Source organism: Paenarthrobacter sp. MSM-2-10-13 (assembly GCF_011605365.1).
Classification (GTDB): domain Bacteria; phylum Actinomycetota; class Actinomycetes; order Actinomycetales; family Micrococcaceae; genus Arthrobacter.
In genome coordinates, this window is sequence record NZ_JAAOXO010000012.1 from 57,038 (window position 1) to 154,293 (window position 97,256).

A 97,256-nucleotide genomic window follows, 5' to 3' on the forward strand; every position below is an offset into this window, starting at 1 on the left:
CAGGTACTCCCTGCCGAGCGGGGACAGATCGTGGACGCAAACGGCACAGTGCTGGCCAGTAGTGTGATCCGGTACAACATCGTGGTGGACCAGACGGTCAACACCGGGACAGAAACCTTCCATCGCTTCAATGAGAAGACCGAGAAGCTGGACGAGATCACCCGAGATCAAGGGATTGCCGACCTCGCCGGGCTTCTGGGGGCAGACGAAAGCACCATCCGAACGTCACTGACCGGAGACAAGAAGTACTTCATGGTGGCAAAGGACGTGAAGCCGGAGCTGGAAGACCGGATCTCGAAGCTCTATATCCCCGGACTCAGCGCGGAAGGCGTCAGCAAGCGCGTTTATCCCAACGGCAGCGTCGCCGGAGGTGTGGTCGGTTTCCTCAAGGACGGAACCAGCGGCCAGGCTGGTATAGAGCAAACGCAGGACGAGATTCTTCGTGGTGTTGAAGGTAAACGTGTCTTCGAAATAGGTGCTGACGGACTCAGGATTCCGGTGGCGACAGATGAACTCACTCCGGCCGTCGATGGCAGCGACGTCAAACTGACCATCAACACTGATATCCAGTACTTTGCCCAGCAGGCCATCCAGAGCCAAGTCAACAAGATGAACGCCGAGTGGGGTTCCATCATTGTGATCGACACCAAAACGGGCAATCTCATTGCCTTGGCCGATACCAATGCGCCGGACCCCAACGACCCCGGGAAAGTCGATGCCAAGGATCGCGGCGTCAGGTCCGTAACAGCCGCCTATGAGCCCGGTTCCGTGCAGAAGATGATGACCGCCGCGGCCGTGATCGAGGAGGGGAAGTCATTTCCCCTGGACCACTTCACCATCCCTTCGGCCTACACCATTGACGGGCAGACGTTCACCGATGCTTTTGAGCACGGCACTGAAGAGCGCACCCTTGCCGGAATCCTGGGGTGGTCCATGAACACCGGAACGGTGATGGCCGGTAGCCGGCTCACCAAGGAACAACGGTACGACTGGCTGAAGAAATTCGGTATTGGAGAGCAAACGGATATTGGGCTTCCAGCGGAAGCTACCGGCATACTGGCCAAGCCCGAGCAGTGGGATGACCGCCAGCAGTACACGGTGCTTTTCGGTCAAGGCGTTTCCCAGTCGACACTCCAGACAGTGCGTGCTTTCCAGAGTATTGCCAATGATGGCGTGATGCTGCAGCCCAGGCTTATTGACAGCTACATCACTCCGGAGGGTGAGGAACAGAAAGTTCCCGCGAAGGACTCACGCCAGGTGGTTTCCAAGGAAACTGCCCAGCAGGTCCGGGACATCCTGGAAAGCGCCGTGACCGAGGGGCAGATCAAGGATGCAGCCATCGACGGTTATAGGGTGGGGGCCAAGACGGGAACGTCCCAGGCACCCCGCGAGGATGGGCTGCCCGGCTTTGACGGTTTCACGGCCTCCATGGTGGGCATGGCCCCCATGGATGACCCGAGGTTCATCGTGGAAGTCGTCCTCCAACGGCCCAAAGGAAACATCTATGGCGTCACTAATGGGCCGGTGTTCCGGTCCGTGATGTCCCAGGTCCTCCGGACCTACAACGTGGCCCCGTCCACCGGGACGCCCGCGCGGTTGCCGCAGTTCGTCAAGTAAGCTTCTTGGGCGTCTGTTTCGGCTAAATATCGATCCACCACCAACGGCCTGGGCGCCGCCGGCCCCAAGCCGGTCGTTCCACGAGCACCAACGGAGAACCACGTGTCAGAGCACCATGAGGCAGCTACCAGCGCCACGACCCCGGACGCCGGCCAGAGCGGCTTTCGCCCCGCATCCGTGGCTGCAGTACCGTTGGCCACCATCGCGGAAACACTCGGTGTTGCCGTTCCTGCCGCCAGCCAGGACAGGGGAGTGACGGGCATTTCCCTCAACTCGCGGGCTGTCGAAGCCGGCGACCTCTATATGGCCCTGCCCGGAGCCTCCCGCCATGGTGCGGACTTCGTTCCGCAGGCTATTGACGCAGGTGCGGTTGCGGTCGTGACGGACGACGCCGGAGCGCGCCAGCTGGCGCTTGCAGGTGACCAGCCCGTACCGGTACTCATTGTCGCCGAGCCGCGTACCGCCGTCGGACGCCTGGCCGCCTTGATCTATCGCAGCCAGCCGGCGGATGGCGGGTTCCCGACTCTGTACGGGGTTACGGGTACCAACGGAAAGACCACCACCACCTATTTCATCAACTCCTTGCTGAGCGCCTTGAAGAAGAAGCCCGGCCTGATCGGGACCATCGAGATCCTTGCGGGCGGGGCGGCGATCCCCAGCCTCCTCACGACCCCGGAGTCCACGGATGTCCATGCGTTGCTGGCTCTGATGCGCGAACGGGGCTTGGACGCGGCATCCATGGAAGTTTCATCCCACGCGATCTCCTTCCGCCGGGTGGACGGAGTGATGTTCGACGTTGCCGGCTTCACCAATCTCACCCAGGACCATCTGGACCTTCATGGCAGCATGGACGAATACTTCCGAACCAAGGCGGAACTCTTCACTGCCGGAAGGGCCAGGCGCGCGGTGGTCACAGTGGACGATCACTGGGGCCGCAAGCTGGCCGATTCAGCCGACATCCCGGTAACCACCCTCGCAACCAAGCCCCCCGTTGAGGGCAGCGCCGACGCCGACTGGAGCGTTGGGTCCATCATGGCGCGGGGGCTGGGGTCGGAATTTGAGCTCAGGCACGTCGACGGCCGAACCCTTCACGTCCACACCGGCCTGCCGGGAGACTTCAATGTGGCCAATGCAGCCCTGGCTACGATCATGGTCCTGGCATCCGGCGTCGACGAAAAGACGCTCCAGACTGCCTTGGATGCGCATGACCCCTTCACTGTTGCGGTCCCCGGACGCATGCAGCTCGTTTCAGCAGAGCCTGCCTCGGTTGTTGATTTTGCCCACAATCCGGACGCTCTGTCCCGTGCCCTGGAAGCCGTTCGTTCTCCGAAAGAGGGATCGCGGGTCATCGTGGTCTTCGGTGCAACGGGCCAGCGCGACCAAGGCAAGCGGCCCACCATGGGCGCAATCGCTGCCCGCCTGGCCGACGTCGTGATCATCAGCGATGACGATCCCCACGACGAAGACGCAGCAGCCATCCGGGCCGAGGTCCTCCAGGGCGCCTACGCTGCACGGGACTCCGAGGACCTGAGTAGCGAAATCATCGAGTCTTATCCAAGGGATGCCGCCATCAGACTGGCCGTCAACGTGGCCACCAAAGACGACACCATCCTCATCGCCGGGCGTGGCCACGAGGTGTGGCAGGAGGTCAAGGGCGTGAATCTTGCCTTGGACGACAGGGTGGAGTTGCGGGCCGCCTTGACATCCAAGGGATTCAGCGTTTCAACGGACCAGCGGATAGAGTCCTAAACCGAGATGATTGCACTTACTGCGGCGGAGATCGCCGACATCACCCATGGCCGATTGACCGGAGATCCGGACATCGTCCCCACCTCCGTCGTCACTGATTCCCGGGAAGCGACGCCCGGATCGTTGTATGTGGCCAAACCCGGCGAGCACGCTGATGGGCATGACTTCGTCGATGCCGCATTCGAACGCGGTGCCGTCCTGGTTCTCGCCGAACGTGAAGTGACCGACGCCGACGGCCGCCCTTATCCCGCCGTCGTGGTTAACGACGCTGTGGTGGCCATGGGCGAGCTGGCAGCGGACTCTGTCAGCCGCATCCGCGCTGAGCGTAAGAGCCTCGGCGAGGACTTCACCGTCATAGGGATCACCGGTTCTGCGGGCAAAACCACCACCAAGGACCTCCTTGCCGGTGTATTGTCCACCGCCGGTGCCACGGTGGCGCCGCAAGGCTCCTACAACGGCGAGGTAGGTGTGCCGCTGACGGTCTTTGCCGCGGACGCCGGAACCCGCTTCCTGGTGATCGAGATGGGCGCTACCGGCCTGGGCCACATCAAGTACCTGGCCGAGATGGTCAAGCCGGACATCGGTGTGGTTCTGGTGGTTGGCACGGCCCACGCCGGTGAATTCGGAGGCGTTGAGAACATCGCCAAGACCAAGGGCGAATTGGTGGAAGCACTGGGGGAGCGCGGCACGGCTGTGATCAACCTCGATGATGGCCGCGTCGCTGCCATGCGCACCCGGACCAAGGCCAAAGTGTTGGGCTTCACGGCCTCGCCGGCCACCACTGAAGAAGTGGAAGCGCGCAACGTTGTGGTCAATGAGCAAGGCTTTCCTGATTTTGATTTGGTGCTGCCCGACGGCGGCCCGGCCGTTGAGGTGCGAAGCCGCCTGATCGGTGGTCACCATGTCACCAATCTGTTGGCAGCAGCCGCCGCCGCGTTCGCCGCAGGCATCCCGGCCGCTGACATCGCATCCTCGCTCAGCTCCCAGTCCGCAGCCAGCCGCTGGCGGATGGAACGGACTGAACGTGAAGACGGCGTGACCATCATCAACGATGCTTACAACGCCAACCCCGAATCGATGCGGGCTGCCCTGCGCACGCTGGCGGACCTGGGACAAGGCAGAAGGACCTGGGCAGTTCTGGGAGCCATGCTCGAGCTGGGCGAGGACTCCATCCGTGAACACACTGCGGTGGGCACCCAAGTGGTGCGCCTGAACATTTCCAGGCTGGTGGTGGTGGGTCGTGAAGCCCGTGCGCTCTACGTCTCCGCCATCCAGGAAGGCTCCTGGGGTGACGAATGTTCCTTCACCGAGACAGTGGAAGAAGCCTACGAGCTCCTTCAAAATGAGCTGGAGCCCGGCGACCTGGTGCTCTTCAAGTCTTCCAACGGTGTGGGCCTTCGGCATTTGGGTGATCGGATAGCATTACCTCCACGGGCCGAGCCCACCGGAGACAACGCGGATGAAGCTGCCGCAAGCGAAGGGAACGAGCTGCTGTGATTGCACTTTTGATCGGCGCTGGCGTCGCCCTTCTGGTGGCCCTGATCGGGACGCCCCTGTTTATCAAGTTCCTTGTGGCCAAGAGCTACGGACAATTCATCCGGGACGACGGACCGACGTCCCATCACACCAAGCGCGGCACGCCCACCATGGGCGGAACCGTAGTAGTGGCCGCGGTACTGATCAGTTACTTCGTGACACACCTGATCATGTGGATCATGAATCCGGCCTCCGCCGGCCCCTCGGCATCTGGACTGCTGCTGCTGTTCCTCATGGTGGGTATGGGTTTTGTTGGCTTCCTCGATGACTTCATCAAGATTTCCAACAAGCGCAGCCTTGGCCTGAACGCACGCGCCAAATTGATCCTGCAGGCAGCTGTGGGCATCATCTTTGCGGTGTTGGTCCTTCAGTTCCCCAATGAGGACGGCCTGCGGCCCGCATCCACGCAAATTTCCCTGGTGCGCGACATCCCGTGGCTGGACCTCGCGTTCGGCGGCACAGTGGTGGGCGCCATCCTGTTTGTGCTCTGGTCCAACTTGATCATCACCGCAGCTACCAACGGCGTTAACCTGACCGACGGCCTGGACGGCCTGGCTGCCGGAGCGTCCATCATGGTCTTCGGCGCTTACACCATCATGGGAATTTGGCAGAACAACCAGGCCTGCGGCTCACCACGGGAAGCAGGCAGCGGTTGCTATCAGGTCCGGGACCCCATGGACCTCGCCCTCTTGGCCGCGATTCTGAGTGCGGCCTTGGTGGGATTCCTGTGGTGGAATACCTCACCTGCCAAGATCTTCATGGGTGACACAGGTTCCTTGGCCATTGGTGGTGCCGTTGCGGCGTTCGCTATCCTCTCACGCACCGAACTCCTGCTTGCGTTCATTGGCGGGCTCTTTGTACTCATTACCTTGTCCGTCATCATCCAAGTGGGCTTCTTCAAGCTGAGCGGCGGGAAACGCGTCTTCAAGATGGCTCCGCTGCAACACCACTTTGAATTGAAGGGCTGGGCAGAAGTTACGGTGGTGGTCCGGTTCTGGATTCTCGCCGGGCTCTTTGTGGCTGCGGGCCTTGGAATTTTCTACGCTGAATGGGTGGTGCTGCTGTGAACGAAAGCCCGGAAACTCTGTCATCGAACGCTGAGAGGCTCAGCACACTGACCAGCTGGGATGCCGACTGGTCAGGTCTGCGCGTTGTGGTGACAGGTATAGGTGTCTCCGGCTTCGCTGCAGCCGACACACTCATCGAACTCGGCGCAAAAGTTGTTGTGGTTGACGCAGCCACCAGCGCCAAGGCCAAGGCCCAGGCCGACACCCTCAAGATCGTGGGTGCCGTTGATGTGCTGTTGGGGGAGGAAGCCGTGACGGCTCTCCCGTTGATCGACGGAAGTTTGCCGGACCTCGTGGTCACGTCGCCAGGATGGCGCCCGGATCAGGCCCTGCTTGCCGCGGCCAAGCGCAAGCACATCCAAGTCTGGGGCGACGTCGAACTCGCTTGGAGGCTGAGGGAGCGGGCAGGGCGCAAGACCGCGGACTGGCTGACGATTACCGGTACCAACGGCAAGACCACCACGGTTGGCATGGCCGAATCCATGCTGCAGGCGGCCGGGCTCAAAGCAATCGCCGTGGGAAACGTCGGCACCCCTATTCTTGACGCACTCCGGGATCCGGTGGACTACGATGCTTTCGCTGTTGAGCTCTCCAGCTTCCAGCTGCATTGGAGCCACTCGTTGTCTCCTGTAGCGAGCGTCTGCCTGAACGTTGCCGAGGACCATGTTGATTGGCATGGATCCTACGCCTCCTACCTCGCGGACAAAGCCAAGGTGTACGAGAACACCCAAAAGGCGGCGATCTACAACGCCGAACAGATTGAAACTGAACGTATGGTGGAAAACGCCGACGTCGTTGAGGGATGCCGGGCCATCGGTTTCACCACCAACACGCCGGCCATCAGCATGGTGGGCGTGGTGGATGGCCTCCTTGTTGACCGGGCCTTTATTGCCGAACGCAAAGACTCTGCCGCGGAACTTGCCTCAATGTCCGATCTTGGCCCGGTGGCACCCCGCCACATGGTGGCCAATGCCCTTGCGGCGGCGGCCCTGGTGCGGGCCTACGGAGTTGATGCCGCATCCGTGAAACAAGGCATCCTCAATTACCTGCCAGGTGCCCACCGCATCCAGTTGGTGGCGAACCACAAAGACGTCTTGTGGATCAACGACTCCAAAGCAACCAACCCGCACGCAGCCTCCGCGGCACTTTCGGCTTTCCAGAAGGTTGTATGGATTGCCGGCGGGTTGTCCAAGGGCGTCAACTACGACGACCTCGTCAAAGAGCACGCGCCCAGGCTCAAAGCCGTAGTCCTTATCGGAACTGATACTGAGGCACTGGAGGGGGCCCTCCAGCGACACGCACCCGATGTCCCCGTGATCGCGCCTTCAAAGGGCGACACTGAAGGAGTGCAGACCGCAGCCGGAGACGCAGCTTCGCCTATCTACGGTGAGACCATCATGGCCCGGGCAGTGGCATCGGCGGCCGAGGTGGCTGCCTCTGGCGATACCGTGCTGATGGCACCGGCGGCTGCATCCATGGATCAGTTCTCTTCCTACGCTCACCGTGGCGACGCTTTCGTCCTGGCAGTTCGCGAGCTTGTGGAAGGGCAGGCACCGACCACCGAGGAGTAACAATGGTCAGCACGCCCACCCGCACCCGCGGCAAAGAACCCCGGGACGGGAAGCCCAAGGCGGCATCAGGTGACGGCAGCCGCCCCTCAGGGCTCCGCGGACACCTGCGTGGCTTTTGGGAGAGCCTTGAAGGAAAGAGCAAGGCACCTAACAGCTCCACCTACTATCTGATTCTCGGCTGCGCCCTCGCGTTGACGGCGATCGGGATCATGATGGTGTTGTCCGCGTCAAGCGTTGAAGCCATTTCCGAGGGCAAGTCGCCCTATGCTGATGCCCTCAAACAGGCGCTCTTCGGTGTGGTTGGACTCATCGCCATGTACGTCATTTCGCGGACCAACGTGAACTGGATGAAGAAACTCTCCTGGTGGGCGCTGGGGGCCGTCATTGTGCTCCTAGCCTTGGTCCAGGTCATGGGCAACACCGTCAACGGCAACAAGAACTGGATCGACATTGGAGGTATCACCCTCCAGCCCTCGGAGATGGCCAAGCTAATCCTCTGCGTGTGGATCGCTGCCGTTCTGGCGCGGAAGCAGAAACTCCTTAACCGTTGGATGCACGTCATCATTCCGGTGGTTCCCGGTGCAGGACTCGTCATTGCCTTGGTGATGTTGGGCAACGACCTCGGAACTGTGATCGTCATCGCGGCCATTACCGCTGCCGGGCTGTATTTCGCCGGCGTTCCCGGCCGCATGCTGGCCATTGCCGGCGCGGTTGGCGCCCTAGGCGCCGTCCTGGGGACCATCAGCAGCCAAAACCGGATCTGCCGGATCACCTCGTGGTTGGGAACAGCCTCCACGCAGTGCACCGAGCAGTTTGACTTCGATTTCCAGTCAACCAATGGCATGTACGGCCTCGCACAGGGGAGCTGGACCGGATTGGGCCTTGGCCAAAGCCGGCAGAAGTACAACTGGCTGCCGGAGGCGCACAACGACTTCATCTTTGCCATTATTGGCGAGGAGCTGGGACTTGTTGGAACCATCGTGGTCCTGGTCCTGTTCGCCATCCTGGGTATCGCCATCTTCCGTGTAGTCGTGAGGCAGACCGACCCGTTCCAACGCACGCTGGCTGGTGGAATCATGGTGTGGCTGCTCGGCCAGGCGAGCATGAATATGGCGGTGGTGACCCAACTTCTTCCTGTGGTGGGGGTGCCCCTTCCGTTCATCTCCTATGGTGGCTCCGCGCTGATCATGTCCCTCTGCGGTGTGGGCGTAGTGTTGTCTTTGGCCCGCGGCCAATTGCCGGCGCAGCAGCGTTCAGGATTCTTCCCGCGCCTCATGTCCAAGACTGCACGAAAGCGTACCTAGCACTTCATGACTTTTGACTCCGCAAACGCGCCCAAGCCGTTGTCCGTCGTCCTTGCCGGCGGCGGGACAGCCGGTCACGTCAGCCCGCTGTTGGCGATTGCCGACGCCATCAAGGACAAACGTCCGGAGGCCGCCATCCTGGCTGTAGGGACGCCGTCGGGCATGGAAACCCGTCTCGTCCCGGCGGCCGGGTACCAACTCGCAACCATCGACCGTGTTCCCTTTCCGCGGCGGCCGTCAGCGGACCTCCTGAAGCTGCCCGCCCGCTTGAGCGGCGCGGTCCGGCAGGCCCGGCACATTTTGGAGGCCTCCGGCGCGGATGTTCTGGTGGGTGTGGGCGGGTACGTCTGCACGCCCATGTACCTTGCTGCACGCAAACTCCGGATCCCCATCGTCATCCACGAGGCCAACATGAAGGCCGGCCTGGCTAATCGCGTCGGCGCCCGGTTCAGCAAGCATGTTGCCGTGGCATTTGCCGGGACGCGCTTGAGGGGGGCCCGCCACGTGGGAATGCCCATGCGCCGGGCTATCTCGCAAGTGGACAGGGCTGTTGCGGCGCCTGCGGCAAAGGCCGCGCTGGGGCTTGATGCCCACCGTCCGGCCTTGATCGTCACAGGCGGCTCCTCAGGGGCGTTGAGCATCAATCGTGCCATCACCGCAGCTCTCCCCGCACTGGCCGCTGCCGGTATTCAGACCCTCCACATCACGGGCAAAGGCAAAGCCGTCAAGGATGACGACGCCGGACTCCTCGCCGCCGACGGCTACAGGCAGGTTGAGTACGTGGACGGCATGGAGAACGTCTACGCCGCTGCCGACGTCATTCTGGCCCGTGCCGGTGCCGGCACCGTCAGCGAGGTAGCGGCTGTGGGAGTCCCCGCAGTGTTCGTGCCCTTGCCCATCGGGAACGGAGAGCAGGCGCTGAACGCCGCCCCCTTGGTTGCCGCAGGCGGTGCACTGATGATCGATGACAAGGATCTCAGCCCGGAGTGGCTCCGGACCGAACTGATTCCGCTGCTGACAAACCGCAGCAAACTCAATGACATGGCTCGGAAATCCGAAGCACTTGGTATCAGAAACGCCGATCAGCGGATGGCTGATCTTGTCTTGGAAGCGGTATCCGCATGACCACCAGCATCGCCCGGCTCGAGTCCCTCGGACGCGTCCACTTCATTGGAATCGGCGGAGTGGGAATGTCCGCCGTCGCGCGCATTATGGTGGCGCGGGGCATCCCCGTCAGCGGCAGCGATGTCAAAGACCTGCCCGTGATGCGTGACCTCGCCGTGGCAGGTGCGCGTATTGCGGTCGGCTACGACGCCGGAAACCTGGGCGATGCCCAGACGGTCGTGGCTGGTTCAGCCATCCGGGACGACAACCCGGAGTTGGTGGCGGCGCGTCAGACCGGGTTGCCCGTGCTTCACCGTTCGGAAGCTTTGGCCGCCACCATGGCCGGGCACCGGGTTGTCACCGTGGCAGGTACCCACGGCAAATCCACTACTACGTCGATGGTTGCGGTACTCCTCAAGGAAGCCGGTCTGGATCCCTCCTTCGCGATCGGCGCGAACGTGCCGGCACTGGGCGTCAACGCAGCCCACGGTGAATCCGATATTTTCGTGGCAGAGGCCGATGAGTCGGATGGGTCATTCCTCAACTACCGTCCGTTGATTGCGGTGGTTACCAATGTCGAAGCGGATCACTTGGATCACTACGGAACACCGGAGGCCGTCTTCGCGTCCTTTGATGAGTTCGCCGCGCTCCTGCCTTCCAACGGCGTCCTGCTGGCATGCGCCGACGACGCCGGTGCCCTGGCCTTGGCGGAACGGACAGCCTCAAAGGGGATAACGCGCGTCCTGACGTACGGAACATCATCTGCTGCCGATGTCCGGCTTCATGACGGCGGTCCGGGCGATGTATCCGTTGCCCTGGGCGGAGCCGTCCATGGCCTTGAACTGCAAGTGCCGGGACGGCACAACGCCCTGAACGCCGCAGCGGCGTTCGCAGTCGCCGTCGAACTCGGCGTGGAACCGGGCGCTGCCGCGGCTGCGCTGGGCCACTTTACCGGTGCTTCACGTCGCTTTGAGTTCAAAGGCCAGGGCAGGGGAGTGCGGGTCTATGACGACTACGCCCACCATCCCACCGAGGTCCGCGCAGCATTATCGGCAGCGCGCTCAGTGGCCGCCGGCAAGAAGGTGCACGTCCTATTCCAGCCGCACCTGTTTTCGCGGACCCGTGAGTTCGCCACGGAGTTCGCCGCTGCTTTGGACCTGGCGGACACCGCATTGATTTTGGACATCTATCCTGCCCGCGAAGATCCCATCCCGGGGGTCACGAGCACGCTGATCACCGATCACTTGGTGAACGGCCGGCTCGTTTCAGCCGGTGAAGCCGTGGACGCCGTGGTGGACGCTGCAAGCGACGGCGACGTGGTCCTGACGGTCGGGGCCGGAGACGTCACTGCCTACGGGCCTGCCATCGTGGCGGCATTGGATGGCTAACACCCGGAAACCCACCTTCAAACCGGCCACGGAGCCGCGCCCCGGCAAGGCGGAGAGGTCCGGAGGTGACCCAATGGAGGTCATCAGTGCACAACGATCTGTTGACACTGACCTCAAGGCCCCGGTGGCGTCGGGTCGCCCCTCGAAGCCTGGAGGTGCCGCGAAGGCCGGCAAGGCGCCAGGGACTGACAACGTCATTGCTTTTCCTGAGCCCAGGAACCGACGTCAGCGGAGACTGGTGCTCTGGACGCTCTCGATGGTGGCTTTGGTGGTCGGATCCTTGATCGCAGGGGCCATCTTTTCTCCCGTGTTGGCAGTGCGCACCATAACCGTGGACGGAACATCGCTTGTGACGCCGGATGCGGTGCAAAAGGCGCTGTCAGGCTTGGAAGGCAAGCCGTTGCCGCAAGTCAGCGAACAGGAGATCAACGAGCTCCTGAAACCACTTGTCCAGGTCCGTTCGGCAACCATGGAAGCACGGCCGCCGTCCGAGTTGCTGGTGCACGTGGACGAGCGCGTTCCTGTGGCACTGCTCAAGCAGGGTGACAGCTACGTGATGGTGGATGTAGATGGCGTTCAACTCGGAGCGACGCAGGATTTGGCCGCTGTAGCCCTGCCGTTGATCGACGCTGGCGTGGGCACCACCAACACGGAGTTGTTCAAGGCGATTGCCGCTGTTCTGGACACCCTGCCCGCGGACATCCTTGCCAGGATGTCTACCGCCTCTGCAGCCTCGCCCGACGCCGTTGAGCTGAAACTGGTGGACGGAAAGACGGTAGTCTGGGGCAATGCCGAGGACAGGGAACTGAAGGCCAAGGCACTCGAGGCGTTGCTGAGGATGCCGGCGGACCCAAAGGTCCCGGTCAGTATCTACGACGTCAGTGTTCCCCGGCATCCATTCACAAAATAGGCAGTATTGAGAACGTAACCTGCGGGCCGGCGGTGGCCTTATTTCACGGCAATCACACGACACGCGCAAGCGGAGATTGCATGTGGGAACCAGAGGAAATACCGTCGCAGTAGAGTTACTTGACATAACTATAACCTTCAACTAGAGGGTTAAGGTCCAAGGATTCAAGTTGGACTCGATCAGTTTCGCTATAGGACACAAGCAAGGGGCACGAAACGTGGCAGCACCGCAGAATTACTTGGCCGTCATCAAGGTCGTCGGCATCGGCGGCGGTGGCGTGAACGCAGTCAACCGTATGATCGAGGTCGGCCTTCGGGGCGTCGAGTTCATCGCCATCAACACCGACGCGCAGGCGCTGCTCATGAGCGACGCCGACGTCAAGCTCGACGTCGGACGTGAGCTCACCCGTGGCTTGGGTGCAGGAGCGAACCCGGAGGTCGGAAAGCAGGCAGCAGAAGACCACGCCGACGAGATCGAAGAAGTTCTCCGCGGTGCTGACATGGTCTTCGTCACGGCAGGCGAGGGCGGTGGCACCGGTACCGGTGGTGCTCCCGTGGTCGCGCGCATCGCCCGCTCCCTCGGTGCGCTGACCATCGGCGTCGTGACCCGACCCTTCACCTTCGAAGGCCGGCGCCGTGCAGGCTCTGCCGAGGCTGGAATTGACGCCCTCCGCGACGAAGTCGACACCCTGATTGTGATCCCGAACGATCGCCTTCTGTCCATCAGCGACCGCAATGTCTCCGTCCTGGACGCCTTCCGCTCTGCGGACCAGGTACTCCTGTCCGGTGTCCAAGGCATCACTGACCTCATTACCACTCCCGGCCTGATCAACCTTGACTTTGCTGACGTCAAGTCAGTCATGCAGGGCGCGGGGTCTGCCCTCATGGGCATCGGTTCCGCCCGTGGTGAAGACCGAGCCGTCAAGGCTGCGGAACTGGCCATCGCCTCGCCGCTCCTGGAGGCCTCCATTGACGGCGCCCACGGTGTCCTGCTGTCCATTCAGGGCGGCTCCGATCTGGGCCTGTTCGAAATCAATGAAGCCGCGCGCCTGGTGCAGGAAGTGGCCCACCCCGAAGCGAACATCATCTTTGGTGCCGTCATTGACGACGCCTTGGGAGATGAGGCTCGCGTGACAGTCATCGCAGCGGGCTTCGACGACGTCAAAGCAACCTCGCCTTCCATGGATCAGTCCCGTCCGGCCCAGAACCCGGTGCCTTCGGAAAGGCCTGCTGCTCCGAGCAGTGCGCCGTCCAACGCTGCAGCCCCGCAGCACGCCACGGCAGGTATCGGTGCTGCAGGCCTGAGCAACTGGGGCCAGCAGCGTCCGTCTGCCTTGCCTGCGGACTCCGGCTTTGACGTTGACCTCCCTGCAGTTGTTGAACCCGACCTTTCGGGCAGCCGCTCCGATGATCTCGACGTTCCTGACTTCCTGAAGTAAGCCGCGGTTCGAAAGAGTCAGTACCAGGTGTTTTGGTGGCGAAATGAAGTACGACCCGGCGTTTCTGTAGCCTTCACGGATACAGGCGCCGGGAACCTGGCTCTCCACGTACAGGACGACCCCACGGAAGTGATGGTTCGTCGTGCCCGGGTGGAACACACTCTCGGCTTGCGCCCGGACGGTTCGCGTACGCGCCAGTTCCAGTACATGAACCAGGTCCATGGAAATCATGTGGAGTTCATTGCAGCTCATGGACCTGGACCAACCGCTGATGCCATGGTCTCCGCTGCCCCTGTACCGTCTGGACAGCATGCAGTCGCCCACCCGCCTGCAACCCCCGGGCGATCAGCACAGCCTTTGGCCGTGATGGTGGCCGATTGTGTCCCGGTTCTGCTGGTTGGTAGCGACTCCAACAACAGCCCCGTCCTGGCTGCTGCCCATGCCGGGCGTCCCGGGGTCGCGTCAGCCGTGGTGCCCGCAACTGTCGCTGAAATGCGGCGTCGGGGAGCTGTTGATATCAGCGCTTGGCTCGGACCGTCCATTTGTGGCTCGTGTTACGAGGTCCCCGAACAGCTGCGTGCCGAGGTGGCAGAAAAAATACCTGAAGCGTGGTCCTCCACCTCGTGGGGTACACCTGCCCTTGACCTTCCGGCGGGTGTACGCGCGCAGTTGCACTCACTGGATGTCCCCGTGGAGTACTCGGGGGAATGCACCCGTGAAAACGACTCCCTTTTCTCTTACCGGCGGGACTCCCGGACCGGTCGATTTGCAGGTTTGGTGTGGACGCATGACTAGCCTCGAAGACGGCAACCAACAACGGGAAGAATCATCCAGTGATCCCCGCACGGCTGAGCTGTCGGCCCGGCTGGAGGTGGTGCGGCAGCGGATTGACGTCGCTACCCGCACTGCAGGACGGCTTGACCTGCCGCGGTTGGTGGTGGTGACTAAATTCCATCCGGCGGCCGATGTTCGCCGCCTGGTGACACTTGGTGTCGAGGATGTCGGCGAGAACCGCGACCAGGAAGCGGCCTCCAAGACTGCTGAACTCTCCGGGATTGACGTCCGATGGCATTTCATCGGCCAGCTTCAGAGCAATAAGGCAAAGTCGGTGGTCAAGTATGCTGCCTCGGTCCAGTCTGTTGACCGCGTGCAGCTGGTTGATGCTCTGGCCAAGGCCGTCGCCAGGGAGAAGGATGCCACGGGGCGCAGCGATCTTGACTGTTTCATCCAAGTCAGCCTGGATGACGACGCCGGCGCACACCGGGGCGGCGCCACGCCCTCCGATGTTGAGATGCTCGCGGAAAGAATCGAGCTGGCGGACGGTCTGGTGTTGTCCGGACTGATGGCCGTGGCGCCTTTGGGGGCTGATCCGAATGTGGCCTTCGAGCGACTCGCGGGGATTTCCAAAGCGCTCCGCGCAGTGCATCCGGCCGCAACAGGTATATCCGCCGGCATGAGTCAGGACTTGGAAGCCGCCGTGAAGTTCGGAGCGACACACCTGAGAATTGGCTCCGATATTCTCGGTTCCCGTCCGGCCGTGGGGTAGCGTCAAAGTATTGGAATGACGGGCCGGGGTTCCAATATGTCAAGTCATGGCGGCCCGCCTACTGCAGAAACGATAGGAGTGCACCATGGCTGGCGCTCTGCGCAAGACAATGATCTATCTTGGGCTCGCCGACGGCGATGAACACTACGAATCTGAGCAGTCCGTCGCCACGCAGCACGATGAAGAACGCCCCCAGGCACAGGAACGGGAAGAGCGCCGTGCGCCCGCTCCCGTCCGGGAAGTTGTCCGTGAAATGCCCACTGTAGATGCCGAAGAGGAATACCGCGCACCCGTGACACCCATCAAGCGTGCGGCATCCAGCCGCGAAGATGCCTCGGGCCTGAGGCAGATCACCACCGTCCATCCTCGTTCGTACAACGACGCAAAGGTCATTGGCGAGAGCTTCCGGGATGGCATTCCGGTCATCATGAATGTCACTGACATGGGTGAGTCCGATGCCAAGCGGCTTGTGGACTTTTCCGCCGGCCTCGTCTTCGGCTTGCACGGCAGCATCGAGCGGGTGACCAACAAGGTCTTCCTGTTGTCGCCGTCGTACGTTGAGGTCATCGGGGACGACAAAAAGGCCAGCGAAACGCAGGCCAGCTTCTTCAACCAGAGCTGACAACAGTCTTTTGCGGATGCCAGGCGGGTCAACCCGCCTGGCATCTGTGTTGCAATAGTAGGGACCGATCGGCATTCCGGAACAAGTGGGAGATCTGAGCTAACTCGTGGGCATTGTTTTCGGCCTTATCTATATTGTGTTGTTGCTGTTCTTCATCGCCCTGATCATCCGACTCATCTTCGAATGGGTCCAGATGTTCGCCCGCCAGTGGCGGCCCAGGGGTGTGGCGTTGGTTACAGCCCATGTGGTCTACTCCGTCACTGATCCTCCCCTTAGCAGGCTCAGGAAGCTGATCCCGCCCCTCCAACTTGGCGGAATCTCCTTGGATCTTGGGTTCTTGATCCTGATTATTGCCGTCAGCATAGCCATGGCAGTGACCAACAGCCTGGCGTAGTTGCTCCGCGGAACCCGGGCCACCGATGGTCCATAGGCCGCAAATTCTCCAAATCAACACGATGGTGTTGAATTGGAGGAACAAGATGATATTTAGGTACCGTAGTTTTGAACGGCCGGAAGGCCTACTGACTAACTAGACCAACGAGGTGACCAGATGGCTTTGACGCCAGAAGACGTTGTCAACAAGCGCTTTCAGCCGACCAAGTTCCGCGAAGGCTACGACCAGGACGAGGTTGACGACTTCCTCGACGAGATCGTGGTGGAACTTCGCCGCTTGAACCAGGAAAACGACGAACTTCGCAAGAAGCTCGGCGAGGCCGGTTCGGCCGTTCCCGCTGCAACTGCTGCGGCTCCGGTCGTCGAGAAGGTTCCGGCCCCGGTCAAGGTTGACAAGGAAGCTGAGGCGAAGGCGGAAGCCGAAGCCAAGGCCGCAGAAGATGCCAAGAAGAAGGAAGCCGAGAAGGCAGCAGCCGCTGCTGCAGCTCCGAAGGCACCTGCTGCAAGCAATGGCGTCACCACGTCCGCTGAGTCCGCTGCAGGTCTGCTGGCCATGGCGCAGCAGATGCACGACAAGCACGTTTCCGACGGTGCGCAGCAGAAGGAAAAGATCATTGCCGAGGCTCAGATCGAGGCTTCCAGCCTCGTCAACGACGCCCAGGAGAAGTCCCGCAAGATCCTTGGTGCCCTTGAGCAGCAGCGCTCCGTTCTTGAGCGTAAGGTTGAGCAGCTCCGTGGTTTCGAGCGCGACTACCGTTCACGCCTGAAGGCTTACATCGAAGGTCAGCTCCGCGACCTTGACGCCCGTGGTTCCGTCGCTGCCCCTGAGGTTGGCGAAGCAACCGCTGACGTTTAGCAAGTATTCTGAAAGCCGGTGGCTGAGGACTCCTCGGCCGCCGGCTTTCTGTGTTAAGAGACCGACAGCAGCCCGCACGCTTCCCGAATGAAAGCACTATGACCGACGACTTCACCGCTGAGGCCACACAGCCGACGCCTGCCGGACGCCGTAAGTGGCGTCCTGCCATGCTCTGGCTTTTTGCCGGCTTCGCCGTGTTCGCCTACGTTTTTGACCAACTCACCAAACTTTGGGTCACCAGCACCATGACGGAGGGTGAGCGCATTCCGGTGCTGCCTCCGCTGCTGCACTGGTACTACATCCGCAACTCCGGGGCGGCATTTTCCATCGGCGAGAATGTGACGTGGGTTTTCACGATCGTCATGGCTGTGGTCTCTGTGGCGATTCTCTTTCAGCTGCGAAAGGTGGGCTCGGTCTGGTGGGCGCTATCCCTGGGACTGCTCTTTGGCGGTGCCCTCGGCAACCTGACCGACCGCTTGTTCCGCGAGCCGTCTTTCGCCATGGGACATGTGGTGGATTTCATTCAGCTGCCGAACTTCGCCATCTTCAACATCGCAGACTCGGCGGTGGTGTCCGGCGTCGTCATTATCTGCCTCCTGACCTTGCGGGGGGTTGGCATGGACGGAACCCGTCATGTGGCAGCGCCAAAGCCGGCCAAAGATGCCAAATCCGCCGGCGGCACCAACGGGGAGCCCGCTGGTGAGTAAATCCATAGTGGTTCCCGAGGAGCTGGCCGGGGCGCGCGTTGATGCCGGACTGGCACAGCTTCTGGACATTTCCCGCTCTGCTGCCGCGCTGCTGATTTCAGAAGGAAACGTCACCAGCGGCGGAGTTGCGCTGGGTAAATCGGCGAAGCTCGTTGCCGGTACATTGCTTGATGTCACGGTTCCCGAGCGGCCGGATCCCCTGGAAGTCGTGGAGGAAGTTGTGGAAGGCCTGAAGATCCTGTTGGACGACGACGAATTCGTTGTCATCGACAAACCGGTGGGGGTCGCAGCCCACCCTTCACCAGGCTGGGTGGGCCCCACAGTAGTGGGAGGCCTTGCCGGAGCAGGTTACAGGATTTCTACGTCGGGAGCGCCCGAGCGTGCGGGGATTGTTCACCGGCTGGATGTGGGGACATCCGGTGTCATGGTGGTGGCTAAGACTGAGAACGCTTACACGGTGCTGAAGAAGGCCTTCAAGGAACGCACCGTGGACAAGGTGTATCACGCAGTTGTTCAGGGACTGCCCGATCCTCTTCAGGGGACCATTGACGCCCCCATCGGACGGCATCCCGGCCACGACTGGCGATTCGCCGTCATCGAGGACGGCCGACCCTCAGTGACCCACTATGAGGTCCTGGAAGCTTTTGGTAAGGCGACCCTGGTGGAAGTGCATCTGGAAACGGGGCGCACCCACCAGATCCGCGTCCACTTCTCAGCGCTGCGGCATCCTTGTGCCGGCGACCTCACCTACGGAGCGGACCCCCGCCTGGCTGCCACCCTTGGTCTCACCCGTCAGTGGCTGCACGCCCGTCAACTTGGATTTACCCATCCCCGCTCCGGCGATTGGGTGGAAGTCAGCAGCGAATATCCGGCGGACCTCCAGTACGCTCTGGATCTGCTGGCCACTGGCTCCGCATAGACGGATTTCACTGCCCGGGTCCGATTTCTGTATGACACGGGACGGTAGACTGTCGTGGTGACTTCCAGCAATGATTCGTTTGTCCACCTGCACACCCACACTGAGTACTCCATGCTGGATGGAGCTGCCCGGCTCGGTGAGCTTTTCGATGAAACCGAACGGCTGGGCATGCCGGCCCTGGCCACGACTGACCACGGATATTTGTTCGGGGCGTTCGACTTCTGGCGCAAAGCCACAGACAAGGGCATCAAGCCGATCATCGGCGTCGAAGCCTATGTAACACCCGGCACCGCCCGCGGGGACAAGGAGCGTGTGCGCTGGGGCGACGAAAGCCAGCGTAAGGACGATGTCTCCGGCGGTGGCTCGTACACCCATATGACGCTGCTGAGCTACAACAACGTGGGCATGAGGAACCTCTTCAGGGCTTCTTCGATTGCTTCCCTGGACTCTGTCTTTGGTAAGTGGCCGCGGCTGGACCGGGAACTGCTCAACACCTACTCCGAAGGCCTGATCGCCACCACCGGATGCCCGTCCGGAGAGGTCCAGACCAAGTTGCGCCTGGGGCAGTACCGCGAAGCCGTGGAGGCTGCAGCAGAGTTCCGCGACATCTTCGGAGCGGAGAACTATTTCTGCGAACTGATGGACCACGGGCTGGACATTGAACGGCGCGTCACCGGCGACCTCCTGCGCTTGGCCAAGGAACTCAACCTGCCACTGGTGGCCACCAATGACCTCCATTACACCCATGAGCACGATGCCAAGGCCCATGAAGCGTTGCTGGCGATTCAGTCCGGTTCCACGCTCCTGGAACCGACGTACGATAACGGCGGTTCCCGCTTTGCGTTCTCCGGTAGTGGCTATTACCTGAAATCTCCGCAGGAAATGCGGGAATTGTTCCGCGATCACCCTGAAGCCTGCGACAACACGCTGCTCATCGCCGAGCGTTGCGAAGTTTCCTTCAACACCGGCGCCAACTACATGCCGCGCTTCCCTTGTCCTCCCGGTGAAGACGAGACCTCCTGGTTGGTCAAGGAAGTGGACGCCGGTCTGAAGTACCGCTATCCCCAGGGCATTCCGGACAAGGTCCGCAAGCAAGCTGACTATGAGCTCGGTGTCATCACCTCCATGGGATTCCCCGGGTACTTCCTGGTGGTTGCCGACTTCATCAACTGGGCCAAGAACAATGGCATCCGGGTAGGTCCCGGCCGTGGTTCCGGTGCAGGATCCATGGTGGCCTACGCCATGCGCATCACCGACCTCGACCCGCTGCAGCACGGCCTGATCTTTGAACGCTTCCTCAACCCGGACCGCGTTTCCATGCCTGACTTCGACGTCGACTTCGATGATCGCCGCCGCTCCGAGGTGATCGACTACGTCACCAAGAAGTACGGCGACGAGCGCGTGGCCATGATCGTCACGTACGGAACCATCAAGACCAAGCAGGCGCTCAAGGACTCTTCCCGTGTGCTCGGCTATCCGTTCAGCATGGGCGAGACACTCACCAAGGCCCTTCCGCCTGCCGTCATGGCCAAGGACATTCCGCTGGCCGACATCCAGAACCCGGAGTCCAAGCGCTACAGCGAGGCAGGGGACTTCCGCCAGCTGATCGCTACCGATCCCGAGGCCGCCAAGGTCTTCGAGACCGCGCTGGGCATCGAGGGCCTGAAACGCCAGTGGGGTGTTCACGCCGCCGGCGTCATCATGTCCTCGGACCCCATCATCGACGTCATCCCCATCATGCGCCGTTTCCAGGACGGCCAGGTCATCACCCAGTTCGACTATCCGACCTCCGAGGGCCTCGGACTGATCAAGATGGACTTCCTGGGCCTGAGGAACCTGACGATCATTTCCGATGCCCTGGAAAACATCAAGATGAACCGCGGCGTTGACCTGGACCTGGAAAACCTGGAACTCGATGACGCTCCGTCCTACGAGCTCCTGGCCCGCGGTGACACCCTTGGTGTGTTCCAGCTCGACGGTGGACCCATGCGGTCCCTGCTCAAGCTGATGAAGCCTGACAACTTCGAAGATATCTCCGCAGTCCTTGCGCTGTACCGGCCTGGTCCCATGGGTGCCAACGCCCACACCGACTATGCTCTGCGCAAGAACGGGATTCAGGAAGTAATCCCCATCCACCCGGAACTGGAAGAACCGCTCAAGGAAATCCTGGGTGGAACCTTTGGCCTGATCGTGTACCAGGAACAGGTCATGGCTGTGGCGCAGAAGCTGGCCGGCTACTCTCTCGGCCAAGCAGACATCCTCCGTCGTGCCATGGGCAAGAAGAAGAAGTCCGAGCTGGACAAGCAGTTCGCCGGCTTCTCCCAAGGTATGCAGGACAACGGCTACTCCATGGCCGCTGTCAAGACGCTCTGGGACATTCTGCTCCCGTTCTCCGACTACGCCTTCAACAAGGCCCACTCGGCCGCGTACGGCGTGATCTCCTACTGGACGGCCTACCTGAAGGCGCACTACGCGCCGGAGTACATGGCGGCACTTCTGACGTCGGTGGGTGATGACAAGGACAAATCCGCCATCTACCTCAACGAGTGTCGTCGAATGGGCATCACGGTCCTGCCGCCGGATGTCAACGAATCATCGCTGAACTTCACCCCTGTGGGCACGGACATCCGCTTCGGTATGGGCGCCATTCGCAACGTGGGTGTCAACGTGGTGGATGCCATGGTGGCCGCCCGCACTTCCGAAGGAAAGTACACGTCCTTCAAGGACTTCCTCCTGAAGGTGCCGGCCGTGGTGTGCAACAAGCGCACCATCGAATCGCTGATCAAAGCCGGGGCCTTCGATTCGCTCGGCCATCACCGGCGGGCTCTGGCGATGATCCATGAAGAAGCCATAGATTCCGTGATCACGCTCAAGCGCAATGAGGCCATTGGCCAGTTCGATCTTTTCGCCGGCTTTGAAGACCAGGAGCCCGAGGCGTCGCTGACAACGGAAATCCCGGATCTGCCCGAGTGGGAAAAGAAGGACAAGCTGTCCTTCGAACGGGACATGCTGGGCCTTTATGTCTCAGACCATCCCCTGCAGGGATTGGAGGGCGTCCTCAGCCAGCACGCGGAACAGTCCATCACCTCGATCATCGCTGAGGACGGACCGCACGACGGCGCCATTGTCACCATTGCGGGCATGATCACCTCGCTGAGCCGCAGGATCGCCAAGGCCAGCGGAAACGCGTACGCCCGGGCAGAGATCGAGGACCTCGGCGCTTCCATGGAGGTCATGTTCTTCGGCCAGGTGTACGGGCCCATTGCCTCGGTCCTGGCCGAGGACTTGATTGTTGTTGTCAAGGGACGGTTGCAGCGCCGCGATGACGGTGCGGTCACCCTGAATTGCATGGAGCTTTCCGTCCCGGACCTCAGCGAAAGCGTGAACGGTCCGGTGGTTATCACCATTCCTACGTTCAAGGCCACCGAAGCAGTTGTGACAGACCTGCGGGATGTGCTGCGCACTCACCGCGGAAACTCGGAAGTCCGTCTCAAACTGATGGGCGATACGAAGGTAGAGGTTATGGGCTTGCCGGTCCATATGAGGGTTAACCCCAGCCCATCACTGTTCGGGGACCTCAAGGTGCTGCTGGGTCCGGCCTGCCTGGACAACTGATACACCTGCGCAACTGATACACCTGGATAACTGATACAGAGGTCCTGGCAAGGCTGGCCGCCGCAGGAATCCTCAGCCCTTAGATTTCGTAGTCGAGCGGGGCGGGCTTGCTGTAGGCGCCGCCGTGGTAGAGCAGGGGAGTGCCGTCCTGGCCCACTTGCCCATCAACCACCTCCACCACCACTACTGCGTTGTTCTCGAAGGACAGGCGCATTTGGATTCTGCCAACGAGCCAGCCGCTGACGTCCTTGAGAATGGGGACGTCGTGGGGGCCCGGCTCCCAGTGGTCGCCGTCGAACCGATCGCGGGTCCGGGCGAAGCGATTGGCGAGGGCTTGGTTTTCCAGCCCCAACATGTGAACTCCGATGTACTCCGCGTTGGCCACAGCCGGCCAGGAACTGGAGCTTCTGGCCATATTGAAGGTGAAGCGGGGCGGTTCGGCTGACAGGGAGGCCACGGACGTGGCAGTGAATCCAAACGGGCTTCCGTTCAGGTTCGCCGTGATGATTGCCACTCCGGCGGCATGCCGACGGAACATTTCCCGGAAGGTCTGATCGTAGCCGGATGGTTCGCTGGACACGTGGGTGTTCTCCTGGGCTGTGGCGGTGGTACTTCTCACCTTCAGGGTATTCCTCCCATCCGGCGAGCCCCACATTTTGTTGGGTAGGCGTGAGCCTTTGTTAAGGTGAGTTGCATGACCGAGCCCACCGCGCACGTCCCACCCGTTTCAGAACCGTTGCCCGCCACGAAACCCCGGCGGCCGAAGGATGTGCTGTGGCTGGTACTTCCGGCTGCTTTGGGCGTGGTGGCCGGGGTGGTCTGGTGGCTGTTGGCTCCGGGCGGGTTGAACCTGGTCTCGGGCAATCCGGATCTGGCCAATGCGGCCAATCCTGATTCCTGGCTTCCACGAGACTTGGTCCTCGGAGCCCTGATGTTGCTGGCAGGCTGCCTCACCGGCGTCATGCTTGACGGGAAGCTGCAGGGGGAGGGTTCGGGCAGACGCTTGACCTTTGCCCTTGTTGGCGGTGCTTTAGGGGCTCTTATCGCCTGGTTGGTCGGGCTACTGACGGGCCAGCTACTGGGTCCGGCCCCGGATCCGGCACTTGGCTCCGGGTTTGGTTTCACGCTTCGCTCCTATGCTGTGCTGGTCCTGTGGCCTGCTGCCATTGCCTTCATCACGTTCGTCCTGGCCCTGTTCGGGGTTCTGTTAAAGAAGCCCGTAAAATAGCCGGGTGACCACTTCTCCGGATACTTCCGCCCCTTCCACTGACGCCCTTGCCTTTCGGAGCATCGATTTCCGGGGCCGCCACCTCTCCCTGGCGGAGCTGCGTGCAGCGGTTCCCAGGGCGCAGCATCAGACCATGGCGGATGCGGAGCAGAAGGTCCTAAACATCATTTCCGATGTCCGAAGCCGTGGCTTTGCCGCCTTGGGTGAACTGGCCAGGAAATTCGACGGTGTGGAACAGTCCCACCCGCGGGTCCCGGCAGAGGCGCTCTCCAAGGCCCTGAACGAACTTGATCCGAAGGTTCGGGCCGCCTTGGAAGAATCCATCAACCGTGCACGGCAGTTTGCTGACCAGCAGCGCCCTGCCAACGTTGACGTTCAGCTTGGCGACGGCGCTCTTGTCAGCCAGAACTGGATTCCGGTGGGGCGCGTAGGGCTGTACGTTCCCGGCGGACTGGCCCCTCTGGCGTCATCGGTGATCATGAACGTGGTCCCCGCGGTTGCGGCGGGCGTCGAGTCCATTGCGTTGGCATCCCCGCCGCAGAAAGACTTCGACGGACTTCCGCACCCCACCATCCTGGCCGCCGCGAAGCTCCTGGGCATCGATGAGGTGTACGCCATCGGTGGTGCACAGGCAATTGTTTCGTTTGCTTACGGCGTTCCGGGTACCGGAGGCGAGTTGCCCATTGAGCCCGTTGACGTGGTCACTGGACCCGGCAACATCTTTGTGGCCACAGCCAAGCGGCTCGTGAAGGGCGTGGTGGGCATTGACTCGGAGGCCGGAACTACCGAGATCGCCATCCTCGCCGACTCCACTGCGCAGGCCCCCTTGGTGGCCGCTGATCTCATTAGCCAGGCCGAGCATGATCCCAAAGCAGCTTCCGTCCTGGTGACGGACTCCCCGGAGCTGGCCGACGCCGTCGTGCGTGAACTGGCCCGGCAAGCCTCTGCAACCAAGCACAGTTCCCGGGTCCTCGAGGCGTTGTCCGGACCGCAGTCCGGTGTGGTGCTGGTGGACGATCTTGAGCAGGGGATCGCAGTCTGCAACGCGTACGCCGCTGAGCACCTGGAAATCATGACGGCAGATGCGGCGGCAGTCGCATCGCGGATCCGTAACGCGGGGGCGATCTTCGTGGGCGACTTCAGCCCGGTAAGCCTGGGGGACTATTGCGCCGGTTCCAATCACGTACTGCCCACCAGCGGGACGGCGGCTTTCTCATCAGGACTCAATGTCACGACGTTCCTCCGTGCAGTTCAGGTCATCAATTATGACCGCGCCGCACTGGAGCAGGTCAGCGGACATATTGTGAGCTTGTCAGGTGCCGAAGACCTTCCCGGCCACGGAGACGCCGTCCGGATCCGCTTCACTGAGGGGTCGTAAGCAGTCCTGAGAAGTCCTGAGAAGTCCTGACCAGCACCTAACTGACCACTACATATATGGGTACCCTGTACTACATGTAGTAGTTACACGCTTGTCATTACGGTGGGGCGGCCCGTAAACTGGTGCCGGAAGAGAATCTTCCGGCACTTTTGCGTATCCGGCGTCCTGCCGTTTCCGAGTCCGTGCCGGAGCTGTCAGGGGAGGCCCAGCGTGTATTGTCCGTTCTGCCGGAATCCCGACTCCCGCGTCGTTGACAGCCGCATGGCTGACGATGGCTCCGCTATTCGCCGCCGCCGCCAATGCCCTGAGTGCGGACGCCGCTTCACCACTGTGGAGACCACCAGCTTGTCCGTCATCAAGCGGTCCGGCGTTGGCGAACCATTCAGCCGGATCAAGGTCATCAGCGGAGTCCGCAAAGCATGCCAAGGGCGTCCGGTCACTGAAGACGATCTGGCGATGCTGGCTCAGGAAGTCGAGGAAAATATTCGTTCCTCGGGCGCGGCGGAGATCGATGCCCATGAGGTGGGCTTGGCGATTCTGGGCCCGCTGCGGAAGCTGGATGAAGTGGCGTACCTTCGTTTCGCGAGCGTCTATCAGGCGTTCGAGTCCTTGGAAGACTTTGAGTCGGCCATCTCGCTGCTGCGCCATGAGGCAGACGAAGCCAAGGCAGGCGCCAAAGAAGCCACGGGTTCGGAAAAGAGCCCGCTCTAACTCCGGTGGCGGCAGCGGAGGGGAAGCCGCAGCCGCCACCGGCACCAATCCGGGCCGGGCTGTCCCGGTCAGGCGCTAGCGTCCGCCAGATACGGGGAGCACAGCACCTGTAATGTAGCCAGCCCCATCCGACATCAGCCACATGACGGCCGCAGCCACCTCTTCCGGTTCGGCTCCGCGACCCATGGGAATGGTTGGGTTGAGCCTTTCCACCCGGTCCGGCATTCCGGCCGCTGCGTGGAGCCCGGTGTTCGTGCTGCCGGGGGCAACGGCGTTGACACGGATGCCCTGCTTGGCCACTTCTGCTGCCAGACCCACCGTCAGGACGTCAACGGCGCCCTTGGTGGCCGCGTAGTGGACCCAGGTCCCCGGTGAACCGGCTTTGGTGGCGGTGGACGAGATATTGATGATGGATCCGCCACTGCCGCCGTTGTGCGTTGTGAGCCTCCGGACTGCTTCCTGGCACATGAACATCATTCCGGAGATATTCACATCAACAACGCGCTGCACTACTGCTGCAGGGACGTCAGCCAGTGGACCAATCAGGTTGCCGGTGATGGCAGCGTTGTTGACGACGGCGGTGAGCGCACCGAAGCTGCCGGCGACGTCGAACAAACGCCCGACGTCGGCGGGCTGGCTGATATCGGCCTGCACGCTGACTGCCTTGCCGCCTTGAGCCAGGATGTCGTTGACCACTGACTCTGCGCCTTCGCTGTCTGCAGAGTAATTAACCACTACGAGGTAGCCGACGGCCGCCGCGGCCCGGGCCACGGCGGCACCGATCCCGCGGCTGGCGCCAGTGACAATCGCCACTCCGCGTTCGGTGGGCCGGGCAGCCGGCAGCTGTTCTGCCACGCTGGAACTACTTTGCGAGTTTGTGGTGCAAGGCGACTTCGAGCGCAGCACCCACGATCCCGGCGTCGTTCTTCAACTTTGCCGTGACGATTTTGGTCCGCAGGTCAAGATGCGGGAAGTACTCGTCGGAGCGCTTGGAAATGCCTCCGCCCACAATGAAGAGTTCGGGGGAGAAAAGGAACTCAACGTGCTGAAGGTAGCGGTTGAGAAGGACCCCGTATTCGTCCCAGCTGAGCCCATCGCGTTCCCGTGCCACGGCGGATGCCTTGGTCTCGGCGTCGTGTCCGTCAACCTCCAGGTGGCCGAGCTCGGCATTGGGGACCAACTGTCCGTTGAAGATGAAGGCCGATCCGATGCCGGTGCCCAGCGTGATCACCAGGACTGTGCCGTCCACGCCCTCGCCGGCTCCGTAACGGGCTTCGGCAAGCCCCGCTGCGTCGGCGTCATTAATGACCTCTACGGGGCGGCCGAGGCGCTTGGTGAACGTGGCATCGATGTCGGTGCTGAGCCAGGTCTTGTCCACGTTGGCCGCAGAGTTGACCACTCCGTGCTGGATGATGCCGGGGAAAGTGACACCCACCGGTGAGTCGGCCGCAGGAGCGTCGGGGCGGCTGGAGAGTTCCTCGACGATGTGGGCGACAACCTCGGCCACGGCCTCCGGAGTGGCGGGCTGCGGAGTGGGAACGCGGAAGCGGTCGCCAATCAGTTTGCCCTTCTTCAGGTCGACAATGCCGCCCTTGATGCCGGTGCCGCCGATGTCGATACCGATCAAAGGGGCGTTCTTGTGGTTCTTCTCATCCTTCTTGGACAATGCATTTCCGATCATGGCAGGAGGGGATGGGCATGGCGCAGCCGCCCGGGCTGCGGGACCTTCCGGAGAGCTTAGGGAAGGGTAAGGATTTCCGCGCCGGTCTCGGTGACCAGCAGGGTGTGTTCGAACTGGGCTGTGCGTTTGTGGTCCTTGGTGACGACCGTCCAGTCATCGGCCCACATCTCCCAGTCGATGGTGCCGAGGGTCAGCATGGGTTCGATGGTGAAAACCATGCCCGCCTCGATCACGGTGTTGTACGCCGGGGCTGCGTCGTAATGCGGAATGATGAGGCCTGTGTGAAAGGCCTCGCCCACGCCGTGGCCGGTGAAATCCCGCACTACGCCGTAGCCGAAGCGTTTGGCGTAGGACTGGATAGCTCGGCCGATTACGTTGATTTCGCGGCCTGGGGCCACGGCCTTGATGGCCCGGTTGAGCGACTCCTGCGTGCGCTCAACCAGCAAACGGGATTCTTCGTCCACGTCGCCAACCAGGAAAGTGTAATTGGTATCCCCATGCACTCCGTTGATGAAGGCTGTGATGTCAATATTCAGGATGTCGCCATCCTGGAGCACGGTCGAGTCGGGGATTCCGTGGCAAATGACCTCGTTGAGGGAGGAACACAGAGATTTGGGAAACCCACGGTAACCGAGCGTGGAGGGGTAGGCATGGTGATCCAGAAGGAACTCATGCCCTATTTGGTCCAGCTGGTCTGTGGTGACGCCGGGCTGGATGTGCTTGCCCACCTCGACGATTGCTTGCGCGGCAATCTTCCCCGCAATCCGGATCTTCTCTATGGTCTCCGGGGACTTCACCTCGGATCCGGTGAACTTGGCTGGCGCCTTCTTGCCTACATACTCCGGCCTGGGAATCGACGCCGGCACGGGTCGTTCAGGGCTGATGGTTCCCGGGGTGAGGGCGCCGATGGGTGCAGTCGAGGCAAGAGAAGGCATAGATTGATCATATAAGGCACACAAGAGACGTAAGTAACAAAGCGTGGCCGGGTTCCTGTGACCCCGCCAACGTTACGCGTCCAATAGCCCCTGGATCGAGGAGGAGACGTGACGGAGTACTGGTACAACGTCAAGACGCACGAGATCGAAGAAGACGCTATGTCTGATTGGTCCCAGCTGATTGGCCCCTACAAAACCAGGGAAGAAGCTGAGCACGCCTTGGAGAAGGTTAAAGCCCGCAATGACGCCTGGGACGCCCAGGATGACGATTAGCGGTTAGAAGGAGTGCTCCGGTCCGGGGAACTGTCCGGATCGGACATCCTCCGCGTAGGCGACCGCGGCATCGCTCAATGTGGTGCGAAGATCTGCGTATTGCTTGACGAACTTTGCCATCTTGCCACCCCGCAAACCTGCCATGTCCTGCCACACAAGGACCTGCCCGGTGGTGCTCTTGCCGGCGCCGATACCGACGGTGGGCACCCGCAGGGCTGCATCCACAACGGCTGCAGTCTCGGCAGGCACCATTTCCATCAGGACACTGAAGGCGCCAGCGTCCTGCAGGGCGATGGCGTCGTCCACGAGCCGCTGGGCGTCATCGCCACGGCCCTGGACGCGGTATCCCCCTAGGGAATGTTCACTTTGGGGAGTGAAGCCGATGTGGGCCATGACGGGAATTCCTGCCTGGACCATGGCCTTGACGGTTTCGGCGTAGTAAGCGGTTCCTTCAATTTTGACGGCGTGTGCCAGTCCTTCCTTGAGGAACCGGACGCCGGTGGCAACCGCCTGGGCTGGGGACACTTCGTAGCTGCCGAAGGGCAGGTCAGCCACCACCAGCGCCCGCTTGGCCGCCCTGGCTACAGCCCGCGTCAAGGGCAGGAGCTCCTCCACAGTGACGGGAAGGCTCGTCTCATTGCCGAACACGTTGTTCGAAGCGGAGTCGCCCACCAGGAGGACTTCAATCCCGGCCTGGTCAAAAATCTCGGCGGTGTACTGCTCATATGCCGTCAGCATGGCGAAGTGCTCGCCGTTGTCCTTGGCTTGCTGAAGGTGGTGGATCCGGACCCTGCCGATGGGCTTCCTGCCCGCCGCCGACGGCACGTCGGCGGCCGCTGCAGGCCCCGTGCCGTAAGGTGCGGGAACTTCGGCGGGCGTGGTGGACTCAGGAAGGTTGCTCGGGGCCATGGATAGAGCCTAAGCGGTGCCGACGGCGGCTGCCACCAGTGTGCCCGGCGTCACCTTTTGTAAACGCTGTGTTACGCGCAGCTACTGCTGCGGCATTAGCACGGAACTGTTAGTAGAGTGAAGGCTGAGCTGCCGTGGCTTCTACTCCTTGAAACCAGCGGCATGGACACTGAATCGGAAAAGAGGCCCTATGGACCGCCAGCAAGAGTTCGTTCTGCGGACAATCGAAGAGCGTGACGTGCGCTTCGTACGCTTGTGGTTCACCGACGTCGTGGGTTCGCTCAAATCGGTGGCGCTTGCGCCGGCTGAGGTTGAGGGCGCCTTTGAAGAAGGCCTGGGTTTTGACGGTTCCGCCATTGAAGGCCTGGCCCGCGTGTTCGAGTCCGACATGCTCGCCCAGCCGGACCCGTCCACCTTCCAGATCCTGCCGTGGCGTGGAGAGACGGAGCAGACGTCGCGCATGTTCTGTGACGTCCTTACCCCCGATGGCGAGCCGTCCGCCGCGGACCCCCGCAACGTCCTGAAGAGGACCCTTGCGAAGGCCGCTGACATGGGCTTTACCTGCTACACCCACCCCGAGATTGAGTTCTACTTGTTGAAGTCAAAGGACCTGGGCCCGGACAGCGCTCCAGTTCCCGTGGACGAGGGCGGCTACTTTGACCACGTGCCGGGTGGCGTAGCACAGGACTTCCGCCGCACCGCAGTCACCATGCTCGAATCCGTCGGCATCTCGGTGGAGTTCAGCCACCACGAGGCCGGGCCGGGCCAGAACGAGATCGACCTCCGCTATGCGGACGCGCTTCAGACCGCGGATAACATCATGACGTTCCGGACGGTCATCAAGGAAGTGGCCCTTCAGCAGGGTACGTACGCCACCTTCATGCCCAAGCCGTTCACGGACCACCCCGGTTCAGGCATGCACACCCACTTCTCGCTCTTCGAGGGCGACACCAACGCGTTCTTCGAAGCCGGTGCCGAGTTCCAGCTCTCAAAGACCGCACGCCAGTTCATCGCCGGAATCCTCAAGCACGCTCCTGAATTCACGGCTGTCACCAATCAGTTCGTCAATTCCTACAAGCGCCTCTGGGGCGGCGGCGAAGCCCCGAGCTACCTGAGCTGGGGCCACAACAATCGCTCGGCATTGGTGCGCGTTCCGCTGTACAAGCCGGGCAAGGGCCAGTCGGCACGCATCGAGTACCGGGGGATCGATAGCGCAACCAACCCCTACTTGGCCTACGCCGTGCTGCTGGGTGCCGGTTTGAAAGGCATCGAGGAAGGCTACGAACTTCCAGCGGCAGCCGAAGACGATGTGTGGTCCTTGACCACCGCGGAACGCAGGGCCATGGGACATGCGCCGTTGCCGGCCAGCCTCCATGACGCCATCCGGGCCATGGAGGAATCCGAGTTGGTGGCCGAGATCCTGGGGGAGCAGGTGTTCGAACACTTCCTGCGCAACAAGCGTGCAGAATGGCAGGACTACCGCCTCCAAGTCACGCCGTACGAGTTGCAGCGCAACCTCGGCATCCTCTAGGCCGGGCCAATGAGCCTAGCGCGTCGGCTCATTTCAGCCGGATTCAGTGACCTGGAAAAAGGCGAACGGTTTCTCGCTGCCCCGGAACTTGACGGAATAGATGAGGATGCCCTGTTCGCCGGGCTCTCTCTGTCAGCAAGCCCGGATACTGCACTCCAATCACTGGTCCGGCTCATCGAGAAGAATCCGGAGCTCAGGAAGCTTGCCGCGGCTGACCAGGACACCAGCGAGCCCATGTATCGGCTCCTGGGTGCCTCGGAGGCTCTGGGGGAGTTTCTCATGCGGCGGCCGGAGCATTTGGATGTGTTCAATGTCCGGGTCAGTCCGGAACCGGTGCAGGCCTCCCATGAAGAGCTCCGGGCAGGGCTGCTGCGTTCCGTGAAAGCCGAGCCCGGCGCACAGCGCCCGGTGGCCGGAATGACCGGGCTGCCAGCCTACGCGGCCCTACGGAGTGCGTACCGCCGTGGTCTGACTGAGCTGGCCATCAAGGACATCTGCGCTGCATCGCCAACAGACTTCATGCCATCGGTCGGGGCGGAGCTGGCCGATCTTGCCGGGGCGGCCATCGAAGCTGCCCTCGCGGTGTCCCGGGCCGAAGCTGCGGCACAGTTCACCGCGGCCGAGATCGCTGACGTCGGGCTTGCTGTCATTGGCATGGGCAAATGCGGCGCCCGGGAGCTGAACTACATATCCGACGTCGATGTCATCTACGTCATTGAATCAGCGGAGTTGGACGACGCCCGCGCGTCCACCATCGGTACTGCCCTTGCCTCCGGCATTTCCAGGGCCATCTCTTCCTCAGCGCCGGAACCGGGGCTGTGGGAAGTCGATGCCAATCTTCGTCCGGAAGGGAAATCCGGCCCGTTGGTGCGGACTCTGCCCTCGCACTTGAGCTACTACGCACGGTGGGCCGAAAGCTGGGAGTTCCAAGCACTGCTCAAGGCAAGGACCATTGCCGGTGATAGAGAGCTGGGGCAGCGCTATGAGAAGGCCGTAGAGCCCCTTGTCTGGGCATCCGCGGGCCGGGAAGGTTTTGTGGAGTCGGTCCAGGCAATGCGCCGAAGGGTGACCGACTATATCCCGGCAGCCGAGGAGCAGCGTCAGATCAAGCTGGGGCGCGGCGGCCTCCGGGACGTTGAATTCACGGTTCAGCTGCTGCAGTTGGTGCACGGGAAGTCTGACGAGTCCCTTCGTCGCAGGGACACCACTTCTGCCATCGCCGCTCTGTCTGCCGGGGGTTACATAGGCCGCGCTGACGCCGCGGCTTTTGACAACGCATACCGCTACCTGCGCCTGCTGGAGCATAGAATCCAGCTCTTCCAGCTGCGTCGGACCCACCTCATGCCTGTGTCCGAGGACGCCCAGCGATTCCTGGCCAAGGCCGTCCTGGGTCCGTTCGCCCTGGAGCGGCCGCATCCGGACCAGCTGATGGCCACGTGGCAAAAGACCAAGAAGGCCGTCCGCGAACTCCATGAACGAATTTTTTACAGGCCGTTGCTCAACACAGCGGCAAAGCTGAGCAGCGAAGACGCGAAGCTCAGCCCGGAGGCTGCCCAAGGCCGTCTTGCCGCACTTGGCTATGCGGACCCCCAGGGTGCCATGCGGCATATTGAAGCACTTACCGCGGGTGTCAGCCGACGCGCTGCGCTGCAGAGGCAGCTCTTGCCGATCCTCTTGGGATGGCTTGCCGAAGGTGTAGACCCCGACGCCGGACTGCTCGCTTTCCGCAGGGTTAGTGAAGCCCTCGGCACAACCCACTGGTACTTGGGGCTGCTCCGCGATTCCCAAGCGGCCGCCGAGCGGCTTTGCCAGGTGCTGGCCAATTCCCGGCTGATTTCGGACTTATTGGAAGTATCTCCGGAGTCCGTTGCCTGGCTGGGCAGCGACAAAGAACTGGCACCAATTCCTTTTGAAGCCCAGTGGCAGGAAATCCGGTCCAAGCTCTCCCGCCATGCGGATCCCGAGAGCGCTATGAGGCTGATCAGGCTGATCCGACGTCGCGAGATCCTGCGTACCGCGATCGCCGATAGCGCCGGATTGCTCGATCAGGATGCCGTGGGCTTGGCCTTGTCCGAAACTGATCGGGCTGCGGTTCTTGGTGCATTGCATGTAGCGGAGTCCGTCGTCGCGGCGACGGGTCCGCTGAAAACTGACGTCCTGGTGGTGGCGATGGGGCGGCAGGGTGGCCGGGAGATCGGCTACGGCTCGGACGCTGACGTCATCTACGTTCACCGTGCCCGTGCCGGATTCTCCGATGCCGAGGCTCAGGAACAAGCGACCACCATAGTTGCCAAGGTTTCCAGCTTCCTCACCCAGCCGCTGAAGCCCGCGATCATGGCCGAACGGGTGCTCATGGTGGACGCAGATCTCCGTCCGGAGGGCAAGAACGGCGCTATGGTGCGGTCCTTGGAGTCGTATGCGGAGTACTACCGGCGGTGGTCCCTTATCTGGGAGGCGCAAGCCCTCCTGCGGGCCCGCCCGATGGCAGGCTCGGACGAGCTTGCCACTGACTTCTTACGCCTCATTGATCCCATACGGTACCCCGAGCACCTTGCGGAGCAGGACGTCCGTGAGATCCGCCGTGTCAAGGCCAGGGTGGAGTCCGAGCGTTTGCCCCGTGGCGCTGATCCCGCACGGCACGTCAAGCTTGGCCGTGGCGGCTTGAGCGATGTTGAATGGCTGGTTCAGCTGATTCAGCTCCAGCACGCCGGAGAGCACCCGGAGCTGCGAACATCGTCAACCCTGGACGCATTGGCTGCTGCGGAACAGTTGGAGTTCATTGCTGAGGAGGACGCCGCGCTCCTGCGGGAGGCGTGGCGACTCGCCAGCCGCATCCGCTCCGCCAACGTCATTGTGACGGGCCGGGCCTCGGATCTCCTGCCGTCATCACGGAAGGACCTGGAGGCAGTGGCGCGCTGGTGTGGCTATGAACCAGGGAACGCGGGTCACTTCGAGGAGGATTATCTGCGGCTTAGTCGCCGGGCCCGGGGTGTCTTCGAAAAAGAGTTCTACGGCAACTGAAGGATGAGAAATCCAGTTAATGCTTGAAGGCGAACCAGAGGACGATTTTTTGATACACGCTGATCCTCACGAGCGTATGGACGTTTGGTTGATTCCCCTCAAAATGCTCGACGACGACGCCCGCGCCATTCAGCTTGGCGCGGTCGCGGAGTTGGCGGTGGAACCGGGCCAGCGGGAGTTCGTTGGAGATCCACTGCGCATGATGCTGATCTCCTTGGAAGAAGAATCCCGTTTCCCGTACGTCATTGAGGCCGGGGGAGCCGCTGTTGGTGTGCTGACCCTCCAGACCGGAGCTGCCACGCTCGCAGGCTGGCCCGATGACGAGTCGGTGTGGTTGCTGCGGGGATTCTTCATCGACACGAAAAGCCAGGGGCGCGGACTCGGTACTTCGGCTGCGCGGGCCGCTGCGGAGCAGGCGCGCAAACTGACCTCGAGGCTGGGTGGCGGACAGGCCGGCGTCGTGCTATCCGTCAACGAGCGCAACGGCGCGGGGCTGGCCGCTTATGCGAAGGCCGGTTTCGTGGACTCGGGTCGTTATCTGGGCGGCGGTGCCGGACCGCAGCGGACCATGTACAAAGCCTTCGCGTGATCAGGGTCCAGCACCCTCCTTCTATATCGAAGTCAACTAAGGTTGATGCATGTCATTTCGTCAATTATGGTTGACGGCATGGAGGTGGACCGAATGAAAACCCTGGTGGGATCAATGGATGGGATGGGCCCGGCTGAGGCTCTTTACGCTGTTGCGGAGTTGCAAAAGGAAGTGGGTCGCAGGGAGGCTTCGCTGGTGCGGGCCGCCCGGCACTCGGGCTTGTCCTGGGAAGCGATCGCCCTTTGCCTGGGCGTCAGTAAGCAGGCCGTGCACAAGAAGTACGGAAAGCAGTAGTCGGCCGGTTTTCCGGTGGAGCCCGATGACGTGCGCTGGCCCCAAAAGCTAAGTGTCCTTATAGACTTCTTATGTATCTGATCTCAACGCATAGGGGAAGTACATGGAATACAACGGAAATCCGTCCGAGAAGGCCATTCCTGCCGGAGAGCTGGACCGGCGTCACGTAGGCCATTCTGTGAGCTTTCAGCCCAATGACTTCACCGTCGTCTTCGGCACGATTGCGGGCATCGCCAGGACCGAAGCACTTGTGTACCTGTCCCTCGACGGAGTTGCCGGCGGTACCCATCTGAAGGACGAATACGATCTTCCCATCGATAAGAACGTGTACCTTCAGTTGGACCCGTTAGGTAGCGCCGAGAAGGGCCTTTCAGAGGCAGCCTCGTTCGTCAAGGACAAGCTTGACGAGATCACCAGGAACATCAAGGAGCGGGATCAGGGCAAGTCTGAATAAGCCGTTAAAGCAAAGGCCAGCGCCAGTCCTTCCGGACTGACGCTGGCCTTTTTGCTGGTTACAGCGAGTGCACGTAAATGCTAGACGCCGTAGTAGAGCTCGAACTCGTAGGGGTTCGGGCGCAGTGACAGCGGGCGGATCTCATTCTCGTACTTGTAGTCGATCCAAGTATCGATCAGGTCCTGGGTGAAGACGCCGCCGGCCTGGAGGAACTCGTTGTCCTCGCGCAGGGCCTCAAGGGCTTCTTCCAGGGTGCCCGGAGCCTTGGGGATGTCCTTGGCTTCTTCGGCCGGGAGCTCGTAGAGGTCCTTGTCGATGGGAGCCGGGGGTTCAATGCGGTTACGGATGCCGTCAATGCCGGCCATCAGCTGGGCAGCGAACGCCAGGTACGGGTTGGAGGAGGGATCCGGAGCGCGGAACTCGATGCGCTTGGCCTTCGGGTTGGTGCCCGTGATGGGGATACGGATACCGGCGGAGCGGTTGCCCTGCGAGTAAACCATGTTCACGGGAGCTTCGAAGCCCTTGACCAGGCGGCGGTAGGAGTTGACCGTCGGGTTGGTGAAAGCCAGGACAGCGGAAGAGTGCTTCAGCAGGCCGCCGATGTACCAGCGAGCCGTGTCCGAGAGGCCTGCGTAACCCTTTTCGTCGTAGAACAGCGGATCGCCGTTGCTCCACAGCGACTGGTGGCAGTGCATGCCCGAGCCGTTGTCACCGAAGACAGGCTTCGGCATGAAGGTGACCGACTTACCCCAGGCATCGGCAGTGTTCTTGATGATGTACTTGAACTTCTGCAGGTCATCAGCAGCTGCGGTCAGCGTGGTGAACTTGTAGTTGATCTCAGCCTGGCCGGCGGATCCAACTTCGTGGTGGGAGCGCTCAACCTCAAGGCCGGCCTTGTCCAACTCGATGCACATGGCGTCGCGAAGGTCCGCCTGCTTGTCAGTGGGGGAGACCGGGAAGTAACCGCCCTTGACGGGGGTCTTATAACCGAGGTTTCCGCCCTCTTCCTTACGTCCGGTGTTCCAGTGTGCTTCTTCCGAGTCGATCTTGTAGAAGCTGCCCTGCGGTGAGGACTGGTACTGGATGTTGTCGAAGACAAAGAATTCGGCCTCAGGAGCGAAGAACGCGGTGTCGGCGATGCCGGTGGAGGCCAGGTAGGCTTCAGCCTTCTCAGCCACGCCGCGGGGGTCGCGGTGGTACGGGTCACCCGTGCGGGGGTTGACGATGGAGAAGTTCAGCGCGAGCGTCTTCTCGATGCGGAAGGTGTCGATGAAAGCCGAGGTCACATCCGGGATGAGCTGCATGTCGGACTCGGCGATGCCCTGGAAGCCGCGGATGGAAGATCCGTCGAAGAGCTGGCCGTGGACGAAGAAATCGAGGTCGACGCTCTTGGCCGGCACGTTGAAGTGCTGCTGGACACCAGGGAGGTCGGTGAAGCGGATATCGACGAATTTGACGTCTTCGTCTTTGATGAACTTGAGGACTTCGTCCGCAGTCTTGAACATCTATGCTCCTTATGCATATCAAGTAACAGGCCCGGAAGGCCGCGTGGTGCAGCCCATTCCAAGGGTCCGGAGACACAAAAAGTTCCCCGTGCCATGGTGGCTGGCAACTCATACCACCATAGGGAGATGGGATTTCCCGGGGGTGTCAGTATTGTTTCCGGCAGGTTACAGAATCATCTGTTGTGTAAACGGTAGTCGGCTGTCCTGTGTCCGGTCCATCCGGGTCCGGCAGGCGAACACCCCGGGCATTGCGTACCGATCAGGGCTCCCTTGGGTCGGTCGCCAGTCATGCCAGCCGTTAGGCTTGGAGTGTGGTAGATCGAAAAGACATTGGCTCATGGTTGAGCGGTCCGGACACGTCCGGAATCTCCAAATATCCCGGTGAACGGCTTGGCTTGCCAGAGTCCGGTCCCGGCTCCATGGCGCGGGCAGGACGCCGCATCCTGGGAATCGTGGTGGACTGGGCGATCGCACTGGTGATCAGCAACTTTGCCTTCGGCGGTGATGCGTGGGCAACCTTGGCCATCTTCGCCGCGGAGCAGATCCTCCTGATCGGAACGCTGGGGTACAGCATCGGTCACAGAATCGCCGGGATCCACGTGGTCCGACTGGGCGGCGGTCCTGCTGGACCTTTGGCCGCCGTGGTGCGCACCCTCCTTCTGTGTCTTGTCATCCCCGCAGTGGTGTTCGACCCCGATCATCGCGGGCTGCACGACAAGGCGATGAACACGATCCTCATCAGGATGTAAGCGCACCTGACTTCAGCCGGGGCCTGCGATAAAGCAACCCAACAAAAAAACCGCCCCCGTCTCGTAGTAGAGACGGGGGCGGTTCTTCGTTGAGTGGATCAGCGTCCGCGGGCGGCCTTGCGGTCCGGACGGGCCTTGTAAGGGTCAATGCCCTTGGGGATCGGCAGCCGGTTTCCAAGGGAGTTGATGCGCTTTGAAACCGCGTTGACTTCCACCTTGGTGAGTTCGTTCTTCAGTTTGCCCATGGTCTTGGCCAATTTGTTCAGTGGTACCTGGCCTTCTCCGCGACCGGATTCCAACACGTGGATGGTCACGTTGGGCAGGATGCGCGCGAGGCGCTTACGCTCGGCGTCCACCAACGGCTTGACGCGGTGGGTGGGGCCTTCGCTGACCAGGACGACGCCGGGGCGGCCAATTGCCATGAACACAGCGTCTTGAGTGCGGGGGTTGACAGCAACAGGCTGGTCCTGGGTTACCCATCCGCGGCGGAGAGTACCCAGTGCCGCGCCGGAAGCGCCTGGCTGGTTCTCAATTTGCGCGAAAGCAGCCTTCTCGGCCCTGCGGGACAGTATGAAGACGGCCGCAAGCAGGCCCAGTGGGATACCAATGATCAGGCCGGTAACCCAGTTCTCCAGCAGGAAGCCGATGAGAAGGGCCACGGCAACCACTGCAAGGAATGCCAGCAGCATGACCCATACAACCTGCGGGTCATTTCGCCGGGTCATTTTGAAGACTTCAGCGATCTGCTTCAGCTGGCTCGGCTTCTTGGCCTTGGCTTCCTTGGGCTTGCGCTGGAACAGCCCACGCTTGGGTGCGTCGGCCGAGGGGGTCGAATTGCTGGAATCAGAGGAGTTCGCCATAGTGCCTTAATTCTACGTGATGGACGCAAAAGGACCGGACGCCAAGATGGTGGCATCCGGTCCTTCACTGTTGTGTGGTTCTTGGCCGCGTTTTTTGGTGTTTAGCCGTGTGCGGCGAGGATGGTGGAGGCTTCCTGGCGGGTGGTGCCGGAGTCCTGGATGCCCTCGGCGATGTGGGCGAGCTCGTCGGGGATGTCCCGGCCTTTCTTCCGCATCGCGGTTGCCCAGAGGCGCCCGGCCCGGTACGAGGACCGCACCAAGGGTCCGGACATGACGCCGAGGAACCCGATTTCTTCGGCCTCGTGCTGGAGGTCCACGAACTCCTGCGGCTTGACCCACCGGTCCACCGGCAAGTGACGCTCGGACGGGCGCAGGTACTGGGTGATCGTGATCAGGTCACAGCCGGCCGCGTGCAAGTCCCTCAGGGCTTCGGAGATTTCCTCGCGGGTCTCACCCATGCCCAGGATCAGGTTGGACTTGGTCACCATGCCCAAATCCCGGCCCTGCGTGATCACATCCAGGGACCTCTCGTACCGGAACGCCGGACGGATGCGCTTGAAAATCCTCGGCACGGTCTCCACGTTATGGGCGAACACCTCGGGCTTGGAATCACAGATCGCCGCGATGTGCTCGGGCTTGCCGGAGAAATCAGGGATCAGCAACTCCACCCCCGTGCCCGGGTTCAGTTCATGGATCTTCCGGACCGTTTCGGCGTACAACCACACACCTTCATCGGCCAGGTCATCACGGGCTACCCCGGTCACCGTGGCGTAGCGCAACTGCATCGCTTGGACACTGCGGGCCACCTTGGTGGGTTCGAACATGTCCACCGGTGAGGGTTTGCCGGTATCGATCTGGCAGAAATCACAGCGCCGGGTGCACTCGGACCCGCCGATCAGGAACGTCGCTTCCTTGTCTTCCCAGCACTCAAAAATGTTCGGGCACCCGGCCTCTTCACACACCGTGTGCAGGCCTTCCTTCTTCACCAGGTTTTTGAGCTGGACAAACTCCGGACCCATCTGGACCTTGGCCTTGATCCACTCAGGCTTACGTTCAACCGGGACCGCCGAGTTACGCTGCTCAACGCGCAGCAACTTACGGCCTTCAGGTGCCAAGGTCACTGGAGTGCTCCTTCGGGTGTGGAAACGAGTGCTTCTTCATGCTTGTTGAATTCTTCAACAAAGCGGTCAAGGATGTCGGCAGGGTTGATGGTCCGGCCGGTTTCCAGCGACATGGTGGTGACGCTGGCGTCGGTGATACCACAAGCGATGATCTGCGCATAGGGTGCCAGGTCATTGCTGCAGTTGATGGCCACGCCGTGCATGGTGACGCCGTCCAGGACCCGAATGCCGATCGCGGCGATCTTGCGGTCAGGTCCTTTGTCGTCGGCAAGGATCCAGACGCCGGCCCGGCCCTTCACCGTGACGGCGTTAATGCCGTAGTCGTGCATCACGGCAATCATGATGGCCTCGAGCCGTTCCACGTAATCGCGGATACCGGCACGGTTCTTTAGCTTGAGGATGGGATATGCAATGAGCTGCCCCGGGCCGTGCCACGTCAGTTTCCCGCCGCGATCCACGGGAACTACGGGAGTGCCGTCAAAGGGGCGTTCGTGGTCCTCGGTGAGTTTGCCGGCCGTGTAGACGGCGGCGTGCTCAAGGATCAAGACGGTGCTGTTCTTCTCGCCCGCAACAACTTTGTTGTGGACTTCGCGTTGCAGGTCCCAGCCCTGCATGTAATCAACGAAATCAGGGGCAAGACCCAGTTGTGAAAACTCAAGAGTCATGGGTTCAAGCTTAGACCCCGCAGGAGACGAGCCATGGTTTTGTGGTGAAGCTCTCAGTCGCATCCAGGGTAGTGGGAACGTGCAGCTGGCAATGTCAGTGCCTGTGGATAACTTCTGCGGAAATTCCTGAGGTCCGGTACACCTTGTCTATGGAAACTCTTGACGCTCCCGGGGCCGTGGCTCCCCACGTTCCTGGCTATTCGATATCCCGCCCGCTGGGCCGCGGCAGCAGCGCCACCGTTTGGCTGGTCACGAGGGATAAGGACGGTGCGCGGTTTGCGGTCAAGTGCGCCACGCCTGATGCCTCCGGTGGTGGTTCAAAGGCATTGGCCAAGGTTTCCCGGGACCTGGTCCGCGAGATGAGGCTCCTCTCCGGCCTCAAGCACAAGCACCTCATCGGTGTCCACGAGGTCCTCCACGTGGGTGCGGTTGGCGAGGGGACGCTGGGGATCGTCATGGACTACGCAGCGGGAGGCTCGCTGGGCAACCTGATATCAGCAAGGGGAAAGCTCAGGATCGGAGAAGCCGTGACGATCCTGACGCCTCTTGCCCAGGCATTGGAATACTTGCACGTCAACGGCACCGAACATGGAGATGTGTCACCGGGCAACGTCCTGTTGACTGCGGAAGGGATGCCGCTGCTGGCTGATCTTGGCGTTGCCGCCATGGTGGGCGACACTCCACAGGGGCCAAGTGTCGGAACGCCCGGCTTCATGGAACCACCGGCCCCAGGGTCCGCGAACGGCGGTCTTTCCCGGAACAATCTTCAGCCCCAACGCGACGTCTATTCGCTGGGAGCGGTGGGCTGGTACTGCCTGACGGGGACAACGCCTGGCCCGGAACAGGATCGTCCGCCGTTGTCCCTTCTGGTGCCCGAGGTGCCCAAGGCAATGGCGGCGGCTTTGGAGGCCGCCCTGGACCCTAACCCACAAAATCGCCCCTCGGCCAGGGAACTTGGCACGGCAATCTTCAGAAGTGCTGCTCCCGAGTCGCTCGATCTCTCCGGCGCCGTGCATGCCTCCGTCATTCCTGAATTGCTGACCAGACGCGAGGCCATGGGGCGTTCGCCCCGCCGGGCCACCCGCTGGTGGCAGGCGTTGTGGAGATGGCTGCCGTTCGTGCACGGCGTGGCGCTTCCTGTGCCACACCGCGCGCGCAACCCACTGAGCCGCCCCGGCCGTGAAGGTGGCGGCCGGCCGCTGCTCGTGACGGCGATGGTGGCGTTTATTGCTGTCGCTTCATGGATCACCTGGCAGCAGTTTGGACCGACGACGGCGATCGTCCACCAAGCAGCGGCCGAAACCGGCGTTGCCGATCCCAGCCATGCCGCAGATTCTCGGAACCGCCAGGATCTTCCGCAGGCGCTCTCGGAAGGGCTTCAATCCCAGGACCCCCTGATCGCCGTGCCGGCGTTGTCGGCCCTGCGCGACATTGCCTTGGGAGACCGGCGCCTGGACCTTTTGGAGGCCGTGAACGCGCCAGGTTCGCAGGCTGAGGCCGCCGATCAGCAGTTGGAAGATTATCTTCGGGGCGCCGGGACGGCGTTTGCCGGTCTCCACACAACGCTGACAGCCCTGACCTTGGACGGACCCCCGCAGGGAGATCGTGTGCTGGTGGCGGTAACGGCCATGACCTCAGGATATGAGGAACGCCTGGTCTCGGGAGAGATTGTCAGGACCGAGGGCCCTGGGGCGCCGCAGCAGCTCCGGCTGGACATGGTTCGAACAGACGGGCGCTGGCAGATTTCGGGAATCCTGAGCGCAGCGCCCGCTAAGTGATGCCAACCACTGGATGATCGCCCGAACATGCCAGGCGCCCGTGTCAGCGGGCCTCTTGCTGCTTCAGCCATTCCATGGCATCGGGGAGGGTCGGATGCAACCAATGGAAGCCGGCTTCCTGCAGCCGCGACGGCTCCATTCGCTGGTTGGCCATGACGAGTTCGTCTGCCAGCCCTCCCAGAACCAGTTTCAGGGCTGGTCGGGGAACGCGCAGGAAAGCTGGCCTGTGAAAGGCCTTGGCGAGTTCAGCAACGATCGTGTTGACGTCAGCACTCTCCGGGGCGCAGACGTTCACCGGTCCCTCAAGGTTTGCGGTAAGGAGGTAGGCGAGGGCGCGGGCTTCGTCGGCCAATGTGATCCATGGCCAGTACTGGCGGCCATTGCCGAACGGTCCTCCCAGCCCAAGTTTCAGTAAGGGAAGCAGCGGCCCGAGCGCGCCACCGGAGGTACTCAGCACCACGCCGGTCCGGGGGGTTACCACGCGCACCCCGGATGGTGCTGTTCTTGCCATTCGCTCCCATTCAAAGGAAAGATGCCCCAGCACGCCGGTACCCTGGCCTGAATCTTCCCGCAGCACCCCTTCGCGTGAGGCGCCGTAATAGCCGGATGCTGATTGGCTGACAAAGGTGGAAGGGGGGTTGCTGAGCCGCCGCATTGCCGCGGTCAGTGTCTGTGTTGGTCGGAGGCGGGATTCGGTGAGGACCTGAATCCGGCGTTTTGTCCACGGGCGGTCTCCGATGCCGGCGCCCGATAGGTTGACTACGGCATCGGTTCCCTCCAGGACAGACTCATCAAGTTCGCCCTTGTCCGGGTCCCACGCCCATTCACGTGCCGTTTCGGCTGGGCGCCGCACCAGCCGTACTACCTCGTTGCCTTCAGCGGTCAACTGCTCGGCCAGGGCCGACCCGATCATTCCCGAAGCTCCGGACATCACGATTCTCATGACCCATCTCACCATGGCGAACGCTTGTGGTGGAAACGGCGGTGGATGCCGCAGTTCAGTGATGCCTCTTGACTATGATCGAACAATGACCTCCTCCAGCTACCTCCGTTTCCCGCATGTGCACGGCGATCTGGTCACCTTCGTGGCCGAAGACGACATCTGGATCGCACCCCTTTCAGGCGGCCGCGCCTGGCGGATTTCCTCCCAGCAACTGCCAGCCAGGAACCCCAGGTTTACTCCGGACGGCAAGAAGCTGGTGTGGACCACTGTTGTGGGTACGTCACCGGAGGTGGTCACCGCAAACGTCGACGGCGGCGGGTACAGGCAGTTGTCGTACTTCGGGCACAGCACTACGAAGGTTAAGGGATTCACACCGGCAGGGAATGTGGTGGTGACGAGCGCCTTCCAACAGGCCGAAAGCCGCCACACGCACGCTTACAGCCTCCCGCTGGACGGCGGCGCCGCCGTCGAGCTTCCTTTCGGCCCGGTGGAGGCTGTTGCCTTCGGACCCGAAATTGGTGACGAGAAGCCTGTTGTCCTGGCAAGCGTGCTTTCACGCGAGCCCGCTTGGTGGAAGCGCTACCGTGGTGGCACAGCCGGGAAGCTCTGGATCGACGCTGACGGTAACGGCGAGTTTGAGCGGTTGGTGAAGGAGCTCGACGGGAACCTCACCGACCCCCTGTGGATTCAAGGGCGGATTGCGTTTCTTTCGGACCACGAGGGATATGGAAACCTCTACTCGGTGCTTCCGGATGGTTCCGACCTGCGCCGCCACACGGACCATGAGGACTTCTACGTTCGGCACGCCAGCACGGATGGCACCAGGGTGGTCTTTGAATCGGCAGGCGAGCTTTGGATGTTGCCGTCGTTGGATGCAGAAGCAGAGCCCGTCAAAGTGGACGTCACCCTTGGCTCGGCATCACCGGGTCGCCGCCCCGCGCCGCTGAAGACTTCCGCCCACTTGGGGGACGTCTTCCCCAACTTCACCGGAACTGCCAGCGCCGTGGAATCGCACGGCACCATCCACTGGCTTCGTCACAAGGACGGACCCTCGCGGGTAGTTGAGGCAACCCCGGGAGTCCGCGCCCGGCTTCCCCGGCCTCTTACGGATGGACGGATAGCGTACGTCGCAGACCACGGGGGAGTGGAAGCGTTGTACATCAAGCGCATCGCCGCCCGCCTGGCTGCTGTGGTGGAGGTTCCCGCACCCACTACCGAACAAGCCGCCCCTGCTGCAGAAGAGTCAGCACCTCTGCCAAAGCCCGTTGCCGCATCCAATGTGTTGGGGCACGCAAACGCCCAGGCGGTGAAGCAGCCCGCACAGGCATCGGCCGAGCAAACACACTCCGGAACGGCTGAGGCAAGCAACGTTGTACCATCCCCGGACACCGCGGGCGGTACCGCGGCCAACGAGGCTCCCGTGGCATCGGAAGACTCTGCGGATCTTCGGGTTGAATTCCCTGCCCCTACGCGGACGAGCGCGCTGGAAGCCAGCCCGGATGGACGCTGGATAGCTGTCGGCACGTCCTTCGGCGACGTCTTTATTGCCGATACCGCTGCAGGAACATTGGTGCGGCTTGTCAGCGTTGGTGAAGGCAGCATTGATCAATTCTCGTGGTCCAGCGACTCCCAGTGGCTTGCCTGGTCCGAGCCGGTGACGTCCTTCGGTTCGCGGAGCAAGCTTCGGATTGCCCGGCCGGCAGAGCCTGGTGCAGGCATCATCGATGTCACGGACGGGCGCTTCCGCGACGAGTCTCCCAGGTTCACCCCGGACGGAAAGTTCCTGGCATTCCTGTCCAACAGGAGCTTCGACCCCGTGTACGACGGTCACTCCTTCGACCTCTCCTTCCCGAGTCCCATCAAGCCGTATATGGTGGCTTTGGCCGCGGATACGCCGTCGCCCTTTGGTCCTTCCGTAGACACGCTTGAGGATGCCTCGGCTACCGCGGTCCCGTCCGATAAGGACAAGACCGACGACGGCGAAGCTGCCGCCGTGCGCGTGGACCCGGACGGGCTCGCCCACAGAGTGATTGCTGTGCCGGTACCTCAAGGGAACTATTCCGAGCTGGGTGTTGGCGAGGGTGCCCTGTTGTGGCTCGACACCGAACTTTCGGGAGTCATGGGCGATGGGCGGGGAACCCTCCAAGACAAAAAGTCGGCGCCGTCCCTGGTCCGTTACGACCTCGCCAAGCGCAAGCCGGTCACGCTCGTCAAGGCAGTGGACAGCTACCGGCTGTCGGGTGACCTGAGCCGGATCGTTTACGTGCTGGACAAGCAGGTTACGTCCGTTCCTGCTGAGAACAAGGTGGAAGAGGACTCTGCCGATCTTGTCAAGGTGGAGCTCAACAGGGTTCGGGCCATCATAGACCCGGTGGCGGCGTGGGGACAGGCGTTCGACGAGGCCTGGCGGCTGCAAAGGGACTTCTTCTGGACCGCCGACATGGCGGGCCAGGATTGGGACTCCGTGTACAAGCGCTACCGTCCGATCGTGGACAGGCTCGGATCCCACGATGACCTGGTGGACCTTCTGTGGGAGATTCATGGTGAGCTGGGCACATCACATGCCTACGTCAAACCGACGGCTGTCACTGAGCCCGGGCGAAACGGCCAGGGCAGGCTTGGAGCAGAGTTCCAACTCGGTGCCAAGGGGTGGGAAATCACCAGGATCCTCGCCGGAGAGTCCTCCGACCCGCTGGCCACCTCCCCCCTGACTCGTCCCGGGGTGGATGCCAAGGTGGGCGACGTCCTTATGGCGATTGACGGCGTCGAGCTTTCGGCGGCCCTAACCCCGGCGATGCAGTTGGTGGGTTCGGCGGGTAGGACTGTTGAGCTGACGCTCCTCAATGGTGATGGCCATGGAGGAGCTGCCGGTGCCCAGCGACGCGTTGCAGTGGTTCCCGTCCGTGATGAGGAGCGGCTGCGATACCAGGATTGGGTCAGGGCCAACCGGCGTACAGTCCGTGAGGCCTCGGACGGAACATTCGGCTACCTGCATGTCCCGGACATGATGGCCAACGGCTGGGCGCAGCTCCACCGCGATCTCGACACGGAGACGGCCTTGGACGGCCTCATTGTGGATGTGCGGCGTAACCGCGGAGGACACACTTCCCAGCTGGTAGCCGAACTGATCGGGCGCAAGGTCACGGGGTGGAGTATGCCGCGCGGTGAAAAGCCTCGGACCTACCCGCACCATGCGCCGCGCGGACCCGTGATCATCCTCGCCGATGAATTTGCCGGATCCGACGGTGACATCATCACCCAAGTATCCAAGCTGCGGGGCATAGGCCCCGTCATTGGTACGCGGACGTGGGGTGGCGTGGTGGGCATCGACAACCGCTTCTCACTCGCCGATGGAACCGGTGTTACCCAGCCAAGATACGCCACGTGGTTCAGTGGCGGGATCGGTTGGGACGTCGAAAACCGTGGTGTGGAGCCGGACATTGAGGTACTGTTCCCGCCGCATGCGTATGCGGCCGGGACGGATCCCCAGTTGGAATACGGAATCGGTGCACTTAAGGAAATGATCCAGGAACTGCCCACCGACCGTCCTCCGTTGCGTGAGGGCTACCGAAAGCTCCGGCCGGCACCGCTGCCGTCACGTCCCCGGAAGGGCTGATAGGCAACCAGGCGCAGAAGAGCCCCGCCGCTTCCCTGAGGGGGAGCGACGGGGCTCTTCCTGGTTTTCGCGCGATGCTGTTCGGTGCTACGCCGTGAGGGTGGCATCCAAGGTGATCTCGATGCTGGCCAGAGCGCCGGAAACGGGGCAGCCGGTCTTCGCGTCTTCGGAGATGCGACGGAAGTCTTCCTCGGAGAGGCCGGGAACCTTTGCGGTCATGGTCAAGTGGCTTCCCGTGATGCCGGTGCCGGGAACAAACGTGACGTCAGCCTTGGTGTTCACTTCCTCTGCGGTGAAACCTTCGCCGGCCAAAGCGTGGCTGAAGGCCATGGAGAAGCATGCGGAGTGGGCAGCGGCAATCAGCTCTTCGGGACTCGTCTTGCCGCCGGACTGCTCGGTGCGCGCCTTCCAAGTGACATCGAACGTGCCCAGACCCGAGCTATCCAGAGTTGTGTTGCCGGCGCCCTCGATCAGGGTTCCGTTCCAAACCGTGTGTGCGGTGCGTGTTGCTGCCATGTCCACTCCTTGGGATCGTTGTGAGTCGGCAACCAGCCTTTGGCAGGTGCCACCGGGATCAATCCTATGGATTTGCCCGCCGGACCGCACGGGCATTCTGCTGACGGTGGATTGTGACCCCCGGACTGGCGTCATGGATACCTAACAACTGACACAGTCCGGCCGGCACAGGGGCCCCGGAAGTTTTGTGTAGCCCGGGCCTAGTTCCAGAGGGTGGCGATGGCGATGTTGATCAAGGCCAAACCGCCGACGCCATGTGCCAGTCCGGTGGACACAGGCTCGCCGTTCTTGACCTTGCGGGCTCCTATGACGGCGAGGACGGCGACGGCAACGCCGATGGCAAACTTGATGCCAAGCTTGAAGTAGCTGGGGTCGGCGTCCGGCAGCAGGGGAATCACACCCATCATGGCGATGCCCGTGAGCAGCTGAAGGAAGGCGCCGTCACGCTGGCGCGGGTGGACGGTGGGGGTCTTGAGAGTGGCGATCCAGTAGCCCACGATCATGGCCGCGCCGACGATGTGCAAGAACACCAGAATGCTGAAGAGAATACTCATGGCCCCAGCTTATCCAGTTGGTTCTACGTCCCGTAGCAAAGCCACGCGGACGCCGTCAGGTGCATCGAAAGCAGAAGGGCAGGTTACCGGTTGTCCCGGTAACCCGCCCTTCTGATTCTTACAAACGCTGCTTAGTTCAGCACGGTCTTAGAGGCCGAGGTCTGCTTCGAAAGCACCGTCTTCAAGGCGGGCCTTGAGGGTCTGTAGGAAGCGTCCGGCATCCGCACCGTCCACCAGGCGGTGGTCGTACGTGAGGGACAGGTACATCATGGAGCGGATGGCGATGGAGTCGTCGCCGTTTTCGTCGGCAACCACGACGGCGCGCTTGACGATCGCGCCGGTTCCGAGGATGCCTACCTGTGGCTGGTTGATGATGGGGGTATCAAACAGTGCACCAACGGAACCGATGTTGGTGATGCTGAAGGTGCCACCGGAGAGCTCGTCCGGGCCGATCTTGCCGTCGCGGGTACGGCCTGCGACGTCGGCGATCTTGCTGGCCAGGCCGGCAAGGTTGAGGTTACCGGCGTCGGAAATGACGGGAACCAAAAGGCCCTTGTCTGTGTCCACGGCGATCGCCAGGTGCTCGGCATTGTGGTAGGTGATTTCCTGCTTGGACTCATCGTAAGCAGCGTTCAGCTTCGGGTGCTGCTTCAGGGCCTCGGCCACTGCCTTGGCGATGAACGGCAGGAACGTCAGCTTGACGCCATTCTGTGCCTGGAAGGAGTTCTTGGCCTTGAGCCGGAGCTTGGCGATCTTGGTCATATCGACCTCGTGCACCTGGGTCAGCTGAGTGGAGACCTCAAGGGACTCGCGCATGCGGCGGGCAATAACCTGGCGGATACGCGGGGCCTTCTCAGTGGTGCCTCGCAGGGAGGAGGCAACCACGGGGGCAGCGGCCTTCGCGGCCGGAGCTGCGGCCGGGGCAGCTGCAGCGGGAGCTGCTGCTGCTTGCTTCGCTTCGGCGGCAGCCAGGACGTCCTGCTTGCGGATGCGGCCACCGACGCCGGTGCCGGAGACCGATGCGATGTCTACACCGTGCTGGTTGGCAAGCTTGCGAACCAGCGGAGTGACGTAACCGGATTCCGAAGAACCTTCTGCCGGAGCAGCCTGAGCAGATGCAGCCGCAGGGGCTGCCGGTGCCGGGGCGGCTGCGGGTGCCGCCGGAGCAGCGGCAGGTGCTGCGGACGCAGGTGCGGCAGCAGGCGCTGCGGGTGCCGGGGCGGCAGCGGGTGCAGCCGGGGCCTCAGCGGCGGGCGCGGCGGACGGTGCGGGAGCCGAAGCGGGGGCAGCGCCGGAGCCGATGACGGCAAGGACGGAGCCAACCTCTGCTGTCTCATCCTCGCTGACGCGGATTTCCTGCAGGGTGCCGGCAACGGGGGACGGGATCTCGGTGTCTACCTTGTCGGTGGAAACCTCGAGGAGGGGCTCGTCCACCTCAACGGTGTCGCCTACGGCCTTCAGCCAACGGGTGACGGTACCTTCGGTGACACTCTCGCCCAATGCGGGGAGGGTGACTTCGTGGCCTTCGCCGGAAGCCGCGGGGGCTTCAGCGGCCGGGGCCTCTTCAGCGGCAGGAGCGGCGGGAGCTTCTTCTGCCGGTGCAGCCTGCTCTGCCGGGGCTTCCTCAGCCGGTGCAGCCTCGGCTGCAGGAGCGGCCGAACCGGAGCCGTCGCCGATGCGGACCAAGGGGGCGCCTACTTCGGCCGTCTCGTCTTCAGCGACGAGGATTTCTTCGATGACGCCAGAGATCGGAGAAGGGATTTCGGTGTCTACTTTGTCGGTTGAAACCTCGAGCAACGGCTCGTCGATCTCCACCCGGTCACCAACCTGCTTGAGCCAGCGGGTGACGGTTCCTTCGGTGACACTCTCACCGAGGGCGGGCAAGTTAACGGATTCAGACATGTCGTCCCCGTTCTCCTTATTGATCTTTGTGCGGATGAATTCTGCTGGTCCGGGTCAGGTGCATGCGGCATATTGCGCTGCATGCACCTGACCCGCGGGTCTTGGTAAGACTTAGCCGTGGAGAGCTTTGCCCGCGAGGGCAAGGTGGGCTTCGCCCAGGCTTTCGTTCTGGGTGGGGTGGGCGTGGACCAACTGTGCCACGTCCTCCGGGTAGGCTTCCCAGTTCACGATCAGCTGGGCTTCACCGATCTGCTCGCCCATGCGGGAGCCGATCATGTGGATGCCCACAACGGGGCCATCTTTCTGGCGTACGAGCTTGACGATGCCGCCGGTCCCGAGGATGGAGCTCTTGCCGTTGCCGGCCAGGTTGTATTCCTGGGTCTGGACCTGGTCGTCGCCGAACTTTTCCTTGGCGGCCTTCTCGGTGTAACCGACTGTGGCAATTTCGGGCTCGCAGTAGGTGACCTTGGGGATGTTGATGTCCTCGACGATTGCCGGGTTCAGGCCGGCGATTTCCTCGGCGACGAAGATACCCTGCTGGTAGCCACGGTGCGCGAGCTGAACACCGGGGACGATGTCGCCAACGGCGTAGATGTTGCCGACGCCAGTGTGGAGGCGTTCGTTGGTGATGACGAAGCCGCGGTCGATGGTGATGCCGGCCTCTTCGTAGCCGAGGTTGGCGGTGACGGGACCACGGCCGACGGCAACCAGGAGGAGGTCGGCTTCGAACGTCTGGCCGTCAACCAAGGTGACCTTGACGCCGTCGTCGTTCTGCTCGACACCCTGGAAGAAGATGCCGGTGGTGAACTTAATGCCGCGCTTCTTGAAAGCACGCTCAAGGTTCTTGACGATCGAGGCGTCCTCGTTGGGGACCAAGGAGGGGAGGCCTTCGATGATGGTGACATCCACGCCGAAGGACTTCCAGACGGAAGCGAATTCGACTCCGATGACGCCGCCGCCCAGAACGATGGCGCTCTTGGGGATGTAGTCCATGGTGAGGGCCTGGTCGGAGGTGATGACCTTGCCGCCGATTTCAAGGCCGGGCAGCGAACGGGAGTATGACCCCGTGGCCAGGACGATGTTCTTGCCCGAGTAGGAGGTGCCGTTCACGACGACTGTGTTGTTGCCCTGGAGCTTGCCTTCACCCTCAATGACGGTGATGCCCTTGGACTTGATGAGTCCCTGGAGGCCCTTGAACTTACCGGCAATGATGCCGTCCTTGTACGCGTTCACGGCCGACATGTCGATGCTGTCGAGCGTGACGTTCACGCCGTACTTGGCGGAATCGCGTGCATGGTCGGCAAGTTCGGCCGAGTGCAGGAGTGCCTTGGTGGGAATGCAACCGTTGTGCAGGCAGGTTCCGCCGAGCTTTGCCTTTTCCACAAGGCCAACGGTGAACCCAAGCTGAACGGCCCGCAGGGCAGTGGCGTAGCCGCCGCTGCCGCCACCGAGTACCAGGATGTCGAATTCTTGCGCAGTTGCCTGATCGGCCACTAAAACGCTCCCTCGCGTGAATGATGACACGGGACTGCGTGCCATCTGGTCTTTGGAACTTGTTCTGCCGTGATTATGCCAGCACCTAAGTTCTCTTGCATTTGTGACTATCGAGTTCACCTTAGCGAACCACCTACCCATGCTCCACCCTCTGCGGGCGTTTTGGGGAGCGCTTGTGTCCAGACTCACGTTCACTTGTGACACAGCGCTACACCCCGCATAATTCCGGGGTTGCGCGGCCCTCGCCGGGGATCAGGCAGGGGCTCGCGCAAACCGGAGGTGCAGAGGGGTGCTATGCGGAGGCGGCCAGGAGATCCTCGGCGTAGGCAACCAGGGTGCGAACAGTGCATCCGGTACCCTGCTTGGGCGTGTAACCGTAGGGGGCTCCGTTGTTGAACGACGGTCCCGCGATGTCCACGTGGGCCCACGGGATCTGCTGGCCGGCGTCGTTCTTTCCCACGAATTCGCGGAGGAAGACCGCTGCTGTCATCATGCCGCCGTTGCGCTCACCGATGTTCGCAAGGTCGGCCACCTGGGAGTCCAGGCTGGGGCGAAGCTCCTCAGGCAGGGGCATGGGCCACACGAGTTCCCCGGCACGGTCAGCGGCACTCTTCAAGGCAGCAGTTACCGAGTCGGAACCCATGACGCCTGCAGTCCGCAGACCCAGGGCGATCAGCTGCGCACCTGTAAGGGTAGCTACGTCGATGATGGCATCCGGCTTCTCCAGGCTGGCAGCGACGATGCCGTCAGCCATCACCAGGCGCCCTTCAGCATCCGTGTTCAGAACTTCAACTGTCTTGCCGCCGTAGATGGTGAACACGTCAGCGGGACGGGCTGCAGCGCCCGAGGGCATGTTCTCCGCGATGCAGAGCCAGGCGGTCGCCTTGAGGGGAAGCCCGAGCGATGCGATGGCCAGGACGGTGTTAAGTACGACGGCGGCACCGGCCATGTCGCTCTTCATGTCGCCCATGCCGAGGGCAGGCTTGATGGAAATGCCACCCGTGTCGAATGTGATGCCCTTGCCGACGAGGGCAATCTTCTTCGTGGCCTTCGCGGGGGCGTATTCGACTTTGACGAGGCGCGGCTGGCGGGTGGAGCCCTTGCCAACGCCGAGAATACCCCCGAAGCCTTCCTTTTCCAGGCGCTTTTCGTCCCAGACTGTGATCTTGACCGGCAGGCCCTTTGCCAGTTCCTTAGCGGACTCCGCAAAAGACTCGGGGAACAGGTGGCTCGGCGGTTGGTTGACCAACGTGCGGGTTGAGTTGACGGCACGAGCAAGCACAATGGCCCGGTCCAACGCCGGCTGGGCGGACTTGGCATCGACATCCGTGAAAATCAGTGCCTTGGCCACGGGGGCCTTCAGCCCATCCTTGCTGGAACGGTGCTCCGTATAGGAGTACGCACCCAAGGCAGCTCCTTCGGCGACAGCCGTGACATCCGCAAGTGTCGCCGTCGGGAACGCCAAGGTCACCGAAGCGGTACCGGCGAGCTGGCGCACGGCGGATCCCGCAGCGCGTCGCAGGGCCTCTTCGCTCAGGCCGCCGTCATCGGAGAGCTTGCCTACTCCTGCAAGGACAAGAATCCCTGAGCCCGTCTCCGGCAGGCCTGGAAGCCGGTGTGCCTGATCGGCAGCGCCGGTGATCCCCAAAAGCTGCAGTGATCCTGCAACGGACTCCGCGGCTTTCGCGCTCAACGGGTTGGACAGTAATACCGGTCCGTCCGAGCCTTGGGCAACGCCAATCACAAGTGCGTCGCTAGGGGACTTTTTCAGGTCCTTGGCGATGATGCCCAGGATGATGTCAGTAGTCTTGACCACGAGGATGTGTCCTCACTTCTCTCTGCATTGCATGGCGGGGCCACATGTTTGGCGGCCCGCCCCGGTACGCGCCCGACGTCTTCTACGACGGCGGCCTTGGTCTTCGGGCCCAACGTCGCACAGGACGTCGGCCCGCTTCGATCGTAGTCTCTGGAAGGCCGCGGACAGCAATTAAATGAGAGCTGCGGCACATCGGGGGCAGGAATGCCTGTTGACCGTGCAGCGTTGTATGGAATAGCTCCAGAATTTATATCTTTGCGAAAGGAACACGCCGTGTTTGAACGGATATCCGGCTCTCTCCTGGACCCCGAATCGCTGTATGCGCGAAACATTGAGACCTTTTACAGCCCTGAGCTCCGCGGGCTGAATATGGTCATGGGATTCACGGGCTTTGCCGATGCCGGTCAGGTAGTTCGGCAGATCAACGCGGAACTTCTGGATGAACTGGACGCTGAGGTGGTGGCCATGTTCGACGCCGACCAACTCATCGACTACCGCTCGCGGCGGCCGCACATCAGCTTTGTGGAAGACCATCTGCAGGACTACCAGGCACCAAAGCTCGGCCTGTACAAGCTAAACGACGGTCTCGGCCAACCCTTCCTCTTGCTTGCCGGCTTCGAGCCCGACCTGCAGTGGGAGCGCTTCTCGCGCGCGGTCGTCGGAATCGTGGAAGAGCTGGACATCAACCTGGTGACCTGGATCCATTCCATCCCCATGCCCGTTCCGCACACGCGGCCTGTCGGGGTGACGGTCCACGGCAACATGCCCGACCTCATTGAGGGAATATCGAGTTGGAAGCCCACCGTAGATGTTCCTGCCGCCATTGGGCACATCCTGGAACTCCGGCTCACCGAAGCGGAGCGCAACGTAGCCGGCTACGTTATCCACGTCCCGCATTACCTTTCCGAAGCTGAGTACCCGCCGGCCGCAGTCGCCGGTTTGGAATACCTGGGGGCGGCAACGTCCCTCATGCTGCCGACGGACAGGCTCCGGGAAGCCGGCCGTGAAGTGGGCCGCCAGATCGCCGAACAGATCGAAGCTTCCGAGGAAGTACAGGCAGTAGTGGCCAATCTGGAGACGCGCTACGACGAGAAATCCGAAGGCATTGTCCGCCGATCGCTGCTGGCTGATGAGAATGATGAGCTCCCCAACGCTGAAGACATTGGGGCTGCGGTGGAGGCCTACCTGGCTCGTAAAGACTCGCCTCAATAAATCAGCTTTGAGCCGCCGGCAGGCATAATTGTGGGGTGAATGCTCCCCGTGCCTGGCTGATTTGGACGATCGGCGTATTCGCCTACCTGGTGGCCGTGGCGCAGCGAACCTCGTTTGGCGTCGCAGGCTTGGAGGCCACTGACAGATTCCACGCCAGTGCCTCCGCCATCTCGTTTTTCACGGTGCTGCAACTTCTGGTGTACGCCGGATTGCAGATTCCCGTGGGCGTCCTGGTGGACAGGTTTGGTTCGCGGGCCATGATTGCCGGTGGTGCCGTGCTCATGGGCTTGGGACAGCTGCAGCTGGCTTTTGCGGACAGTGTTCCCGGGGGCGTGCTGGGCCGGGTCCTGGTGGGGGCAGGGGACGCGATGACCTTTATTTCGGTGATCCGTCTGGTCCCTTTGTGGTTTGCCCCCGCCAAGGTTCCACTGGTCACCCAACTGACGGGCATGTGTGGTCAGCTTGGTCAGCTCTTCAGTGTTGTGCCGTTCGCGCTGCTTCTCCATACCGCCGGATGGACCCCGGCTTTCCTCACTTTGGCAGCGATGTCCGTGCTGGCAGTGGTCCTGGTCCTGGCGGTGCTCCGCGACGCCCCGCCCGGACACCCACCGCGGGAAGCCGGTCAGGGCCTGCGGGCCACCGGCATCTCCCTGTCCCGGGCTTGGAAACAACCCGGAACCCGTCTGGGCCTCTGGAGCCACTTCACCGTTCAGTTCAGCGGGAACCTCTTTGCGATGACCTGGGGGTACCCCTTCCTGTTGTCCGCCCAGGGACTGGATGCTGCAACCGTTTCCGGCCTCATGGCGCTGTTCGTGGCCACCGCAATAGTTGCCGGGCCAGGGTTCGGCCGATTCGTTTCCAAACACCCCATGCGTAGATCCGCCATGGTCCTGCTCATTGCGCTGGGGACGGCCCTGGCTTGGGCTGCTGTGCTCATTCTTCCCGACCGCGCGCCCTTGTGGCTCCTGGTGCTTTTGGTGGTGGTGCTGGCTGTGGGCGGGCCCGGATCCATGATCGGATTCGACTTTGCCCGGACCTTCAATCCCTCGCACCGGATCGGTACAGCCACGGGTATTGTCAACGTCGGCGGCTTCATTGCGGCGCTCATTGCCATCTACCTCATCGGCCTTGCGCTTGACCTTCTGTACGCCAGTGGTTTTTCCGGCGGTGATCTCTACGGTCTCGCGCCGTTCCGCATCGCCCTCAGCGTTCAGTTCGTACTGCTGGGCCTTGGTACGGTGCTCATCCTGGTGACGCGGCGGAAGGTGCGCCGGCAAATGGCAACCCAAGGTATTCACGTGCAGCCGTTGCTGGCTACCCTCGCCAGGCAGCGCCGGGAACGGATTGAACGACGCCGGGCCGCGCGGCCCGCGTCGAAGGACAACGAGTAGGCCAATCCCTCGCCGGTTTCCTGTGTCGCTTATCCACATAGGCACGATGGTCGCTGTCTCCTCCGGCCGGCGTTGAGCAGGGTGGAACCATGACTTCCAACAGAACGCTCAGCATCCACCAACCCGAAGATATTCTTGGCTACATTCCCCACATGCTGGGTTACTGGCCCGAGGACAGCCTCGTGGCCATCACCATGCAAGGGAAAGTCCTCGGAGCCACGCTTCGCGTGGACCTGCCACGCCTGGGATCCCGGCAGGCCAACAAAGATTTCGCGGACCAGATCCGCAGCTTCCTGATTGCCGACGAGGACGCCAACGGAGTAGTGCTGGCTGTTTACACCGACTCCGGATGGGAAGACGGCATGGTGGTCCGGCAGGCAATTCCCCTGCTCGAAGCGCTGCAGGTGAGCCTTGACGAGGTTGACTTATCGGTTCGGGACGCGTGGCTTGTGGGTTCCGAGTACTGGCGAAGCGCCTACTGCACGGACATTGAATGTTGTCCGGTACCGGGATTGTCCGTTGATCGGATCAAGAACAGCAGACTCAGCACAGAACTGGTGTACAGGGGGAGCTTCATAGGGCCTTCGCCCGGAAGCGAGCCTGGAAAATCCCGGACCGCTTGTCCCGGGGCGCTTGATCCTTTGGTGCTAGCCGCTGAGTCACGCTACGGCAAGCAGATCCTTGGTAGATGGAGGAGCGAGTATTGTCTGGACGCCGTGCTTGCCGTGTGGCGCAATGTGTTGAAGCGGGTCGAAGCCGGCCACCCGTTGCAGCCCGGCGCCGATGCACACATCATGGGCTTCCTCAGGGCAACGCTGCGGATCCCGGCGTGGCGGGACGCTGTGGTGGTCATGGCGGCTGCAGGCGTGGAATCTGCGAAGTCCGGCGCGTTGGCGTTCGGTCTCTTCGATGACGACGGCAACTACAACGACAACGACACCGACATAAACGGCCGCGACACGCCGTTCGACCCTCAGGAACTGGGAGTGGCGGGTCCGGTTCTCCCTGCTGCCAAGGGTTCATCGGAACGAAATGCCAACGGAGACGTCTTCACCTACGGAGATGTCCTGCTTGGGATGCAACCATCCATGCCGTGCTGGAGCGCCCTCGATGCACTGCAGAAAGTTTTGGCCGGGTTGTGCGTCGAGGCCGAATCGGGCGTAGTGCCTGCAGCAGTACTGACCCTGCAAGGCTGGATCGCATGGTGCAAGGGGCGCGGATCAATTGCCCACGCCTGCCTCAGTGGGGCGGAGGCCGCCCAGCCGGGCTATCGTCTTGCCGAACTACTCATGGGTCTGCTGGGACAAGGGACCATTTGCCCATGGGCGCGAAGTTCCAGCACCGCTTGGCGCGGGGTCCGGGGCACGGTCGCATAGAGGGTTTGAACATTCATCCGAAGTGCGTTTCGCAAAACCGTGAGACAATGGATGCCGAGACCCGGTTGGGTCCGCGTTCGAATGCCTGTATTGGTCCCCTTGCCGGGAACAATACAGTGTCGTTGGGAGTTCTCTATAGAGACTCTGCAGACGGCGATCGCATTTGAAATTGATCGCGGACTTGACAGGGTCATAGTGGTGTTGCCCGTATGGTGATTCCACAGACCGCCGCTAGAAAGGTTTTCTGTGACCCCGTCTTCCGTCGAGAAGGAACCCGCCGCCCAGGCCGAACTGTCCGCTGAGGAAAAGAAGGCGGCAACATCGGCAAAGCGCGCAGCGACACGTGCTGCCAACAAGGCCTCAGAGGGCGACTCTGACAAGCCGGCACCCAAGAAGCGTGGACCCAAGCCAGGTGCGAAGGCCGCCGCTGAGGCCGCGAGCAAGTCCTCAGGCTCCGATGCTGAGGACGCCAGCGGCGAGGATGAAGACTTTGATCCCGCAGCTGCCGAGGAAGTCGAAGTCGGAGACGACGACGTCGAGGACGGCGCCACGGCCACCAAGGACAAGGCTGCGCCGTCCGGAACGGGATTCGTTTACTCGGATGCCGACGACGACGACGCGCCGGTCCAGCAGGTCATGTCGGCCGGCGCTACAGCCGACCCCGTCAAGGACTACCTCAAGCAGATCGGCAAGGTCGCGCTGCTGAATGCGGAGCAGGAAGTTGATCTCGCGCTTCGGATCGAGGCCGGCCTCTTTGCTGAGGAAAAGATCAACGCTGACGACGGATCCATGGATCCCAAGCTCAAGCGTGAGCTTGAATTCGTCATCCACGACGGCAAGCGCGCCAAGAACCACCTGCTCGAAGCCAACCTGCGCCTCGTCGTTTCCTTGGCAAAGCGCTATACCGGCCGTGGCATGCTCTTCCTGGACCTGATTCAGGAAGGCAACCTGGGCCTTATCCGTGCAGTGGAGAAGTTCGATTACACCAAGGGCTTCAAGTTCTCCACGTACGCAACCTGGTGGATCCGTCAGGCAATTACCCGCGCCATGGCAGACCAGGCCCGCACCATCCGTATTCCGGTGCACATGGTGGAAGTCATCAACAAGCTGGCCCGCGTACAGCGCCAAATGCTGCAGGACCTCGGCCGTGAACCGACACCTGAAGAGCTGGCACTCGAGCTGGACATGACCCCTGAGAAGGTTGTTGAAGTCCAGAAGTACGGACGCGAGCCAATTTCACTGCACACCCCGCTGGGTGAAGACGGTGACTCGGAGTTCGGTGACCTCATTGAGGACTCGGAGGCTGTTGTTCCCGCTGACGCCGTCAGCTTCACACTCCTGCAGGAACAGCTGCACTCCGTCCTGGACACGCTGTCCGAGCGCGAGGCCGGAGTTGTGGCGATGCGCTTTGGCCTGACCGACGGCCAGCCGAAGACTTTAGACGAAATCGGCAAGGTCTACGGTGTCACGCGTGAGCGCATCCGCCAGATCGAAAGCAAGACCATGTCCAAGCTGCGGCACCCGTCCCGCTCGCAGGTCCTCCGGGACTACCTGGACTAAACAAGCAGAGTCAGGGAAAGTGGCCCGGCCGGATATCCGGCCGGGCCACTTTTTCTGTACGCCCAGCATGGGCATTCGCTTGGAGGTGTGAGTCCTCTGGAGGAGAAGGTGGGCTGACTTTCCTCGGTGCAACCAGTTATACGCAACAAGGCCCCTCCCGGATGGGAGGAGCCTTGTTATCTGATCAAAAAGGGTTTCCGGTGAGCCGGACTGCCTAGTCGACGGGGACGGGAGCCTTCTCGTTGAGGCGCTCGGTCTCATCGTGCCAGTCGGAAGTCATGGGCCGGAGCGTGGCTTCAACTGCACGGGCATGGTGGCCGCAGAAGAGCAGCTCACCGCCGGAGGACTCGAGTACAACGCGGACGTACGCTTGGGCTCCGCAACGGTCACAGCGATCAGCTGCGTTCAGCGTGCGGTCTGCAACTGCTGTTGTCATGTCGGCCTCCTTAGTAGTTCTGTACATCCATATAACCAGCATTCGATGCAGATCCATGGCAAGGATGGGTCACTTTCGCTGTCCGCGTATCACATGTCCGTAACGTCAGCGGGAAGGCTGCACCGATACTGGAGTGGCAAACGGTGCTTCGTGCCTTCCCCGGCTAGGCTGGTAGGGGCAGTGTTTGCCTTGAATTACCAGCCAAACGCGGCTGGGAAGCACCCCTGAGATATACCCCGAAGGAGCACACCGCGAGTGGCACCGAGTTCTGAATACAACGCCCGGCATTTGTCCGTCCTTGAGGGCCTGGAAGCAGTCCGCAAGCGCCCGGGCATGTACATCGGCTCCACGGACTCACGCGGTCTTATGCACTGTCTTTGGGAGATCATCGACAACGCAGTCGATGAGGCCTTGGCGGGCTTTGGACATGACATCAAGGTCATCCTGCACGCGGACAACTCGGTGGAAATCCACGACGACGGGCGCGGCATTCCTGTGGACGTCGAACCCAAGACCGGTCTTTCCGGCGTTGAAGTGGTCTTCACCAAACTGCACGCCGGCGGCAAATTCGGCGGCGGTTCCTACACTGCCTCGGGTGGGTTGCATGGCGTCGGCGCCTCTGTGGTGAACGCGCTGTCCAGCCGGCTGGATGTCCAGGTGGACCGGGGCAGCAAGACGTACCAGATGTCTTTCCGGCGTGGAGAGCCGGGACGTTTCGTGGATTCCGGGGCCAAGCCAAGTCCCAACGCGCCATTTGAGCCGTTCGTGGAGAATTCAGTGCTTGATGTTGTGGGCAAGGCAAAGCGTGGTGTTACGGGAACCCGCGTGCGTTATTGGGCCGACCGCCAGATCTTCACCCCCGATGCCAAATTCTCCTATGACGACCTTGCCTCAAGGGCGCGTCAGACGTCCTTCCTTGTGCCGGGCCTGAAAATCACCGTGCGCGACGAGCGCAAGCTGGCAGGTACGCCGGGGGAGTCCGGTGTCCATGAGGAGGTGTTTCACCACGACGGCGGCATCTCCGAGTTTGTTGAGTTCCTCGCGGCCGATTCCGGAGTAACGGACGTTTGGCGCCTCCATGGCTCCGGGAAGTTTAAGGAAACCGTCCCCGTCCTTGACGAGAACGGCCACAGCCAGATCGCGGAAGTCGAACGCGATTGCGAAGTGGACATCGCACTGCGCTGGGGTATTGGTTATGAGACCACCATGCGTAGCTTCGTCAACATCATCGCCACACCCAAGGGCGGCACACACCAGTCCGGTTTTGAAGCTGCCCTGCTCAAGACGTTCCGTAAAGCGGTGGAGACGAATGCCCGCAAGCTCAAAGCCGGGAACGACAAGGTCGAGAAGGACGATATCCTCGCCGGCCTGACAGCCGTCTTGACTGTTCGTCTTGCTGAGCCGCAATTCGAGGGGCAAACCAAGGAGATCCTCGGCACCTCTGCCGTCCGGGCCATTGTTGCCAAGGTGGTTGAGAAGGAAATATCGGCGAGGCTGAGTTCGGCCAACCGCAACGATAAAGCCCAGTCTGCGCTCCTCTTGGAGAAGATGGTGGCCGAGATGAAATCGCGTATCTCGGCGCGTGTGCACAAGGAAACCCAGCGCCGCAAGAACGCACTGGAAACGTCATCGATGCCCACCAAGCTTGCCGACTGCCGAACGGATGACGTTGCCCGCTCCGAACTGTTCATCGTGGAGGGCGACTCGGCACTTGGAACCGCAAAGCTAGCGCGGTCCTCGGATTTCCAGGCCCTGCTGCCCATCCGGGGAAAGATCCTGAATGTCCAGAAGGCATCGGTGGGTGACATGTTGTCCAACGCGGAATGCGCGGCGTTGATCCAGGTGGTTGGGGCAGGCTCGGGTCGCAGCTTCGACCTTGACGTTGCGCGGTACGGCAAGGTGATCCTGATGACTGATGCCGACGTTGACGGCGCGCACATCCGGACTTTGCTGCTAACCCTTTTCTTCCGTTACATGCGGCCCATGGTCGAGGCGGGGCGCGTGTTTGCAGCTGTTCCCCCTCTGCACCGCGTTGAAGTCATCAACCCGGGCCAAAAGGCCAATGAGATGATCTACACGTACTCGGAAGCCGAGCTCCACGTGCTTCTGTCCAACCTGGCCAAGGAAGGCAAGCGGTACAAGGAACCCATCCAGCGGTACAAGGGCCTGGGGGAAATGGATGCGCAGCAGCTGGCTGAGACCACCATGGACCCGCGCCACCGGACTCTTCGTAAGGTGGGCATCGAAAGCGCCCAGCGCGCCGAGGAAGTTTTTGACCTCCTGATGGGCTCCGACGTCGCACCACGCAAGGAATTCATCATTGCCGGCGCTGCCACGCTTGACCGGGAGCGCATCGACGCGTAGCCCGGCCCCGCGGGACCGGGGGCATCGTCAGGGGTTGATGCTGGGGACGTTAGCCCAGCAATCCTGGAACAATGAGCAGCGCCGTGGGCACTGCAAGCAGCAGGGCCGAGGCCAAGAGGACCAGAACACGCACGGGCTTGGTGAGCGGCGGCTTGGGTGAGAGTAGGCGGCTGACGCGGGACGCCGTCGTGCGGGGTGAGTCGGCACCGCCGGTAGCGCTGACGGCATTGCCTTCCACGACGGCGCCGCCAGCGCTGAGTGCCGGGCTGCCACTGAGTGCCTGCCCGCCACTGAGCGCCGGTGTGCTGATGCCCGGCTGCGAGGTGCCGCTGGCAACAATGGCGATGGCCTTGATCAGTGTGCCTTTGCTTTCAGTGCGCAGGGCGACGTCATCGGCCAGCATCTCGATCAGTGAGTTCACGGCCGTCTGCGCCAGCCGGGTGGTGGGGAACCAAGGCAGTGCTTGACGCCAGGCAGCAAAGGCCCACAGCAGGAGATCGTGGCGCTGGGACAGGTGGGCATTTTCGTGAATGAGGACAGCCCTGAGCTCTGCCGGTTCCAGTGCTGCCATGAGGCCGTCGGATAGCACCGTTACGGATCGGGCGCCGCCGGGCAGGCAGTAGGCCACGGGAGAGTCGTGGTTGATCACCACGGTGCCCGGGCCGTCGTCGGACGGTGATGCCAGCAGGGCGAGTAGCTCGCGGTGGCGTCTCCGTTGGCGTTCAATCTTGTAGTAGGTCAGCAGCAGGGTGAAGACCAGGTGCGCGGTCAGCAGTGCTGCCGCCGAGAGCGCAAAGAGGTGCCAAAAGCCCAGGGCGGTGGTGGGTTCGTTGTTGAAGACCATCCCGGCAAGGCTCTTGAGCCCTGCTATGAGATTGTCCCCGATTGGTTCCAGTCCGTAGACGAGCATGGCCCCGATCATGGACAAGCCACCGGCAAGAGCGATCGCCTGCCACAGCACCATGGCGGTGAAAGGGGATCGTGCCGGCCACTGTGCACGGGACAGCAACACGGGTACCGGCCACGCCAGAATCAATGCCAGGACCGCAAGCAGGTATGAGGTCCAGAACATAGTGGCTAATTGTAGCCGAGCAGTTTGCGCAGGGTAGCGGCTTCACTTTCGGTGACGGAACCAATGAAGCGGGCAAGTACGGCCTCGCGGTCCGGTGCGGAGCCAAGGACCTCGTGCATGAGTTCGGCGGTGTGGTCAGCGCGGCTCGAGACTGCCTGGTAGCGGTGCGGCCGGGTTCCGCGTTCGCGTTCAACCAGACCCTTCTTCTCCAAGCGTGAGAGCACGGTGAGGACCGTAGTGACTGCCAGGTCCTTGCCCTGATGACCGGCGGTGCCGTCGCCGGCCGCGGAATCCTGCGCCAAAAGATCACGCAGTGTATTGGCGGTTGCAGCCTCCTGGCCTGCCCAGAGCAGATCCATCACTGCCCGTTCCAGTTCCCCAAGACTTGCCATCTATACGTCCCTACCTTCCGCTTCCCGGTGCAGGGTGGCTGCTGCCGGGGAGCGATGATTCAACATTCCACAATAAATCTACCGCTTTTCAGGCCTTCATTCTACGTGAGGTAGAACTATCGGCGCGCCGCGCCGCCGAGCGGACCCTTGCGCGTGGGTTACGCCACTTGAAGAATGGGTTTTGGCGATCTCCATTTGTTCTACACTGTGTAGAAGAGAAGTTTTCTACGTGACGTAGAAGTAAGGTCATCGTACTTCGGTCCACCGCACAAAGGACAGCCATGGACGCCTTGGAAATCGCACGCTGGCAATTCGGTATCACTACCGTCTACCACTTCATGATGGTGCCGCTCACTATCGGCCTCGGCCTGGTGGTGGCCATCATCCAGACCATCTGGTACCGCACCGGCAAGCCGGAGTACCTTCGCATGACCAAGTTCTGGGGAAAACTCTTCCTCATCAACTTCATCATGGGTGTAGCCACCGGCATCGTGCAGGAATTCCAGTTCGGCATGGCATGGAGTGAGTACAGCCGGTTCGTCGGAGACGTCTTCGGCGCACCACTGGCGCTCGAAGCCCTGTTGGCCTTCTTCGTCGAATCAACCTTCCTGGGATTGTGGATCTTCGGCTGGAAGCAGCTCAAACGCGGCGTGCACCTGGCCTGCTTGTGGATCGCCGTCATCGGCTCCGTCTTCTCCGCCTACTTCATCATTGTGGCCAACTCCTGGATGCAGCACCCCGTAGGCGTTGAGATGGTGGATGGACGGCCCGTGATGACGGACGCCTGGGCAGTGTTTACCAACAACACGGCGCTGGTTGCCGTGCCCCACACCCTCTTTGGCGCACTGGCTGTTGCCGGCGCCTTCCTGCTGGGGATCGCCTGGTACCACCTGTGGCGTCGGCGCCACGACGGCATTGACGTCGTTGGCAAAGACGGAAAACTGATTCCCGGCGAAGCAGCCATCCCGGGCCGTGATAAGGCTGACTACACGGTCTGGATGAAATCCCTGCGGATCGGCGCTGTGGTGGCCATGATCTCCTTCGCCGGAACCGCCATCACCGGTGATCTCCAAGGCAAGCTCATGTTCGAACAGCAGCCCATGAAGATGGCCGCCGCTGAAGCTGCCTGCCACGACGGCACGGGCTTCTCTGTGCTGAGCGTTGGCAACCTGGGAGCGACCAACTGCGAGGACATCGTTGCAGTTATCGAAGTCCCCGGCATCCTCTCCTTCCTGGCCAAGGGCGACTTCACCACTGAAGTGAAGGGCGTGAACAGCCTGCTGGGTGAGTACAAGGAAAAGTACGGCACCCACCTGCCGGACAACCCGCTCTACGGTGAGCGCGCCGGACAGGAAATCCAATACGTGCCCGTCATGGAAGTCACCTACTGGGGCTTCCGCATGATGATCGGCTTCGGTGGCATCGCAGCCTTCGCCGCCCTGCTCGCGCTTTGGGTGACCCGCACGGGCGTAGTTCCCGAATCCAAGTGGCTGATGCGCCTTGCTGTCTTTGGGATTCTCGCTCCCTTCGGCGCCAACGCCGCAGGCTGGATCTTCACCGAAATGGGCCGGCAGCCATTCGTGGTGGCGCCCAACCCGGACATGAACGGTATTGACCAGGTCTTTATGTTCACAGCTGCCGCGGTATCCCCGGGCGTCAGCGCCGGAGAACTCATGACCTCCCTGGTGGTCCTCACCGCCATCTATGCCGTGCTGTTGGTGGTGGAAGTGAAGCTCCTGGTCAAGTACATCCGCGGGGGCGTGGCCTCGGCGATGCCTGAACTGGCCCACGCCAAAGACTCCGATAACCAACACGACAAGAACGACGACGGCGCCGGCCCGGACAAGTCCGGCGACGACGTCCTGGCATTCGCCTACTAAAGCCAAGGGGTACTGACAATGGAACTGTTGCCAACCATCTGGTTCGTGGCCATCGCGGTGTTGTGGACCGGTTATCTCTTCCTGGAAGGCTTTGACCTCGGGGTGGGAATGCTCATGAAGCTGTTCGCGCGCAACAACACCGACCGCCGCGTCCTGCTGAACACCATCGGCCCGGTATGGGACGGCAATGAGGTGTGGCTGCTCACCGCCGCCGGTGCCACCTTCGCTGCCTTCCCCCTCTGGTACGCCTCGCTGTTCTCCAGCCTCTACCTCCCGCTCCTGGCGGTCCTGGCTGCGCTGATCTTCCGGGCTGTCGCCTTCGAATACCGCGGCAAGGTGGACTCCGAGAGCTGGCGTAACCGCTGGGACTGGGCGATCGCCGTCGGATCCTTCGTGGCTGCTTTCGGCATCGGCGCAGCGCTGGCCCTCACCACCACGGGACTGCCCCTGAATGAGAACGGGGATCGCGTCGGTGGCCCCATGTCCTGGTTCAGCGGTTATGCACTCCTGGGTGGTTTCGGCGTGGTGGCATTCGCGCTGGTTCACGCCCTGGCGTTCCTGGCCCTGAAGACCGACGGCGACGTGCGGCACCGCGCCCGCCGCTGGTTCGTGCGATGGGTGCCGTTCGCGGTACTTCCGATGTTCGGCTGGATGGTGGCCGTCCAGTTCCTAAGCGGCAAGCCCTGGACCTGGGCATTGGTGGCAGCGGCGGTAGTCGCCGTCGTCCTGGCGTGGCGACTGGCCCGTACGGGGTCCGAAGGGCGGGCCTTCAGTGCCTTGGGTGCCTTCATTGTCTGCGCCACAGCGGCCATCTTTGGAGCGGCCTTCCCGGTAGTCATCCCCTCCACGATCGATCCTGCCTTCAATCTGACCATCTCCAACGCCTCGTCCTCGGACTACACACTGGGCCTCATGAGCATCGTCGCAGCCGTTGGACTGCCACTTGTGATTGCTTACCAGTCATGGACTTACTGGGTGTTCCGCCGGCGCGTCAGCGCAGCCCACATCCCGGAAGCCCACGGGTTCCTGCCCGCCATTGCTGCGAAAGTGATGGTATCCAAGGAAAGCCCCTCCGCCACACGAAACCAAACGGGAGATTAGTCGCTCCATGAAACCCGTGTTCCCCTCCGGCCCGGCAACGCGATCGGCGCTGTACGCAATCGGCCTCATGTCCGCCCTCAAGGCACTGTCCCTGGTGCTCATGGCGCAAGCCGTAGCGGGAATGCTGGCAGGGCTCGCCTCCGGATCTGGGGAGTGGCACAACGGACTTGTCTGGGGTGCGGCCGGCGCCGTTCTGCGATCCCTGACAGTGTGGGGCCAAGGCATCGCCTCCAGGCGGGCGGCCCTGGGCGTCAAGGAGGAACTGCGGGCGCGGCTGCTGAGGCGCTCACTGTCCGACGCCGGTTCATCGCCCGTGGCGGGAATGAACGACGGCGGGCTGGCGATCCTCGCGACGCGCGGACTGGACGCGCTGGACGACTACTACACCCAGTACCTGCCGGCAATAGTGAACTGCGCAACGGTCCCGCTGCTGATCGGAGCCCGGATACTCTTCGCCGACTGGGTAAGTGCCGTGGTGATCGTCCTGACGGTCCCTTTGGTGCCACTGTTCATGGTGCTGATAGGACGGCACACCGAAGACACTGTCAGGGAGGCGCAAAGCACGCTCCGGAAACTGTCCGGCCACATCCTCGAGCTCGCTAAAGGTCTTCCCGTCCTGGTGGGCCTGGGACGCGCCACCGAACAGCGCGCAGCACTGGAAGATATCTCCGAGCAATACCGCACCCGGACCATGGGCACCCTCCGCACGGCGTTCCTCTCCGCCCTGGCATTGGAACTCATCGCAACCATCTCAGTGGCCGTGGTGGCGGTCTTCATTGGTGTCCGGCTGGTGCATGGCGACATGCCCCTCGAAGCCGGACTCCTGGCCTTGATCCTGGCGCCGGACTGCTACCTTCCCCTCCGGGAGCTTGGCACCGCCCACCACGCCAGCGATGACGGCAGGGCGGCCCTTGAGACCACCAATGCCGTGCTGGACGCTCCCTCGCATGAGCACCTCCAGCATGGGAGGACGTCCGACGCAGCCCCGGCGGGCGTGGTGGTGACCGACTTGTCGGTGACCTACAACGGACGGTCCGCCGCCGCCGTCGGGCCCCTCAGCTTCACAGCTGAGCCGGGACGTGTCACAGCCCTCGACGGCGTCAGCGGCTCCGGGAAGAGCACAGTCCTGGGCGTCCTTGCCGGGCTTATCGGTCCAGGGCCAGGCGCGGAGGTTACCGGGACGGTCAACGGTGCGTCGCCAGGGACAATCGCGTGGGTTCCGCAACACCCGGTCATGACCAACGAAACGGTGCAGCAGGAAATTGAGCTCTATCTGCACGGATACGCGGGGAACACAGCCGAGGCAGCCACCCGTGTTCTCCGGCAAGCCTCAGCCGGCCACCTGGCGGCCAAGCATCCCGCGGAACTGAGCCCAGGCGAACTGCGCCGAATAGCACTTGCCCGCGGATTGGCACGGGTGGAAGCCGGGGCTACCACCCTGCTGCTCGACGAACCAACCGCCCATCTGGACCAATACTCGGCAAGCGTGGTCCGCCGCGCCATAGAGGCGGTCCGCGGCAACGTGACCGTGATCCTGGTGGCCCACGACGCCGCCACCCGGGCGCTCGCCGACCACGTGGTACCGGTAGGAAGCCGGCATCAGCACCAACACTCAGCGTCCTCAGTTCCCGGAACGATCAGTCCGAGCGGAGATGCTGCAACTGCAGGGGCAGTTGTGGTCCCCCTGAAGGGCGCCGCCCAACACCAAGACCTCCCAACACCTCCCTCCACCAGCAGCCTGGGGGCTCTTCTCCGGGCCCTGAAACCCGTGCGCTGGAAGTTCGCCGCCGCCGGCGCGGTGGCCGTCCTGGCCGCCCTCTTCGCAGTCGCGTTGTCCGGCCTGTCCGGATGGCTCATCATCCGGGCCAGGGAGCAGCCGCCCATTCTCTACCTGCTCGGCGCGATCGTCGGAGTGAGGTTCTTCGGCATCGGAAGGGCCGTTCTGCGCTACTGCGAGCGGCTTTTGACCCATGATGCAGTCTTCGCCGCCATGACCCGCCTCCGCGGCGCACTCTGGGCATCGCTAAGCCGCAGGGCCCTTTCCCTCCGGCGCCTCCTCCAAGGCGGCAACGTGTTGGGCTCAATCGTGGACGACGTAGACACCCTCCGGGACCTTCTTCCCCGGGTTGTCCTACCGCCCGTGACCGCCGTCGGAGTCGGAGCTGCGGCCATCCTCGCCACTTCCATCGTTTTACCCGATGCATTGCCGGCGATTGTTGTGGCCGCCGTGGCAGGCCTGCTCGCAGCGCCGATCCTGGCCGTCCTGGCTGACAGGAACGCCGCCAGTGCCGAACAAAAGCTGCGGTCAGTGGTGCTGCGGGGAGTGGCTGCCGCCCTTGACGCCCGTGCCGAACTCAACGCCAACGGGGTGGGGGAGCCGGTCCTTGAAGCACTGCGTGCCAAGGACCGCAGCGCCACCCTCTCTGCCCAGCGCTCTGCGTGGGCCGAAGGACTCGGGCAGGCCGTGATCGTCCTTGCGTGCTCTCTGGCCGCCCTCTGGGCCGGAGCCCTGAGCGCACCCGCCGTGCTCAATGGCACTATTGCTCCCGAACTCGCGGCCGTCATTGTCCTGATGCAACTGGCCCTGGTGGAACCCTTCGGTGGAATCGTCTCAGCTGTGCGCCAAGCCCCGGCGCTCGCGGCCGTCCTGGACCGGGTGGCATCATCCGGTGCTTTGGATACCCCTGGCACCACCGACCCTGCAGAAGCGAACCTTGCGAAAGAACACGACGGCGGCACGCGGCAACTGCCTGATCGTCCGGATAAGGCTGGACTGGAGCTGAAGGGCGCCTCGGCGGCGTGGCCAGGTGGCCCGAAAGTGTTCGCCGGCGTCAACGCTGAGGCAGAACCCGGCCGTTGGCTTGCCGTGACCGGCCCCTCCGGGGCCGGTAAGTCCACCCTGCTTTCGGTGCTACTGGGATTCCTACCCCTGGCGGAAGGCACTGTGAAGCTTTCCGGCACGGCGGCATGGTGCCCCCAGGAAGCACACCTGTTCGACTCCACAATCCGAGGCAACCTCCTCCTGAGCCGGCCGGCTGCCGCAAAGCCCAGCGAGGCCGAAATGCACAAGGCACTGGCCGACGTCGGGCTTGATTCCGTGGTTGAAGCGTTGCCGGACGGACTCGACGCCCGGATCGGACCAGGCGGCTCTTTCCTCAGCGGCGGTGAACGCCAGCGCCTGGCCATGGCCAGGACACTCCTGACCGGAGCCTCCGTGCTGCTGCTTGACGAACCGACTGCGCATTTGGATGCGGGCTCGGCGCGGGAAATGATGGCCATCCTGCGCAACGGACTCAAGGACGTCACCGTTGTGCTGGTTACCCACAATCCTGAGGACATTGATCCCTCAGACTCGCGGCTGGAATTGCCTGGGGGTCAGGTTTCCGCGGAGCAAAGTGACGGACTCACGGCGCAGGGCGCGGCGGAACTGGTGGGAAGGCCTACTCCTCAGTAGCCTGTTGGCATGCCGTTTGAATCCTCAAGCCAAGCCCTGCCTGATGCCGTTGCCACCGGTCTGAGCTGGCGGCCAGCCACTATGGAGGACCTCGATAACTGGGCGGACCTGATCGCCCGTACGGCCGCCGTCGAACATCCCGTTTGGTACGAAAAGCGTGGCGACCTGCTCCACGTCATGGAGTCCTCCAAGAACCCGGCTGAGACAAGCACGCTCCTGGGCCTGGACGCAGGCGGAGTAGCCCGTGCCTATGGACGCATCGCCAAGAACCCGGACGGGGACAAAGCCACCGGCATGGCGTGCGTTGACCCGGAATGGCAGCAACGGGGGATCGGCTCCGCAATCCTGATGTGGCAGGAAGGACAAGTGCGCAACAGGTTTCACGCCGATGAGGCGGCCGGTCACACCAGTGCGCCGCCCCGCCTCCGGATCCAGACCGAGGAACAGCACGAGCACCAGGCGAAGCTTCTGATGGGCCATGGCTACGGTGCTGTGCGCTGGTTCAACGAAATGCACCGGCCTCTTTCGGACGAGCTGCCCCGGGCCGCCCTGAGAGCAGGGCTTGAGCTTAGGACGCTGGACTCTTCGCTTTTTGAACCCGTACGCCAGGCCCACAACGACGCGTTCAGGGACCATTGGGGGAGCGAGCCACGGGACGAAGAATCGTGGCGCTTCACCATCGAGGAACCCACTGCCCGGCCCGATCTCAGTGCAGTGGTCATTGATTCGTCCACCGGCGAGGTGGCCGGCTATCAGCTCACCAGCTTCGATCCCGACTCTGCTGCGGAGCGCGGCTTCAAGGAAGGCTACACCGAGCTCCTTGGCGTGCGGCGTGCCTACCGGGGCCGGGGCATAGCCCAAGCACTGCTCGCCGATGCCATGCAGCGCTACGCCTCAGCCGGAATGGAGGTGGCATCACTGGACGTGGACTCAGCCAATCCCACCGGGGCGCTGGAACTCTACCTGGGCATGGGCTACACGCCCGTGAACCGCAGCATGACGTGGGAGAAAATGCTCTAGCTTCCTAGCCGTCCACATCATGAAGATGGTGAACAACATCGTGGAGGAAATACTGGGAGAACGTCAGCACGGTAAATGAGGATCCATTGCTGCGCGTTCCGGTCCGCTGCCAGTCATCCTCGGTGACTCTGGCGAAGGATTCCGCAATCTCCTTCCCCTCGGCTTCGAGTTGATCGGCCACCGTCCGTGGGTCCGCCGAGCCGTACTCGCCATCTATCGCGGCCTGGTCCTGGTCCCAGTTGGCGAACCGGGCGTCATCCTCGGTGAGCATGAGGTTCAGGCGCTGGTCGAACAGGCTGAAGACGTCGCGGACGTGGCATGCGTACTCAAGGTTGGACCAGGTGTGGTCATTGGGGCGGGTGGCCACGTCCTCCCTGCGCAGCACGGCCCGCCACCGCGGGAGCATGTTCAGGACGATGCCGGGCACCGTGGAAGGAGTCACCGTTACGGGGTCGAAGCCGCACTCGGGGCAGGGCTCAGAGAGCACCCAGGTCCAGTCTTTTTCATCAGGGATGATCGGCATGCGGCTAGTCTAAGCCGCCCGGCAAACACCTTCGAACAGGCCGGGAAAGTTGGTGTCATTTTTGGATTACGGATGGACTCTCCCGGGAGTAAAGTTCGTTCCGGGGGGAGAGCCGGAAAGAGAAAGCAATGCTCAAGGATCAGCAGGTTGGTGCCGTCCTACCGGCACACGACATAGCCCGGGCACGCGCGTATTACAGCGAAAAACTCGGTCTGGAACCCGAAAATCCGGATGATGAGGACAACCTTCAGTACAAATGCGGCGACGGAACGGGATTCTTCATCTATCAGACACCGAATGCAGGGACTGCCAAGAACACCCAGATCGGCTGGATGGTCAGTGACCTAAAAGCCGCCGTGCAGGAGCTCCGGGGCAAGGGAGTTGTGTTTGAAGACTACGACTTCCCCGGTTTAAAGACCGAGGACGGAGTGGCCACCATGCCCGACGGTAGCGCCGCGGCCTGGTTCCTGGACAGCGAGGGAAACATACTGAGCCTTAACCAAAGCGGCTAGCCCACGCGGTGGCCCTAACGCCACGGCATCGCAAAGGCCGGGGGTTTCATGACCCCCGGCCTTTGATGTGCCTGGCAGATTTGTTGCGCCTGGCAGTTTTGTTGCGCCTGGCGGAGAGTCCCTCCGGTTATTCTGCTGCGTCAGCCCATGCCATGCTCGGGCCGATTGCTTCCACGGGCTGGGACAGCGGGACGCCGGATCCATCCCTGCGACCATGCTCGTGGGGGAGTGCCCGGGCCACGCCTGCGGCGGATGAAGCCTTGGCCGGACCGTGCCCGGCCCAGGCCAGAAGCAGGGTGTCTTCGCCCTTGAGGAAGCGGTGGACCCGGACGCCGCCGGTGGCCCGGCCTTTCGCGGGATACTCCTCAAAAGCGGTTACCTTCGCGGTTCCGGGGGCCGTGCCGGGAAGGGCGCCAGTGGTTCCGGCAATAGTCACCACGACGGCGGCAGGATCGTTCGCGCGAACGGTACCGAAGTGGATCACTTCGTCGCCGGCAGCCAGCTTGATGCCGGCCATGCCACCGGCTGTGCGTCCCTGCGGGCGAACGTTCGATGCACTGAATCGAAGCAACTGTCCCTGCCGTGTCACGAACACCAGATCGACGTTCTCTTCCTGCGCCGGTTCCACCGCCAGGACCGAGTCTTTGTCCTTCAGGGCGATGATCTCCCAGTCTTCACGGTTCAGGGGATAATCCGGCTGAACACGCTTCACGACGCCCTGAACCGTGCCAATGGCCAGGACGGCGTCCAGAGGCACGAACGCCACCAGGGTTTCGCCCTTAAGCAACGTGATGAAGTCCTTGGCCGGAACGCCGCCGGCCAGGTTGGGCAGGCCTGAGACCGGCGGCAACGCGGGCATGTCCATCACCTGGAGCCGTAGCATGCGCCCCTGCGATGTGACTGCACCGATTTCGCCCCGGGCGCTGGTCTTCACCACCGAGCGGAACACATCATGCTTGGTCCGGGGGCCCGCTTCGGCCAGCGGTTCCTGGTTGGAAGTCCTGGCGATTTGGCCCGAGGCACTGAGTAAGGCCCAGCAGGGGTCGTCGGGGATTTCCAGGGGCAGGGCTGCGGCTTTGCCCTTGGGGCCGGGTGCTGATGCTGCCAATGCTGCGGCAACGGTGGGTGAGACTGCTTCCGACTCCAGGAGCACAGTGCGCCGGGGTGTGCCGTACTTGTCCGCTATCACGGCCAACTCGCCGGAGACGAGATCGCGGAGCAACTCATCAGAGGCAAGGATGGCTTCCAATGCCTCGATCTCGCTGCGGAGTTCGTCCTGCTCCTTCTCCAGTTCAAGACGTGAGTATTTGGTCAACTGCCGCAGGCGCAGTTCCAGGATGTAATTGGCCTGGATCTCGGTGAGGTCGTAGATGGACATGAGGCGTTCACGCGCTGCTGAGGCTTCGTCGGAGGAACGAATGATCTGGATGACCTCGTCGATGTCCACGATTGCGATCAGCAAGCCCTCCACCAGGTGGAGACGATCCTTCTTCTTGCCAAGGCGGAAGGAGGTACGGCGGCGCACCACATTGAGGCGGTGTTCGACGTACACCTGCAGCAACTGCAGCAGGCCCAGCGTCTGCGGCTGGCCGTCCACCAGGGTGACATTGTTGATGCCGAAGGAATCTTCCATGGGCGAGTAGCGGTACAGCTGCTGCAGTACGGCGTTGGGATTGAAGCCGTTCTTCAGTTCGATGACCAGGCGTAGGCCATGATTACGGTCCGTGAGGTCAACCACATCGCTGATGCCCGTGAGCTTCTTGGCGTTGACGGCGTCCTTGATCTTCTCGATCACCTTCTCCGGACCCACCATGTAGGGCAGTTCGGTCACTACCAGCCCGGTGCGTCGGGCCGAAAGCTGCTCCACTTCCACCTTGGCGCGGGTCTTGAAGGATCCGCGACCTGTGGCGTAGGCGTCGCGGATTCCATCCAAGCCCACGATCCGGCCACCGGTGGGAAGGTCGGGCCCCGGGATGAACCTCATGATGTCATCCAACGTGGCGTCGGGGCTGGCGATCAGGTGGCGTGCAGCGGCAATTACCTCAACAAGGTTGTGTGGAGGCATGTTCGTCGCCATGCCCACTGCGATGCCAGTGGTGCCGTTAACCAGCAGGTTGGGGAAAGCGGCAGGGAGGACATCGGGCTGCGTCAGCTGGTTGTCGTAGTTGGGGACGAAGTCCACTACGTCTTCGTCCAAGTGGTCTGTCATGGTCAGGGCGGCTGCCGCCAACCGTGCCTCTGTATAACGCGGTGCTGCCGGACCGTCGTCGAGCGATCCGAAGTTGCCGTGGCCATCAATCAGCGGAAGGCGGAGGGAAAAATCCTGCGCCATGCGCACCATGGCGTCATAGATCGCGGTGTCGCCGTGCGGGTGGAGCTTGCCCATGACTTCGCCCACCACGCGCGCGCTCTTGACGTGTCCGCGATCCGGGCGGAGGCCCATGTCGGACATCATGTACAGGATGCGCCGTTGAACAGGCTTCAGACCGTCGCGGGCGTCCGGGAGAGCACGCGAATAAATCACCGAGTAGGCGTACTCCAGGAAGGAGCCTTCCATCTCTGACGTGACGTCGATGTCCACGATGTTCTCGGTGAAATCGCCGAGGGGTTCGGCTGTGCGTGCTGATTTTTGGCTGCGGGCCATGGGGTCGGTAAATCCTCGAAAGTTGTACTGCGGATGTTTTAGCTAGGCTAAGCCTATGGTGGATCAGCCCGGCGTCGGCATTTATCCGGAATATTGGGAAGCTGATGTCGTGCTGCGCGACGGCGGGACAGCCCACCTTCGCCCAATACGACCTGAAGATGCGGACGCTTTGCAGGCGTTCCATGCCGGCCAGTCGCAGGCATCCATCTATATGCGGTTTTTCTCATTCAAACCCAAGCTCTCCGGTAAGGAAGTCCGGCGTTTCACGGAAGTGGACCACATCAACCGCGTCGCGTTCGTCATTACCATCGGCGGCGAAATCATGGGGATCGGCCGCTACGACCGTCTTGACGATCCAACAGAGGCCGAGGTGGCCTTCAACATTTCCGACGCCCATCAAGGGCGCGGGATCGGTTCCATCCTCCTGGAACACCTGGCCGTTGCTGCCCGGGAAAACGGCATTCGCCGCTTCACGGCGGAAGTCCTGCCGGACAACCGGAAGATGCTGATGGTCTTCGCCGACGCCGGCTATGACGTCAAACGCCAATTCGACGACGGCGTGGTGAGTGTTGAATTCAATATCGATCCCACGGAGAAATCGCGGGCCGTCATGGAGTCACGCGAACACCGCGCGGAGGCGCGCAGCGTGCGCGACCTCTTGTCGCCGTCGTCGGTGGCCGTCATCGGTGCCAGCCGCAAGTGGGGGACCGTGGGCTACCAACTTCTGGAACACATCATTGAAGGCGGCTTCAAGGGGCCGGTCTACGCCGTCAACCCGGAAGCGTTCGAACTCGCCGGAATGGTCTCCTTCGGGAAGTTGTCCGAGATCCCGGGACCGGTGCAGCTGGCCATCATCGCTGTTCCTTACGAAGAAGTACCCAAGGTGGTGGACGACTGCGCCGCCGCCGGCGTCAAGGGGATCGTGGTGGCCACGGCCGGATTTGCCGACGACGGCGAGCGGGGACTCGCACGTCAACATGAGTTGGTACGGCGGGCCAGGGCAAACGGGATGCGCGTCATTGGGCCCGAGTCCCTCGGCATCCTCAATACGCACCCGGCGGTGTCCCTGAACGCTTCCATGGCCCCCACCATGCCGCCCAGGGGCAGCCTGGGCTTGTTCAGCCAGTCCGCTGCCGTGGGTGTGGCGGTTTACGCGGCTGCCAGCCGCCGCCGGCTCGGATTGTCCTCGTTCATGTCGGCTGGAAACCGCGCGGATGTATCCGGCAACGATGCCATGCAGTATTGGGAAGACGACGCCGATACTTCCGCCGTTGGCCTCTATCTTGAGTCCATCGGCAATCCCCGCAAGTTCTCCCGACTGGCCCGAAGGTTGTCGCGCAGTAAACCCGTGATCGTCGCCAAGTCCGACGTCACGGGCCTGAGCCTGCCTCCCGGGCACGAGGTCCGCACCACCCAGGCGCCGGCAGCGGCAGTGGACGCGATGATGCGCCAGGCTGGCGTGATCCGTGTTGAGACGATCGAACAACTCATGGATATCGCCCAAATAGCGTCCTCGCAGGCGCTGCCTAAGGGACCGGGTGTAGCCGTCTACTCCAATTCCGTGGCGCTGGCCAAAGTGGTTGCCGATACCGCCGTGCCGTACGGGCTGGAGGTGATCAAGCAGGTGACGGACATCGACCTCGATGCCGGAATGTCTGTGGCACTTCCGGCATTGAGGGCCAGCCTCAAGGAAAGCCTCGCGGACGAGTCCGTGCATGCTGTGGTGGCCGCACTTCTCCCGGCGCGCGGGCTGACCGTGGAGTCGCTTGCCGGCGTTTTTGCCGAGTGTGCTGCCGAGGCCGGCAAACCCGTCGTTGCGGCGTTCACCGGGATTCTGGATCCCTCCGTGCAGGTTGAGGGCATGGTGGGCGCTGCAGGTACCCCCGTGCTGCCGTGCTACTCCAATGCCGGTGCCGCCGTGGCCGCCCTTGCGGCGATCGTGCGGTACGCGCAGTGGCGCGACCGGGACCAAGGGCTCTTTGTGGAGCCCGAGGACTGCAACGTCGACGGCACCAAGGACATGCTGACCTCGATGTTGGCCGGTGTTACCGGCGAGAAGATCAGGAAGCTCGACGCCGGTGCTGCCGCGGTGCTGCTGTCAGGCTACGGAATCCATGTGGTGCCGACGCTCGGATTTGGAACCGCTGATGAGGCCGTGCAGGCCGCGGAAACCGTGGGTTGGCCGGTGGTCCTCAAAACCACCGACCCCGCGCTGAGGCACCGACTGGATCTCGGCGGGGTGCGACTGGATATTCAGGACGCCGAATCCCTGCGGCAGAACGTCGCCCAAATGCGCCGCGCCTTGGAGCCTTATGGATCGCCGTCGCTCGAAGTCCAGGCAATGGCGCCGGTTGGGCAGGCCTGCACCTTCCGAGCCATGGAAGACCCCCTCCTGGGGCCGGTATTGTCCTTTGGGCTGGCCGGCGATGCCGTCAACCTGCTCGATGACTGGGCGCATCGGGTGCCGCCGCTGGCCGCTGCCGACCTCCATGACGTCATCCGTTCACCCCGGGCGTCCAGGAAGCTCTTTGGGTACCAAGGACTCCCTGCCGTTGATGTGGCAGCACTGGAGGACATCGCGGCCCGGCTTGCCAAGCTCAAGGACGACCACCCCGGGATCGCTCTGGTGGAGTTCAACCCAGTCCTGGCGGGTCCCACCGGGGCCACCATCCTGGGGGCGGATGTGTGGATCGGCAACGCAGCGCAGCGCACTGACAGTGCCCGCCGCGCGATGCGGAGTTAGCCACAGGAGCGCGCCGCACAGTTAGGTACTCACCAAGCGATCTGTGAAAATGGGGGAATGAGCACCCAGTCTCCGACGCCTCAATCCCGCCCGTCCAATGCCGGGCCCCACACCGCCCACCATCACAGCTCGCAGGGACAGAGCCTGGACCAGGCGCTGCAGCAGGCAGCTTTCTACCCGCGGTTGGTGGCCGACGTCGTTGATGACGCCCTGGACGGCCGGGAGTGCCTCTCCCACTTGGTCCACCTGGAGACCCATTTTGATCGGGCCGAGGTCCGTAGGCACATCACTGTGCTGGTTCTCACCGAAGACATGCTGGTGATTACCCACGTGGACGACCAGCAGCTGGATGAAGCCGGAGAGCAGATCGTTGCCCAGGTTTCCACGGAGTCGGTGCCGGTGGCACAGATCCGCTCAGTGGTCCTCAGCTACATGTATGCCCAACCCCAGGACTACAAGCCCTCTGATCCTGTCCGTGAAATGACGTTGTCCATTGCCTGGTCGGGCGGCCAACGCCTGGACATGGGGCCGGCAAGTTGCGGGGATCCCCAGTGCGAAGCCGATCACGGTTACAGCGGAACCATCGCCCAGGAAGACATCGTCCTGCGGATCAGCGCAGAGGCAGACGGGCTCCAGGCAGTTCAGGACGCCAAGATCTTTGCCCGTGCACTGCGTGCGGTCAATACGGGCAACCCGTCACCGGCCCAACATGCCGGCATCCCGGCACCAAGGCCGCGCTCGGGCGTCTTCAGCAACCGCCTCAGCCGCGGACACCAGCGTTGAAGGAAACCGCACAGAACCCGGTAAATACCTCCATGATCGGCGCTCCGGCCGTTGACCTCCCATCGCCCCCGCTTTTCGGCAGCAAATCCATTGCAGAAGTCCTCACCAGCTCTGCCGCATCCCTGGGCGTGTCCGGATTTACCAACCACTTACAGCTGCCATCAGCGCAGCGTGTTTGCGTGGTCCTTGCCGATGGCCTCGGCCGCAACCTCTTGAAGCAGAAGTCCTCACACACGCCTTTCCTTCGCACGGTTATGGCTGCGGGACAAGGCAACATCCCCACGTGGATCGACGCCGCCTTCCCCAGCACTACGGCGGCGTCCTTGGCGAGCCTCGGCACCGGCTTACCGGCAGGGCAGCACGGCATGGTGGGGTACGACGTCCTCGATCCCGCCCAGGACAAAGTAGTCAACCTCTTGGGTAATTGGGATGCCAACGTGGATCCTGCACAGTGGCAGCCTCACACGACGGTCTTCGAACGGCTGGCCGGAGAACTGGACGTCGTAACCGTCAGCCTGCCGCAGTTCGGAAATTCCCCGATGACCCAGGCAGCACTCCGCGGCAGCCGCTTTGTTGGTGGCACCACGCTCCATGCCCGGACCGCCGCGGCCGCCGAGGCAATGTCCGGCGGTGGCCGTTCCCTGATGTACTTCTACGCCAACGAGCTGGACAAGGCGGGTCACCGCTACGGCTGCCAGTCGGACCGCTGGGAGCACCAACTCGAAGAACTCGACTCCACCGTCAAGAGGCTCTCAGCAACCCTGCCAGCCGGCACCACCATCCTGGTAACCGGTGACCACGGCATGCTGGACGTCCCTGAATCCCAGAGGATCGACTACTCCGCTGACGAAGCCCTGGTGGCCGGAGTCCGCCATACTGCCGGGGAACCCCGCATGGTGCATCTCTACCTTGAACCGGACACCACCCCGGCCCATCGGGAATCCCTGATTGCGGCCTGGCGTTCGCGCTTTGGTGAAAGGATCTGGGCCTTTACACGGGAGCAGGCCGTTAATGCAGGGTTGTTCGGCCCGGTACGGCCCGAGGTCGCTCCCCGGATTGGCGACGTCATGATCGCGGCGCGGGACACCTTGGCCCTTTACGACACGCGAAGGGCACGCCCGTCCTCGATGGAAGTGGTGGGGCAACACGGATCCCTGACCAAAGCCGAACGCGAAGTACCGTTGCTGTGCTTCACAGCTGCAGGTAGAAAGGGCAAACGTGGCTGAGCTGGTCTTCTTCTCGGGCACCATGGACTGCGGCAAGTCCACGCTTGCCCTCCAAATGGACCACAACCACCGGGCGCGGGGACGCGGAGGCGTGCGGTTCAGCTGTAACGACCGCGCCGGTGATTCAACAATCTCCAGCAGGCTTGGCCTTCAAACCGATGCCGTGGAAGTTGTGGACGGCACCGACTTCTGGGACGAAGTGGTAGCCCGGCGAACCACCGGGCTCCGCGTGGACTACCTCATCTGTGACGAGGCCCAGTTCTACTCGCCGCTCCAAGTGGAGCAACTGGCAAGGGTTGTAGATGAGATGGACGTGGATGTCTTCGCTTTCGGCATCACCTCAGACTTCCGCACCCGCTTGTTCCCAGGCTCTCAGCGGCTCATTGAACTGGCCGACAAAGTCCAGGTACTCCAGGTTGAAGCTTTGTGCTGGTGCGGCCGCCGTGCAACGCAAAACGCCCGCACCGTGGACGGCATTATGGTGGTGGAGGGTGACCAGGTGATGGTGGGCGACGTCGCGCCGCAAAACAGTGGCGACGCTGCGCATACGGAGAGGGTGCACGTCCAGGAGGCACTACCGATGGAGACGCTGCCCGCACAGGTGGTGGGGTACGAGACTTTGTGCCGTCGCCACTACATGCGGCGTGTCACGGCCCATGGCGCCAATGTGATGGCCGGGGCGGACCAGACACTGCCGTTCGACATTGATGCCTGCCTCTGGCCCGGCGCAGGGGCCCTTCGGCAGAGCTAAGCGATTCGACCGGCCAGGAAACAGCCTGGCAAGGTTCCTACCAACCGGCGTGTCCACCAGCTCCTGGAGCTAGTCGCCGCGGGCCCCGAAGACGATCTCGTCCCAGCTCGGGATGCTGGAACGCTTGGGGCGGGACGGCTGCCGTTCGGCAGGTGCATCAACGTCCTTGCGCGCTTCCGCATCTATCTGTTCCTCCGGCGGCGCCACGTCCTGATGGAGGTCCCGGGCAGAGGGTGCGCCGGCGGACTGGTCTTCCGCGTGTGGTTGCGGGGTGCCGCCGCCACCCAGAAGTTCGTCCAGCCCTGCGGGCTTCCGCCCCGTCAGCGGCGTCACCGGCCGCAGCGGACTGGCTACCACCGTTATTTCACGGGTGTCGGTGCTGACCCCATTGTGGAGCTTGAGGGAGTCATCGTCGTCGTGGGACTCGACGTGCCGCGGAGCAAGGCTGAGCCGGGACAACATCGAAGGGCGGCCGTCTTTACGGGTGGGCTCTTCCACGCCGGTGGCCAGGGGCTCAGCGTCTGCGAGGCTGGTATCCGCGGCTGCCTGGTCCACTTCTTCACCGGGCCGGGGGTGGGCTGCGGGAACGTTGCTCAGCAGTACGGCCAAGGCGTCGTCGCCGTCTTCGTCCACGCCCAGGCGTTGGCCGCGCCGTGAACGGAGCATTTCCAAAAGGCTGTCTGATTCCTTCGCGGACGCACGCGCCGCAGTTTCGGCGTCGGTCTCGAAGTCGAACGGCCTGTCCGAGACGGCAGCAAGCCGCCGGGCGGGGACCGGACCGTCCATGGGCTCAAGTTCGCTGAGCTGCTGGGCCCAACGGTTGGCGTTCTGCAGCGATTTGCGTTGGGGGCTGAAGGTCCACATGGCCGGCGGTTCCTCGCCGATGCTTCCGTGAGCGCCGGGAACAGTTTCGAAGCGTGCGACCACCGTCCAGGTGCCGTCCGGACGTCGCCATGAATCCCAGTCCACCGTAGAGGAATCAATACCGTGCGCCGAGAGCCTGTAGTCAACCATGTCGCCCAGAGTGGCCGGGGTGTCGCCAAACGCCGAGCGGTAGATGTCATGTCCGGGAGCAGGGGAGGCGACTTCGATATTGCGGGCCTGGCGCACCACGTACTCACGCTCGGCAAGCACAGGGCCCTCGTAGCGTTGGACGTTGGCAAGGGGGAGGCCGGAAAGCTCGGCCACCTCGGTAGCCGTGGCACCGCTGCGGATCCTGGCCTGGATGTCGCGGGGCGACATGGCAATAGCTGTATTGGACGCGCGTGCGGCCACCTGGGCAGGGGTGCGGCTCGCCGCGGCCCTTAAGGCTTCGTCGATCGGAAGCTGGAACATCGCACCACCGGGCCCGCTCAAGAGCAGATGCCCGCCGTCGTCGTGGACGCCTACCAGTCGTAGATCCTGCATAACACCCTCCACCACATGGCATAACTGACATTCGAAACTCTGCCACCCGCGGGGGTCTTTTCCTACTAGGACAAAGGGCGTGCCGTGATATTCCGCAGAAAACAGGTTACGTCCGGAGGGCTGTTGGCCAACGGGCACCCAAGAAAGAGGGCCTATGGACATTGAGGGCCAGGGGGAGGACAATCTGGCCGAGATCGGGCACAAATCCGGGGCTTCCGGCGTTTGAACCCTTAATCCGGTGGCAGGGAGTTCCTGCGATCCGGTATTCCACCCGGAACAGGTATGGAGGACAAAAAGGACCATGGCCACGGACTATGATGCCCCTCGAAAAACCGAGGAAGATGTCAGCGAGGATTCCCTGGAAGAACTCAAGACCCGTCAGTCGGGGAAGCAGTCCTCGGCGGTGGATGTGGACGAGACCGACCTCGCCGATGGCTTTGAGTTGCCGGGGGCGGATCTCTCCGGTGAAGAACTCCTCATTCAGGTCATGCCGCCGCAGCCTGACGAATTTACGTGCTTCAACTGTTTCCTGGTCAAGCACAAGTCCCAGATCGCCGCGGAAAGGGGCGGGCACCAATACTGCAAGGAGTGTGAGAGCTAGCTCCGGGAAGCGGTCAATGCTGCAACGAGTTCATCCGGACGACGCGAGGACGCCAGCCAGTAAGGAGTGCGGTCTGCGGGGTCGGTGATCTCAATCTTGACCACGGCGTCGATCCAGCCGCGGAAGCACATATAAGCCAGTCCGTTCAGGCGCGGGCCACGTTCAGCAGTGGCGTCCTCTTTTCTGAACGCCTGGACAGAACCTACGAATGCGCGGTCTATGCTCGCCCGCCCAACCCGTACGGTGTCGGCAGTGACCGTGATGGTGGGCGTGGAAAGCACCAACATGATGGTCATGATCGCCAGCAGGACCAAAGCGGCGATGATGCCCGTGGCGGCGCTGATGGGCCCAAACATCAGAACGCCCGCGCCGGACAATCCAACAACCACAATCCAGATCCAGACGGACGGCCATAGCTTCTCGGTATACAGGACCTCGGAGGCCGAAGGGGTGTTCCGGGCAGGAACGGGGGAGGACTGGTCAGGCGTAGGCATGGATCCAGCTTATCGGGCATCGGCACCGGGCTCCGCCCTCCTTCATGGATGGCCACAGCCTGCCCCGCCTGCCCGGCCCCGCCAGCCAGGCCCGCCGGGCTGAACGACTCGGGTGAACCGGGTCCCGGTAGAATGAACCACTGTGAGCAATGAGACCGCAGTATTCAGACCAGACGCCGCTTCCGCAGTTGCGGACAGCAGCGAAACCACCGCAGCGTACGGCGCCCCCACTTTGGAGGTGCAGTTGAAAATGCTCGACGCCGGCTTGGAAGCTCCCTCTTATGCGCACCCTGGAGACGCGGGTGCCGATCTCCGCGCCCGCGAAGATGTGCATCTCGCCCCCGGTGAGCGGAAACTCGTTCCAACTGGTGTCTCCATTGCGTTGCCGAACGGATATGTCGCCCTGATCCATCCCCGCTCCGGGCTGGCCACCAAGCACGGACTGACGGTGGTCAATGCCCCCGGTACTGTGGACGCCGGCTACCGTGGCGAAATCGCTGTCACGCTCCTGAACACCGACCAAAACACTGCCATTGACCTCAAACGCGGCGATAGAATTGCACAAATGGTGATTCAGCGCGTTGAATACGCGCAGTTCATTGCTGTTGACCAACTATCGGATTCCGTTCGGGGAACCGGCGGCTTCGGGTCCACGGGCGGCTTCAACGCACCGAAGGCCTGAGAAACTACTGAACCTTGTTTACCGGCCTCCCACGCCTGACGCATTGGAGCGGTTTAGTGAGGTTTAACGTGGTTGCGGTTTACTTGGGGATAGACCACTACTAAGGAGAAAACCCAATGCTTTTTGGGCGCGGCAAAAAGTCCAAGGACGAGAAGCCGGAAACCGCCGGCACCGTCGAGGAGTCCGGTACCGGGGCATCAACTTCCGAGCCAGGCGGGTCCGGCACCCCCGGAGATTACCGGCTCGGCAAGGGTCCCTTGGACATCGACGAAATCGAGAACCGCGATGGCTACGTGGACCTCGGTGCACTGCTGATCGCACCAGCCGAGGGTCTCCAGCTGCGGCTTGAGGTCGAGGAAGCCACGCAACGCGTGGTTGCGGTGACCATGGACCTCAACGGTTCCAGCTTGCAGCTTCAGGCCTTTGCTGCGCCGCGTTCCGAGGGACTTTGGGATGAGATCCGTGAACAGATCACCCAGTCCGTAGCGAGCCAAGGCGGGGAAACCGAAGAAGTTTCCGGAAGTTTCGGCACGGAGCTGGTAGCCAAACTTCCCGCTGAAGCGGCAGACGGCAGCAGAGGTTTCCGGGCAGCCCGTTTCATGGGTGTGGATGGGCCGCGATGGTTCCTGCGCGGTGTCTTGGGCGGACAGGCCGCCCTCGAACGTGATGCCGCAGCAGGACTGGAAGAGCTCTTCCGTAAGGTTGTTGTGGTCCGCGGTGATAACCCGATGCCACCGCGCGAACTGCTGCAGCTGCGCCTGCCCAAGGATGCTGCAGTGCCGGGCCAGGCCGGCGCCCCCCAAGGTGCGGTTCCCCCCGCGGACCCCGCCATGCGGCAACCGGAGCGAGGGCCGGAGATCACCCAGATTGGCTGATGCATCGGGCCGCTATGGGGTTGCCGGCCAAGGTCCCGAAGGGCAGGGAGTACGTGATCTCCCTGTCCGGGGCCGCGCAGTGTGCACGGGCTTCATTGAGTCCGTCACGCACCAGCCGCCCAGCGAGCAGCCATTCTTCTCTGCCGTGGTGGTTGATTCCGTGCGGCCCGGCGGAGGTGTGCCGAACATGGGAGCCGGCGGAGTCCGGAAGCCCTATGAGCGCCTCCGTGTGATTTGGCTGGGCAGGACCCGGGTTCCAGGCATTGAAGCCGGCGTGGAACTCCGCTTGAAGGGCATGGTCACTCAGGTTGATGGCCTTCCGGCCATGTTCAATCCCCGCTACGAAATACTTTCCCGTCAGGAGCACCTATGACCGTGGCCAACGGTTCCGAACCGAAGGACGCAGGGCGTCAGACGCCCGGCGAGAACGTTTCGTCCCACGTAAACGATGAACCGCAGGCGGACGCCCCACAGTCCGGTGCGGAAGGGCCCACTGTGTCCGACCTCGCTGCAGGGTATGCCCAGAAGGCCGGACTCCACCGTAACAGCGCCGGCCACGTGGATATGCTCAAGTCCGCCGGCGGCGTGCAGGGCATTGCCGAAAGCATCCTTCCGGGTTTGGTGTTCCTTGTGGCTTTTACCGTCACGCGCGACCTCACTCCGGCCCTCATCGCAGCGTTGGCTGCAGCCGCCGTCTTCACAGTGGTTCGTTTGATCCAGCGCCGTCCGTTAACGCAGGCATTGGCGGGAGTGGTGGGGGTGGGCATTTCTGCCTGGCTGGCGAACACCACAGGCAAGGCCGAGGACTTCTACGTGCTCGGCTTCTTCACCAACATCGCTTACATCGCGGCCATGGTGCTGTCCATCGTCTTCAAGTGGCCGGTAGCCGGACTTCTCTTCGGCTTCGTGCGCAATGAAGGACTGGAGTGGCGCAAGGATCCGGAGCGGCTCCGGGCCTACTCCTTGGGCACGTGGATTGTGGTTGCGGTGCTGACCCTGCGCTTGGTGGTTCAGGTTCCCTTGTACTTCATGGGCGAAGCCGGACTGACAGCGTTGGCTACCACCAGGCTTCTGATGGGCGCCCCGCTGTACATCCTGGGCCTTTGGGTGGCCTGGTTGGTTACCAAGCCGGCACCTCAGCCGTCGAAGCCGTCGTCCTCAGCGGACTGATCTGCCGGTTCTGACGTTCCCTCGCGGGGTTCCTTGGCGTCATCGGACGCTGGTGACAACAGAGCCCGCAAGCCGTCCTCAGCTGCGATGGTGGTGACGAAAAAGAGCTCGTCACCGCCGTCCAGAACATCATCACGCGTGGGCGTAATGGGTGCTTGATCACGCAGGATGGCAACCAGGGTGGCGTCTTCGGGCCACTCAATGCCCCCCACTGTGCTGCCAATGACGTGGGAGTCGTGAGGAACGGTGAATTCCACGATCGAGGCCACGCCCGTCTGGAGGGTCAACAGGCGCACGATGTCGCCGATTTCCACCGCTTCTTCCACCAACGCTGTCATAAGCTGCGGTGTGTTGACGGCAACGTCCACCCCCCAGGAGTCATTGAACATCCAGTCGTTCTTGGGATTGTTCACGCGCCCCACGGTGCGGCCTACTCCGAACTCGGTCTTGGCGAGCAAGGACACCACCAGATTCACTTTGTCGTCGCCGGTGGCAGAAACCACCACGTCCGCATCCTCAAGTTTCGCGTCCTGCAGGGTGCTGAGTTCGCAGGCATCGCCCACCAGCCAGCGTGCCCCTCGCAGCCCGCTGCGCCCAATCACTTCAGGCTTCAAATCAATCAGGAGAATCTGGTGCTTGTGAGCCAGGAGCTCACGTGCAATGGACGAGCCGACGCTGCCCGCGCCAACAATGACAACTTTCACTAAGACTCCTTGGCGGGTGCTTTGGCGAGAATTCGGCTGATCTCGGATGTTCTGTCAAGGCTCACCATCGCGTGGACGGTATCACCTTCCTGATATGCGGTCCCGGCCTGGGGCAACAGGCCCTCGCCGAACCTGGTGAGGAAAGCGATGCGGATTCCGGCCGCGGACTCGATGGAATCCATGCTGTGTCCGATCCATGCCTCGTGCAGATCCACTTCGGCCAGCACCAAGCGGCCCGAAGGTTCGCGGTAGTCGCCGGCCAGGTGCTGCTCCGGAAGTATCCGCCGGAGAACCTGGTCGGCACTCCAGCGCACGGCTGCCACTGTGGGGATACCGAGCCGCTGGTAGATTTCGGCGCGGCCGGGGTCGTAGATCCGTGCCACCACATGGGAGACATGGAAGGTCTCACGGGCAACGCGCGTGGCCAGGATGTTTGAATTGTCGCCGCTGGAGACAGCGGCGAAGGCGTAGGCCTCTTCGACGCCGGCCTGCTTGAGGGTGTCACGGTCGAAGCCGACACCGGTGACCTTGCGCCCCGTGAAAGTGTTGCGCAATCGGCGGAAGGCCCGCTCGTCCTGGTCGATGATGGCCACGGAGTGACCGGCATCCTCCAAAGTGTGTGCCAAGGTTGCGCCAACACGGCCGCAGCCCATGATCACGAAGTGAGCCACCGTGTCTCCTTATGTGTGTAGTCCGTCCCGCTCGGTATGACTTTACCGGTGCAGCGCGGGTATGCCGGTGACAACCGTCATGACATCCCTGGGGATTCAGAGTAGCTTTGCGGAGTGCTGACAATTCTGAATGCCGCCAAGCGGGTGTTGGTGGGCCGGCCGGTCAGGAATGACCGCCTGTCCCACACGTTGTTGCCCAAACGCATCGCTTTGCCGATCTTCGCCTCGGATGCCCTGTCCTCAGTGGCTTACGCCCCGGACGAAATCCTGCTGACGCTCGCCCTTGCCGGCGTCAGTGCCGTGGCTTTCTCTCCGCTGGTTGGCCTTGCGGTCATGGTGGTGTTGCTCACAGTTGTGGCTTCCTATCGTCAGAACGTCCACGCCTATCCCTCCGGGGGCGGCGACTATGAGATTGCCAACGTCAACCTCGGCAAGTATGCCGGATTGACCGTGGCTTCTGCCTTGCTGGTGGACTACGTGCTCACGGTTGCCGTGTCCATGTCCTCGGCGGCGACGTACCTCACCACGGCCATCCCGGCGCTGCATGGCCAGCAGGCGCTGATAGCCACTGTAGGCGTGATCATCCTCGCGCTGGTCAACCTCCGCGGTGTCAAGGAGGCCGGGACGCTGTTCGCAGTACCGACGTACATCTTCATGGCATCCATTCTTGGGATGACCGCTGTGGGCATCTTCCAGGCCGCCACCGGCACGTTGGGGGAGGCGCCTTCGGCCAATTTCACCATTGTTCCCGAGCCTGGATTTGATGAGGGCCTGGTGGGGCTGGCCGGAGCCTTCCTGCTTCTGCGTGCCTTCTCCTCGGGAGCCGCTGCACTGACAGGTGTTGAAGCCATCAGCAACGGGGTGCCCAATTTCCAGAAGCCCAAGAGCAAGAATGCGGCAACAACCCTGCTCCTGCTGGGCGTCATAGCCGCTTCCATGCTGGCAGGCATCCTCTACTTGGCCAACGCCACCAAGGTGCACATTGTCCTTGACCCGGCCCGCGAGTTCCTGGTGGACGGCAAGCCGCTGCCTGAGGGCTACATCCAGACTCCGGCCATCAGCCAGATAGCCGACACCATTTTCGGCTCCGGCTCCATCCTCTTCTACGTAGTAGTTGCTGCCACCGGCGTCATCCTGGTGTTTGCTTCCAACACGGCGTTCAACGGCTTCCCCGTGCTGGGTTCGATTCTGGCCCAGGACGGCTACCTGCCCAGGCAGCTGCGTACTCGAGGCGACAGGCTTGCCTTCAGTAATGGTGTCCTTGCGCTGGCAGCGGGGGCTCTGGTCCTGATTCTCGCCTTCAACGCCGATGTCACCAAGCTGATCCAGCTCTACATTGTGGGCGTCTTCATCTCCTTCACCGCAAGTCAACTGGGAATGATCAGGCACTGGGGCCGTGAACTGAAACTCGCGCGGGACAAAGCTGTCCGGCGTCGCATCATCAAGTCCCGGACCATCAATATGCTGGGCTTCGGGATGACGGCCCTGGTCCTTGTCATTGTCCTCATCACCAAGTTCGAGCAAGGCGCCTGGATAGCCTTGCTCGCCATGTTCGTCCTCTTCCTCATTATGTGGAGCATCCGCGCGCACTATGACAACGTGGCCAGGGAGTTGGCGGTGGATGAGGACTCCTCGCCCCGTGCATTGCCCACCAGGGTCCACGCTGTTCTCCTGGTCTCACATGTCCGCAAGCCGGTCCTTCGCGCACTGGCCTATGCGCGGGCGTCGAGGCCTTCGCGCCTGGACGCCGTGACCGTGGACATCAGCGCCGAAGAAACGGCCCAGACCGTCCGCGATTGGGAGAAGCTGGAAATTCCGGTTCCCCTGACCGTCCTGGCCAGTCCCTACCGTGAAACCGTGACGCCCATCATGGACTACATCAAGAACATGCGCCGGGACTCACCGCGGGACCTGATCGTGGTGTACATCCCCGAATATGTGGTGGGCAAATGGTGGGAGCAACTCGTCCATAACCAAACAGCACTCAGAATCAAGACGAGGCTCCACTTTGAACCTGGAGTCATGGTTGCCAGCGTCCCGTGGCAGTTGAAATCGTCCGAAGAAGCAAAGGCACTGCAGGATACCTAAATGACCTCCCACAGCAATTCCCCCCAACACCATCACACCGGTGGCCACCATTCCGCGGACCAGGCCACGCCCGGTGCTGAACTGGTGGTGGACATCGGCCCCATCGCCCATGGAGGGCACTTCGTCGCCCGGCACGAAGGCCGCGTCATCTTCGTCCGGCACGGCATCCCGGGAGAGAAAGTCCGGATCCGGTTGACCGACTCCGGTGACTCGTCGCGCTTCTGGCGTGCCGACGTCGTCGAGGTCCTTGAAGCCTCACCCGACCGCGTTCCGCACTTCTGGAAGCAGGCGGATTCGCTGAGTTCCTGGAGCCGCGGGACACCGCCGGTGGGCGGCGCGGAGCTTGGACACATTTCCTTGCAGCGCCAGCGTGCACTGAAAGCCGAAGTGCTGGCGGAGCAGCTCAAGCGCCTTGCCGGCCTGGACCTCGCCACCGAGGTGGAAGCCGTGGGAGAAAATCACGACGGCGGACTCGGCTGGCGTACGCGGGCCAGCTTCGCGGTGACTCCCAAAGGCCGGTTGGGCATGCACGCTCACCGTTCAGATGTGGTGCTTCCCATCAAGGAGATGCCGTTGGCGCTTGCGGGCGTCAATGAGCTGAAGCTGTGGGACCTTGACCTGTCCGGCATCGCCCGTGTGGAAGTTGCCGTGCCCGCCAACGGTTCGCGGCCCCTGATCCTGCTGGCCCCGGAAGAGTCCACCAGCCCCAAGAGATTGCACAGCATCCTTTCGCAGCTGCCGCACGATGTCTCGGTTGCCAGTTTCGATCCCGGCAAGGGCGAAGTCCTGCAGCTTCGGGGGAGGACCTGGGTGCAGGAAACCGCAGCAGGCCATGAGTACCGTGTAACCGGTGAGGGTTTCTGGCAGATCCACAAGGACGCCCCGGACACGCTGGTGGACGCTGTAGCGGGCTATCTTTCCCGCGGTGGGTACTTACAGCCCGGTGCGACGGTGGCCGACCTCTACGCCGGCGCCGGCCTGTTTACGGCACCTTTGGCGGACGCCGTCGGAGTGACCGGTTCGGTACTGTCCGTTGAAGGCGCGCCGGGCACCAGCCGTGACGCCCGAAAAAACCTGCATGGTCAATCCCAGGTGGAAATCGTGCAGGGGCGTGTGGAGAAGGTGCTGCACCAACGCGCCCGCAGCTTCGACTCCCTGGTGCTGGATCCACCGCGTGCAGGGGCGGGCAAGGCCGTGGTCAAGCAATTGATGGCCACCGGACCCCGCGCAATCGCCTATGTGTCATGCGATCCCGCATCCTTTGCGCGTGATCTGGGTTACTTCCATCAAGGCGGCTGGCGGCTTGAGTCGCTGCGGGCCTTCGACCTTTACCCGAACACCCATCACCTGGAAACGGTGGGATTGATCGTCCCCGGACCGTAACTGCGGCGCAGTCCGCGTTCCGTGGTGCCATTGGTGAAACTGCCTGTTTCCCCGGAGGCACCTGATCAGTGACGCAACACCGAAGTATGCCATTACGATGGCAGTAGTAGCCCCGGTCAACGGAAATCAACGCCGCTGACCGGGGTGACCAAGAGAGATGCCGCCCGGCTAAGTAAGGTGCGCCTAACTGGCTAGCGGCCAACCACGCGACAAAGATGAAACTGTTGCGAGAGGAGTCCTGCCATGAGCACTGTGGACAGCTTCGGTTCCAAAGGCGTACTGAATGTAGCCGGCACCGACTATGAAATTTTCCGGTTGAACTCCGTAGAGGGCGCAGACAGCCTTCCGTTCAGCCTTAAGGTATTGCTTGAAAACCTCCTGCGGACTGAGGATGGCGCCAATATAACGGCTGACCATGTCCGCGCGCTGGCCGGTTGGGATCCCAATGCGGAGCCCGACACGGAAATCCAGTTCACCCCCGCCCGCGTCATCATGCAGGACTTCACCGGCGTTCCCTGCGTCGTGGACCTGGCTACCATGCGTGAAGCCGTCAAGGAGCTCGGCGGTGACCCCAAGCGCGTCAACCCGTTGGCGCCTGCAGAAATGGTGATCGACCACTCCGTCCAGATCGATGCCTTCGGTAACTCCGGCGCACTGGAGCGCAACATGGAGATCGAATACCAGCGCAACGGTGAGCGCTACCAGTTCCTTCGCTGGGGCCAGACCGCGTTCGACGACTTCAAGGTTGTCCCCCCGGGAACCGGCATCGTCCACCAGGTCAACATCGAATACCTGGCACGCACGGTCATGACCCGCGAGGTAGACGGCGTTGTCCGCGCCTACCCCGACACCTGTGTTGGCACCGACTCGCACACCACCATGGTCAACGGCCTGGGCATCCTGGGTTGGGGCGTTGGCGGCATCGAAGCCGAGGCTGCAATGCTCGGCCAGCCCGTCTCCATGCTGATTCCCCGCGTTGTGGGCTTCAAGCTCAAGGGCAGCATCCCCGCCGGCGCCACCGCTACCGACGTCGTGCTGACCATCACCGAAATGCTGCGCAAGCACGGTGTTGTTGGCAAGTTCGTTGAGTTCTACGGCGAAGGCGTTGCCGCCGTGCCGCTGGCCAACCGCGCCACCATCGGCAACATGAGCCCCGAGTTCGGTTCCACGGCTGCGATGTTCCCGATCGACGACGTCACCCTGGACTACCTGCGCCTGACCGGCCGCTCCGAAGCAAATGTTGCCTTGGTTGAGGCCTACAGCAAGGAACAGGGCCTCTGGCACGATCCTTCCCGCGAACTGCGCTTCTCCGAGTTCCTGGAGCTGGACCTGTCCACCGTTGTTCCTTCCATCTCCGGCCCCAAGCGTCCCCAGGACCGCATTGAGCTCACGGATGCCAAGGAGCAGTTCCGCAAGGACATCCACAACTACGTCGCCATTGAAGACGGCAGCGTTGACGAGTCCCTGGACGAATCGTTCCCGGCTTCGGATGCACCGTCCTTCACGCACGCCGATTCGCACACCACGGAAACGGACCGCGTTTACTCTGCCGCCAACGGTGCCCACGGCCGCCCGTCGTCGCCGGTCAAGGTCAAGACCGCCGATGGCCGCGAGTTCGAGCTGGACCACGGCGCAGTGTCGATCGCTTCGATCACGTCCTGCACCAACACGTCCAACCCGTCCGTCATGCTGGCTGCGGCCCTCCTTGCACGCAACGCCGTGGACAAGGGCCTGACCTCCAAGCCGTGGGTCAAGACCTCTGTGGCACCGGGCTCAAAGGTTGTCACTGACTACTACGAGAAGTCCGGCCTGACTCCCTACCTGGAGAAACTCGGCTTCTACATTGTGGGCTATGGCTGCGCCACCTGCATCGGTAACTCCGGCCCGCTTGAGCCGGAAATCTCCGAGGCAATCCAGGCCAACGACCTCTCCGTCACTGCCGTCCTCTCCGGCAACCGCAACTTCGAAGGCCGCATCAACCCGGACGTGAAGATGAACTACCTGGCTTCGCCGCCGCTGGTCATCGCTTACGCCCTGGCAGGAAGCATGGACTTCGACTTCGAAACCGATGCCCTTGGCACGGACTCCGAGGGCAACGAGGTCTTCCTCAAGGACATCTGGCCGAACCCCACCGAGGTGCAGGAAGTCATTGACTCCTCCATTGACGAGGCAATGTTCGCCAAGGGTTACGAGGGCGTCTTTGACGGCGACGACCGCTGGAAGGCACTGGACACCCCCGCAGGCGACACCTTCGCTTGGGCCGAGGACTCCACTTACGTGCGGAAGCCCCCATACTTCGAAGGCATGAAGGCCCAGCCGGATCCCGTCAAGGACATTTCGGGCGCCCGCGTGCTCCTGAAGCTTGGCGATTCCGTCACCACGGACCACATCTCCCCGGCCGGTTCCTTCAAGTCGGACACTCCTGCGGGCCAGTACCTTCTGGCCAACGGTGTGGAGCGCAAGGACTTCAACTCCTACGGCTCACGCCGTGGCAACCACGAAGTCATGATTCGCGGTACATTTGCCAACATCCGCATCAAGAACCAGCTCCTGGACAACGTTGAGGGTGGCTTCACCCGCGACTTCAGCCAGGAAGGTGCGCCCCAGGCTTACGTCTACGACGCAGCACAGAACTACCAGGCAGCAGGAACGCCCCTGGTTGTCCTGGCCGGCAAGGAATACGGCTCCGGCTCGTCCCGTGACTGGGCAGCCAAGGGTACGGCGCTTCTGGGCGTCAAGGCCGTCGTCGCTGAGAGCTACGAGCGCATCCACCGCTCCAACCTCATCGGCATGGGAGTCCTTCCGTTGCAGTACCCGGCCGGCGAGTCGGCAGCAACGCTGGGCCTGACGGGCACCGAAACCTTCGCGGTGGAAGGCGTCACCGAGCTCAACAACGGCACCACGCCGAAGACGCTCAAGGTCACGGCCACGGCTGAAGACGGTACCGCCAAGTCCTTCGACGCCGTTCTGCGCATCGATACCCCGGGTGAAGCGGACTACTACCGCAACGGCGGCATCCTGCAGTACGTTCTGCGCCAGATCTCGGCATAAGGAAGCGGCTGGTTCCCAGCTGATTCAGTAGCCGGACAGCCCCGGCTGGTCGCCCGACCAGCCGGGGCTGTTGGCGTCCCGGGCATCAGTCAGGGGACCGGATCGGGAGAACAATGCCAAGGCTTGAGGCCGAGGCGCACCATGCTTGCCCGGGCACGCGCTAGAGTTAACAAGCACGTCATTCACCCTAAGGAGGGCCGTTGGGACTTTTGGAAACCGTCAAGGATCCACGGGACCTGGCCACATTATCCGGCACCGAGCTGGAAGAACTGGCCGGCGAAATCAGGGCGTTCCTGATCACCAACGTAGCCGCGACGGGTGGACACCTCGGGCCCAATCTGGGCGTCGTAGAGCTCACCCTCGCCGTGCACCGGAACTTTGAGTCACCGCGGGACAGCATCGTCTTCGATACGGGGCACCAGTCCTATGTGCACAAGCTGCTCACAGGACGTCAGGACTTCACCACGCTCCGCCAGCAGGGAGGGCTATCCGGCTACCCTGACCGTGTCGAGTCCGAGCACGACATCGTGGAAAGTTCACACGCATCTTCCTCACTGTCCTGGGCTGACGGCATCTCGCGTGCCCGCCAGCTGACCGGTGAAGGCGACCGGTTCGTCGTCGCCGTCGTTGGCGATGGCGCGCTGACCGGTGGCATGGCGTGGGAAGCCATCAACAACATTGCCGCCGACAAACGGCGCCGCGTGGTGATCGTGGTCAATGACAACGGACGCTCGTATGCCCCCACTGTTGGCGGTTTTGCCGATTACCTTGCCTCGCTGCGTCCCACCATTGATTCCCTGCGCACCACGCCGGCTTACGAGCGCATGCTGGACTGGTGGAAGAAGAAGCTCCAGGACGGCGGCCCGGCGGGTCAGTTTACTTATAAGAGCCTGCATGCCATGAAGAAGGGCATCAAGGACTGGTGGGCCCCGCAGGGTATGTTCGAGGACCTTGGCATGAAGTACATCGGCCCGGTTGACGGACACAACCTCCAAGCCATGGAACATGCGCTCAACACCGCAAAGGCCTACGGTGGACCCGTCATTGTGCATGCCATGACGGAGAAGGGCCACGGCTATGCGCCGGCTTTGGCCAATGAAGCAGACCAGTTCCACGCGGTAGGCATCATTGACCCCGAAACGGGTGAGCCCACTGAAATGCCGGGAGCAAGGTCCTGGACCTCCGTTTTCGCTGAAGAGATCGCGGATATCGCGGATGAGCGCCCGGATATCGTCGGTATTACCGGCGCCATGCTGATCCCCGTGGGATTGCACAAGTTTGCTGAGCGCCACCCCGAACGGGTGATCGATGTCGGTATTGCCGAGCAGCACGCGCTGACGTCCGCCGCTGGTATGGCCTTCGGTGGGCTTCACCCCGTGGTGGCGGTTTACGCCACGTTCCTGAATCGCGCCTTTGACCAACTCCTGATGGATGTTGCACTGCATAAAGCCGGTGTGACCATCGTCCTGGACCGTGCCGGCGTGACCGGCCCGGATGGCCCCAGCCACCACGGCATGTGGGACATGGCGATGGTTCAGATCGTGCCCGGTCTCCATTTGGCGGCTCCCCGTGACGCCACCAGGCTCCGCGAAGAACTGCGTGAAGCAGTCGCCATCAACGATGCCCCCACAGTGGTCCGATTCTCGAAGGGCAGCGTTGGTTCCGAAATTGAAGCGATAGACAGGCTTCACGACGGCGTGGACATCCTCGCACGGCGTCCGGAAGGCTCCACCGAGAACGATGTCCTGATTGTCAGCGTCGGCGCTATGTCCGAACTCGCTCTGGATGTTGCTTCCCGACTGGGCGCCCAAGGCATCAGTTCCACGGTGGTGGATCCGCGGTGGGTCCTTCCCGTCCGTAAATCCATCATTGCCCTTGCTGCCCGTCACCGCCTGGTGATCTGCATAGAAGACGGCGTCCGCGCAGGTGGCGTGGGGTCCCGTATCCGACAGGAAATGCGCGCCGCTGGCGTGGACACCGCGCTGAACGAAGTGGGCCTGCCGGTGGAGTTCCTGGTGCACGGCTCCCGCAGCCAGGTCCTGGAGCGCGTTGGCCTGACGGCTCAGAAGATAACGCACGACGTCGTAGCCCAGGTTTTGGGGACGAAGGTCCCCTTCGCCAGGCCTCTCCCGGGCCAGGAGCACCCCACCACCGGCAGCCTGCCAACGCTGTGACGGACGAGCGCGCGCCGGGCGCAGTGCAGCCCGGTGACCTCGTGGTGTCGAGGAACAGGAAATGGGACGGCAAGGCCCACTGGGTGGTGCCTGGACGTTACCTTGGTGAAGACATCCACGGTTGGTGGATATTTCAGGGGGCAGGGGAGTTCTGTGCCCGCCCGGGAGCAGCTTTCTACACGGCATCGGACGCCTTGTTGCTGGTCCCGCGGGCAGGCGAGTTTGTGGCAACCTTCTACGACGACAGTTATCCGGGGGACTTCAGGATCTATGTTGACCTGGCCACCGATCATGACTGGAATCCCATCAAGCCGGGCGTTTGGGAATTTCACATGATTGATATGGATCTGGACGTGATCCGTTCCACTAAGCATGGGGTGTTCGTAGACGATGAGGACGAATTTGAGCATCATCGGATGGCCATGGGCTATCCGCAACAGACGGTGGACTCAATGCTCACAGAATGCGCAGCGCTCTTTGAGGCAGTGGACACCATGAAAGCGCCTTTCGACGTCAACGGAGCCACCAGCACCAGCGCCGAGTGGTTCAGGAAAGGACGAGCATGAGCGGCATTATCCGCGCGTATAAGCGCGACGACGACGGAGTACTTCACTTCCGGGAAGCCTGGTATGACGACGAAGACCAGCAGTTCGTGGTCAACCACGGTGTGGTGGGCCACCAAAGCAAGACCGACGAAGCGGACGTTGACGACGAATCTGCAGTGGATGGCTTGATGGCTGCTTTTGCTGCGCAATGCGAGGAAGACGGCTACGCCGAGATTCCCGAGTCCGAACAGTTTTGGGTGGTCGCGCAGATCGCCTTGAAGTCCAAGGAAGGCACCGAACGTGACCGGCATCTTGAGCGGAAGGCCAAAGCCGCCCTCACCGGTGAATTGGCGTGGCGCGGGCTGGGAGTTGTGGACCGTTCGGAAATCGGCAATGGCCACCTGAACATCTTCTGCCTCTGCCCGGACGTCAACAAGGCCGTGAACGCCATCAAAATCTGCGTCCGTGGTGAGGACCTGGACTTCACCAAGCTCACGGTTGCGGCAGCTCCCCACAGTGACCCCACGGCATTCCGTGTGAAGCACTCGCCCAAGCAGGGTGTGGGCTTTACTCTCTAAGTAGCACCCCAACGCACCAGGAGGTATCCCCATGGCGTCCAAGAGCAACTGGCCCGGACATACGCCCCTGCCCAAAGGGCTGGCCGCTCCGGCCAGACGGGCGCTAGCGCATGAGGGGATAGAGACGTTGGAGCAGTTGGCCGAGTTCGGCCAGGCCGGGCTGTCCAAGCTCCACGGGATGGGGCCGGTGGCTGTAGCGCAGCTTGAGGATGCCATGGAGGAATCAGGGATCTCCTACGGAACCGGCTAACTGTACTGCTGGGGAGTTTGTTGCCTTGGGTGACAATCAGCGCCGGGACGCGTATTAGGCTGAATTCATGACTGAATACCGACGCCTTGGCCATTCCGGACTCACTGTCTCAGCTGTAGGGCTGGGCTGCAACAACCTGGGCCGCGCCAATACCCCCACCGAGTCCCAGGAAGGCACGGACGCTGTTGTCCACGCCGCACTCGATGCCGGGGTCACTTTCTTTGACGTCGCCGATGTTTACGGTCGGGAGCCGGGGCTGAGCGAAGTCATGCTGGGCAAGGCGCTGAAGGGGCGCCGTGATGACGTGGTCATCGGCACCAAGTTCGGCATGGACATGGGCGGAGTCAACGGCAACGACTTCGATGCCCGAGGCTCGCGCCGTTACATCGTCAAAGCCGTGGAAGCTTCCCTGCGACGCTTGGACACAGACTGGATCGATCTCTACCAGTTCCACACCCCGGACCCGCGGACGCCCATTGAAGAGACGCTGGGCGCCTTGGATGACCTGGTGTCCAGCGGCAAGGTGCGGTACATCGGCCATTCCAATTTTGCCGGATGGCAGATCGCTGAAGCCGAATATGTGGGGCGGCAGTCAGGTGGCGTCCGTTTCATTTCCACTCAGAACCACTACAACCTCCTGGACCGCCGTGCCGAACTCGAAGTGCTCCCGGCGGCAGGAGCTTTCTCCTTGGGCGTCCTTCCTTACTTCCCTTTGGCTAACGGGCTTCTCACCGGAAAATACTCAGCGGGCAAGGCCCCTGAAGGTTCCCGGTTGAGCCACACGCGCACCAACCTGGTGCACGACGCCGATTGGGAGCAGTTGGGCCGCTTCGGCCAGTTTGCCAAGGAACGGGATATCAGCGAGCTTCAGTTGGCCTTCTCCTGGTTGGCTGCCCAGCCCGGGGTCAGCAGCGTGATCGCAGGCGCCACCCGTCCGGAGCAGATCCGCGAAAACGCCGAGGCCGTGCGCTGGGTACCTGACCAGGAGGATCGCGCGGAGTTGGACGAGATCTTCCCGCGGGCGCCGAAGGTTGCACTCTTCTAGCTCGCTCTGCCATCCCGCCCAGCTACAGGCGTCCCTCTCTCACAAAACAGCCCTTAAACCGGAACGCTCTCTCACTTGCTTGAGGCAAGTGGGAGAGCGTTCCGGTTTGCGGCCGTATGGTTTTCTGAGACAGGTTGATGGGAGATCGACTTCAGAATGACTGGTCCTAGAAGAAAATATGATGCGGCTTTCCGTGAGGAAGCTGTGCAGCTGGTGTTGTCCTCGGATCGTTC

81 protein-coding genes (1 of these 81 cut by a window edge) are annotated in these 97,256 nt (G+C 62.3%); 57 read left to right on the forward strand and 24 right to left on the reverse strand.

From position 1 onward, the window contains the following. The 18 genes from HAV21_RS18810 to dnaE form a co-directional block, all read left to right on the forward strand. Positions 1 to 1,617, forward strand: partial view of a penicillin-binding protein 2 gene (locus HAV21_RS18810; RefSeq protein ID WP_142939533.1) — the 3' portion only. The gene continues 180 nt to the left of window position 1, outside the view; the window shows 1,617 of its 1,797 coding nt (coding positions 181-1,797); the start codon falls outside the window, past its left edge; the stop codon is at positions 1,615 to 1,617. Positions 1,618 to 1,719: 102 nt separating this feature from the next. Then, the gene (locus HAV21_RS18815) at positions 1,720 to 3,366 is read left to right on the forward strand and encodes a UDP-N-acetylmuramoyl-L-alanyl-D-glutamate--2,6-diaminopimelate ligase (RefSeq protein WP_166842743.1); all 1,647 of its coding nucleotides are present in this window, start codon (positions 1,720 to 1,722) and stop codon (positions 3,364 to 3,366) included. Between the two features lie 6 nt (positions 3,367 to 3,372). Then, positions 3,373 to 4,863, forward strand: coding sequence for a UDP-N-acetylmuramoyl-tripeptide--D-alanyl-D-alanine ligase (gene murF / locus HAV21_RS18820; RefSeq protein ID WP_166842744.1), 1,491 nt, complete (start codon positions 3,373 to 3,375; stop codon positions 4,861 to 4,863). Beyond that, the gene (gene mraY, locus HAV21_RS18825; RefSeq protein ID WP_142939530.1) at positions 4,860 to 5,969 is read left to right on the forward strand and encodes a phospho-N-acetylmuramoyl-pentapeptide-transferase; all 1,110 of its coding nucleotides are present in this window, start codon (positions 4,860 to 4,862) and stop codon (positions 5,967 to 5,969) included. The genes murF and mraY overlap by 4 nt, the downstream gene beginning before the upstream one ends. Beyond that, a complete protein-coding gene (murD, locus tag HAV21_RS18830) occupies positions 5,951 to 7,540 on the forward strand; it encodes a UDP-N-acetylmuramoyl-L-alanine--D-glutamate ligase (protein ID WP_142939529.1) in 1,590 nt (529 codons plus the stop codon). Before mraY ends, murD begins: the two co-directional genes overlap by 19 nt. A gap of 2 nt (positions 7,541 to 7,542) precedes the next feature. After that, on the forward strand, positions 7,543 to 8,844 hold the full coding sequence (gene ftsW, locus HAV21_RS18835; RefSeq protein WP_166842745.1) for a putative lipid II flippase FtsW: 1,302 nt from the start codon (positions 7,543 to 7,545) through the stop codon (positions 8,842 to 8,844). A 6-nt stretch (positions 8,845 to 8,850) separates the two neighbouring features. Then, positions 8,851 to 9,969 carry an undecaprenyldiphospho-muramoylpentapeptide beta-N-acetylglucosaminyltransferase gene (murG, locus tag HAV21_RS18840; RefSeq protein WP_166842746.1) on the forward strand — a complete coding sequence of 373 codons (1,119 nt, stop codon included), beginning with the start codon at positions 8,851 to 8,853 and terminating at the stop codon, positions 9,967 to 9,969. Then, complete coding sequence (gene murC, locus HAV21_RS18845; RefSeq protein ID WP_142939526.1) at positions 9,966 to 11,336, forward strand: UDP-N-acetylmuramate--L-alanine ligase; 1,371 nt, start codon at positions 9,966 to 9,968, stop codon at positions 11,334 to 11,336. The genes murG and murC overlap by 4 nt, the downstream gene beginning before the upstream one ends. After that, the gene (locus HAV21_RS18850; RefSeq protein WP_142939525.1) at positions 11,329 to 12,246 is read left to right on the forward strand and encodes an FtsQ-type POTRA domain-containing protein; all 918 of its coding nucleotides are present in this window, start codon (positions 11,329 to 11,331) and stop codon (positions 12,244 to 12,246) included. The genes murC and HAV21_RS18850 overlap by 8 nt, the downstream gene beginning before the upstream one ends. A gap of 217 nt (positions 12,247 to 12,463) precedes the next feature. After that, a complete protein-coding gene (gene ftsZ / locus HAV21_RS18855; RefSeq protein ID WP_024820475.1) occupies positions 12,464 to 13,684 on the forward strand; it encodes a cell division protein FtsZ in 1,221 nt (406 codons plus the stop codon). Between the two features lie 27 nt (positions 13,685 to 13,711). Next, a complete protein-coding gene (locus HAV21_RS18860) occupies positions 13,712 to 14,479 on the forward strand; it encodes a polyphenol oxidase family protein (RefSeq protein WP_166842747.1) in 768 nt (255 codons plus the stop codon). Then, positions 14,472 to 15,230, forward strand: coding sequence for a YggS family pyridoxal phosphate-dependent enzyme (locus tag HAV21_RS18865; RefSeq protein ID WP_142939523.1), 759 nt, complete (start codon positions 14,472 to 14,474; stop codon positions 15,228 to 15,230). Before HAV21_RS18860 ends, HAV21_RS18865 begins: the two co-directional genes overlap by 8 nt. A gap of 85 nt (positions 15,231 to 15,315) precedes the next feature. After that, positions 15,316 to 15,852: a cell division protein SepF gene (gene sepF, locus HAV21_RS18870; RefSeq protein ID WP_142939522.1), complete on the forward strand. Its 537-nt coding sequence runs from the start codon at positions 15,316 to 15,318 to the stop codon at positions 15,850 to 15,852. A gap of 106 nt (positions 15,853 to 15,958) precedes the next feature. Beyond that, entirely contained in the window at positions 15,959 to 16,246 is a 288-nt protein-coding gene (locus HAV21_RS18875; protein WP_024820479.1) for a YggT family protein, read from the forward strand. Positions 16,247 to 16,402: 156 nt separating this feature from the next. Beyond that, positions 16,403 to 17,101 (forward strand): DivIVA domain-containing protein, encoded by a 699-nt coding sequence (locus HAV21_RS18880; protein WP_142939521.1) that lies wholly within the window; start codon positions 16,403 to 16,405, stop codon positions 17,099 to 17,101. A 98-nt stretch (positions 17,102 to 17,199) separates the two neighbouring features. Continuing rightward, entirely contained in the window at positions 17,200 to 17,808 is a 609-nt protein-coding gene (gene lspA / locus HAV21_RS18885; protein WP_142939520.1) for a signal peptidase II, read from the forward strand. Next, a complete protein-coding gene (locus HAV21_RS18890; protein ID WP_142939519.1) occupies positions 17,801 to 18,727 on the forward strand; it encodes an RluA family pseudouridine synthase in 927 nt (308 codons plus the stop codon). The genes lspA and HAV21_RS18890 overlap by 8 nt, the downstream gene beginning before the upstream one ends. A 57-nt stretch (positions 18,728 to 18,784) precedes the next feature. Continuing rightward, complete coding sequence (gene dnaE / locus HAV21_RS18895; RefSeq protein WP_142939518.1) at positions 18,785 to 22,342, forward strand: DNA polymerase III subunit alpha; 3,558 nt, start codon at positions 18,785 to 18,787, stop codon at positions 22,340 to 22,342. Between the two features lie 79 nt (positions 22,343 to 22,421). On the opposite strand, the gene HAV21_RS18900 is transcribed toward dnaE, so the two are convergent. Then, positions 22,422 to 22,922, reverse strand: a complete 501-nt coding sequence (locus HAV21_RS18900) for a flavin reductase family protein (RefSeq protein ID WP_142939576.1) — start codon at positions 22,920 to 22,922, stop codon at positions 22,422 to 22,424. Between the two features lie 114 nt (positions 22,923 to 23,036). On the opposite strand from HAV21_RS18900, the gene HAV21_RS18905 reads away from it, so the two are divergent. From HAV21_RS18905 to nrdR, 3 genes are all read left to right on the forward strand, one after another. Further along, complete coding sequence (locus tag HAV21_RS18905) at positions 23,037 to 23,570, forward strand: hypothetical protein (protein WP_166842748.1); 534 nt, start codon at positions 23,037 to 23,039, stop codon at positions 23,568 to 23,570. 4 nt (positions 23,571 to 23,574) lie between these two features. Continuing rightward, positions 23,575 to 24,948 (forward strand): histidinol dehydrogenase, encoded by a 1,374-nt coding sequence (gene hisD, locus HAV21_RS18910; protein WP_142939516.1) that lies wholly within the window; start codon positions 23,575 to 23,577, stop codon positions 24,946 to 24,948. Between the two features lie 210 nt (positions 24,949 to 25,158). Continuing rightward, the gene (gene nrdR / locus HAV21_RS18915) at positions 25,159 to 25,659 is read left to right on the forward strand and encodes a transcriptional regulator NrdR (RefSeq protein WP_142939515.1); all 501 of its coding nucleotides are present in this window, start codon (positions 25,159 to 25,161) and stop codon (positions 25,657 to 25,659) included. Positions 25,660 to 25,734: 75 nt separating this feature from the next. On the opposite strand, the gene HAV21_RS18920 is transcribed toward nrdR, so the two are convergent. The 3 genes from HAV21_RS18920 to map all read right to left on the reverse strand — a co-directional run bounded on the left by HAV21_RS18920 (position 25,735) and on the right by map (position 28,275). Beyond that, on the reverse strand, positions 25,735 to 26,514 hold the full coding sequence (locus tag HAV21_RS18920; RefSeq protein WP_347877675.1) for an SDR family oxidoreductase: 780 nt from the start codon (positions 26,512 to 26,514) through the stop codon (positions 25,735 to 25,737). Between the two features lie 7 nt (positions 26,515 to 26,521). After that, positions 26,522 to 27,325: a polyphosphate--glucose phosphotransferase gene (ppgK, locus tag HAV21_RS18925; RefSeq protein WP_142939574.1), complete on the reverse strand. Its 804-nt coding sequence runs from the start codon at positions 27,323 to 27,325 to the stop codon at positions 26,522 to 26,524. 71 nt (positions 27,326 to 27,396) lie between these two features. Further along, positions 27,397 to 28,275 carry a type I methionyl aminopeptidase gene (gene map / locus HAV21_RS18930; protein ID WP_142939514.1) on the reverse strand — a complete coding sequence of 293 codons (879 nt, stop codon included), beginning with the start codon at positions 28,273 to 28,275 and terminating at the stop codon, positions 27,397 to 27,399. A 108-nt stretch (positions 28,276 to 28,383) separates the two neighbouring features. On the opposite strand from map, the gene HAV21_RS18935 reads away from it, so the two are divergent. Beyond that, entirely contained in the window at positions 28,384 to 28,548 is a 165-nt protein-coding gene (locus HAV21_RS18935) for an SPOR domain-containing protein (protein ID WP_142939513.1), read from the forward strand. A gap of 3 nt (positions 28,549 to 28,551) precedes the next feature. On the opposite strand, the gene panB is transcribed toward HAV21_RS18935, so the two are convergent. Continuing rightward, complete coding sequence (panB, locus tag HAV21_RS18940) at positions 28,552 to 29,457, reverse strand: 3-methyl-2-oxobutanoate hydroxymethyltransferase (protein ID WP_142939512.1); 906 nt, start codon at positions 29,455 to 29,457, stop codon at positions 28,552 to 28,554. 190 nt (positions 29,458 to 29,647) lie between these two features. Here panB and glnA (HAV21_RS18945) point away from each other — a divergent pair, with 190 nt between their 5' ends. From glnA (HAV21_RS18945) to HAV21_RS18965, 5 genes are all read left to right on the forward strand, one after another. Then, positions 29,648 to 30,988 (forward strand): type I glutamate--ammonia ligase, encoded by a 1,341-nt coding sequence (gene glnA, locus HAV21_RS18945; RefSeq protein ID WP_142939511.1) that lies wholly within the window; start codon positions 29,648 to 29,650, stop codon positions 30,986 to 30,988. A 9-nt stretch (positions 30,989 to 30,997) separates the two neighbouring features. After that, the gene (locus tag HAV21_RS18950; RefSeq protein ID WP_166842749.1) at positions 30,998 to 34,009 is read left to right on the forward strand and encodes a bifunctional [glutamine synthetase] adenylyltransferase/[glutamine synthetase]-adenylyl-L-tyrosine phosphorylase; all 3,012 of its coding nucleotides are present in this window, start codon (positions 30,998 to 31,000) and stop codon (positions 34,007 to 34,009) included. 76 nt (positions 34,010 to 34,085) lie between these two features. Further along, positions 34,086 to 34,598 carry a GNAT family N-acetyltransferase gene (locus HAV21_RS18955; RefSeq protein WP_243753383.1) on the forward strand — a complete coding sequence of 171 codons (513 nt, stop codon included), beginning with the start codon at positions 34,086 to 34,088 and terminating at the stop codon, positions 34,596 to 34,598. Positions 34,599 to 34,676: 78 nt separating this feature from the next. Next, positions 34,677 to 34,892: an AsnC family protein gene (locus tag HAV21_RS18960; RefSeq protein ID WP_142939508.1), complete on the forward strand. Its 216-nt coding sequence runs from the start codon at positions 34,677 to 34,679 to the stop codon at positions 34,890 to 34,892. Between the two features lie 103 nt (positions 34,893 to 34,995). Beyond that, the gene (locus HAV21_RS18965; RefSeq protein WP_142939507.1) at positions 34,996 to 35,346 is read left to right on the forward strand and encodes a hypothetical protein; all 351 of its coding nucleotides are present in this window, start codon (positions 34,996 to 34,998) and stop codon (positions 35,344 to 35,346) included. An 80-nt stretch (positions 35,347 to 35,426) separates the two neighbouring features. Here HAV21_RS18965 and glnA (HAV21_RS18970) read toward each other — a convergent pair whose 3' ends face one another. After that, complete coding sequence (glnA, locus tag HAV21_RS18970; RefSeq protein WP_142939506.1) at positions 35,427 to 36,851, reverse strand: type I glutamate--ammonia ligase; 1,425 nt, start codon at positions 36,849 to 36,851, stop codon at positions 35,427 to 35,429. 311 nt (positions 36,852 to 37,162) lie between these two features. Here glnA (HAV21_RS18970) and HAV21_RS18975 point away from each other — a divergent pair, with 311 nt between their 5' ends. Continuing rightward, positions 37,163 to 37,600 carry an RDD family protein gene (locus HAV21_RS18975; RefSeq protein WP_142939505.1) on the forward strand — a complete coding sequence of 146 codons (438 nt, stop codon included), beginning with the start codon at positions 37,163 to 37,165 and terminating at the stop codon, positions 37,598 to 37,600. 98 nt (positions 37,601 to 37,698) lie between these two features. Here HAV21_RS18975 and HAV21_RS18980 read toward each other — a convergent pair whose 3' ends face one another. The 3 genes from HAV21_RS18980 to lipB form a co-directional block, all read right to left on the reverse strand. Next, positions 37,699 to 38,460 carry a DUF4191 domain-containing protein gene (locus HAV21_RS18980; protein ID WP_142939504.1) on the reverse strand — a complete coding sequence of 254 codons (762 nt, stop codon included), beginning with the start codon at positions 38,458 to 38,460 and terminating at the stop codon, positions 37,699 to 37,701. A 101-nt stretch (positions 38,461 to 38,561) separates the two neighbouring features. After that, entirely contained in the window at positions 38,562 to 39,581 is a 1,020-nt protein-coding gene (lipA, locus tag HAV21_RS18985) for a lipoyl synthase (RefSeq protein ID WP_166841882.1), read from the reverse strand. Continuing rightward, positions 39,578 to 40,246 carry a lipoyl(octanoyl) transferase LipB gene (gene lipB / locus HAV21_RS18990; RefSeq protein WP_166842751.1) on the reverse strand — a complete coding sequence of 223 codons (669 nt, stop codon included), beginning with the start codon at positions 40,244 to 40,246 and terminating at the stop codon, positions 39,578 to 39,580. Before lipB ends, lipA begins: the two co-directional genes overlap by 4 nt. A gap of 149 nt (positions 40,247 to 40,395) precedes the next feature. Between lipB and HAV21_RS18995 the strand changes: the two genes are divergently transcribed. Next, positions 40,396 to 42,024: a serine/threonine-protein kinase gene (locus HAV21_RS18995; RefSeq protein ID WP_166842752.1), complete on the forward strand. Its 1,629-nt coding sequence runs from the start codon at positions 40,396 to 40,398 to the stop codon at positions 42,022 to 42,024. 43 nt (positions 42,025 to 42,067) lie between these two features. On the opposite strand, the gene HAV21_RS19000 is transcribed toward HAV21_RS18995, so the two are convergent. Further along, complete coding sequence (locus tag HAV21_RS19000; protein WP_166842753.1) at positions 42,068 to 42,967, reverse strand: TIGR01777 family oxidoreductase; 900 nt, start codon at positions 42,965 to 42,967, stop codon at positions 42,068 to 42,070. A gap of 85 nt (positions 42,968 to 43,052) precedes the next feature. Between HAV21_RS19000 and HAV21_RS19005 the strand changes: the two genes are divergently transcribed. Continuing rightward, positions 43,053 to 46,583 carry a S41 family peptidase gene (locus HAV21_RS19005; RefSeq protein ID WP_166842754.1) on the forward strand — a complete coding sequence of 1,177 codons (3,531 nt, stop codon included), beginning with the start codon at positions 43,053 to 43,055 and terminating at the stop codon, positions 46,581 to 46,583. 87 nt (positions 46,584 to 46,670) lie between these two features. Here HAV21_RS19005 and HAV21_RS19010 read toward each other — a convergent pair whose 3' ends face one another. From HAV21_RS19010 to HAV21_RS19030, 5 genes are all read right to left on the reverse strand, one after another. Continuing rightward, positions 46,671 to 47,099: an OsmC family protein gene (locus HAV21_RS19010; RefSeq protein ID WP_142939498.1), complete on the reverse strand. Its 429-nt coding sequence runs from the start codon at positions 47,097 to 47,099 to the stop codon at positions 46,671 to 46,673. Between the two features lie 200 nt (positions 47,100 to 47,299). Continuing rightward, positions 47,300 to 47,653, reverse strand: a complete 354-nt coding sequence (locus tag HAV21_RS19015) for a hypothetical protein (RefSeq protein ID WP_142939497.1) — start codon at positions 47,651 to 47,653, stop codon at positions 47,300 to 47,302. Between the two features lie 147 nt (positions 47,654 to 47,800). Beyond that, entirely contained in the window at positions 47,801 to 49,555 is a 1,755-nt protein-coding gene (gene sucB / locus HAV21_RS19020) for a 2-oxoglutarate dehydrogenase, E2 component, dihydrolipoamide succinyltransferase (RefSeq protein ID WP_166842755.1), read from the reverse strand. A gap of 111 nt (positions 49,556 to 49,666) precedes the next feature. Next, on the reverse strand, positions 49,667 to 51,049 hold the full coding sequence (lpdA, locus tag HAV21_RS19025) for a dihydrolipoyl dehydrogenase (RefSeq protein WP_166842756.1): 1,383 nt from the start codon (positions 51,047 to 51,049) through the stop codon (positions 49,667 to 49,669). Positions 51,050 to 51,341: 292 nt separating this feature from the next. After that, positions 51,342 to 52,865 (reverse strand): leucyl aminopeptidase, encoded by a 1,524-nt coding sequence (locus HAV21_RS19030; RefSeq protein WP_166842757.1) that lies wholly within the window; start codon positions 52,863 to 52,865, stop codon positions 51,342 to 51,344. 273 nt (positions 52,866 to 53,138) lie between these two features. Between HAV21_RS19030 and HAV21_RS19035 the strand changes: the two genes are divergently transcribed. The 4 genes from HAV21_RS19035 to HAV21_RS19050 all read left to right on the forward strand — a co-directional run bounded on the left by HAV21_RS19035 (position 53,139) and on the right by HAV21_RS19050 (position 58,404). Continuing rightward, positions 53,139 to 54,077: a PAC2 family protein gene (locus HAV21_RS19035; RefSeq protein WP_166842758.1), complete on the forward strand. Its 939-nt coding sequence runs from the start codon at positions 53,139 to 53,141 to the stop codon at positions 54,075 to 54,077. 35 nt (positions 54,078 to 54,112) lie between these two features. Then, positions 54,113 to 55,468, forward strand: coding sequence for an MFS transporter (locus HAV21_RS19040; protein ID WP_166842759.1), 1,356 nt, complete (start codon positions 54,113 to 54,115; stop codon positions 55,466 to 55,468). A gap of 89 nt (positions 55,469 to 55,557) precedes the next feature. Continuing rightward, on the forward strand, positions 55,558 to 56,844 hold the full coding sequence (locus HAV21_RS19045; protein WP_166842760.1) for a DUF4192 domain-containing protein: 1,287 nt from the start codon (positions 55,558 to 55,560) through the stop codon (positions 56,842 to 56,844). Positions 56,845 to 57,090: 246 nt separating this feature from the next. Further along, positions 57,091 to 58,404, forward strand: coding sequence for an RNA polymerase sigma factor (locus HAV21_RS19050; protein WP_142939490.1), 1,314 nt, complete (start codon positions 57,091 to 57,093; stop codon positions 58,402 to 58,404). A 214-nt stretch (positions 58,405 to 58,618) separates the two neighbouring features. Here the strand turns inward: HAV21_RS19050 and HAV21_RS19055 are convergent, their stop codons facing one another. Further along, positions 58,619 to 58,840, reverse strand: a complete 222-nt coding sequence (locus HAV21_RS19055) for a hypothetical protein (protein WP_018778705.1) — start codon at positions 58,838 to 58,840, stop codon at positions 58,619 to 58,621. A 255-nt stretch (positions 58,841 to 59,095) separates the two neighbouring features. On the opposite strand from HAV21_RS19055, the gene HAV21_RS19060 reads away from it, so the two are divergent. Beyond that, positions 59,096 to 61,204 (forward strand): DNA topoisomerase IV subunit B, encoded by a 2,109-nt coding sequence (locus HAV21_RS19060; protein WP_166842761.1) that lies wholly within the window; start codon positions 59,096 to 59,098, stop codon positions 61,202 to 61,204. Between the two features lie 49 nt (positions 61,205 to 61,253). On the opposite strand, the gene HAV21_RS19065 is transcribed toward HAV21_RS19060, so the two are convergent. Both HAV21_RS19065 and HAV21_RS19070 read right to left on the reverse strand, forming a co-directional pair. Further along, a complete protein-coding gene (locus HAV21_RS19065) occupies positions 61,254 to 62,276 on the reverse strand; it encodes a M56 family metallopeptidase (RefSeq protein WP_142939488.1) in 1,023 nt (340 codons plus the stop codon). A 5-nt stretch (positions 62,277 to 62,281) separates the two neighbouring features. Further along, positions 62,282 to 62,668: a BlaI/MecI/CopY family transcriptional regulator gene (locus tag HAV21_RS19070; RefSeq protein ID WP_142939487.1), complete on the reverse strand. Its 387-nt coding sequence runs from the start codon at positions 62,666 to 62,668 to the stop codon at positions 62,282 to 62,284. 281 nt (positions 62,669 to 62,949) lie between these two features. Between HAV21_RS19070 and HAV21_RS19075 the strand changes: the two genes are divergently transcribed. Genes HAV21_RS19075 through HAV21_RS19090 form a run of 4 tightly spaced genes read left to right on the forward strand, consistent with a single transcriptional unit; the run spans position 62,950 to position 70,123 of the window. Further along, the gene (locus HAV21_RS19075) at positions 62,950 to 64,548 is read left to right on the forward strand and encodes a cytochrome ubiquinol oxidase subunit I (protein ID WP_166842762.1); all 1,599 of its coding nucleotides are present in this window, start codon (positions 62,950 to 62,952) and stop codon (positions 64,546 to 64,548) included. An 18-nt stretch (positions 64,549 to 64,566) separates the two neighbouring features. Beyond that, a complete protein-coding gene (cydB, locus tag HAV21_RS19080) occupies positions 64,567 to 65,649 on the forward strand; it encodes a cytochrome d ubiquinol oxidase subunit II (protein ID WP_166842763.1) in 1,083 nt (360 codons plus the stop codon). Positions 65,650 to 65,656: 7 nt separating this feature from the next. Continuing rightward, complete coding sequence (cydD, locus tag HAV21_RS19085; RefSeq protein ID WP_166842764.1) at positions 65,657 to 69,103, forward strand: thiol reductant ABC exporter subunit CydD; 3,447 nt, start codon at positions 65,657 to 65,659, stop codon at positions 69,101 to 69,103. Between the two features lie 9 nt (positions 69,104 to 69,112). Next, positions 69,113 to 70,123: a GNAT family N-acetyltransferase gene (locus HAV21_RS19090; protein ID WP_166842765.1), complete on the forward strand. Its 1,011-nt coding sequence runs from the start codon at positions 69,113 to 69,115 to the stop codon at positions 70,121 to 70,123. A gap of 4 nt (positions 70,124 to 70,127) precedes the next feature. On the opposite strand, the gene HAV21_RS19095 is transcribed toward HAV21_RS19090, so the two are convergent. Then, on the reverse strand, positions 70,128 to 70,646 hold the full coding sequence (locus tag HAV21_RS19095; RefSeq protein WP_166842766.1) for a DinB family protein: 519 nt from the start codon (positions 70,644 to 70,646) through the stop codon (positions 70,128 to 70,130). Positions 70,647 to 70,774: 128 nt separating this feature from the next. Here HAV21_RS19095 and HAV21_RS19100 point away from each other — a divergent pair, with 128 nt between their 5' ends. Further along, positions 70,775 to 71,158, forward strand: a complete 384-nt coding sequence (locus HAV21_RS19100; RefSeq protein WP_142939481.1) for a VOC family protein — start codon at positions 70,775 to 70,777, stop codon at positions 71,156 to 71,158. A gap of 127 nt (positions 71,159 to 71,285) precedes the next feature. On the opposite strand, the gene HAV21_RS19105 is transcribed toward HAV21_RS19100, so the two are convergent. After that, on the reverse strand, positions 71,286 to 73,802 hold the full coding sequence (locus tag HAV21_RS19105) for a DNA topoisomerase IV subunit A (protein ID WP_166842767.1): 2,517 nt from the start codon (positions 73,800 to 73,802) through the stop codon (positions 71,286 to 71,288). Between the two features lie 55 nt (positions 73,803 to 73,857). Between HAV21_RS19105 and HAV21_RS19110 the strand changes: the two genes are divergently transcribed. Genes HAV21_RS19110 through HAV21_RS19125 form a run of 4 tightly spaced genes read left to right on the forward strand, consistent with a single transcriptional unit; the run spans position 73,858 to position 79,305 of the window. Further along, complete coding sequence (locus HAV21_RS19110) at positions 73,858 to 76,545, forward strand: bifunctional GNAT family N-acetyltransferase/acetate--CoA ligase family protein (protein WP_166842768.1); 2,688 nt, start codon at positions 73,858 to 73,860, stop codon at positions 76,543 to 76,545. 57 nt (positions 76,546 to 76,602) lie between these two features. Further along, on the forward strand, positions 76,603 to 77,328 hold the full coding sequence (locus tag HAV21_RS19115) for a DUF5998 family protein (RefSeq protein ID WP_142939478.1): 726 nt from the start codon (positions 76,603 to 76,605) through the stop codon (positions 77,326 to 77,328). Continuing rightward, entirely contained in the window at positions 77,325 to 78,554 is a 1,230-nt protein-coding gene (locus HAV21_RS19120) for an alkaline phosphatase family protein (RefSeq protein ID WP_166842769.1), read from the forward strand. The genes HAV21_RS19115 and HAV21_RS19120 overlap by 4 nt, the downstream gene beginning before the upstream one ends. Next, a complete protein-coding gene (locus HAV21_RS19125) occupies positions 78,547 to 79,305 on the forward strand; it encodes a thymidine kinase (RefSeq protein ID WP_166842770.1) in 759 nt (252 codons plus the stop codon). The genes HAV21_RS19120 and HAV21_RS19125 overlap by 8 nt, the downstream gene beginning before the upstream one ends. Before the next feature lie 69 nt (positions 79,306 to 79,374). Here the strand turns inward: HAV21_RS19125 and sepH are convergent, their stop codons facing one another. Next, a complete protein-coding gene (sepH, locus tag HAV21_RS19130; RefSeq protein WP_166842771.1) occupies positions 79,375 to 80,712 on the reverse strand; it encodes a septation protein SepH in 1,338 nt (445 codons plus the stop codon). A gap of 301 nt (positions 80,713 to 81,013) precedes the next feature. On the opposite strand from sepH, the gene HAV21_RS19135 reads away from it, so the two are divergent. Continuing rightward, a complete protein-coding gene (locus HAV21_RS19135) occupies positions 81,014 to 81,313 on the forward strand; it encodes a DUF4193 domain-containing protein (protein ID WP_024820531.1) in 300 nt (99 codons plus the stop codon). On the opposite strand, the gene HAV21_RS19140 is transcribed toward HAV21_RS19135, so the two are convergent. Beyond that, positions 81,310 to 81,807, reverse strand: coding sequence for a DUF3093 domain-containing protein (locus tag HAV21_RS19140; protein ID WP_166842772.1), 498 nt, complete (start codon positions 81,805 to 81,807; stop codon positions 81,310 to 81,312). The genes HAV21_RS19135 and HAV21_RS19140 overlap by 4 nt on opposite strands. Positions 81,808 to 81,949: 142 nt before the next feature. Between HAV21_RS19140 and dut the strand changes: the two genes are divergently transcribed. The 4 genes from dut (at position 81,950) to HAV21_RS19160 (ending at position 84,534) form a co-directional block, all read left to right on the forward strand. Continuing rightward, positions 81,950 to 82,489: a dUTP diphosphatase gene (gene dut, locus HAV21_RS19145; protein ID WP_166842773.1), complete on the forward strand. Its 540-nt coding sequence runs from the start codon at positions 81,950 to 81,952 to the stop codon at positions 82,487 to 82,489. A 116-nt stretch (positions 82,490 to 82,605) separates the two neighbouring features. Continuing rightward, positions 82,606 to 83,364, forward strand: a complete 759-nt coding sequence (locus HAV21_RS19150; RefSeq protein ID WP_166842774.1) for a DUF3710 domain-containing protein — start codon at positions 82,606 to 82,608, stop codon at positions 83,362 to 83,364. Then, positions 83,357 to 83,737, forward strand: coding sequence for a hypothetical protein (locus HAV21_RS22065; protein WP_208097145.1), 381 nt, complete (start codon positions 83,357 to 83,359; stop codon positions 83,735 to 83,737). Before HAV21_RS19150 ends, HAV21_RS22065 begins: the two co-directional genes overlap by 8 nt. Next, positions 83,734 to 84,534, forward strand: a complete 801-nt coding sequence (locus HAV21_RS19160; protein ID WP_142939470.1) for a DUF3159 domain-containing protein — start codon at positions 83,734 to 83,736, stop codon at positions 84,532 to 84,534. The genes HAV21_RS22065 and HAV21_RS19160 overlap by 4 nt, the downstream gene beginning before the upstream one ends. On the opposite strand, the gene HAV21_RS19165 is transcribed toward HAV21_RS19160, so the two are convergent. Both HAV21_RS19165 and HAV21_RS19170 read right to left on the reverse strand, forming a co-directional pair. Continuing rightward, the gene (locus HAV21_RS19165; protein WP_166842775.1) at positions 84,501 to 85,238 is read right to left on the reverse strand and encodes an NAD-binding protein; all 738 of its coding nucleotides are present in this window, start codon (positions 85,236 to 85,238) and stop codon (positions 84,501 to 84,503) included. The genes HAV21_RS19160 and HAV21_RS19165 overlap by 34 nt on opposite strands. Further along, on the reverse strand, positions 85,238 to 85,909 hold the full coding sequence (locus HAV21_RS19170) for a TrkA family potassium uptake protein (RefSeq protein ID WP_142939468.1): 672 nt from the start codon (positions 85,907 to 85,909) through the stop codon (positions 85,238 to 85,240). The genes HAV21_RS19165 and HAV21_RS19170 overlap by 1 nt, the downstream gene beginning before the upstream one ends. Before the next feature lie 114 nt (positions 85,910 to 86,023). Here HAV21_RS19170 and HAV21_RS19175 point away from each other — a divergent pair, with 114 nt between their 5' ends. The 8 genes from HAV21_RS19175 (at position 86,024) to HAV21_RS19210 (ending at position 97,023) form a co-directional block, all read left to right on the forward strand. Further along, positions 86,024 to 87,997, forward strand: a complete 1,974-nt coding sequence (locus HAV21_RS19175; protein ID WP_166842776.1) for an APC family permease — start codon at positions 86,024 to 86,026, stop codon at positions 87,995 to 87,997. Beyond that, complete coding sequence (locus HAV21_RS19180; protein WP_166842777.1) at positions 87,998 to 89,380, forward strand: class I SAM-dependent RNA methyltransferase; 1,383 nt, start codon at positions 87,998 to 88,000, stop codon at positions 89,378 to 89,380. A 243-nt stretch (positions 89,381 to 89,623) separates the two neighbouring features. Then, entirely contained in the window at positions 89,624 to 92,431 is a 2,808-nt protein-coding gene (gene acnA / locus HAV21_RS19185) for an aconitate hydratase AcnA (protein ID WP_142939465.1), read from the forward strand. Between the two features lie 200 nt (positions 92,432 to 92,631). Continuing rightward, on the forward strand, positions 92,632 to 94,605 hold the full coding sequence (gene dxs / locus HAV21_RS19190) for a 1-deoxy-D-xylulose-5-phosphate synthase (protein ID WP_166842778.1): 1,974 nt from the start codon (positions 92,632 to 92,634) through the stop codon (positions 94,603 to 94,605). Continuing rightward, on the forward strand, positions 94,602 to 95,171 hold the full coding sequence (locus tag HAV21_RS19195; RefSeq protein WP_166842779.1) for a YgaC family protein: 570 nt from the start codon (positions 94,602 to 94,604) through the stop codon (positions 95,169 to 95,171). Before dxs ends, HAV21_RS19195 begins: the two co-directional genes overlap by 4 nt. After that, positions 95,168 to 95,728, forward strand: a complete 561-nt coding sequence (locus HAV21_RS19200; RefSeq protein WP_166842780.1) for a hypothetical protein — start codon at positions 95,168 to 95,170, stop codon at positions 95,726 to 95,728. The genes HAV21_RS19195 and HAV21_RS19200 overlap by 4 nt, the downstream gene beginning before the upstream one ends. Positions 95,729 to 95,759: 31 nt before the next feature. Continuing rightward, positions 95,760 to 95,978 carry a hypothetical protein gene (locus HAV21_RS19205; RefSeq protein ID WP_166842781.1) on the forward strand — a complete coding sequence of 73 codons (219 nt, stop codon included), beginning with the start codon at positions 95,760 to 95,762 and terminating at the stop codon, positions 95,976 to 95,978. A 67-nt stretch (positions 95,979 to 96,045) separates the two neighbouring features. Next, positions 96,046 to 97,023, forward strand: a complete 978-nt coding sequence (locus HAV21_RS19210) for an aldo/keto reductase (RefSeq protein WP_166842782.1) — start codon at positions 96,046 to 96,048, stop codon at positions 97,021 to 97,023. Positions 97,024 to 97,256: the final 233 nt, after the last annotated feature.

What these genes read in the sequence shown, in the direction of transcription:
- HAV21_RS18880 (WP_142939521.1), top strand. Translation starts at nt 16,403, where the DNA reads ATGGCTTTGACGCCAGAAGACGTTGTCAACAAGCGCTTTCAGCCGACC.
- HAV21_RS19100 (WP_142939481.1), top strand. Translation starts at nt 70,775, where the DNA reads ATGCTCAAGGATCAGCAGGTTGGTGCCGTCCTACCGGCACACGACATA.
- HAV21_RS18850 (WP_142939525.1), top strand. Translation starts at nt 11,329, where the DNA reads ATGGCTAACACCCGGAAACCCACCTTCAAACCGGCCACGGAGCCGCGC.
- HAV21_RS19110 (WP_166842768.1), top strand. Translation starts at nt 73,858, where the DNA reads ATGGTGGATCAGCCCGGCGTCGGCATTTATCCGGAATATTGGGAAGCT.
- HAV21_RS19075 (WP_166842762.1), top strand. Translation starts at nt 62,950, where the DNA reads ATGGACGCCTTGGAAATCGCACGCTGGCAATTCGGTATCACTACCGTC.
- HAV21_RS19150 (WP_166842774.1), top strand. Translation starts at nt 82,606, where the DNA reads ATGCTTTTTGGGCGCGGCAAAAAGTCCAAGGACGAGAAGCCGGAAACC.
- lspA (WP_142939520.1), top strand. Translation starts at nt 17,200, where the DNA reads ATGACCGACGACTTCACCGCTGAGGCCACACAGCCGACGCCTGCCGGA.
- sepH (WP_166842771.1), bottom strand. Translation starts at nt 80,712, where the DNA reads ATGCAGGATCTACGACTGGTAGGCGTCCACGACGACGGCGGGCATCTG.
- HAV21_RS19200 (WP_166842780.1), top strand. Translation starts at nt 95,168, where the DNA reads ATGAGCGGCATTATCCGCGCGTATAAGCGCGACGACGACGGAGTACTT.
- HAV21_RS18950 (WP_166842749.1), top strand. Translation starts at nt 30,998, where the DNA reads ATGAGCCTAGCGCGTCGGCTCATTTCAGCCGGATTCAGTGACCTGGAA.
- HAV21_RS18995 (WP_166842752.1), top strand. Translation starts at nt 40,396, where the DNA reads ATGGAAACTCTTGACGCTCCCGGGGCCGTGGCTCCCCACGTTCCTGGC.
- HAV21_RS18905 (WP_166842748.1), top strand. Translation starts at nt 23,037, where the DNA reads ATGACCGAGCCCACCGCGCACGTCCCACCCGTTTCAGAACCGTTGCCC.
- HAV21_RS19090 (WP_166842765.1), top strand. Translation starts at nt 69,113, where the DNA reads ATGCCGTTTGAATCCTCAAGCCAAGCCCTGCCTGATGCCGTTGCCACC.
- acnA (WP_142939465.1), top strand. Translation starts at nt 89,624, where the DNA reads ATGAGCACTGTGGACAGCTTCGGTTCCAAAGGCGTACTGAATGTAGCC.
- cydD (WP_166842764.1), top strand. Translation starts at nt 65,657, where the DNA reads ATGAAACCCGTGTTCCCCTCCGGCCCGGCAACGCGATCGGCGCTGTAC.
- HAV21_RS19005 (WP_166842754.1), top strand. Translation starts at nt 43,053, where the DNA reads ATGACCTCCTCCAGCTACCTCCGTTTCCCGCATGTGCACGGCGATCTG.
- panB (WP_142939512.1), bottom strand. Translation starts at nt 29,457, where the DNA reads ATGGCCCCGAGCAACCTTCCTGAGTCCACCACGCCCGCCGAAGTTCCC.
- HAV21_RS19010 (WP_142939498.1), bottom strand. Translation starts at nt 47,099, where the DNA reads ATGGCAGCAACACGCACCGCACACACGGTTTGGAACGGAACCCTGATC.
- HAV21_RS19000 (WP_166842753.1), bottom strand. Translation starts at nt 42,967, where the DNA reads ATGAGAATCGTGATGTCCGGAGCTTCGGGAATGATCGGGTCGGCCCTG.
- HAV21_RS19115 (WP_142939478.1), top strand. Translation starts at nt 76,603, where the DNA reads ATGAGCACCCAGTCTCCGACGCCTCAATCCCGCCCGTCCAATGCCGGG.
- HAV21_RS19070 (WP_142939487.1), bottom strand. Translation starts at nt 62,668, where the DNA reads ATGGCAAGTCTTGGGGAACTGGAACGGGCAGTGATGGATCTGCTCTGG.
- glnA (WP_142939511.1), top strand. Translation starts at nt 29,648, where the DNA reads ATGGACCGCCAGCAAGAGTTCGTTCTGCGGACAATCGAAGAGCGTGAC.
- HAV21_RS19065 (WP_142939488.1), bottom strand. Translation starts at nt 62,276, where the DNA reads ATGTTCTGGACCTCATACCTGCTTGCGGTCCTGGCATTGATTCTGGCG.
- HAV21_RS18980 (WP_142939504.1), bottom strand. Translation starts at nt 38,460, where the DNA reads ATGGCGAACTCCTCTGATTCCAGCAATTCGACCCCCTCGGCCGACGCA.
- murC (WP_142939526.1), top strand. Translation starts at nt 9,966, where the DNA reads ATGACCACCAGCATCGCCCGGCTCGAGTCCCTCGGACGCGTCCACTTC.
- HAV21_RS19160 (WP_142939470.1), top strand. Translation starts at nt 83,734, where the DNA reads ATGACCGTGGCCAACGGTTCCGAACCGAAGGACGCAGGGCGTCAGACG.
- lipB (WP_166842751.1), bottom strand. Translation starts at nt 40,246, where the DNA reads ATGACTCTTGAGTTTTCACAACTGGGTCTTGCCCCTGATTTCGTTGAT.
- HAV21_RS19135 (WP_024820531.1), top strand. Translation starts at nt 81,014, where the DNA reads ATGGCCACGGACTATGATGCCCCTCGAAAAACCGAGGAAGATGTCAGC.
- map (WP_142939514.1), bottom strand. Translation starts at nt 28,275, where the DNA reads ATGCCTTCTCTTGCCTCGACTGCACCCATCGGCGCCCTCACCCCGGGA.
- HAV21_RS18965 (WP_142939507.1), top strand. Translation starts at nt 34,996, where the DNA reads ATGGAATACAACGGAAATCCGTCCGAGAAGGCCATTCCTGCCGGAGAG.
- glnA (WP_142939506.1), bottom strand. Translation starts at nt 36,851, where the DNA reads ATGTTCAAGACTGCGGACGAAGTCCTCAAGTTCATCAAAGACGAAGAC.
- HAV21_RS18865 (WP_142939523.1), top strand. Translation starts at nt 14,472, where the DNA reads ATGACTAGCCTCGAAGACGGCAACCAACAACGGGAAGAATCATCCAGT.
- HAV21_RS19055 (WP_018778705.1), bottom strand. Translation starts at nt 58,840, where the DNA reads ATGACAACAGCAGTTGCAGACCGCACGCTGAACGCAGCTGATCGCTGT.
- HAV21_RS19105 (WP_166842767.1), bottom strand. Translation starts at nt 73,802, where the DNA reads ATGGCCCGCAGCCAAAAATCAGCACGCACAGCCGAACCCCTCGGCGAT.
- murF (WP_166842744.1), top strand. Translation starts at nt 3,373, where the DNA reads ATGATTGCACTTACTGCGGCGGAGATCGCCGACATCACCCATGGCCGA.
- HAV21_RS19015 (WP_142939497.1), bottom strand. Translation starts at nt 47,653, where the DNA reads ATGAGTATTCTCTTCAGCATTCTGGTGTTCTTGCACATCGTCGGCGCG.
- HAV21_RS18960 (WP_142939508.1), top strand. Translation starts at nt 34,677, where the DNA reads ATGGAGGTGGACCGAATGAAAACCCTGGTGGGATCAATGGATGGGATG.
- cydB (WP_166842763.1), top strand. Translation starts at nt 64,567, where the DNA reads ATGGAACTGTTGCCAACCATCTGGTTCGTGGCCATCGCGGTGTTGTGG.
- HAV21_RS19045 (WP_166842760.1), top strand. Translation starts at nt 55,558, where the DNA reads ATGACTTCCAACAGAACGCTCAGCATCCACCAACCCGAAGATATTCTT.
- murD (WP_142939529.1), top strand. Translation starts at nt 5,951, where the DNA reads ATGGGTGGTGCTGCTGTGAACGAAAGCCCGGAAACTCTGTCATCGAAC.
- HAV21_RS19205 (WP_166842781.1), top strand. Translation starts at nt 95,760, where the DNA reads ATGGCGTCCAAGAGCAACTGGCCCGGACATACGCCCCTGCCCAAAGGG.
- sucB (WP_166842755.1), bottom strand. Translation starts at nt 49,555, where the DNA reads ATGTCTGAATCCGTTAACTTGCCCGCCCTCGGTGAGAGTGTCACCGAA.
- sepF (WP_142939522.1), top strand. Translation starts at nt 15,316, where the DNA reads ATGGCTGGCGCTCTGCGCAAGACAATGATCTATCTTGGGCTCGCCGAC.
- HAV21_RS19180 (WP_166842777.1), top strand. Translation starts at nt 87,998, where the DNA reads ATGACCTCCCACAGCAATTCCCCCCAACACCATCACACCGGTGGCCAC.
- HAV21_RS19095 (WP_166842766.1), bottom strand. Translation starts at nt 70,646, where the DNA reads ATGCCGATCATCCCTGATGAAAAAGACTGGACCTGGGTGCTCTCTGAG.
- ftsW (WP_166842745.1), top strand. Translation starts at nt 7,543, where the DNA reads ATGGTCAGCACGCCCACCCGCACCCGCGGCAAAGAACCCCGGGACGGG.
- murG (WP_166842746.1), top strand. Translation starts at nt 8,851, where the DNA reads ATGACTTTTGACTCCGCAAACGCGCCCAAGCCGTTGTCCGTCGTCCTT.
- HAV21_RS19210 (WP_166842782.1), top strand. Translation starts at nt 96,046, where the DNA reads ATGACTGAATACCGACGCCTTGGCCATTCCGGACTCACTGTCTCAGCT.
- HAV21_RS18955 (WP_243753383.1), top strand. Translation starts at nt 34,086, where the DNA reads ATGGACGTTTGGTTGATTCCCCTCAAAATGCTCGACGACGACGCCCGC.
- HAV21_RS19140 (WP_166842772.1), bottom strand. Translation starts at nt 81,807, where the DNA reads ATGCCTACGCCTGACCAGTCCTCCCCCGTTCCTGCCCGGAACACCCCT.